This is a genomic window from Umezawaea endophytica, from assembly GCF_025061645.1.
In the GTDB taxonomy this organism is placed as follows: domain Bacteria; phylum Actinomycetota; class Actinomycetes; order Mycobacteriales; family Pseudonocardiaceae; genus Umezawaea; species Umezawaea endophytica.
Map to the genome: position 1 here is coordinate 168,484 of NZ_JANYMP010000011.1, position 115,343 is coordinate 283,826.

General features: G+C 70.8%; 105 protein-coding genes, 2 tRNA genes, 1 pseudogene and 1 riboswitch (2 of these 109 only partly in view). Of the genes and pseudogenes, 51 read left to right on the plus strand and 57 right to left on the minus strand.

Annotated elements, in window-relative coordinates; all coding sequences use genetic code 11:
- Window positions 1–169 carry the end of a class II fumarate hydratase gene (locus NZH93_RS23525; RefSeq protein WP_259625342.1) on the plus strand. Its footprint begins 1,226 nt before the window's first position, so the window shows 169 of its 1,395 coding nt (coding positions 1,227–1,395); its start codon lies beyond the left edge, outside the window; its stop codon occupies window positions 167–169.
- Between the two features lies 1 nt (window position 170).
- On the opposite strand, the gene NZH93_RS23530 is transcribed toward NZH93_RS23525, so the two are convergent.
- Window positions 171–1,052: a DMT family transporter gene (locus tag NZH93_RS23530; protein WP_259625343.1), complete on the minus strand. Its 882-nt coding sequence runs from the start codon at window positions 1,050–1,052 to the stop codon at window positions 171–173.
- Window positions 1,053–1,098: 46 nt separating this feature from the next.
- Here NZH93_RS23530 and pdxR point away from each other — a divergent pair, with 46 nt between their 5' ends.
- The 7 genes from pdxR to NZH93_RS23565 all read left to right on the plus strand — a co-directional run bounded on the left by pdxR (window position 1,099) and on the right by NZH93_RS23565 (window position 9,473).
- On the plus strand, window positions 1,099–2,463 hold the full coding sequence (gene pdxR, locus NZH93_RS23535; protein ID WP_259625344.1) for a MocR-like pyridoxine biosynthesis transcription factor PdxR: 1,365 nt from the start codon (window positions 1,099–1,101) through the stop codon (window positions 2,461–2,463).
- A 37-nt stretch (window positions 2,464–2,500) separates the two neighbouring features.
- The gene (locus tag NZH93_RS23540; protein WP_259625345.1) at window positions 2,501–4,057 is read left to right on the plus strand and encodes an ATP-dependent DNA ligase; all 1,557 of its coding nucleotides are present in this window, start codon (window positions 2,501–2,503) and stop codon (window positions 4,055–4,057) included.
- A 690-nt stretch (window positions 4,058–4,747) separates the two neighbouring features.
- On the plus strand, window positions 4,748–6,187 hold the full coding sequence (locus tag NZH93_RS23545; RefSeq protein ID WP_259625346.1) for a GuaB1 family IMP dehydrogenase-related protein: 1,440 nt from the start codon (window positions 4,748–4,750) through the stop codon (window positions 6,185–6,187).
- Window positions 6,188–6,246: 59 nt separating this feature from the next.
- Window positions 6,247–7,206: an ABC transporter ATP-binding protein gene (locus NZH93_RS23550; protein WP_259625347.1), complete on the plus strand. Its 960-nt coding sequence runs from the start codon at window positions 6,247–6,249 to the stop codon at window positions 7,204–7,206.
- Window positions 7,203–7,988 (plus strand): ABC transporter permease, encoded by a 786-nt coding sequence (locus tag NZH93_RS23555; RefSeq protein WP_259625348.1) that lies wholly within the window; start codon window positions 7,203–7,205, stop codon window positions 7,986–7,988. Before NZH93_RS23550 ends, NZH93_RS23555 begins: the two co-directional genes overlap by 4 nt.
- A 96-nt stretch (window positions 7,989–8,084) precedes the next feature.
- Complete coding sequence (locus NZH93_RS23560) at window positions 8,085–9,032, plus strand: hypothetical protein (RefSeq protein ID WP_259625349.1); 948 nt, start codon at window positions 8,085–8,087, stop codon at window positions 9,030–9,032.
- Between the two features lie 96 nt (window positions 9,033–9,128).
- Entirely contained in the window at window positions 9,129–9,473 is a 345-nt protein-coding gene (locus tag NZH93_RS23565; protein WP_259625350.1) for a hypothetical protein, read from the plus strand.
- A gap of 54 nt (window positions 9,474–9,527) precedes the next feature.
- Here the strand turns inward: NZH93_RS23565 and phoH2 are convergent, their stop codons facing one another.
- From phoH2 to NZH93_RS23585, 4 genes are all read right to left on the minus strand, one after another.
- On the minus strand, window positions 9,528–10,784 hold the full coding sequence (gene phoH2, locus NZH93_RS23570) for an RNA 5'-3' helicase PhoH2 (RefSeq protein WP_372506770.1): 1,257 nt from the start codon (window positions 10,782–10,784) through the stop codon (window positions 9,528–9,530).
- 492 nt (window positions 10,785–11,276) lie between these two features.
- Window positions 11,277–12,515 carry a DUF885 domain-containing protein gene (locus NZH93_RS23575; protein WP_259625351.1) on the minus strand — a complete coding sequence of 413 codons (1,239 nt, stop codon included), beginning with the start codon at window positions 12,513–12,515 and terminating at the stop codon, window positions 11,277–11,279.
- A gap of 86 nt (window positions 12,516–12,601) precedes the next feature.
- On the minus strand, window positions 12,602–13,564 hold the full coding sequence (locus tag NZH93_RS23580; protein ID WP_259625352.1) for a lysyl oxidase family protein: 963 nt from the start codon (window positions 13,562–13,564) through the stop codon (window positions 12,602–12,604).
- A 211-nt stretch (window positions 13,565–13,775) separates the two neighbouring features.
- Window positions 13,776–14,165 carry a hypothetical protein gene (locus NZH93_RS23585; protein ID WP_259625353.1) on the minus strand — a complete coding sequence of 130 codons (390 nt, stop codon included), beginning with the start codon at window positions 14,163–14,165 and terminating at the stop codon, window positions 13,776–13,778.
- Between the two features lie 426 nt (window positions 14,166–14,591).
- Here NZH93_RS23585 and NZH93_RS23590 point away from each other — a divergent pair, with 426 nt between their 5' ends.
- Window positions 14,592–15,287 (plus strand): hypothetical protein, encoded by a 696-nt coding sequence (locus NZH93_RS23590; protein ID WP_259625466.1) that lies wholly within the window; start codon window positions 14,592–14,594, stop codon window positions 15,285–15,287.
- Between the two features lie 449 nt (window positions 15,288–15,736).
- Here the strand turns inward: NZH93_RS23590 and NZH93_RS23595 are convergent, their stop codons facing one another.
- Both NZH93_RS23595 and NZH93_RS23600 read right to left on the minus strand, forming a co-directional pair.
- A complete protein-coding gene (locus NZH93_RS23595) occupies window positions 15,737–16,093 on the minus strand; it encodes a hypothetical protein (RefSeq protein WP_259625354.1) in 357 nt (118 codons plus the stop codon).
- A 926-nt stretch (window positions 16,094–17,019) separates the two neighbouring features.
- Complete coding sequence (locus NZH93_RS23600; protein ID WP_259625355.1) at window positions 17,020–17,373, minus strand: hypothetical protein; 354 nt, start codon at window positions 17,371–17,373, stop codon at window positions 17,020–17,022.
- Between the two features lie 729 nt (window positions 17,374–18,102).
- On the opposite strand from NZH93_RS23600, the gene NZH93_RS23605 reads away from it, so the two are divergent.
- Window positions 18,103–18,342 carry a hypothetical protein gene (locus NZH93_RS23605; protein ID WP_259625356.1) on the plus strand — a complete coding sequence of 80 codons (240 nt, stop codon included), beginning with the start codon at window positions 18,103–18,105 and terminating at the stop codon, window positions 18,340–18,342.
- A 305-nt stretch (window positions 18,343–18,647) separates the two neighbouring features.
- Here NZH93_RS23605 and NZH93_RS23610 read toward each other — a convergent pair whose 3' ends face one another.
- Window positions 18,648–19,427 carry an isoprenyl transferase gene (locus NZH93_RS23610; RefSeq protein WP_259625357.1) on the minus strand — a complete coding sequence of 260 codons (780 nt, stop codon included), beginning with the start codon at window positions 19,425–19,427 and terminating at the stop codon, window positions 18,648–18,650.
- Between the two features lie 161 nt (window positions 19,428–19,588).
- Between NZH93_RS23610 and trhA the strand changes: the two genes are divergently transcribed.
- A complete protein-coding gene (trhA, locus tag NZH93_RS23615; protein WP_259625460.1) occupies window positions 19,589–20,218 on the plus strand; it encodes a PAQR family membrane homeostasis protein TrhA in 630 nt (209 codons plus the stop codon).
- A gap of 230 nt (window positions 20,219–20,448) precedes the next feature.
- Here trhA and abmR read toward each other — a convergent pair whose 3' ends face one another.
- Together abmR and NZH93_RS23625 are read right to left on the minus strand one after the other, a co-directional pair.
- Complete coding sequence (abmR, locus tag NZH93_RS23620) at window positions 20,449–21,015, minus strand: ATP-binding transcription factor AbmR (RefSeq protein WP_259625358.1); 567 nt, start codon at window positions 21,013–21,015, stop codon at window positions 20,449–20,451.
- Between the two features lie 73 nt (window positions 21,016–21,088).
- The gene (locus NZH93_RS23625) at window positions 21,089–23,077 is read right to left on the minus strand and encodes a thioredoxin domain-containing protein (RefSeq protein WP_259625359.1); all 1,989 of its coding nucleotides are present in this window, start codon (window positions 23,075–23,077) and stop codon (window positions 21,089–21,091) included.
- A gap of 54 nt (window positions 23,078–23,131) precedes the next feature.
- Between NZH93_RS23625 and NZH93_RS23630 the strand changes: the two genes are divergently transcribed.
- The 3 genes and pseudogenes from NZH93_RS23630 to NZH93_RS23640 all read left to right on the plus strand — a co-directional run.
- Window positions 23,132–24,514 carry a 3' terminal RNA ribose 2'-O-methyltransferase Hen1 gene (locus NZH93_RS23630; RefSeq protein WP_259625360.1) on the plus strand — a complete coding sequence of 461 codons (1,383 nt, stop codon included), beginning with the start codon at window positions 23,132–23,134 and terminating at the stop codon, window positions 24,512–24,514.
- Window positions 24,514–27,045, plus strand: coding sequence for a polynucleotide kinase-phosphatase (locus NZH93_RS23635; protein WP_259625361.1), 2,532 nt, complete (start codon window positions 24,514–24,516; stop codon window positions 27,043–27,045). Before NZH93_RS23630 ends, NZH93_RS23635 begins: the two co-directional genes overlap by 1 nt.
- A gap of 5 nt (window positions 27,046–27,050) precedes the next feature.
- Window positions 27,051–28,097 (plus strand): annotated as a pseudogene (locus NZH93_RS23640) (metallophosphoesterase); the annotation flags it as partial.
- A gap of 20 nt (window positions 28,098–28,117) precedes the next feature.
- On the opposite strand, the gene NZH93_RS23645 reads toward NZH93_RS23640, so the two are convergent.
- The 3 genes from NZH93_RS23645 to mca are packed head-to-tail and all read right to left on the minus strand — an operon-like array spanning window position 28,118 to window position 29,822.
- Entirely contained in the window at window positions 28,118–28,687 is a 570-nt protein-coding gene (locus NZH93_RS23645; protein WP_259625362.1) for a hypothetical protein, read from the minus strand.
- An 11-nt stretch (window positions 28,688–28,698) separates the two neighbouring features.
- Window positions 28,699–28,941 (minus strand): hypothetical protein, encoded by a 243-nt coding sequence (locus tag NZH93_RS23650; protein ID WP_259625363.1) that lies wholly within the window; start codon window positions 28,939–28,941, stop codon window positions 28,699–28,701.
- Entirely contained in the window at window positions 28,941–29,822 is an 882-nt protein-coding gene (gene mca / locus NZH93_RS23655; RefSeq protein ID WP_259625364.1) for a mycothiol conjugate amidase Mca, read from the minus strand. The genes NZH93_RS23650 and mca overlap by 1 nt, the downstream gene beginning before the upstream one ends.
- A gap of 138 nt (window positions 29,823–29,960) precedes the next feature.
- On the opposite strand from mca, the gene NZH93_RS23660 reads away from it, so the two are divergent.
- The 7 genes from NZH93_RS23660 (at window position 29,961) to NZH93_RS23690 (ending at window position 35,474) form a co-directional block, all read left to right on the plus strand.
- A complete protein-coding gene (locus NZH93_RS23660) occupies window positions 29,961–30,392 on the plus strand; it encodes a DUF4307 domain-containing protein (protein WP_259625365.1) in 432 nt (143 codons plus the stop codon).
- A gap of 189 nt (window positions 30,393–30,581) precedes the next feature.
- Entirely contained in the window at window positions 30,582–31,076 is a 495-nt protein-coding gene (greA, locus tag NZH93_RS23665) for a transcription elongation factor GreA (protein WP_259625366.1), read from the plus strand.
- Between the two features lie 81 nt (window positions 31,077–31,157).
- Window positions 31,158–31,613 (plus strand): MarR family winged helix-turn-helix transcriptional regulator, encoded by a 456-nt coding sequence (locus tag NZH93_RS23670; protein ID WP_259625367.1) that lies wholly within the window; start codon window positions 31,158–31,160, stop codon window positions 31,611–31,613.
- 112 nt (window positions 31,614–31,725) lie between these two features.
- Complete coding sequence (locus tag NZH93_RS23675) at window positions 31,726–32,631, plus strand: SDR family NAD(P)-dependent oxidoreductase (RefSeq protein ID WP_259625368.1); 906 nt, start codon at window positions 31,726–31,728, stop codon at window positions 32,629–32,631.
- Entirely contained in the window at window positions 32,628–33,512 is an 885-nt protein-coding gene (locus tag NZH93_RS23680) for an amidohydrolase family protein (protein WP_259625369.1), read from the plus strand. The genes NZH93_RS23675 and NZH93_RS23680 overlap by 4 nt, the downstream gene beginning before the upstream one ends.
- The gene (locus NZH93_RS23685) at window positions 33,509–33,958 is read left to right on the plus strand and encodes a MaoC family dehydratase (RefSeq protein WP_259625370.1); all 450 of its coding nucleotides are present in this window, start codon (window positions 33,509–33,511) and stop codon (window positions 33,956–33,958) included. The genes NZH93_RS23680 and NZH93_RS23685 overlap by 4 nt, the downstream gene beginning before the upstream one ends.
- 13 nt (window positions 33,959–33,971) lie before the next feature.
- Complete coding sequence (locus NZH93_RS23690; RefSeq protein ID WP_259625371.1) at window positions 33,972–35,474, plus strand: AMP-binding protein; 1,503 nt, start codon at window positions 33,972–33,974, stop codon at window positions 35,472–35,474.
- An 18-nt stretch (window positions 35,475–35,492) separates the two neighbouring features.
- Here the strand turns inward: NZH93_RS23690 and NZH93_RS23695 are convergent, their stop codons facing one another.
- The gene (locus NZH93_RS23695; RefSeq protein WP_259625372.1) at window positions 35,493–35,987 is read right to left on the minus strand and encodes an Lrp/AsnC family transcriptional regulator; all 495 of its coding nucleotides are present in this window, start codon (window positions 35,985–35,987) and stop codon (window positions 35,493–35,495) included.
- 102 nt (window positions 35,988–36,089) lie between these two features.
- Between NZH93_RS23695 and hppD the strand changes: the two genes are divergently transcribed.
- Window positions 36,090–37,292, plus strand: coding sequence for a 4-hydroxyphenylpyruvate dioxygenase (gene hppD / locus NZH93_RS23700; protein WP_259625373.1), 1,203 nt, complete (start codon window positions 36,090–36,092; stop codon window positions 37,290–37,292).
- 207 nt (window positions 37,293–37,499) lie between these two features.
- Window positions 37,500–37,748, plus strand: coding sequence for a hypothetical protein (locus NZH93_RS23705; RefSeq protein ID WP_259625374.1), 249 nt, complete (start codon window positions 37,500–37,502; stop codon window positions 37,746–37,748).
- A gap of 59 nt (window positions 37,749–37,807) precedes the next feature.
- Here NZH93_RS23705 and NZH93_RS23710 read toward each other — a convergent pair whose 3' ends face one another.
- From NZH93_RS23710 to NZH93_RS23720, 3 genes are all read right to left on the minus strand, one after another.
- On the minus strand, window positions 37,808–38,962 hold the full coding sequence (locus tag NZH93_RS23710) for a cystathionine gamma-synthase (RefSeq protein WP_259625375.1): 1,155 nt from the start codon (window positions 38,960–38,962) through the stop codon (window positions 37,808–37,810).
- Between the two features lie 183 nt (window positions 38,963–39,145).
- A complete protein-coding gene (locus tag NZH93_RS23715; protein WP_259625376.1) occupies window positions 39,146–40,270 on the minus strand; it encodes an RDD family protein in 1,125 nt (374 codons plus the stop codon).
- Window positions 40,271–40,385: 115 nt separating this feature from the next.
- Window positions 40,386–41,756, minus strand: a complete 1,371-nt coding sequence (locus NZH93_RS23720; RefSeq protein WP_259625377.1) for a cystathionine beta-synthase — start codon at window positions 41,754–41,756, stop codon at window positions 40,386–40,388.
- Window positions 41,757–42,000: 244 nt separating this feature from the next.
- Here NZH93_RS23720 and NZH93_RS23725 point away from each other — a divergent pair, with 244 nt between their 5' ends.
- Window positions 42,001–43,221 carry an acetyl-CoA C-acetyltransferase gene (locus tag NZH93_RS23725; protein ID WP_259625378.1) on the plus strand — a complete coding sequence of 407 codons (1,221 nt, stop codon included), beginning with the start codon at window positions 42,001–42,003 and terminating at the stop codon, window positions 43,219–43,221.
- A gap of 651 nt (window positions 43,222–43,872) precedes the next feature.
- Here NZH93_RS23725 and NZH93_RS23730 read toward each other — a convergent pair.
- Window positions 43,873–44,664 (minus strand): Bax inhibitor-1/YccA family protein, encoded by a 792-nt coding sequence (locus tag NZH93_RS23730; RefSeq protein ID WP_259625379.1) that lies wholly within the window; start codon window positions 44,662–44,664, stop codon window positions 43,873–43,875.
- Window positions 44,665–44,873: 209 nt separating this feature from the next.
- Here NZH93_RS23730 and NZH93_RS23735 point away from each other — a divergent pair, with 209 nt between their 5' ends.
- The 9 genes from NZH93_RS23735 to NZH93_RS23775 all read left to right on the plus strand — a co-directional run bounded on the left by NZH93_RS23735 (window position 44,874) and on the right by NZH93_RS23775 (window position 52,957).
- Complete coding sequence (locus tag NZH93_RS23735; protein WP_259625380.1) at window positions 44,874–46,034, plus strand: polysaccharide deacetylase family protein; 1,161 nt, start codon at window positions 44,874–44,876, stop codon at window positions 46,032–46,034.
- A 182-nt stretch (window positions 46,035–46,216) separates the two neighbouring features.
- The gene (pqqA, locus tag NZH93_RS50780) at window positions 46,217–46,348 is read left to right on the plus strand and encodes a pyrroloquinoline quinone precursor peptide PqqA (protein ID WP_308214228.1); all 132 of its coding nucleotides are present in this window, start codon (window positions 46,217–46,219) and stop codon (window positions 46,346–46,348) included.
- A gap of 73 nt (window positions 46,349–46,421) precedes the next feature.
- Window positions 46,422–47,120 (plus strand): pyrroloquinoline-quinone synthase PqqC, encoded by a 699-nt coding sequence (pqqC, locus tag NZH93_RS23745; protein ID WP_259625381.1) that lies wholly within the window; start codon window positions 46,422–46,424, stop codon window positions 47,118–47,120.
- A complete protein-coding gene (gene pqqD / locus NZH93_RS23750) occupies window positions 47,117–47,383 on the plus strand; it encodes a pyrroloquinoline quinone biosynthesis peptide chaperone PqqD (protein ID WP_308214229.1) in 267 nt (88 codons plus the stop codon). The genes pqqC and pqqD overlap by 4 nt, the downstream gene beginning before the upstream one ends.
- Window positions 47,376–48,458, plus strand: coding sequence for a pyrroloquinoline quinone biosynthesis protein PqqE (pqqE, locus tag NZH93_RS23755; protein WP_259625383.1), 1,083 nt, complete (start codon window positions 47,376–47,378; stop codon window positions 48,456–48,458). Before pqqD ends, pqqE begins: the two co-directional genes overlap by 8 nt.
- Window positions 48,455–49,339, plus strand: coding sequence for a pyrroloquinoline quinone biosynthesis protein PqqB (pqqB, locus tag NZH93_RS23760; protein WP_259625384.1), 885 nt, complete (start codon window positions 48,455–48,457; stop codon window positions 49,337–49,339). The genes pqqE and pqqB overlap by 4 nt, the downstream gene beginning before the upstream one ends.
- A gap of 55 nt (window positions 49,340–49,394) precedes the next feature.
- Window positions 49,395–50,675: a sensor histidine kinase gene (locus NZH93_RS23765; RefSeq protein WP_259625385.1), complete on the plus strand. Its 1,281-nt coding sequence runs from the start codon at window positions 49,395–49,397 to the stop codon at window positions 50,673–50,675.
- Entirely contained in the window at window positions 50,627–51,274 is a 648-nt protein-coding gene (locus NZH93_RS23770) for a LuxR C-terminal-related transcriptional regulator (protein ID WP_259625386.1), read from the plus strand. Before NZH93_RS23765 ends, NZH93_RS23770 begins: the two co-directional genes overlap by 49 nt.
- A gap of 30 nt (window positions 51,275–51,304) precedes the next feature.
- Window positions 51,305–52,957: a DUF885 domain-containing protein gene (locus NZH93_RS23775; protein WP_259625387.1), complete on the plus strand. Its 1,653-nt coding sequence runs from the start codon at window positions 51,305–51,307 to the stop codon at window positions 52,955–52,957.
- Window positions 52,958–53,554: 597 nt separating this feature from the next.
- Here NZH93_RS23775 and NZH93_RS23780 read toward each other — a convergent pair.
- The 11 genes from NZH93_RS23780 to NZH93_RS23830 all read right to left on the minus strand — a co-directional run bounded on the left by NZH93_RS23780 (window position 53,555) and on the right by NZH93_RS23830 (window position 62,798).
- Window positions 53,555–53,632 (minus strand) — tRNA-Leu (locus NZH93_RS23780).
- A gap of 87 nt (window positions 53,633–53,719) precedes the next feature.
- Complete coding sequence (locus tag NZH93_RS23785; protein WP_259625388.1) at window positions 53,720–54,790, minus strand: SagB family peptide dehydrogenase; 1,071 nt, start codon at window positions 54,788–54,790, stop codon at window positions 53,720–53,722.
- Window positions 54,771–55,832: an ATP-grasp domain-containing protein gene (locus NZH93_RS23790; RefSeq protein WP_259625389.1), complete on the minus strand. Its 1,062-nt coding sequence runs from the start codon at window positions 55,830–55,832 to the stop codon at window positions 54,771–54,773. Before NZH93_RS23790 ends, NZH93_RS23785 begins: the two co-directional genes overlap by 20 nt.
- An 80-nt stretch (window positions 55,833–55,912) precedes the next feature.
- Window positions 55,913–56,068, minus strand: coding sequence for a hypothetical protein (locus NZH93_RS23795; RefSeq protein ID WP_259625390.1), 156 nt, complete (start codon window positions 56,066–56,068; stop codon window positions 55,913–55,915).
- A gap of 166 nt (window positions 56,069–56,234) precedes the next feature.
- Window positions 56,235–57,560, minus strand: coding sequence for an NAD(P)/FAD-dependent oxidoreductase (locus NZH93_RS23800; RefSeq protein ID WP_259625391.1), 1,326 nt, complete (start codon window positions 57,558–57,560; stop codon window positions 56,235–56,237).
- 171 nt (window positions 57,561–57,731) lie between these two features.
- Window positions 57,732–58,616, minus strand: coding sequence for a collagen-like domain-containing protein (locus tag NZH93_RS23805; RefSeq protein ID WP_259625392.1), 885 nt, complete (start codon window positions 58,614–58,616; stop codon window positions 57,732–57,734).
- On the minus strand, window positions 58,613–59,935 hold the full coding sequence (locus tag NZH93_RS50785; protein WP_259625393.1) for a DUF58 domain-containing protein: 1,323 nt from the start codon (window positions 59,933–59,935) through the stop codon (window positions 58,613–58,615). The genes NZH93_RS23805 and NZH93_RS50785 overlap by 4 nt, the downstream gene beginning before the upstream one ends.
- A complete protein-coding gene (locus NZH93_RS23815) occupies window positions 59,932–60,906 on the minus strand; it encodes an AAA family ATPase (RefSeq protein WP_259625394.1) in 975 nt (324 codons plus the stop codon). Before NZH93_RS23815 ends, NZH93_RS50785 begins: the two co-directional genes overlap by 4 nt.
- Window positions 60,903–61,367: a hypothetical protein gene (locus NZH93_RS23820; protein ID WP_259625395.1), complete on the minus strand. Its 465-nt coding sequence runs from the start codon at window positions 61,365–61,367 to the stop codon at window positions 60,903–60,905. The genes NZH93_RS23815 and NZH93_RS23820 overlap by 4 nt, the downstream gene beginning before the upstream one ends.
- Entirely contained in the window at window positions 61,364–62,035 is a 672-nt protein-coding gene (locus NZH93_RS23825) for a DUF4129 domain-containing protein (protein ID WP_259625396.1), read from the minus strand. Before NZH93_RS23825 ends, NZH93_RS23820 begins: the two co-directional genes overlap by 4 nt.
- A 67-nt stretch (window positions 62,036–62,102) precedes the next feature.
- On the minus strand, window positions 62,103–62,798 hold the full coding sequence (locus NZH93_RS23830) for a uracil-DNA glycosylase (protein ID WP_259625397.1): 696 nt from the start codon (window positions 62,796–62,798) through the stop codon (window positions 62,103–62,105).
- 30 nt (window positions 62,799–62,828) lie between these two features.
- On the opposite strand from NZH93_RS23830, the gene NZH93_RS23835 reads away from it, so the two are divergent.
- Window positions 62,829–64,307: a S10 family peptidase gene (locus NZH93_RS23835; protein ID WP_259625398.1), complete on the plus strand. Its 1,479-nt coding sequence runs from the start codon at window positions 62,829–62,831 to the stop codon at window positions 64,305–64,307.
- Between the two features lie 43 nt (window positions 64,308–64,350).
- Here NZH93_RS23835 and NZH93_RS23840 read toward each other — a convergent pair whose 3' ends face one another.
- The 10 genes from NZH93_RS23840 to eno form a co-directional block, all read right to left on the minus strand.
- A complete protein-coding gene (locus NZH93_RS23840) occupies window positions 64,351–65,346 on the minus strand; it encodes an ABC transporter ATP-binding protein (RefSeq protein WP_259625399.1) in 996 nt (331 codons plus the stop codon).
- A complete protein-coding gene (locus NZH93_RS23845; protein ID WP_259625400.1) occupies window positions 65,339–66,325 on the minus strand; it encodes an ABC transporter ATP-binding protein in 987 nt (328 codons plus the stop codon). Before NZH93_RS23845 ends, NZH93_RS23840 begins: the two co-directional genes overlap by 8 nt.
- A gap of 11 nt (window positions 66,326–66,336) precedes the next feature.
- On the minus strand, window positions 66,337–67,305 hold the full coding sequence (locus tag NZH93_RS23850; RefSeq protein ID WP_259625401.1) for an ABC transporter permease: 969 nt from the start codon (window positions 67,303–67,305) through the stop codon (window positions 66,337–66,339).
- Window positions 67,298–68,230: an ABC transporter permease gene (locus NZH93_RS23855; RefSeq protein WP_259625402.1), complete on the minus strand. Its 933-nt coding sequence runs from the start codon at window positions 68,228–68,230 to the stop codon at window positions 67,298–67,300. The genes NZH93_RS23850 and NZH93_RS23855 overlap by 8 nt, the downstream gene beginning before the upstream one ends.
- Before the next feature lie 102 nt (window positions 68,231–68,332).
- Window positions 68,333–69,952, minus strand: a complete 1,620-nt coding sequence (locus tag NZH93_RS23860; protein WP_259625403.1) for a peptide ABC transporter substrate-binding protein — start codon at window positions 69,950–69,952, stop codon at window positions 68,333–68,335.
- Between the two features lie 158 nt (window positions 69,953–70,110).
- A complete protein-coding gene (locus tag NZH93_RS23865) occupies window positions 70,111–71,064 on the minus strand; it encodes a Ppx/GppA phosphatase family protein (RefSeq protein ID WP_259625404.1) in 954 nt (317 codons plus the stop codon).
- 103 nt (window positions 71,065–71,167) lie between these two features.
- The gene (locus tag NZH93_RS23870; protein ID WP_259625405.1) at window positions 71,168–72,505 is read right to left on the minus strand and encodes a lytic transglycosylase domain-containing protein; all 1,338 of its coding nucleotides are present in this window, start codon (window positions 72,503–72,505) and stop codon (window positions 71,168–71,170) included.
- A gap of 238 nt (window positions 72,506–72,743) precedes the next feature.
- Window positions 72,744–73,232, minus strand: a complete 489-nt coding sequence (locus tag NZH93_RS23875) for a DUF501 domain-containing protein (protein ID WP_259625406.1) — start codon at window positions 73,230–73,232, stop codon at window positions 72,744–72,746.
- Complete coding sequence (locus tag NZH93_RS23880; protein ID WP_259625407.1) at window positions 73,229–73,729, minus strand: FtsB family cell division protein; 501 nt, start codon at window positions 73,727–73,729, stop codon at window positions 73,229–73,231. Before NZH93_RS23880 ends, NZH93_RS23875 begins: the two co-directional genes overlap by 4 nt.
- Window positions 73,730–73,734: 5 nt before the next feature.
- Window positions 73,735–75,021 (minus strand): phosphopyruvate hydratase, encoded by a 1,287-nt coding sequence (eno, locus tag NZH93_RS23885; RefSeq protein WP_259625408.1) that lies wholly within the window; start codon window positions 75,019–75,021, stop codon window positions 73,735–73,737.
- A gap of 143 nt (window positions 75,022–75,164) precedes the next feature.
- On the opposite strand from eno, the gene NZH93_RS23890 reads away from it, so the two are divergent.
- Window positions 75,165–75,914 carry an alpha/beta fold hydrolase gene (locus tag NZH93_RS23890; protein ID WP_259625409.1) on the plus strand — a complete coding sequence of 250 codons (750 nt, stop codon included), beginning with the start codon at window positions 75,165–75,167 and terminating at the stop codon, window positions 75,912–75,914.
- Window positions 75,915–75,992: 78 nt separating this feature from the next.
- Entirely contained in the window at window positions 75,993–76,388 is a 396-nt protein-coding gene (locus NZH93_RS23895) for a tetratricopeptide repeat protein (protein WP_259625410.1), read from the plus strand.
- Between the two features lie 324 nt (window positions 76,389–76,712).
- On the opposite strand, the gene NZH93_RS23900 is transcribed toward NZH93_RS23895, so the two are convergent.
- Window positions 76,713–77,555, minus strand: coding sequence for a lytic murein transglycosylase (locus tag NZH93_RS23900; protein ID WP_259625411.1), 843 nt, complete (start codon window positions 77,553–77,555; stop codon window positions 76,713–76,715).
- A 194-nt stretch (window positions 77,556–77,749) separates the two neighbouring features.
- On the opposite strand from NZH93_RS23900, the gene efeU reads away from it, so the two are divergent.
- The 3 genes from efeU to efeB are packed head-to-tail and all read left to right on the plus strand — an operon-like array spanning window position 77,750 to window position 80,980.
- Complete coding sequence (gene efeU, locus NZH93_RS23905; RefSeq protein WP_259625412.1) at window positions 77,750–78,574, plus strand: iron uptake transporter permease EfeU; 825 nt, start codon at window positions 77,750–77,752, stop codon at window positions 78,572–78,574.
- A gap of 16 nt (window positions 78,575–78,590) precedes the next feature.
- Window positions 78,591–79,727 (plus strand): iron uptake system protein EfeO, encoded by a 1,137-nt coding sequence (gene efeO / locus NZH93_RS23910; RefSeq protein WP_259625413.1) that lies wholly within the window; start codon window positions 78,591–78,593, stop codon window positions 79,725–79,727.
- Window positions 79,724–80,980: an iron uptake transporter deferrochelatase/peroxidase subunit gene (gene efeB / locus NZH93_RS23915; protein ID WP_259625414.1), complete on the plus strand. Its 1,257-nt coding sequence runs from the start codon at window positions 79,724–79,726 to the stop codon at window positions 80,978–80,980. Before efeO ends, efeB begins: the two co-directional genes overlap by 4 nt.
- Here the strand turns inward: efeB and NZH93_RS23920 are convergent.
- From NZH93_RS23920 to mfd, 5 genes are all read right to left on the minus strand, one after another.
- The gene (locus NZH93_RS23920; protein ID WP_259625415.1) at window positions 80,977–81,519 is read right to left on the minus strand and encodes a hypothetical protein; all 543 of its coding nucleotides are present in this window, start codon (window positions 81,517–81,519) and stop codon (window positions 80,977–80,979) included. The two genes, efeB and NZH93_RS23920, sit on opposite strands and share 4 nt — an antisense overlap.
- 150 nt (window positions 81,520–81,669) lie before the next feature.
- Window positions 81,670–84,861: a S41 family peptidase gene (locus NZH93_RS23925; protein ID WP_259625416.1), complete on the minus strand. Its 3,192-nt coding sequence runs from the start codon at window positions 84,859–84,861 to the stop codon at window positions 81,670–81,672.
- Window positions 84,858–85,796, minus strand: a complete 939-nt coding sequence (locus NZH93_RS23930; protein ID WP_372506766.1) for a nucleoside triphosphate pyrophosphohydrolase — start codon at window positions 85,794–85,796, stop codon at window positions 84,858–84,860. The genes NZH93_RS23925 and NZH93_RS23930 overlap by 4 nt, the downstream gene beginning before the upstream one ends.
- Entirely contained in the window at window positions 85,793–86,749 is a 957-nt protein-coding gene (locus tag NZH93_RS23935; protein WP_259625417.1) for a SurA N-terminal domain-containing protein, read from the minus strand. Before NZH93_RS23935 ends, NZH93_RS23930 begins: the two co-directional genes overlap by 4 nt.
- A 12-nt stretch (window positions 86,750–86,761) precedes the next feature.
- Entirely contained in the window at window positions 86,762–90,349 is a 3,588-nt protein-coding gene (gene mfd, locus NZH93_RS23940; protein WP_259625418.1) for a transcription-repair coupling factor, read from the minus strand.
- A 115-nt stretch (window positions 90,350–90,464) separates the two neighbouring features.
- On the opposite strand from mfd, the gene NZH93_RS23945 reads away from it, so the two are divergent.
- Together NZH93_RS23945 and NZH93_RS23950 are read left to right on the plus strand one after the other, a co-directional pair.
- Entirely contained in the window at window positions 90,465–91,022 is a 558-nt protein-coding gene (locus tag NZH93_RS23945; protein ID WP_259625419.1) for a DUF4291 domain-containing protein, read from the plus strand.
- 36 nt (window positions 91,023–91,058) lie between these two features.
- Complete coding sequence (locus NZH93_RS23950) at window positions 91,059–92,186, plus strand: PQQ-dependent sugar dehydrogenase (protein ID WP_259625420.1); 1,128 nt, start codon at window positions 91,059–91,061, stop codon at window positions 92,184–92,186.
- Here the strand turns inward: NZH93_RS23950 and NZH93_RS23955 are convergent.
- The gene (locus tag NZH93_RS23955) at window positions 92,183–92,776 is read right to left on the minus strand and encodes a TetR/AcrR family transcriptional regulator (RefSeq protein WP_259625462.1); all 594 of its coding nucleotides are present in this window, start codon (window positions 92,774–92,776) and stop codon (window positions 92,183–92,185) included. The genes NZH93_RS23950 and NZH93_RS23955 overlap by 4 nt on opposite strands.
- Before the next feature lie 216 nt (window positions 92,777–92,992).
- Here NZH93_RS23955 and NZH93_RS23960 point away from each other — a divergent pair, with 216 nt between their 5' ends.
- From NZH93_RS23960 to pth, 8 genes are all read left to right on the plus strand, one after another.
- Window positions 92,993–94,168: an alpha/beta hydrolase family protein gene (locus NZH93_RS23960; protein WP_259625421.1), complete on the plus strand. Its 1,176-nt coding sequence runs from the start codon at window positions 92,993–92,995 to the stop codon at window positions 94,166–94,168.
- 126 nt (window positions 94,169–94,294) lie between these two features.
- A tRNA-Gln gene (locus tag NZH93_RS23965) sits at window positions 94,295–94,365 on the plus strand.
- A gap of 97 nt (window positions 94,366–94,462) precedes the next feature.
- Window positions 94,463–96,109, plus strand: a complete 1,647-nt coding sequence (locus tag NZH93_RS23970) for a GGDEF domain-containing protein (RefSeq protein WP_308214230.1) — start codon at window positions 94,463–94,465, stop codon at window positions 96,107–96,109.
- Between the two features lie 77 nt (window positions 96,110–96,186).
- On the plus strand, window positions 96,187–97,686 hold the full coding sequence (gene glmU, locus NZH93_RS23975; protein ID WP_259625422.1) for a bifunctional UDP-N-acetylglucosamine diphosphorylase/glucosamine-1-phosphate N-acetyltransferase GlmU: 1,500 nt from the start codon (window positions 96,187–96,189) through the stop codon (window positions 97,684–97,686).
- 8 nt (window positions 97,687–97,694) lie between these two features.
- Window positions 97,695–98,672, plus strand: a complete 978-nt coding sequence (locus NZH93_RS23980) for a ribose-phosphate diphosphokinase (RefSeq protein ID WP_259625423.1) — start codon at window positions 97,695–97,697, stop codon at window positions 98,670–98,672.
- Window positions 98,673–99,373: 701 nt separating this feature from the next.
- The gene (locus tag NZH93_RS23985; RefSeq protein ID WP_259625424.1) at window positions 99,374–99,961 is read left to right on the plus strand and encodes a 50S ribosomal protein L25/general stress protein Ctc; all 588 of its coding nucleotides are present in this window, start codon (window positions 99,374–99,376) and stop codon (window positions 99,959–99,961) included.
- An 89-nt stretch (window positions 99,962–100,050) separates the two neighbouring features.
- Entirely contained in the window at window positions 100,051–100,563 is a 513-nt protein-coding gene (locus NZH93_RS23990; protein ID WP_259625425.1) for a DivIVA domain-containing protein, read from the plus strand.
- Complete coding sequence (pth, locus tag NZH93_RS23995; protein ID WP_259625426.1) at window positions 100,553–101,122, plus strand: aminoacyl-tRNA hydrolase; 570 nt, start codon at window positions 100,553–100,555, stop codon at window positions 101,120–101,122. The genes NZH93_RS23990 and pth overlap by 11 nt, the downstream gene beginning before the upstream one ends.
- On the opposite strand, the gene NZH93_RS24000 is transcribed toward pth, so the two are convergent.
- Window positions 101,123–102,775, minus strand: a complete 1,653-nt coding sequence (locus NZH93_RS24000) for a fatty acyl-AMP ligase (protein WP_259625427.1) — start codon at window positions 102,773–102,775, stop codon at window positions 101,123–101,125. It abuts the gene before it with no gap.
- Window positions 102,776–102,930: 155 nt separating this feature from the next.
- On the opposite strand from NZH93_RS24000, the gene NZH93_RS49970 reads away from it, so the two are divergent.
- Entirely contained in the window at window positions 102,931–104,124 is a 1,194-nt protein-coding gene (locus tag NZH93_RS49970) for a DivIVA domain-containing protein (RefSeq protein WP_308214231.1), read from the plus strand.
- 76 nt (window positions 104,125–104,200) lie between these two features.
- Here NZH93_RS49970 and NZH93_RS24015 read toward each other — a convergent pair whose 3' ends face one another.
- From NZH93_RS24015 to NZH93_RS24040, 6 genes are all read right to left on the minus strand, one after another.
- Complete coding sequence (locus NZH93_RS24015; protein ID WP_259625428.1) at window positions 104,201–105,973, minus strand: ABC-F family ATP-binding cassette domain-containing protein; 1,773 nt, start codon at window positions 105,971–105,973, stop codon at window positions 104,201–104,203.
- 42 nt (window positions 105,974–106,015) lie between these two features.
- Entirely contained in the window at window positions 106,016–106,981 is a 966-nt protein-coding gene (locus NZH93_RS24020) for a 4-(cytidine 5'-diphospho)-2-C-methyl-D-erythritol kinase (protein ID WP_259625429.1), read from the minus strand.
- Window positions 106,982–107,073: 92 nt separating this feature from the next.
- Window positions 107,074–107,877, minus strand: coding sequence for a MetQ/NlpA family ABC transporter substrate-binding protein (locus NZH93_RS24025; protein WP_259625430.1), 804 nt, complete (start codon window positions 107,875–107,877; stop codon window positions 107,074–107,076).
- Window positions 107,878–107,941: 64 nt separating this feature from the next.
- Complete coding sequence (locus NZH93_RS24030; RefSeq protein WP_276023964.1) at window positions 107,942–108,589, minus strand: methionine ABC transporter permease; 648 nt, start codon at window positions 108,587–108,589, stop codon at window positions 107,942–107,944.
- Window positions 108,590–108,621: 32 nt separating this feature from the next.
- Window positions 108,622–109,632: a methionine ABC transporter ATP-binding protein gene (locus NZH93_RS24035; RefSeq protein ID WP_259625432.1), complete on the minus strand. Its 1,011-nt coding sequence runs from the start codon at window positions 109,630–109,632 to the stop codon at window positions 108,622–108,624.
- A 213-nt stretch (window positions 109,633–109,845) separates the two neighbouring features.
- Window positions 109,846–109,939: riboswitch (SAM riboswitch) on the minus strand.
- Between the two features lie 310 nt (window positions 109,940–110,249).
- A complete protein-coding gene (locus tag NZH93_RS24040) occupies window positions 110,250–110,672 on the minus strand; it encodes a MarR family winged helix-turn-helix transcriptional regulator (protein WP_259625433.1) in 423 nt (140 codons plus the stop codon).
- Window positions 110,673–110,767: 95 nt separating this feature from the next.
- On the opposite strand from NZH93_RS24040, the gene NZH93_RS24045 reads away from it, so the two are divergent.
- Window positions 110,768–111,259 carry a hypothetical protein gene (locus tag NZH93_RS24045; RefSeq protein WP_259625434.1) on the plus strand — a complete coding sequence of 164 codons (492 nt, stop codon included), beginning with the start codon at window positions 110,768–110,770 and terminating at the stop codon, window positions 111,257–111,259.
- On the opposite strand, the gene rsmA is transcribed toward NZH93_RS24045, so the two are convergent.
- The 4 genes from rsmA to metG all read right to left on the minus strand — a co-directional run.
- Complete coding sequence (gene rsmA, locus NZH93_RS24050) at window positions 111,260–112,096, minus strand: 16S rRNA (adenine(1518)-N(6)/adenine(1519)-N(6))-dimethyltransferase RsmA (RefSeq protein ID WP_259625464.1); 837 nt, start codon at window positions 112,094–112,096, stop codon at window positions 111,260–111,262.
- A 46-nt stretch (window positions 112,097–112,142) separates the two neighbouring features.
- Window positions 112,143–113,534: a resuscitation-promoting factor gene (locus NZH93_RS49975; RefSeq protein ID WP_276024053.1), complete on the minus strand. Its 1,392-nt coding sequence runs from the start codon at window positions 113,532–113,534 to the stop codon at window positions 112,143–112,145.
- 407 nt (window positions 113,535–113,941) lie between these two features.
- On the minus strand, window positions 113,942–114,781 hold the full coding sequence (locus tag NZH93_RS24065; protein ID WP_259625435.1) for a TatD family hydrolase: 840 nt from the start codon (window positions 114,779–114,781) through the stop codon (window positions 113,942–113,944).
- A protein-coding gene (gene metG, locus NZH93_RS24070; RefSeq protein WP_259625436.1) for a methionine--tRNA ligase crosses the window boundary here: on the minus strand, window positions 114,778–115,343 show its end. Its footprint extends 1,228 nt past the window's final position; the window shows 566 of its 1,794 coding nt (coding positions 1,229–1,794); its start codon lies beyond the right edge, outside the window — the gene reads right to left on this strand; its stop codon occupies window positions 114,778–114,780. Before metG ends, NZH93_RS24065 begins: the two co-directional genes overlap by 4 nt.

A 115,343-nucleotide genomic window follows, 5' to 3' on the forward strand; every position in this document is an offset into this window, starting at 1 on the left:
CCGCTACCTCGGCTACGAGGAGGCCGCGTCCATCGCGAAGCAGTCCCTCAAGGAGCGCAAGACGATCCGCGAGGTCGTGCTGGAACGCGGGCACGTGCCCGGCAAGGTCACCGAGGAGCAGCTCGACGCGGCGCTCGACGTGCTGCACATGGCTCGCGGCGGCCGCTGACTCACGGCGTGGGCACGGGTTGTCCCACCGTGCCCACGCGTGGTCGCACCCGGCCCGCGGACAGGCCGACGACGCAGCCGATCGCGACGACGACCGCGCCGACCAGTCCGAGCAGCGTGAAGTCCTGCGCTCCCAACGCCACCGACACCACCAGCCCGGAGATCGGCATCAGTCCGATGAGGACTCCGGCGCGCGCGGCGCCGAGCCTGCCGACGGCGAAGTACCAGAGCCCGAACGCGACCGCGGTCAGCGCGATGGCCAACGTGACCAGCGCGACGCCCTCCTCGACCGTCGGCACCTGCCAGCCGCCGAGGAACGTGCCCGCCACCGCGCCGACCGCGCCCGCGATCAGGCACGTCCACGTCGCCACGGCCACCCCGCCCAGCCTGCGCACGACCCCGATCGCGAACAGCGTGAACGCCGCCTCCCCGGCCAGCGCCAACGCCGCCAGCAGCAGTCCGGGCCCGTGCCACGCGCCTCCGCCGGACAGCACGACCACGCCGAGCGCCACGATCCCCGCGCCCACCACCGCGGCCGCCGACGCCTTCCGGCTCGCCAGCGCGAGCACGACCGGTGTCCCGCCGAGCATCGCGGCCACGAAACCCGGCTCGGCGTAGAGCTGCGCGTGCAGGACCGCAGCGTTGAACCCGAGCATCCCGAACGCCACGAGCGCCAGCAGCGCGGGCAGGTCACCTAGCTTCGGCGGCACCGGGCGCTGGCCGCGGGCGTACGTCCACGCGAGCAGCACGAGCCCGCTCAACGCGTACCGCATCGCCTGTCCGGTGAGCAGCGGGTAGTGCTGGAGCAAGCCGGTGACCGGCACCGACGCCCCGACGATGATGGCCGCGGACGCCCCTGAGGCCACCGCGAGTCGACTGGTCATGCCGACAGCGTGCCCGGCAGGTGGCACAGGTTTAAGCTCCACTTCCATGGTCGGCAACTGGTCCACTTATCGGGAGCTGCTGCTGCCCGCGCTCAGCGGACGGCGCCGGGCCGTCGAGACGGAACTCCGGCACGCCATCCGCGACGGCAGGCTCACGACCGGCACCCGCCTGCCGTCCAGCCGCGACCTCGCCCAGCAGCTCGACGTCTCCAGGGGCACCGTCACGGCCGCGTACGCGCAGCTCGTCGGCGAGGGCTACCTGTCGGCGAAGCGCGGCTCCGGCACCACCGTGACCGCCGCGGGCGGCTGGCCGTCCGACAGCAGGCCGCTGCCCGACGCGCCGCCGCACTGGCGCTACGACCTGCACCCGCGGGTGCCCGCGCTGAGCGCGTTCCCGCGCGCCGAGTGGATCGCCGCCTACCGCGCCGGGCTGGCCGGTCTGTCCGACGAGGAACTGGGCTACCCACCGGCCGCGGGCCACCCCGCCCTGCGCGCCGAACTGTCCGACTACCTGGGCCGCGTGCGGGCCGTGGTGTCCGAACCGGACGCCGTGGTGTTCACCAACGGCTCCGCGCAGGGCCTCGCGCTGTTCGCCCGCACCCTCGTCGCGCAGGGCCACACCAGCATCGCCGTCGAGACGCCCGGTCACTTCGGCGTGCTGGACATGCTGCGCTCCCACGGGCTTTCGGTCGTCACCGTGCCCGTCGACGACCACGGCATCCGCGTCGACCTGCTCGCGGCCGCGGGCACGCGCGCCGTGCACGTGACGGCCGCGCACCAGTTCCCCCTCGGCGTCGTGCTCCACCCGTCGCGCAGGCACGCGCTGGTCAAGTGGGCCAGGGACGTCGACGGGCTGGTCATCGAGGACGACTACGACGCCGAACACCGCTACGACCGCCCCGCCGTGGGCGCTGTGCAGGCCCTGGACCCCAGGCGCGTCGTCTACCAGGGCAGTTCGAGCAAGGTGCTCGCCCCCGGCCTCAGGATGGGCTGGATGGTCGTGCCGGAACCGCTGCGGGACGAGGTGATCCGGCGCAAGCGGCACGAGGACATGGGCAGCGACGTCCTGCACCAGGCCGCGTTCGCCCACCTGCTGCGCACCGGCGGCTACGACCGGCACCTGCGCCGAACCCGCGCCCTGTACCGGAAGCGCCGCGACGCCCTGCTGGGCGCGCTGGCCGTGGAACTGCCGTCGTGGGAACCCGTCGGCGTCGCGGCGGGCCTGCACGTCGTCGTCCGCCTGCCGCCGGGCACCGACGACCTGGCCGTCCAGGAGCGTGCCGCCCACCGTGGGGTGAACGTATTGGCGCTGGCCCGCTACTCGCAGACACCGATGTGGCCGGGTTTGGTGCTCGGCTACGCGTCGTTGTCGCCCGATCGGCTGCGCGAGGCGGTCAGGGAACTCCGCTGACCTGTTTTTGTCGGTGCCCGGGTGCACCATGGGACCCGTGCTGTTCTCCGAGCTGGTCGAGACATCCGAGGCCGTGGCCGCGACGCGGTCCCGGCTGGCCAAGGTCGCCGCGCTGGCGGGCCTGCTGAAACGGCTGGACACCCCGGCGGTGGTGTCCTTCCTCATCGGCGTGCCCAGCCAGGGCCGCATCGGCGCGGGCTGGAGAACGGTGGGTGACCTGGCCGTGCCACCGGCGGCGGCCGAGTCGCTGACGGTGGCCGAGGTCGACGAGGCCCTCGGCGCTTACGGGACGGTCAGCGGCAAGGGCTCCGCCGGTCGCCGCGCAGACCTCCTGGCCGCCCTCTTCGGCCGTGCCACGGCGGCGGAGCAGGGTTTCCTGCGCCGCCTGCTGACCGGCGAGCTGCGGCAGGGCGCGTTGGAGGGCGTGATGCTGGACGCCATCGCGTCGGCGGCCGACGTGCCGGGAGCGGTGGTGCGCCGGGCTTTCATGCTGTCCGGCTCGCTGCCGGACACAGCAGTGGCGGCGCTGAACGGCGGCGAGGCCGAACTCGCCGAGGTGAGGCTGGAGGTGGGCAGACCGGTCCGCCCGATGCTCGCCTCGCCCGCCTCGTCACTACCGGAGGCGATGGCGGAGTTGGGCAGCGTCGTCGTCGAGCACAAACTGGACGGCGCCCGCATCCAGGTGCACAGGTCGGGTTCGGAGGTCCACATCTTCACCCGCACCCTGCGGGAGATCACCGCCACCGTGCCCGAACTGGTCGACCTGGTGCGCGCCATGCCGTGCACCTCGGTCGTCCTGGACGGCGAAACCCTGGCCCTGACGGACGACGGCAAGCCAAGACCGTTCCAGGAGACCATGAGCCGCTTCGGCGCCCAGGACGTCCGCGAACTCCTGCTGTCCCCGTTCTTCTTCGACTGCCTGCACCTGGACGGCCAAGACCTCTTGGACGAACCACTGCGAGCCCGCCTGACAGCCCTCCGCACCGTGGCGGGCCCACACGTCATCCCAGGCGTGCAAGACCCGACCCCAGACGCCGCCGCGGCGGTGGTCGACGCCTCACTGGCGGCGGGCCACGAGGGCGTCATGGTCAAGTCCCTGACCTCCTCCTACGCGGCAGGCAGACGCGGCAGCGCCTGGCAGAAGGTCAAACCGGTCCACACCCTCGACCTGGTCGTGCTGGGCGTCGAATGGGGCAGCGGCCGCCGCTCGGGCAAACTCTCCAACCTCCACCTGGGCGCCCGCGACCCGAACGGCGGCCCACCGGTCATGGTCGGCAAGACGTTCAAGGGCATGACGGACGAACTGCTCGCGTGGCAAACCAAGGCCCTGGCCGACATAGCCACCGAGGACCACCCCTGGGGAATCGTGGTCAACCCCGAGTTGGTGATCGAGATCGAATTGGACGGCGCCCAGGTAAGCCCCCGCTACCCCGGCGGCCTGGCACTCCGCTTCGCCCGCGTGCTCAGGTACAGACCGGACAAGGACGCGGCGGACGCGGACACGATCGACGCGGTGCGGGCTTTGCTGCCGGGGAAGGCGCCAGGGGTGGGGACAGGCGGTGGTGAGGGGGAAGGGGAGAGCGGCGGGACGTGAGGGGTGGAGGCGAGGAGAGGTGAGGAGCGGGAAGCGACGAGGAGCGGGAAAAGGGGCAAGGAGCCGAGGGCGGGCAAAGGAGCCAGGGCGCGGGGCAACGAGCCAGAAGCAAGGGCAAGCAGCGCTTGTTCGATGAGGCCTGCGGCCAAAGGCTTGGTTTCGCGCCGCTAGACGAGCGTCGGGGATGGGATGGCTTCGCTCAAGCAGGAACAGCAAACCTGCCCAACCAACAAACCCGACACCACGCACTCCCCAGCCAACCCACCCAGCCAACCCGGTCAGCAACCCACCATCGCAGCCCACCTGACAGCACGCCCCCCAGCAAACCCATCCAACCCATCGCAACCCGCCTGGCAGCACGCAACCCGGCCACGACGTCTCCCGAGCAGACCCTCTCCGCCCCCGATCCGAAGCGCCCTCATCGTCGATCTTGGTTTGTCAAGGCATCTTTCCCGCCTTGACAAACCAAGATCGACGATGGAGACAATCGCGCGAGCGGGGGTGAGGGAGACCCACCCCAACCAGCCGCCCTGCAACAAACCGAGCACAGCCCACCAACCGCACCACCACCTACCAACCCGCGACCCGCGACCCGCGACCCGCGACCCGCGACCCGAACAGCGCCTCCCCCACCCCCTCAAAGATCAACCCCAAGCACACCCCCCATTTCCCGCGTAGTATTCGATCCTCGTGCGGTTCATCGAAGGGCATCGGCCCAGCTACGACCTGACGTATGACGACGTCTTCCTGGTACCCGGCCGATCGGCCGTCGAGTCCAGGTTCGGCGTGGACCTCTCCACCTCCGACCACACCGGCGCCACCATCCCCGTGGTGGTCGCGAACATGACCGCCGTCGCGGGCAGGCGGATGGCTGAGACCATGGCCAGGCGTGGCGGGCTGGTGGTGCTTCCCCAGGACGTGGCCCCGGAGGTCGTGGCCGGGATCGTCCAGTGGGTGAAGGAGCGGCATCCGGTCTGGGACACGCCGCTGGTCCTCAAGCCGGGCGATTCCGTCGCCGACGCCCTCAACCTCCTCCCGAAACGCGCTCACGGAGCCGTGGTCGTGGTCGACGACGACGGCAAACCGGTAGGCGTCGTCGATGAGGCCGCCTGTTCGGGCGTGGACAGGTTCACCCGGCTGTCGGAGGTGGCCGACGAGCACGTGCTCACGCTCCCCCTGAACACCGCCCCCCGCGAGGTCTTCGACCACCTCAACGGGCGCACGCAGAAGGTCGCGCTGGGTGTGGACGACGACGGGCGGCTGAAGGGCGTCCTGACCGCCCTGGGGGCGCTCCGGGCCGAGGTCTACACGCCGGCGCTGGACCAAGGGGGGCGGCTGCGGGTCGCGGCCGCGGTGGGGGTCAACGGTGACGTGGGCGCGAAAGCGGCCGAGCTGCTCAGCGCGGGCGTGGACACCCTGGTCGTCGACACCGCCCACGGCCACCAGGAGAAGATGCTCACCGCCCTCCAGGCCGTCCGCAAGCAGAACCCGGCCGTCCCGGTCGTCGCGGGCAACGTGGTCACGGCCGAAGGCGTCCGGGACCTCGTCGAAGCGGGCGCGGACATCATCAAGGTCGGTGTGGGCCCCGGCGCGATGTGCACGACCCGGATGATGACCGGCGTGGGCCGCCCGCAGTTCTCCGCGGTGGCCGAGTGCGCCGCGGAGGCGCGCAGGCTCGGCAAGCACGTCTGGGCGGACGGCGGCGTGCGGCACCCGCGCGACGTGGCGCTCGCCCTGGCCGCGGGCGCGTCCAGCGTCATGGTCGGCTCCTGGTTCGCCGGCACCTACGAATCCCCCGGCGACCTGCGCAGCGACGAGTCCGGCCGCCTCTACAAGGAGTCCTTCGGGATGGCCTCGAAGCGGGCCGTCAGCGCGCGCACCCGGACCGACAACGCGTTCGACCGGGCGCGCAAGGGCCTGTTCGAGGAGGGCATCTCGACGTCGCGGATGTGGCTGGACCCGGTCCGGCCCAGCGTCGAGGACCTGCTGGACGCCATCACCTCCGGCGTCCGGTCGTCGTGCACGTACGCGGGCGCGGAGAACCTGGAGGCGTTCCACGAGCGCGCGGTGCTGGGCGTCCAGTCCGCCGCGGGCTTCGCCGAAGGACGTCCGCTGCCCGGCGGTTGGTGAAAACCAGACATACCACCGAAAAAGAAAAGTGGCTTGCACCACACGCCTAGGCTCTTGTCGTGGACGAAGCGGTGGAGGTCTCGGACCTCGTCAAGGTCTACAAGCCGGGCCAGAAGCCCGCTGTGGACGGACTTGGTTTCACGGTGCCGCCAGGGGAGGTGTTCGGGCTGCTCGGTCCGAACGGGGCGGGCAAGACCACCACCGTCGGCGTGCTCACCACCAGGGTGCGGCTCACCTCGGGTCGCGCCCTGGTGTGCGGTGTGGACGTGACCGCCGACTCCCAGCGGGCTCGGCAACTGCTGGCTGTGGTGCCGCAGCGCAACAACCTGGACCGGACGCTGAACGCCCGGCAGAACCTGCTGTTCCACGCCGCCTACCACGGCATCGGCCGCGCCGAGCGAACCAGGCTGGCCGACGACATCCTGGCCAAGATGGGTCTGGAGGACCACGCGAAGGCGCTGGTCGACACGCTCTCCGGCGGGCAGGCGCAGCGGCTGATGATCGCGCGGGCCCTGATGCACCGGCCGAAGGTGCTGTTCCTGGACGAGCCGTCGACGGGACTCGACCCGCAGGCCCGGCTGTTCGTGCACGACCGGGTCGCCGCGCTCCAGCAGGAGGGCGTGACGATCGTGCTGACGACGCACGACATGGACGAGGCCGCGAAGCTGTGCGACCGGGTCGGCATCGTCGACCACGGCAAGCTGCTCGCGCTCGACAGCCCGGAGAAGCTGACGTCGTCGCTGCCGGGCAGCACCACCATCAGCGTCACGACCAGTCCGGTCGGGACGGACCCGCGGGTGGTCACGGCAGCGCTGAGCGACCTCGCCGGTGTCGTGCGGGTCGAGGAGGTGGCCGGGAGCAGCGCGTTCCGCGTCTACGCCGACGCGACCGCCGCCGTCGCGCTGCCCGCCGTGCTGCGCGTGCTGGAGGAGCTGGGGGTGGCCGTCAGCGACCTGGCGATCGGCAAACCGAGCCTCGAGGACGTGTTCATCCAGATGACGGGCAGGGAACTCCGATGAGCGCGACACCCGCGTCGGTCTCGATCCGCACGTTCCGCGCGATCCTCTGGCGGGACGTGTTCGTCACCGGCAGCGAGATGCCCAGCTTCCTCGCGCAGGTGCTGATCCAGCCGTTCTTCATCCTCTTCATCTTCGGCAAGGTCCTCGGCGACATCGGCTTCGTGCAGGGGGACTTCGCCGCCGTGCTGCTGCCCGGCATCGTGGCCATGAACGGCTTCCTCGGGGCGCTCCAGAACACGACGCTGCCGCTGGTGCTGGACTTCTCGTGGACCCGCGAGATCGAGGACCGGCTGCTCGCGCCCATCCCGATCCCGCTGGTGGCGGTGGAGAAGATGGTGTTCGGCGGACTGCGCGGTCTGCTCGCCGCGGTGCTGATGGTGCCGATCGGGTTCCTGCTGCTCGACGTGAGCTGGCCGGTCGCCGGGCTGCCGATGGCGTTCCTGGTGATCTGCCTCGGTTCGCTCGCGGGCGCCGCGGTCGGCATGGTGATCGGCACGTCCGTCCCGCCGCGCCGGATCAACATCATGTTCGCGGTCATCCTCACGCCGCTGCTGTTCACCGGCTCCGCGCAGTTCCCGTGGTCCGCGCTGGAGCACACCCGCTGGTTCCAGGTGGTGTGCGCGCTGAACCCGCTGACCTACGTCAGCGAGGGCATGCGGGCCGTGCTGGTGCCCGAGGTGCCGCACATCCCGCTGGGCGTGAACCTGCTGGTGCTCGTGGCGTCCGTCGTGGGCTTCGGCGCGCTCGGCATGAAGGGTTTTATGCGCCGCGCGTTGGACTAGAATGCGAATGGGCACAAATCCCCATTCATTTCGCGGCACCCGAGGTATATATTGCCCTCTCGGGGATGAACACGTGTCGCTCACGGGGGTGTCATCATGCTGGAAGTCGAACTCGACATCTTATCGGGAATGCCCAACCCGACCTGGATCCTTTCCGGGGAGCACGAGCGGGAACTGGTCGACCGAATCGCCGCCGATCCCGCACAGCTCTCACCCGCCGCGACCGCCGAGGAGCAGTTCAGCCTCGGCTACCGCGGCCTTCTCGTCAGGACCGTCAAGACGGACGGCGAACAACGGTCGCTCACGCTGCCGCAGGAGTTCCGCGTGGGCAGCAGGCCCGCGACGGAGCCCGCCGCCGAGTGGCTGCTCGGCACGGCGGAGAGCTACCGCGACAGCGGGGTGACCGACGTGCTGCGCGAGGCCGCGGCGGAGGGGATCGCGCGGATCGACAACCTGGTCGTCGACCCGGCGCAGCCCGCGACCGGGTTCGGCGGTCGCGAGCAGCAGGACAACGAGGACCCCGACACCCCGAACGGGGGTGGTGAAGGGGTCTCCACCAGGGGCGCGACCTGGTGGGCCTGCGGGTCGAACTACTTCAGCGCCAACGCCGACCTGTTCAACCGGCCGGAGAACGTGACGCGCAACAACTGCTACTGCTTCGCCAGCAACCACCTGGCGGGTGTGCGCTACGCGCTGCCGGGCAAGCGCGGCGGGCGGCCCGCGACGTCCATCACGTGCGGCGGCTGCACCGACGGGCTGCGCGCGGACGGGTGGCAGGACGGCTGCCAGACGAACGGCCTGACGATCGCGATGGTGATCTGGCCCAACGTCGACTACCACTTCTACCGCCTCGTGACCGGCGGCCCGAACTGGTGGTGGGGCCACAAGCCGGGCGGAACGCCCGCGAAGTACACCGACGACTGCGGCCACGCGATCTACCAGGAGAACGGCACGGGATACGCGCCGAACAACATCTGCCGCGGCAACTACACCAATTTCTGCGGCTACTTCTACCAGAACAACAGCACCGCACTGGTGGCATAGGAGAATGCAATAGACGCGCGCCGATTCATAGCCGGAGCATTGCTCGTGCTCCTCGCTTCGGCTTGCGCTTCGACGCCTTCCGGAGAGGACAAGACCGTGTCGGGGAAAACGGTGGTCGAACTCGACATCTTCTCCGGGAGGCCGAACCCGACGTGGACGCTGCCGGACGCGGAGGCGACCGCGTTCCGGGAGAGGCTCGACGCGCTGGCGGGGACGGCCTCCGGGCAGGTGGCGAACAACCTGGGCTACCGGGGGTTCGTCGTCCGGACGGGTGACGAGGTCGTCACCGTCCAGCGCGGACTCGTGCGGAGGGCGGATGGCGGGACGACCACGTACGGGACGGACCCGAACCGGGACCTCGAGCAGTGGCTGCTGGACTCGGGCAAGTCGTCCCTGGACCCGGACCTGGTCACCACGGTCGAGCACGAACTCGGCGGCTGACGAACGGCGGAGGGGGCGCCCACCCCGGTGGACGCCCCCTCCGCCGTCGGATCATCAGCTCGAGTAGTCCTCCAGCATCTCGGTGACCAGCGCGGCGATCGGCGACCGCTCCGAGCGGGTCAGCGTGACGTGGGCGAACAGCGGGTGCCCCTTGAGCTTCTCGATCACCGCGGCGACGCCGTCGTGCCTGCCGACGCGCAGGTTGTCGCGCTGCGCCACGTCGTGGGTGAGGACCACCCGCGAGTTCGTGCCCAGCCTCGACAGCACGGTCAGCAGGACGTTGCGCTCCAACGACTGCGCCTCGTCGACGATCACGTACGAGTCGTGCAGCGACCGGCCGCGGATGTGGGTCAGCGGCAGGACCTCCAGCATCCCGCGGTCCATGACCTCCTCGACCACGTCCTGGCTGACCAGCGCGCCGAGGGTGTCGAACACCGCCTGCGCCCAGGGCTGCATCTTCTCGCTCTCGGAACCGGGCAGGTAGCCCAGGTCCTGACCGCCGACGGCGTAGAGCGGCCGGAACACCACGACCTTGCGGTGGTGCCTGCGCTCCATCACCGCTTCCAGGCCCGCGCACAGCGCGAGTGCCGACTTGCCCGTTCCGGCTCGTCCGCCCAGCGAGACGATGCCGACTTCGGGGTCCAGCAGCAGGTCGAGGGCGATCCGCTGCTCGGCGGACCGGCCGTGCACGCCGAACGCCTCGCGATCACCCCTGACCAGCCTGATCTGCTTGTCCGGTGTCACGCGGGCCAGTGCGCTCGACGACCCCGCGAGCAGGCGCAGCCCGCTGTGGCAGGGCAGCTCCGCCACGTCGGCCAGGTCGTGCAGCGCCGGGTCGATGGTGCTGTCCCGGAAGAGCGCGTCCACGACGTCCTGGTCGACGTCCACGTCCGACATGCCGTTGTAGCCGGAGAGGGTGACGTCGTGAGCTCGGTACTCGTCCGCGGCGAGGCCGCAGGCACCCGCCTTGACGCGCAGCGGCATGTCCTTGGTGACCAGGGTGACGGAACGTCCCTCGGCAGCCAGGTTCAGCGCGCACGCGAGGATGCGGGCGTCGTTGGAGTCGGTGCGGAAACCGGCGGGCAACACCTCCGGATCGGTGTGGTTGAGCTCGACGTGCAGGGTTCCACCGACATCGCCAATCGGCACCGGGGAGTCCAGGCGACCATGCCGCAAACGGAGGTCGTCGAGCAGTCGCAGCGCTTCTCGGGCGAACCAGCCCAGTTCGGGGTGGTTCCGCTTCCCCTCCAGCTCGCTGATCACCACGAGCGGGAGCACGACCTCGTGCTCCGCGAACCTCGTGGTCGCCATCGGGTCGGAGAGGAGGACGGACGTGTCCACCACGAACGTGCGGGTGGTGGGCGTGTCGCTGTCCGGAGAAGTAGTGCGCGGTGAGCCTGAGGAACGGCTCGCGGGTCGTCGTGCGTTCACGGCAACTCCCTCACGAACGCGGCACCCGCGTCCGTTCCTCGCTGGGCCAGGCACCAACCCCGATCGATCGGACCGCCTGAGTTCAGGCGAGCCGACCGCGAGGGCCGGGTGCCGGCCCCCTCGCGCTCACTGCCACGATCAGGGCCTCCCTGCGCGGTCCGCAGTGGTCGCGTCCCGCCAGTTCGAAAGTTACCTGCGAAAGTGCTCCCTGTGCAGGGAGCCACACAGGTGATTCGTAAATTCCTCTCCAGCTCGCTGAACGGTCATCCACCGGCGCGGTGGGTCATCAGGCGGCCGAAACGGACTCCACTTGGCCCAGCGCACGTGGCGTTCGCGCAGCTCAGCGCACGTTCTGTCACATCAGCCCCACGATCACGCGGAGTCACGGGGCAACCAGGACACCGCCGTCGCGACTTCTTCCCGCAACATCTCCGGAACCAGAGGTTCATCGAGGACGGTCAGGTATCTGTCCGCAAGCGACACGCCCGGCGCCCTGGCGTCCAAGTAGGCCCGCACGAGGCGCACCCCCTCGACGTAGGTGGTCGTGTACGCGCGCCACAGCGGATCGGCCAGGAAGCGCACCATCTGCCGCGCCCGGCGCTCCGGGACCAGCAGCCAACGGCACAGGTACGCGACCACGTCGGCCTCGTCGGCGCGCTGGTCGTGCAGCATCAGGGCGGCGTCCTGGCGGACCGCGGCGAGACCGGACGTGGCCATCTCGACCCGTTCCGCCAGCGGCCCCTCCATCCGCAGGCCGAGGTCGCGCAGGGTGTCCTCGGTCCACGCGCCCCAGCCGCGGCCGACCAGCGCGTGCAGGCCGAGGTCCGCCATGCCCTCGGCCATCAGGCACTGCGGGGTGTTGATCAGGAAGATCGACTGCTCGGCGAACCCCCTGCGGCCCACCAGGCCCACGTCCTTGCGGCAGTGCTCGGTGTGGTGGCCGGGATACGACTCGTGCGCGACCAGGTGCGGCAGGTTCGACATGCGGTGCCCGAGGTCGGCGTTGATCGCCACGATCGACCTGAGCCCGCCGAGGTAGTAGTTGAAGCCGCTCCACGGCTTGTCGCGCACGATCCGGTACTCGACGACCTCGCCGTCCGGCAGCCCGAACCGTTCACGGGCCAGGTCGCGCAGGGCGCTGGACAGGGCGTGCACGGCGCCCTCCAGCCGCTTGAGCGGCACCTCGTCGAGCGCGCGGAACTCCGAGAGCCGGTAGGCCAGCGTTCCCGGCCCCGGCAGCAGGTCGTCGAGCTGGGCGTGCGCGGCGCGGTAGCCGTCCACGTTGCCCGGTCGGATCCGGACCTGGAAGTACGCGGCCACCTCGTCCACGTAGCCGATCCGGACGCCCGCCAGCTTGCGCGCGCCGCACTCCAGCGCGACCAGGTGCGCGTCGAGGAAACGGCGGCGGGCCTCCACGAGGTCGCTCCCGACCAGTTCCCGGCGCAGCAGACCGGCCTGGGCCGCCAGCGCGGCCGGGTGCGGCATCGGCTCGTTGTCCACCTGGCGACGCAGGCCCTGGTCTCCGGTGAAGGAGTCCACGAGGCCCGGCGACAGGCGGCCGAGTCTCAGCCCGAGCACCTGGTACTCGCGCACCAACTGGTTGACGTCCATGAGGCCGAGAGCCTAGGAGGACGTGCTTGAACTGGACAATCCGCATGTTCGGGAACCGGGGGACGCGGACCGCCGAACGCGACCGGTCACCGGGGCAGGGCCGCGCACCGGGCTTGGCCGGGGCAGCTCCGGAGCAGGGTGACCTTCGGGGGCTTGGTGATCAACAAGGGGGCGTTCGCCGCCCCGCCGGGCCACTGGATGGACACGGCGATCGACGACGTGTTGTTGTCGTAGCTCTTCTCGACCAGCGTGCGGTCGTCGTTGACCGTGTTGACCACGTCGTAGGTCCCCGACGGGACGCCGGTGATGTCGAGCCACTGGAAGTCCACGTCGCGGCGGTAGTCGTCGCCGCTGCCGACCGAGATGCCCTCGGTGACGTCCAGCGCTCGGGGCTCGTGGTGCTTGCACATGTTGCCGCGCAGGTAGACGGCCAGCGCGCCGGTGGGGCCCGCGTCCCCGTTCGGCGTGTTGGGCAGGCTCGCCGCGTCGTGGGTCCGGTACCGGTCGCCGAGGCAGAACCCGTTCTTGCGGTCGACGACCAGGGTGTCACCGCCGGTGCCGCGGAGCTGGAAGCGCTCGAAGCCCATCAGGTGCCAGTGCTCGTGGGTCTTGGCGGGCTCGTAGTACATCGAGTTCGTGGTGGCGTGCTGCGCGGCGCCGAAGGAGGCGGGCAGGACGTCCGAGCCCCTGGTCTGGAACCCCTGGCGCACCGACATCGTGGGCTGGTCGGCGCTGTCGCGGTGGCCGAAGATCAGCAGCGGCCCGTCGCCGATGTTGTCCTCCGAGCTGGTGAACCGGAGCCGCACGGCCTTGGCCGGACCGAAGGTCTCGCACGCGCCGCCGGGGTTGTTCGCGTCCACGACCATGCACACGTCCCAGTCGCGGCACGTGACCGGATCACCGCTGAACCCGCCGGGGCACCCCACGGGCGCCTGGCGCAGGTCCGGCAGCATCCGGCTGTCGTCCGCCTGCGCGGCGGGAGTCGTGATCAGTGCCGCCACCACCAGCAGGGCGACCACACCCCGCTTGCGCTTGCTGGTCAACAACATCCGCTCCGCTTCCTCGACTGGCTCCCCTGTCGCAGGTGGACCACCTGCGGTCACTTCTCCGGAGTTCCACCGACGGCTCCGAGGCCGTGGAACCCCCGCGAACAGATGTGGTGCGGGACCCGGTGATCAGGTCCCGCACCACGGACGTTCAAGCCCTGCAACAACTTCGGCTCAACCGCCACCGGCTGACCGGCGGCCGCTCAGGCCGAAACTAGTTGCTCTGGCCGGTGCCGCCGCTGACGATGCCGCCGGAGCCGCAGATGTCGGGGGAGACGCTGTCGGCCTCGTTCGAGCCGGGCGACAGGACCGGCACGTCGATGCCGTTCGCGACGTCCTCGATCGGCACCTGCACGCCGAGCACGTTGATGTTGTTGTCGCACGCGCCGACAACGGCGTTGACGTTCTGGAGCGCCTGGGTGTTGTTCAGGTTGACGAGGCCCACCTGGGCGAAGTCGCTCTGGTCCACGCTCTGGTCGTTGCCGACCACGTCGTCGTGGTGGTGGTGGTCGGCCGGGGCACCGGTCGTCGCCGACGCCATTCCACCGAGCATGACCATGCCGGCCGCGGTCGCGGCAGCAACGGACACCATCTTCTTCAGCACTGGAATAGATCCTTAAGTGGTTGGTTCACGAATGATCAGTTCAGGCCAACGACTAACACGATGGCCGTCATGACTCGAAGAAACGGCTGCCGGGGACAAGCCGTGATGGCGAACCTACAGGCCCCTTGGTCCACATTCCACTCGATAGCCCCGATCGTGTACCACCTGTTCGAGTGAAGCTCGATGTAGGCGGGAACAAGGATCCGATCCGGAGGTCGCATACACCAGTTCTGCTATCCACCCGAATTCGACAAACGGGGCCGGAACGCGCTAGTGGAGGAATCCGCCACGACGACGTCCGCTGAATAGGAGCGGAATCGACACGGCGTCGACAGGAAGAATAAGGACGGGGTCGGCGGGAACCGGAGTTCCCGCCAACCCCGTGACCAGCGGAACCATCAGGCGCGGCGACGACCCCGCACCATCATGAGCACCGCGCTGCCGCCCAGGAGCAGCAGCAGGCCCGAGAGGGCCAGCCAGCCGCTGGACGTGCCCGTGTACGCGAGCTCACCGGGCGCGGGGGTGTTCGCGTCACCCCGCCAGTGGCCGCCCCTGACCGTGGTGGTCGTCGCGGTGCCGGGGGTCGTCGTGGTCGTCGAGCCGGTCGTGCTGGTCGTGCTGGACGACGTCGAGGTGGTCGTGACCGGGGTGGTGGTGGTCGTGACCGGGGTGGTCGTCGTGGTCACCGGGGTGGTCGTCGTGGTCACCGGAGTGGTCGTGGTGACCGGCGTCGTCGTGGTCGTGACCTGCGTGGTCGTGGTGACCGGGGTGGTCGTGGTCGTGACGGGCGTGGTGGTCGTGGTCCACGTCGTCGTCGTGACCGGGGTGGTCGTCGTGGTGGGAGGGCACTCCGGCTCCCCGCGGCCTTCCGGGGGGCACTCCGGGTGGCACTCCGGCTCGCCGCGACCCGCCGAATGCGCCGGGGGGCACTCCGGGGGCGTGTGGGCGGGGGGTTCGGGCTGCCAGTCCCCGCCGCGGCAACCGAGCGGCCACGACGCTTGCGGGTCGCAGCGGTCGCCGCCCCGCTCGCTGACCGAGGAGATCGGCTGCTCGCTGGACGACTCGGCGAATCCGGTTGTGGAGCCGATGACGATGATCGCCAGAACGGCACTCAGCAGTTGAACAAACCTGAGCATTGTACGCAGTTTCCCAGCAGGCATGCGATGAGAATTGCAGTTGAACCCGAATGCCGTAGCGAAGTAGGCATTTATCCACCAGTTCGAGTGAAAGCTTTCCTCATAAGAGTGACACTCGATTGGGACATCAATTGCGGGCTGGTCGCGGAATCCCCAAGCCGATCCGCGCGAGGCACCCGTCGGCCGGGGCAGCACCCACCCGAGAACCGACGGCCGCGCGCGGGACACCGGTCGACCACTGGCGCCGACCCCGTGGGACTCACCGCGACGTGGTCGCGCCCCACCCGGTCAGCTCAGCTCAGAACATGTGCGGAAACGACGAAGCGGCGGCGCGATCCTCCCCGAATCGAGGAACGCACCACCGCTTCAGGCCACGTCAGGAACCCTGTGGCCACATCAAGCACCGACCCCCCGAGTGGGGCCGCCTGCTTCAGGTCAGTTGTTCTGACCGGTCCCACCGTCGATGATGCCGCCCGAGGCGCACACGTCGGGGGACGCGCTGACAGCCTGGCTGTGGCCCGGCGAGAGCACCGGCACGTTGAGGCCGTTGGCAACATCCTCGACCGGCACCTGCACGCCGAGCACGTTGATGTTGTTGTCGCAAACGCCGATCACGGCGTTGACGTTGTGCAGCACGTCGGTGTTGTTCAGGTTGAGCAGTCCGACCTGACCGAAATCGCTGTGGTCGACGCTGTCGACGTTGCCCACAACGGGAGACGCGGAAGCCGCGCCACCGAGCGCCATCAGACCTGCTGCGGTGGCCAGGGCCACCGTACCGAACTTCTTCAACACGGAGAACTCCCCAAAGGAAATCTAGATTACCGACTCATAGGGCAATCGCTTGAGTTAATCCACAACTTAGGATCACCCACCGAACCCCGAACAGCGACCTTACTAAATGGCAACCTGTCCAAGGAATCGAACCGCAACAAAGCGATACGATTGCCGTGGGACGAACATACATGCCGCCCAGGGACAAATCCACTCGGTGACACCATCGTGTAGCCCCTGCTCGTACAGTGATTATTTGGCCACCTATTCGGGTGACTCAGGGGTGCGACAACGACTGACGGGACAATGCTCCGTAGCAGAATTGGCAGATCAGTACGCCTGGCCGTTACCTGAACGCGATGAAAGCCCGATTCCGGGCCGCGCCCTTGGACGCCGAGAACGCCCCGGGAAGCACGGCACGACAGGAAGAGGAGGCGCGAGACCGTGGACCGGCGGTCCGTCGACGGGAGATCCCGGCGCCCCGGCAACGACTCCGGGCGCACCACGGCATCCGACGCGACAGGAAGAGGACAGCGGCGACCATCCGAAGCGGACCCCACCCACCGCTGGAAGACCGAGACTTGCCCCGCCGACGAATCCGGGCGCACCACGACACCCGAGGTGACAGCAGAAAACTGCGGCGACCACCCGAAGCTGCCCCAGCCGCCGGCTGAAAGCCGAAGCTTGCCCTGCCGTCGACTCCGACGCACCACCGCATCCGGAGCGACAGCAGTAGAACAGCCGCGGCCATCCGAAGCGGACCCCACCCGCGAACCTCGTCCCCGTTGGACACCCAGAGGGAAAGAGCCTCGGGGATCTCCCGCGGCGCCGACCCGCCCCCTGAAACCGGAACGGCCGGGCCTGGGCGTCTCCGCCCTGACCCGGCCGACCAGCCGTCTCACCTCATCTTGCGCGCAGCACGGCCGAACCGCGCCGCGCGGCCGCGGTCACCAGCCGTGGGAACCGGCGGACGCCTCGAACGACGACGAGGCGCCGTCGGGTCCGGCCGTGTCCAGGACGGTGACGTAGGTGACCTCGCCGTCGTCGCCCACCGTGGCGAACGTCCACTCGCTGCTCGCCCCGTCCGGACCCGCGACGGAGTGGTCCTCGAAGAACGCGCCGTGGTAGCCGCCGTGGCCGTAGCCGGTCCCGGCGTGGACGACGTCCGCCACCGCGCCGTGGGGACCCGCCGTGGCGTCGAAGGCGTCGTAGGCGTCGGCCATGGCGATGCCACTGGTGCCGAGGGCGAGCGGCATGGCCAACGCGCAGACCGCGGCGGCACGGCGGAGGGAGATCTTCAAAGCTGACTCCTTGGGTGTTGAGCGAACCTTCTTGTGCGGCAAGGACATCCGGCCGACCGGAGCACCGGCGGCGATGTCGACGCCCTTTTTCATGCTGCCGGTGCCCGCCGGACCCGCACAGCGAAACGCTATGACGCAGGTCACACGGGAGTGCCGTGACAGGTCCTCCCCCGCGGCGGGCCAGGCCCCTTGACGTTGGAAGATCGACAACGGCGGGCACGAACGCGACGGGCCCTCGCGGAACGGCAGTTCACCTGGACGAATGACGGCGGCGGACGCGACTTCCGTTCACGAAGCCGGTGGACCGCACGGAGGGACGGCTGAAGCCCGTCGCGCGCCGCCGTCGTGGACCAGCGGTGCCGGGAACGCCCCTCCCGACGAACCAGGGGAGAAGAAAACGGCGTCAGCCGTCGAAATCTGAAGCAAATGGGCGAAATTCACCCTTGCCCCCGTTGCTTCTCCTCGACAAGTAACGAATCACGCGCCTGACGGCCGAATATCCCCACCAGCACTGATCACCAAGCGCGACCCCCACTCAGGTGATGCGAACCCCCGCGGTCACACACAGTGCCACCAAAACGAAACTTAACGGCCACAACCGTCGATGAATTACCCGCGATCACACGATGTGGTGACTGGGGAAGCAATTCAGCCGGGGACCAGTATCTTTCGAAATGTAGTTCTCGCTCCCAATCTTGGAGGTTGTCCCTGATGCGCAGGATCAATCGCATGATCGTTGCGGGTGCCCTGTCCATTCCTCTGGCCCTGGCGGTGAGCGGGGTCGCGTCCGCCGACACGGACACGTCCCGCGACGCCACGTACTACGAGTCCACCAGCACGGCGGGGCCGCACGGCGCCTCGTCGCACGTGGTCTACAGCAACGTGGACGACGGCTGGGACTGGGGCCACGGCGGCTACGGCTGGCACCACCACGGCGTGCTGTCGGGCCTGCTCTACGGGCTCCTCTGACGACCTCAGCACGTGATCGCGCGTCCGGCCGCCGTCCGCGGCGCCCCACCCGTGGGGTCGATGCCGCCGTGACGTGATCGCCTCGGCAAGGCACGAGCCCTTGAGGCCCCTGGAGCTTCAACCTCCAGGGGCCTCAAGGGCTTCACACGCTACCAGTCCGATTCGACTCGCTTCTCCCCCGCCGTCGCCGATCCGCATTTCCGGATGGCGGCGATTTCCCCACTTACCCGAAAGACGTGTTCGCAAACATCACGCCCCGCGAATTCATCCACAACGGCGTGGAAACCGAATTCGACCGAACGGGGTCAAGAGCCGAAGCGGCGGTGCCGAATCGCGTAGTCGCGCAGGGCGCGCAGGAAGTCCGTGCGGCGGAACGCGGGCCAGTACGCCTCGCAGAACCAGAACTCCGAGTGCGCCGACTGCCACAGCATGAAACCGGACAGCCGCTGCTCCCCCGACGTCCTGATGAGCAGGTCGGGGTCGGGCTGGCCGGACGTGTAGAGGTGCTCGGCGATGTGGTCGACGTCCAGGACCTCGGCCAGCTCCTCGATCGTGCCGCCGGTCTCCACGTGCTGCTGGAGCAGCTTCCGGACCGCGTCCGCGATCTCCTGCCTGCCGCCGTAGCCGACCGCGACGTTGACCTCGAGACCTGTGCGGCCCCTCGTGCGCAGCGCGGCGGCGGACAGCCGGGCGGCGGTCTCCGTCGGCAGCATGTCCAGCGCGCCGACGTGCCGGACGCGCCACGGGTTCTCCGGCTCGGCCAGCTCGTCCACGATGTCCGCGATGATGTCGAGCAGCGGACCCAGTTCCTCGATGGGACGGTCCAGGTTGTCCGTCGACAAGAGCCAGAGCGTCACGACCTCGACGTTCGTGTCCGTGCACCACCCGAGCAGGTCCAGGATCTTGCGCGCGCCCACCCGGTGGCCGTGGGCCACGTCGGTGAACCCCGCCTCCTTGGCCCACCGGCGGTTCCCGTCCAGCACGACACCGACGTGGCGCGGACGCTGCTTGTCGACGAGCCACTTGTTCAGCCGGTACTCGTAGACACGGGACATGACGTCCCTGACTTGCTTGAGGAGCCCCACGACCGAAGAGCCTACGCCGCGTGAGCCGGGTCACGAGCGCCCGATGCGGACGCGTGAAGTTCACCGCACGACCACTGCGGCACAACCTACGGTGCCGTAACCTCGGGGAGGTGACCTCAACGACGCACGCCCGCCAGCCTGTTCCGGCGCTGCGGCCCCGGATGCGCGGGTGGCTGCACGTCTGGTCCTTCTACATCTCCCTCGCCACCGGAGCCACGCTCATCGCACTGGCCGCCGCGACGGTCTCGGGGAAGGCCGCGCTGGCGACGTCCATCTACGGCGCGACGGTCCTCGGCCTGTTCGGGATCAGCGCGCTGTACCACCGGGTCGACTGGGTCAGCGTCAAGGCGCGGACGTGGATGAAGCGCCTGGACCACTCGATGATCTTCGTGTTCATCGCGGGCACCTACACGCCGTTCGCGCTGCTCGCGATGCCGCCGGACACGGGCAACGTGGTTCTGGCCGTGGTCTGGATCGGCGCCGTCAGCGGCGTCGTCCTCAAACTGGCCTGGCCGCACGCCCCGAAGTGGGTCGGCGTGCCGATGTACATCGCCCTCGGCTGGGTGGCCGTCTTCGTGCTGCCGGACATCATGCACCACGCGGGCATCGCGGCCCTGGTCCTGGTGATCGTCGGCGGCCTGCTCTACACCGTCGGCGGCGTGTTCTACGGCATCCGCTGGCCCAACCCCTGGCCAGGGGTCTTCGGCTTCCACGAGGTCTTCCACGCGGCCACCGTCGTCGCCGCCCTCTGCCACTACATCGCCATCTGGTTCGCGATCTACTCCGGCTGAGGTCAGAGGCCTGGGGACCGCCGATTCCCACGATCAGGCCGTCTCCAGGCCGTCACGCGTGGGCGCTGCCGCTGACCGGCCCCCAGACCGGCCAGCGGCGCTTCCCCATCCCCCTGGCCCCACGGTTCGAGTGTGAACCAGACCACGCGGTTCCGGGTGTTCACTTGAGCATTGCTTGAGGTCCTGGAAGTGACGTTCACACTGGTGAACGCCACTTCCAGGTTGATCCGTCAGCCCAGATCCGGGCCTTGGGCTCGGAGGTCGTCGACCTTCGACATCGCTTCCCGCAGGTCGCCCAGCCACGTGTCGGCGTGTTCGCCGACCAGGCGCACGGCCCAGGCCAGTGCTTCCGAGCGGGACCGGGCGACGCCTGCTGCCACGAGCGTGTCGAGCACCTTGCGCTCCGGCTGCCTGAGCCTGGTCATGACCGGCACGGACAGCGTGGTGAACAGCTCCTCGGTGCCGCCCAGCCTGGCGCCCCAGGCGACCTTGCGGCCGTAGCGGTGCTCGGCCTGCCTGGCGATCTCGATGCGCTCGTCCCTGGTCTGCTCGCGGTACCGGCTGATCCGGCCCGACTCGGCCGCGGAGCGCTCCGCGTCGTCGGCGAACTCGCCCTCCAGGTCGGGCAGCGTGCCGACCACGAGGATCTCCTCGCGGTCGACCACGACGTCCGGCGCGCTGGTGAACCAGCCGTCGGGCAGTCGTCCGGTGAACCACGCGGCGGCGTCGTCCGCCGACGGCAGGTCCGCCTGCTGCCAACCGCCCCTGCCCCGTCCGGGGCCCCATCCGCGTCCCATGTCGACCCCTCTCGTAACGTCGATTACTTGATTACGACGCTACGCCCGCAACGGTGGAAGTCGAGGGCGTTCGCTATCGGCGGAGCGCCTCCGCCAGGTCGTCCACCGAGGTCACCGGGCGGTCGCACACGTAGCCGCGGCACACGTACGCGGCCGGGCCGCCGTCGACCAGCGGGCGCTCGGCCAGGAGCGGCACGGAGTCCGGGTCGCCCGCGACGACGACACCGCCGCCGTGGACGCCCTGGCGAGCGGCGGCCACCAGCGCGGGGGACGCGCCGACCAGGGCGACCTGGACCGGACCCGCGTGCAGGGCCTCGGCGACGCTCAGCCAGTGGCCGGCGAACCTCGGTGCCCTGGCCGCCAGCAGACCCGCGCGGGCGACGGCGTGCTCCCCGGCCGTCCGGTACAGGGCGGCCCGGTCCGCGCCCAGCGCCGACGCGGTCACCAGCGCGGCGGCCAGCGAGGAGGCGCCTGCCGGGCTGGCGTTGTCCGTCGGGTCGGCCGGGCGGCTGACCAGCGCCTCGGCGTCGTCGGCGGTGTCGTGGAACGCGCCGGGGGCCTCCAGGTTCGCGAAGTGGACGAGCGCCTTGTCGAGCAGGCCGCACGCCGTGTCCAGCCAGCGCACGTCGGCGGTGACCTGGTGCAGCGCCAGCAGGCCGTCGGCCAGGCAGCCGTAGTCCTCCAGCACACCCGCCGCGGTGCCCGCCACGCCGGCGCGGGACGTGCGCAGCAGCCTGCCGTCGACCAGGTGCACGGCCAGCAGGTGGTCGGCGGCGCGGGCGGCGGCGTCGACCCAGCGGGGTTCGTCGAACAGGGCGCCCGCCTCGGCCAGCGCCGAGATGGCCAGGCCGTTCCACGCCGTCACGACCTTGTCGTCAAGGCCGGGCTGCGGGCGCTTCGCGCGGGACTCGAGCAGCGCCGCGCGCACCCGGTCCCAGCGCTCACCGCTGACCGGGTCGAGCAGCCGCAGCGTGGACGTGCCGTGCTCGAAGCTCCCCTCGTCGGTCACGGCGAAGACCCCCGCCGCCCAGACGCCGTCCTCCAGCCCCAGCACCTCGACGAGCTGGGCGGGCGTCCACACGTACGTGAGGCCCTCCTCGCCGTTGGTGTCGGCGTCCAGCGACGCGGCGAACGCGCCCTGCGGGGTGGTCAGGTCGCGGAGCAGGAACTCGGCGGTGTCGCGGACGACCTCGCGGTAGCGCGGGTTGTCGTCGCGGCGGCTGAGGTGGGTGTACGCGCGGAGCAGCAAACCGTTGTCGTACAGCATCTTCTCGAAGTGCGGCACGACCCAGGAGGCGTCGACGGAGTACCGCGCGAACCCGCCGCCGAGCTGGTCGTACAGGCCTCCCGCGGCCATCGCGTCACAGGTGGCGCGGGCCATCGACAGCGCCTCGACCGACCCGGTGCGCTCGTGGTGGCGCAGCAGGAACTCCACCACCATGGACGGCGGGAACTTCGGCGCGTTGCCGAACCCGCCGCGCTTGCGGTCGTACTCGCCCAGCAGGGACACCACCGCGCCGGACAGGGCGTCGGCATCCATTGTGGACGGCTGGAGCGGACCGCCCCGCTGCGCCAACTCGGCGACGATCGCCGCGGCCGACTCGCGCACCTCGTCGCCCTGGTCCCGCCACGCCGCCGCGATCGACTCCAGCACCTGCCCGAACGACGGCGAGCCGGGTCGCGGCTGGGGTGGGAAGTAGGTGCCCGCGTAGAACGGCTCCGCGTCGGGCGTGAGGAAGCACGTCATGGGCCAGCCGCCGTGGCCGGTCATGGCCTGCGTGACCTCCATGTACACCGCGTCCACGTCCGGCCGCTCCTCGCGGTCCACCTTGACGCTCACGAAGTGCTCGTTCAGGTACGCGGCGGTGGTCTCGTCCTCGAACGACTCGTGCGCCATCACGTGGCACCAGTGGCAGGCCGCGTAGCCGATCGACAGCAGCACCGGCACGTTCCGCCGCTTCGCCTCCTCGAACGCCTCCGCCGACCACGGCTGCCAGTGCACCGGGTTGTCGGCGTGCTGGAGGAGGTACGGGCTGGTGGAAGACGCGAGCCGGTTCGTCATGCCGTCCACAGTAATTCGCCCGCGCCCCGGTCGTCGGTCGGTCAGACTCACCGGGTGCTGCTGACCATGACGACCACCCACCGACCCGCGACCGACCTCGGTTTCCTGCTGCACAAGCATCCGGGCAGGGCCCAGTCCTTCCCCGCCCCGTCCGGCACCGCGCACGTGTTCTACCCGCGCGCGGACGAGGCGGCGTGCACGGCCGCGCTGCTGCTCGAGGTCGACCCGGTCGGCCTAGTGCGCGGGCGGGCGAGCAGCCTCACGCAGTACGTCAACGACCGGCCGTACGTGGCGGGCTCGTTGTTGGCCGTGGCACTGGGTTCGGTGTTCCGGACGGCCATGAACGGGCGGTGCGACGCCCGGCCGGAGCTGGCCGCCACGGCCATCCCGCTGCGCGTCGAGGTGCCCGCGCTGGGGTCTCCCGACGCGGCACTGCCCGCCGCCCTGTTCGAACCGCTCGGGTGGGCGGTGGACTCGACCGCCGTGCCGCTGGACCCGGCGGAGCCGTCGTGGGGCGACTCGCGGTACGTGACCCTGGTCCTGACCGGTGAGCTGCGGCTGGCGGACGCGTTGAAGCAGCTCTACGTGCTGCTGCCGGTGCTGGACGGGTCCAAGCACTACTGGATCGACCAGGACGAGGTCGACAAGCTCCTGCGCGCCGGGGAGGGCTGGCTGGCCGCGCACCCCGAGCGGGAGCTGATCACCCGGCGGTACCTGGGCCGCAGCCGTCCGCTGGCGCGCTCGGCGCTGGAGCGGCTCGCCGAGGCCGACGACGTGCCGGAGGAGGCGCTGGACAACGCGCTCGACGGGCCCGTGGCCGCGCCGCCGTCGCTGGCCGGGCAGCGACGGGCCGCCGTGCTGGCCGCGCTGAAGGGGTCCGGGGCGCGGCGGGTGCTGGACCTCGGGTGCGGTGAGGGCGCGCTGCTGCGCGACCTGGTGCGCGAGCCCTCGTTCACCGAGGTCCTGGGGGTCGACGTGTCGTCGCGGGCGCTGGCCGTCGCCGAGCGGCGGCTGCACCTGGACACCCTGTCGGACCGGGCGCGCGAACGGATCGCGCTGCGGCAGTCGTCGTTGACCTACGCCGACGCCGAGCTGGCCGGGTACGACGCCGCCGTGCTGATGGAGGTCGTCGAGCACCTCGAGGAGGACCGGCTGCCCGCGCTGGAGCAGGCCGTCTTCGAGGCCGCGCGGCCGGGCGCGGTCGTCGTGACCACGCCGAACTCCGAGTACAACGTGCTGTTCGAATCGTTGGCCCCCAACGCTTTCCGGCACCCCGACCACCGGTTCGAGTGGACAAGGGCCCAGTTCCGGGAGTGGGCGGGCGGTGTCGGTTCGCGGTACGGCTACGCCATCGTCCACCTCCCCGTCGGACCGGAGGACCCCGCGCTCGGCTCCCCCACCCAGCTCGCCGTGTTCACGAGGAAGCAGGAAGCCTGATGGAACTGGCCATCCCCGACCTGTCGCTGGTCGTGCTGATTGGCGCGTCCGGCTCGGGCAAGTCCACGTTCGCCGCCAGGCACTTCCGGCCGACGCAGGTGCTGTCCAGCGACTTCTTCCGCGGTCTCGTCGCGGACGACGAGAACGACCAGTCGGCGTCCGGTGACGCGTTCGACGTGCTGCACCACGTGGCGGGCAAGCGGCTGGCCGCGGGCCGGGTCACGGTGATCGACGCGACGAACGTCCAGCAGCACGTGCGGGCGCGGCTGGTCGCGTTGGCGCGGGAGCACAACGTGCTGCCGGTCGCCGTCGTGCTGGACCTGCCGGAGGACGTCTGCGTGGCGCGGAACGCGGCCCGACCGGACCGCGACTTCGGCGCGCACGTGGTGCTGCGGCACCAGGCGGACCTGCGGAAGTCGTTGCGGCACCTGAAGAAGGAGGGCTTCCGCAAGGTGCACGTGCTGCGCGGCCAGTCCGAAGTGGACGCGGCGACCTTCACCTACGAGCGGATGCTGAACGACCTGCGGCACGAGACCGGGCCGTTCGACGTGGTCGGCGACGTGCACGGCTGCCGCGCCGAACTGGAGGAGCTGCTGGGCGAGCTGGGGTACGCGATCACCCGCGACGCCGAGGGCCGAGCGGTCGACGCCGCGCACCCGGAGGGCAGGCGGGCGGCGTTCGTCGGCGACCTGGTCGACCGCGGCCCGGACACACCCGGCGTGCTGCGGCTGGTGATGGGCATGGTCCGGTCCGGGCACGCGTTCGCGGTGAGCGGCAACCACGAGCACAAGCTCGTGCAGGCGTTGCGCGGCAAGAAGGTCACGGTGGCGCACGGGTTGGGCGAGTCGCTGGCGCAGCTCGCCGGGGAGTCGGAGGAGTTCCGCCGGGACGTCGAGGCGTTCTGCTACGACCTCGTGTCGCACTACGTGCTGGACGGCGGCGCGCTGGTGCTCGCGCACGCCGGGCTGCCGGAGAACTTCCACGGCCGCGCGTCCGGACGCGTCCGCAGCTTCGCGCTGTACGGCGACACGACCGGCGAGACGGACGAGTTCGGCCTGCCCGTCCGCTACCCGTGGGCCAACGACTACCGCGGCAAGGCGATGGTCCTCTACGGGCACACGCCGGTACCGAAGGCGGAGTGGGTCAACGGAACCCTGTGCCTGGACACCGGGGTCGTGTTCGGCGGCGAGCTGACCGCGTTGCGCTACCCGGAGAAGGAACTGGTCTCCGTTGCCGCGCACCAGGTCTGGTACGAGCCGGTGCGGCCGCTCGTCGACGCCGCGCCCACCCGTGACGCGCGGGTGCTGAACCTGGGCGACGTCACCGGGAACCGGTCGATCGAGACCGCGCACCACGGGCGGATCAGCGTCCGCGCCGAGCAGTCGGCCGCCGCGCTGGAGGTGATGAGCCGGTTCGCGATCGACCCGCGCTGGCTCGCGTACCTGCCGCCGACGATGGCGCCGACCGCGACCTCGGCGCGCGACGACGTGCTGGAGCACCCGGCCGAGGCGTTCGCCGGGTTCCGCGGCGCGGGCGTCGGGCAGGTGCTGTGCGAGGAGAAGCACATGGGGTCGCGGGCCGTCGTGCTGGTGTGCCGCGACCCCGGTGTCGGCCTGGCGCGGTTCGGCGTCGAAGGCGGCGGGGCCGTGCACACCCGCACCGGGCGGGCGTTCTTCCCGGACGGGCTGGGCGAGGCGTTCCTGGACCGCGTGCGGGCGGCCGTGACGGCGGCCGGGCTGTGGGCGGAACTGGACACCGGCTGGCTGCTGCTCGACGCCGAGCTGCTGCCGTGGAGCGCCAAGGCGGGCGGGTTGATCCGCGAGCACTTCGCGTCGATCGGGGCGGCGGCGAACACGGCCCTGCCGCAGGCCGTCGACGCGTTGACGGCCGCCGCCGCGCGCGGGATCGACGTCGGGGACCTGCTGGCGCGCACGACGGCACGGGCGGCGAACGGCGTCGCGTACCGCGAGGCCTACCGCCGGTACGTCTGGGACACCGACGGGCTCGCGGGCATCAGGCTGGCGCCGTTCCAGCTCCTCGCGAGCGAGGGCAGGACGTTCGAGGACCGGGACCACCAGTGGCACCTCGGGATCGCGGCCCGGCTGCGCGACGCCGACCCGGACCTGATCACCGTCACGCGGAACCTGCTCGTCGACACCGGCGACGAGCGGTCGGTCGCGGCGGGCACGGGGTGGTGGGAGGACCTGACCGCGGCGGGCGGCGAGGGCATGGTGGTGAAACCGCTGGCCAACCTCGTGCGCGGGCCGCGCGGGCTCGTGCAGCCCGGTGTGAAGGTCCGCGGCCGGGAATACCTGCGGATCATCTACGGTCCGGACTACACGGAGACCGCGAACCTGGACCGGCTGCGCAAGAGGTCGTTGGGCGGCAAGCGTTCGCTGGCTCTCCGCGAGTACGCGCTCGGCCTGGAAGGGCTGCGGCGCGTCGCGGCGGGTGACCCGCTGTGGCGCGTGCACGAGTGCGTGTTCGCCGTACTGGCCCTCGAATCGGAACCGGTGGACCCGCGCCTGTGAACCTGATGATCCCCGACCTGTCGCTCGTGGTGCTGCTCGGCGCGCGGATGGCGGGAGCCCTGCCGGTGGACCGGTACGACGTGATCGACCGGCGGCTGCGGGCGGGCGGCGTCACCGTGGTGGACGCCACGGACGCCTCCCGCGCGCAGCGCGCCGACCTGGTCGTGCTGGCCAAGCGGCGCAGCGCCACCCCGGTCGCCATCGCCGTCGGCGCCACCGAGTGGTCCTTGCGCGAGCAGGGTTTCCGGCGCGTGCACGTGCTGCCGGACCAGTCGGCCGTGGACGCGGTGCGGCTGGTGACCGAGCGGCTGCCGAACGACCTGCGGCACGAGACCGGGCCGTTCGACGTGATCGGCGACGTGCACGGCTGCCGGGTGGAGCTGGAGCACCTGCTGCGGGAGCTGGGGTACGTGGTCGCGCACGACGACCGGGGCCGGGCCGTGGACGCGCGGCACCCGGAGGGCCGCAAGGTCGCGTTCGTCGGCGACCTCGTCGACCGCGGCCCGGACACCCCCGGCGTGCTGCGGCTGGCGATGGGCATGGCCGCGGCGGGCAACGCGCTGGCCGTGCGCGGGAACCACGAGGACAAGCTGGTGAAAGCGCTGCGCGGCAACGACGTGCGGCGCGACCACGGGCTCGCCGAGTCGATGGACCAGCTCGCGGAGGAGTCGGCGGGGTTCCGGCAGCGGGTGCTGGAGTTCTGCGACGCGCTGGTCCCGCACTACGTGCTCGACGGCGGCGCGCTGGTCCTCGCGCACGCCGGTCTGCCGGAGCGCTACCACGGCCGCGAGTCGTCACGGATGCGCAGCCTGGCCATCTGGGGCGAGAACACCGGCCAATCCGACGACGCGGGCAACCCGATCCGCTACCCGTGGGCCGAGGAGTACGAGGGCCGCGCGACCGTCCTCTACGGACACACTCCGGTGGCGGAAGCCCGCTGGGTCAACGGAACCCTGTGCCTGGACACCGGCTGCGTCTTCGGCGGCAAGCTCACCGCGCTGCGCTACCCCGAGCGCGAGGTCGTCTCCGTACCCGCCCGCCGGACGTGGTTCGCCCGGCCGGGAGCGCTGCGCTAGGCCCGTTCCAACCAGGCGTGGGACGGGTCCAGCTTGCGGAGTTCGGTGAACAGCCGCTCGCGGGCTTCGGCGCGCAGCCACGGGAGGGTGCTGTCGAGGTCGGTGGTGCGCTGCACGCGCCCGGACCGGAACAGCAGCACCACCTCGGGGTTGAGGTAGCGGATGCCGTCGTCGACCCAGGTCACCTCGTCCAGCGGGAACGTGACCGTCGGGTCGCGCGGGAACACCCACCGCCCCTGCCAGCGCCGGGTCGGGCGGACGTCGAGCTGCCACGGGGTGTCCGGGCGGGCGCGGATCCACAGCCTGGTCACGTCCGGCGGCAGGTCGTCGGGGGCGGGGCCGGCGAAGCCGTCGGTCACCGCCCACACGTCCGCCCCCGCGAAGTGGTCGCGCAGCGCGGGGACGTCGTCGAGGAACACCCCGACGACCAGCCGGTCGTGCGGCGCGCGGACCGCCGTGTAGCGCTCCAGCGCCCACCCGCCGCAGACCCACCACGGCACGCTGACGCCGTCGAACGCGAGCGCGCCCGCGGCCGGTTCCAGCGAATCCCAGTCGATCACGTCCACGGCGGGACAGGTTAGCCCTTCGAGGTGTCGTCCTTGCGGTCCTCGGGCTCGTCGAAGCTGGCGGGCAGCTTGCGCAGGTGCTTGTTCATCGAGCGGACCAGGAAGAACACCGCGATGAAGAACAGCACGAGCAGCAGCAGGCCCAGCGGGGACGACTTGCCGAAGTCCTCCTTCTGGCCGCCGGGGTCGTTCGACGTCGGCGGCTGGGCCGCGACGACGGCGATCGTGTCCTCGACGGGGACCCTCGCGAGCATCACACCGACACCTTCTCGCGCAGGCCCGCGAACAGGTCGTCCTCGGGCACGGTGCTGTCCACCAGCGAGCGGGCCAGCTCGTACTCCTCGGTCGACCACAGCCGCCGCTGCATCTCCAGCGGGATGAAGAACCAGCGGCTCTCCGGGTCGATCTGGGTCGCGTGGGCCTTCAGCGCCTCGTCGCGCTGCTCGAAGAACTCACCGCACTCGACCCTGGTCGTCACGCGGTCGAGCACGTCGGGGGTGTTCGGGTCCCACTTCGCGATCCACTCGGTGTACGGCGACTCCTGGCCGATCTCCAGCAGCGCGTTGTGGAACGTCATCATCCGGGCGCGCGAGAAGCCGTGCGAGTAGTACAGCTTCAGCGGCTGCCACGGCTCGCCCGCCTCGGGGTACCGCTCCGGGTCGCCCGCCGCGTCGAAGGCCGCGATGGACACCTCGTGCGTGCGGATGTGGTCCGGGTGCGGGTAGCCGCCGTTCTCGTCGTAGGTGACGATGACGTGCGGGCGGAACTCGCGGATGGCCTCGACCAGCTTCTCCGCCGACTCCTCGATCGGGACCAGCGCGAAGCAGCCCTCCGGCAGCGGCGGCAGCGGGTCGCCCTCGGGCAGGCCCGAGTCGACGTACCCGAGCCAGCGGTGCTGGATGCCGAGGATCTCGGCGGCGCGGGCCATCTCGCCGCGGCGGATCTCGGCCATGTTCTCCAGGACCTCGGGGCGGTTCATGGCGGGGTTCAGGATGCTGCCCGCCTCACCGCCGGTGCAGGTCACGACCATGACCTCGTGACCTTCCGAGACGTAGCGGGCCATCGTGGCCGCGCCCTTGCTCGACTCGTCATCGGGGTGCGCGTGCACCGCCATCAGGCGCAGCTTCTCGACCATGACCGGCGTGGTCTCCTCTTCGATTCACGTACCGCCCCACCAAGCGGGGCCGGATCGGCTCCTGCGACACTCAACGCGGACGTCGACGCTCATTGTTCCCGCTGGTCCGCAGCCGGTGAACGGGCGGGGTGAGAAGGGGTGACCGGAGTGGCGCAGCGCACGCTGCCCGACGGCCGCTACGGCAAGCAGGCGGGCAAGCCGCTGCCGAAGTGGCTGCGCTGGTCACTGCCCGTGGTGGGCGTGCTGGTCGGGGCCGTGGTCGCGCTCGTCGCCTACCAGAACCTCGGCAACCAGCCCATCGAGGCGAAGCAGAGCGCGTTCGAGGTGCTGGACGACAGCTCCGTCGAGGTGACGTTCGAGGTCGTCCGGGACGAGCCGGACCAGCCCGTGGTGTGCGTCATCAGGGCCCGTTCGGACGACGGCGACGAGGCCGGACGGCGGGAGGTGCTCGTCCCACCAGGTAGGAGCACGAGCTCCGCAACGACGGTCTTGCGCACGTCGAAACCGCCGGTCACCGGAGAGGTGTTCGGCTGCTCCTACCAGGTACCCGCCTACCTGTCCACGAGGTAGCGGCCAAGCGGGTGATCTGCGGGTTTAGCGGCGGTGTCGGGAACAAAACACCGTAGTCGAACGTTGTAAACGTGTTACTCTTGCAGCTCAGCACGGCCCCGGTGTGGGCCGTGTTTTTCCGTTCCGGGCGGGCTGGTGGCCCGGAAACTGCCAGTCCACGGGGTGGACTTGGAGCAAGACGAGGAGTTGGTGACCGTGAGCGACACCCAGGTGACCTGGCTGACCCAGGAGGCCTACGACCGGCTCAAGCAAGAGCTGGACGAGCTGATCCAGAATCGCCCGGTCATTGCCACTGAGATCAACGCGCGCCGCGAGGAGGGCGACCTCCGGGAGAACGGCGGTTACCACGCGGCCCGCGAGGAACAGGGCAAGCAGGAGGCCCGGATCCGGCAGTTGCAGGAGCTCCTCCAGGCGGCGAAGGTCGGCGAGGCGCCGACCACGAAGGGCGTCGCGGCACCCGGCACCGTGCTGACCATCCGGTACGACGGGGACGACGAGACCGAGGAGTTCCTGCTCGCCACCCGCGAGGAGGGCGCGCACGGCGCGATGGAGGTCTACTCCCCCGCGTCGCCGCTCGGGAAGGCGCTGCTCGGCGCGAAGGACGGCGAGACCGTCGAGTACGAGCTGCCGAACGGCAAGAGCCAGAAGGTCACCCTGATCAAGGCGATCCCCTACTCCGCCTGATCCACGACGCACAGGGGCGGTCACCGTTCGGGTGGCCGCCCCTTTCGCGCGCCTTGTAACATTGATTGATATCGTCAATTATTGACGTTCTTGGAGGATCTGGTGCACGACGAACATCCTTTGGCGCAGGACCTCGGGTTCCTGCTGTCCCGAGCCAGCGGGGTGTTCGCCAAGACGGCCAGCGAGGCGCTGTCCCCGCTCGGCCTGCGCGTCCGGTCGTACTCCGTGCTCGCCTTCGCGAGCGAGGTCGAGACCGGCGTGACCCAGCGCCGACTGGCCGAGCTGATGGGCCTCGACCCCTCGCAGGTCGTCGCACTGGTCGACGAACTGGAGGGGAACGGGCTGGTCAGGCGGGTCACGGACCCCAACGACCGGCGCAGCAAGCTCGTCAGCGCCACCTCGGAGGGCACCAGGGTGCGGAGCGAGGGCGGGCGGAGGATCGCCGAGGCGCAGAGCGGGATCATGGCCGACGTGAAGCCGGAGACGCAGGTGGAGCTGAACGCCCTGCTGCGGCAACTGGTGTTCCCCGACGAGTAGCCCACCGGACGCGGGGCCTCCGGTTCCGATGACGAGTCCAATCGTTGACATCCACAACAGTTTACGTCCACCCTGATTCCGGAGCCCCGGAGTCGAGGGAGGACGAGGACTGATGGATCTCAGCGGCAAGGTCGCGGTCGTCACGGGGAGCGGGCGGGGGCTCGGCCTCGCCTACGCCAGGGAACTGGCCGCCTCGGGCGCCGCGGTCGTGGTCAACGACGTGGACGCCGCCACCGCGGCGGCAGCCGTCAAGGAGATCTCCGACGCGGGTGGGCGAGCCGTGGCCGAGGTCGTCGCGGTCGGCTCGGCCGAGGCGGCGGACGCGCTGGTGGCGCGAGCCGTCGGCGAGTTCGGCAGGCTCGACGTGATGGTCACCAACGCGGGCGTGCTGCGCGACCGGGTGCTCTGGAAGATGACCGACGAGGACTTCGACACCGTCGTCCACGTCCACCTGCGCGGCACGTTCACCTGCGCGCGGGCGGCGGCCGTCCGGTTCCGCGAACAGGGCACCGGCGGGCGGCTGGTCCTGGTCGGCTCCCCCGCGGGCCAGCGCGGCAACTTCGGCCAGACCAACTACTCCGCCGCGAAGGCGGGCATCGTCGGGTTCGCCCGCACGTGGGCGATGGAACTGGCGCGCGCCAAGGTGACCGTGAACGCCGTCGTGCCCGTCGCCGCGACCGCGATGACCGAGACCATCCCCGCGCTCCAGCCCTACGTCGAAGCGCTCCGAGCCGGGGAGCCGATGCCGCTGTTCGCCCGGCGGGCACTGGCCTTCGGTGCCCCCGAGGACGCGGCGGGCGTGGTGGCGTTCCTGGCCTCCGACGCCGCGGAGGACATCACCGGCCAGGCCATCGGCGTCGGCGGCGACCGGCTGTCGCTGTGGACGCACCCGACGCAGGCCGTGGTCGCGTACGCCGACGGCGGGTGGAGCGCCGACGCCGTCGCCGAGGCGTGGCCGACGGTGTTCGCGGCCCACGAGCAGGGGATCGGCGAGCGGCTGCCGGAGCAGAAGTCGTGACGGGCCTCGACCTCGACGCGCTGACCGCCATCGACGTGCACGCGCACGTCGAGGTCGACGGCCACGGGCACCTGTCGCTGCCGGACACCTTCGTCGAGGCGTCGGCCGCGTACTTCGCCGCCGACCACCGCGCCCCGACGCTGGGAGAAACCGCCGCGTACTACCGAGAACGGCGGATGGCGGCGGTCGTGTTCACCGTCGACGCCGAGTCCGCGACCGGACACCGGGCCATCTCCAACGACGAGATCGCCGACGCCGCCGCGGAGCACCCGGACGTGCTGATCCCGTTCGCGAGCGTCGACCCGGCCAAGGGCCGCACGGGCGCGCGGATCTTCCGGTCGCTGGTCGACCGCGGGATGCGCGGCATCAAGTTCCACCCGTCGGTGCAGGGCTTCGCGCCGAACGACCGCAGCGCCTACCCGCTGCTGGAGGTCGCCGAGGAACTCGGTGTGCCCGCGCTGTTCCACACCGGCCAGACCGGCATCGGCGCCGGGCTGCCCGGTGGCGGCGGCATCCGGCTGGGGCTGTCCAACCCGATGCTGCTCGACGACGTGGCGGTCGACTTCCCCGACCTGACGATCATCATGGCGCACCCGTCGTTCCCGTGGCAGGACGAGGCGCTGGCGGTCGCCACGCACAAGCCGAAGGTGTACATCGACCTGTCCGGCTGGTCGCCGAAGTACTTCCCGCCGCAGCTCGTCCGGTACGCGAACTCGCTGTTGCAGGACAAGGTCCTGTTCGGCTCCGACTACCCGCTCATCACCCCGGACCGCTGGCTCGCCGACTTCGCGCGACTGGAGATCAAGGACCACGTCCGGCCGAAGGTCCTCAAGGGCAACGCGGTCAGGGCGCTCGGCCTGGACCGGAAGGAGAAGCCATGACCACCGTCGCCTTCGACGACCTGCCCGGCCTCGCGGGGACCCCGCTCGGCACCGGCGACTGGCTGGACGTGACGCAGGAGCGGATCGCCCTGTTCGCCGACGCCACCGACGACCACCAGTGGATCCACGTCGACCCGGAGCGCGCCAAGGACGGGCCGTTCGGCGGGCCCATCGCCCACGGCTACCTGACCCTGGCGCTGGTGATCCCGCTGTGGACCAGGCTCCTGGACGTCCGGGACGTCACCACGAAGGTCAACTACGGGCTGAACAAGGTCCGCTTCCCCGCGCCCGTCCCCTCTGGCGCGCGGATCAGGCTGTCCGGCACGCTGGTGTCGGTCGAGCAGATCGGCGGCGGCGTGCAGCTCACCGCGGACGTGGTCGTGGAGATCGAGAACGGCGCCAAGCCCGCTTGCGTCGCGCAGCCGGTGTTCCGCTTCTACCGCTGAGACGGGGACCACGATGATCCACCGCAGCGACAAGTCCGATGTGGACATCCCCGGCACGACCCTCACCGAGCACCTGGTCGACCGCGCGCACGGCGACCGGGTCGCCGTGGTCGACGCGGCCACCGGCGAGCGGCTGACCTACCGGGACCTGGCCGACGGGGTCGACGCGGCGGCGGGAGGGTTGGCGGCGCTGGGGATCGGGCCCGGTGACGTCGTCGCGCTGATCAGCCACAACCAGCCGGGGTTCGTGCTCGCGCTGCACGCCGCGCTGGCCGCGGGCGCCACCGTGACGCCGGTGAACCCGGCGCTGACCCCCGGCGAGATCGCCGAGCACCTGGCGGCGTCCCGCGCCGTCGCGGTGATCGCTTCGGAAGCGGTGGCGGAGAAAGTCGCCGGTGCGGCCGTCGAGCACCGATTCGTGATCGGCTCGGCCACGGGGTTCACGCCGTTCGGGTCGTTGACCGGCGTGGCGCCGGTGATCGACGTCGACCCCGCCACGACCGTGGCGCTGCTGCCGTTCTCCAGCGGCACCACGGGTCCGCCGAAGGGGGTGATGCTGACCCACCGGAACCTGGTGGCGAACGTCGAGCAGAACTCGGCCCAGTGGCGGGTGACGCCGGACGAGGTGTTCTCGGCCGTGCTGCCGTTCTTCCACGTCTACGGGTTCTCGATCATCCTCGGCATGGCCCTGCGGCACGGCTGCACCGTCGTGACGCTGCCCCGGTACGAGCACGACGCGCACCTGCGGATGATCGCGGAGCACCGGGTCACCAGGGCGTTCCTCGCCCCGCCCATGGTGCTCGGGCTGGCCAACCGCGGTGGTGGCGGCCACGACCTCTCGTCGCTGCGGTTCGCGGTGTCCGGGGCGGCGCCGTTGGACGTCGCGGTGGTCCAGCGGGCGGAGGCCGTGCTGGGCTGCCCGATCCGGCAGGGCTACGGGATGACCGAGGCGTCCCCCGGCATCACGCTGGTGCCGGAGGACGGGTTCACCGAGGTGCCCGCCGGGTCGGTCGGGACGCTGCTGCCGTCGACGGAGGTCCGGCTGGTGGACCCGGCCACCGGGGAGGACTCCGAGGAGGGCGAGCTGTGGGCGCGGGGACCCCAGGTCATGGCGGGGTACCTGGACAACCCGGAAGCGACCGCCGCGACCGTCGTGGAGGGCGGCTGGCTGCGCACCGGGGACGTCGCGCGGATCGACGGCGACTTCTACCTGATCGTGGACCGGCTCAAGGAGCTGATCAAGTACAAGGGGTACCAGGTGGCGCCCGCCGAGCTGGAGGCGCTGCTGCTGACCCACCCCGACGTGCTCGACGTCGCGGTGGTCGGGGTCCCGCACGACGAGGGCGGCGAGGCCCCCAAGGCGTTCGTGGTGGCGTCCACGCCGACCGACCCGGAGCTGCTGATGGAGTGGGTCGCCGCCCGCGTGGCCCCGTACAAGAAGGTCCGCGACGTCGAGTTCGTCGACGCCATCCCCAAGTCCCCCAGCGGCAAGATCCTCCGCAGGCTGCTGAGGTGACCCGCTCCGGGGCACGGGTCAGGTGATCTTCTCCAGCAGCGGGCGCACCCGAGGCGGCACGGGCGTGGACAGGGCGATCGACGTCGACAGCCGCTCCACCCCCGGCACGTCCACCATCTCGTCGATCACCCGCTGGAGGTCGGCGTTCGACCTGGCCACCATGCGCACGAACAGGTCGCCCTGGCCGGTCGTCGCGTGGACCTCGCACACCTCGTTGATCGCCGCCAGGCCCTCCGAGACCCCCTGCCTGCGGCCCTGGGCGATCTCCAGCACGGCGAACGCGGTCAGCGCGTAACCCATCGCCGCCAGGTCCAGCGCGGGCGGGAAACCGGTGAGGACGCCCCGTCCGAGCAGGCGGTCGAGCCTGGCCTGCACGGTGCCGCGCGCCACGCCCAGGCGGCGGGAGCACTCCAGCACCCCGAGGCGGGGTTCGTCGGTGAGCAGCAGCAGGAGCCTGGCGTCCAGCAGGTCCAGCGGCTGGTCAGAGTGTTCTAGTTGCTCGCCCGAAGTCATGCATCACTATACAAGATGTCCAGTGATTTCACTGAGTGTTGCTCAGGATGCCCGGCGGGACACATCCTATTCCTACCGAACTGACCAACGGAGGGGAACACCATGACCGGGACTCTGGGTCGCACCGACCAGCAGCTCGACGACGTGAGCTACGACCAGCTCCGGCAGCTCGTCGGCCTGGTCGACTACGACGCCACCAAGGACCCGTTCCCGGTGCGCTCGATGGACGCCGTGGTGTTCGTGGTCGGCAACGCCACCCAGACCGCGTGGTTCTACCAGGTGGCCTTCGGGATGCAGCTCGTCGCCTACGCCGGTCCCGAGACCGGGCACCGCGACCACAAGGCGTTCGTGCTCAAGTCCGGGTCGGCCCGGTTCGTCATCAAGGGCGGCGTGCTGCCCGACAGCCCGCTGCTGGAGCACCACCGCAGGCACGGCGACGGCGTCGTGGACCTGGCGCTGGAGGTCGACGACGTCGACCGCTGCGTGGCGCACGCCCGGTCGCAGGGCGCGACGGTGCTGGAGGAGCCGCACGACGTCAGCGACGACAACGGCACCGTGCGCATGGCGGCCATCGCGACCTACGGCGAGACCCGCCACACGCTGGTCGACCGGTCCGCCTACCGCGGGCCCTACCTGCCCGGCTACGTCGTCAAGGAGAGCACCGTCGTGCGGCCGGAGGGCGCGCCGAAGCGGCTGTTCCAGGCGGTCGACCACTGCGTCGGCAACGTCGAGCTCGGCAAGATGGACTACTGGGTCGAGTGGTACAACCGCGTCATGGGCTTCGTGAACATGGCGGAGTTCATCGGCGACGACATCGCGACCGACTACTCGGCGCTGATGAGCAAGGTCGTCTCCAACGGCAACCACCGGGTCAAGTTCCCGCTGAACGAGCCCGCCATCGCGCAGCGCAAGTCGCAGATCGACGAGTACCTGGAGTTCTACGCGGGCGCGGGCGTGCAGCACATCGCGCTGGCCACCAACGACATCATCGGCACCGTGACCGCGATGCGCGCGGCGGGCGTCGAGTTCCTGGAGACCCCGGACTCCTACTACGACGACCCCGAGCTGCGGGCCCGCATCGGCAAGGTGCGCGTGCCGATCGAGGTGCTCAAGGAGCACCGGATCCTGGTCGATCGCGACGAGGACGGCTACCTGTTGCAGATCTTCACCGCGCCGACCGGTGACCGGCCGACGGTGTTCTACGAGCTGATCGAGCGCCACGGCTCACTGGGCTTCGGCAAGGGCAACTTCAAGGCGCTGTTCGAGGCCATCGAGCGCGAGCAGGAGCGCCGGGGCAACCTCTGACGCACCTGACGCCGTGCGCCACCTGAGACGCCGTTCGCCGGGAGCGGAGCAACCCCCCGCTCCCGGTGCGCGTCACAGGGTGCGGGTGGGCCGGGCCTCCCGGCGAGTCCGCGCCACCTCTCGCCGACGAGCTTGGTACCCACCGCGTGGAGACGGGTACCCTCTGTCTTGGGGAACCTCACAGGGCATTCACATCGGGGAGGCGGCATGGCTCTCGCAAGGCGCGCAGCCGCTGTGCTTCCGCTCTTCGGAGCGGTCGCCACGGCCGTGGCCCTGACCGGCGCGGCCTTTTTCACCGTCGCCCAGGCCGGCTGCCACGATTCCGGGCACTTCGAACAGCGGAACGGCACGCTCCAGTTCGTCGGCGGTTGCGTCGACGGCCAGGACCTGCCAGCGGTGCCGAAGACCGAGAACGCGCAGTACAGCCTGCCCGGCGACAACCTGGTCAAGCCCTAGGCGTCACGACGGCGAAGGCCCCCGCTCCGGTGGAGCGGGGGCCTTCGCGGTGCACGAGGTCAGCCCAGCGCGGTGACCAGGTCGGCGACGAGGTCGTCGCCAGCCTCGATGCCGACGGAGACGCGGACCAGGTCCGACGGCACCTCCAGCAGCGAGCCCTCGGTGCTGGCGTGGGTCATCTTGCCGGGGTGCTCGATCAGCGACTCGACACCGCCGAGCGACTCGGCCAGCGTGAACAGCTTGGTGCGCGCGCACACGTCCAGCGCGGCCTGCTCGCCGCCGTGGACGGTGAACGAGATCATCCCGCCGAACCGGCGCATCTGCTTCGACGCCAGCTCGTGGCCGGGGTGCTCCGGCAGGCCGGGGTAGAGCACGGACTTGACCTTCGGGTGCTTCAGCAGCGCCTGGACGACCAGTTCGGCGTTGTCCGAGTGCTTCTCCATGCGGAGTTCGAGGGTCTTGATGCCGCGCAGCGTCAGCCATGAGTCAAACGGGCTGGCGACCGCGCCAGCGCCGTTCTGGAGGAAGCCGAACTGGGCGTCCAGCTCGTCGTCCGACGTGATGAGCGCGCCGCCGACGACGTCGGAGTGGCCGCCGATGTACTTGGTCGTGGAGTGCATGACCACGTCGGCGCCGAGACCGAGCGGGCTCTGGAGGTACGGGGACGCGAAGGTGTTGTCCACCACGAGCAGCGCGCCCGCGGAGTGCGCGATCTGGGACAGGCCCGCGATGTCCGCGATGTTCAGCAGCGGGTTCGTTGGCGTCTCGATCCAGATCACCTTGGTGTTGGGGCGGACCGCGGCGCGAACGGCGTCCACATCGGACAGCTCGACGGGCGTGTGCTCGACACCCCAGTGGCCGAGCACCTTGTCGATCAGGCGGAACGTGCCGCCGTAGGCGTCGTTCGGGATGAGGATGTGGTCGCCGGGGCGCAGCATCGCGCGGAGGGCCGCGTCGGTCGCTCCCATGCCGGACGCGAAGGCGCGGGCGTGCCTGCCGCCCTCCAGGGAGGCGAGGCACTCCTGGAGGGCCGCCCTGGTCGGGTTGCCGGTGCGGGAGTACTCGTACCCGCCGCGCATGCCCCCGACGCCGTCCTGCGCGTAGGTGGAGGTCGCGTGGATGGGCGGGATCACCGAGCCGGTGGTCGGGTCGGGGTCCTGACCCGCGTGGATTGCCCTGGTCGCGAAGCCGTAGTGGGCGGAGCTGTCCGTCATGACTAGAGCGTACGGGTGAGTTCGGACGCGTTCGAAAGCACGAGGTCCAGCGCCCAGGACTCGGGAACCGCCTGGTGGGGATCCGTTCCCCCGACCAGCCGGAGCAACGCGCCCGTGCTTCGGTCCCGAACGGACGAGGGGCCCCCGACCACCGGCCGGGAGCCCCTCGTTCGAGTCAGTCCGTCACCACTGCTGGGGCGGCTGCTGCTGGCCGTAACCCTGCTGCGGGGGCTGCTGCCCGTAGCCCTGCTGGGGCTGCTGGCCGTAACCCGGCTGCTGCTGCGGCTGCTGGCCGTAGCCGTAGGGCTGGCCACCGGTACCGGGGTACTGGGCGGGAGCGGCCGAGCCGTCGGCCATGACCACGACGGTGTTCATGATCTTGTCGGCCCAGGTCTGCTTCTTGGCCTCCCACAGCGGGGCGAGGTAGCCGATGCCGCAGGCCGCGCCGTCGATGAAGTGGCAGAGCTGCCGGACGAAGGCGTTGCCGAAGCCGACCGGCTGACCGGTTTGCTCGCTGATCAGCTTGATCTTCGCGACCCGCTTGCCGAACGTCTGGCCGGTCGTGCCCTGGAGGTAGCCAGAGTTGTACACCTGGTAACCGATGATCCCCAGGTACCCGAGACCACCCACGGCGAGCGCGATTCCGGGGTCGACGCTGGTGGCGACCACGAAGACCAGCAGGTAGAACACGACGACCGGGGCCACGTAGTCGATCAGGCCCGCGATGGCGCGCGAGCCCCACTCGGCGTAGTTGCCCGCCGGGGCGCCGTACCCGGCCTGACCGGGGTAGCCGGCCTGCGCGCCGCCCCAGGCCTGCTGCGGCTGGCCGTACTGGCCGGGCTGCTGCTGAGCGCCCCACGGCTGCTGCTGGGGCTGCCCGTAGGGCTGCTGCGGCGGCTGGCCGTAGGGGTTCGACGGCGGCGGCTGCTGGCCGTACGGCTGCTGCCCGTAGGGCTGGGCGGGCTGGCCGTACGGGTTCGACGGCGGCTGGCCGAACTGGCCCGGCTGCTGGCCGTACGCGGGCGGCTGCTGGGCGGGGAACCCGCCGGAGCCGGTCTGCGGCGGCTGGCCGAACGGGTTCGACTGCGGCGGCTGCTGGCCCTGACCGGACACGACCTGCGTCGCGTCCGAGTTCGGCTGCTGCCCCTGGCCGGGGGTGACGACCTGGGTCGCGTCCGAGGTCGGGAACGCCGGGGGCTGTCCGCCGCTCGGCACCACCTGCGTCGCGTCGGCGCTGGGAGCCTGCCCCTGGCTCTCCTGTGGTTGGCCGCCTTGGTTCTGGCCTTCTGGCGGCTGCGGAGCGTTCATCGGAGTGTCCAGCCCCTTTGTTCGGGTCGCGCTTACGGGTCGGGTCCAGGTCACGCTAGCGGATCGACCACGACCGGCCACCGGCAACCGGTGAACGCGCCGCGGAACGCCCCGCTCAGCGTCCGGCGAGGAAACCCAGGATGTCCTGCCGGGTAACGACGCCCGCGGGCTTGCCGTCGTCCAGCACCAGTGCACCGTCCGCATGGGACAGTGCCTTCATCGCCACGCCGACCGACTCGCCCGCTCCGATCGTCGGCAGCGGGGCCGACATGTGCTTCTCCAGCGTGTCGGCGAGCTGGGCCTTGCCGGTGAACAGCGCCTCCAGCAGGTCGCGCTCGTTGACCGCTCCCGCGACCTCGGCGGCCATGACGGGCGGCTCGGCGTTGACGACGGGCATCTGCGAGACGCCGTACTCGCGCAGGATCGCGACCGCTTCCGCGACCGTCTCCTTGGGGTGGCCGTGGACCAGGTCCGGGATGTGGCCGTCCTTGCGCCGCAGCACGTCGCCGACGGTCGCGCCGGACGAGTCGGGCGGCAGGAAGCCGTAGGACGACATCCACTGGTCGTTGAAGACCTTCGACAGGTAGCCGCGGCCGCCGTCGGGCAGCAGCACGACCACGACGTCGTCCGGGCCGCAGCTCCGCGCGACCTTCAGCGCCGCCGCGGCGGCCATGCCGCAAGAGCCGCCGACGAGCAGGCCCTCCTCACGGGCGAGGCGCCGGGTGACGGAGAACGAGTCGGCGTCGGACACGGCGACGATCTCGTCGCAGATGTCGCGGTCGTACGCGTCCGGCCAGAAGTCCTCGCCGACGCCCTCGACGAGGTACGGGCGGCCGGTGCCACCGGAGTACACGGAGCCCTCGGGGTCCGCGCCGATGATCTTCACCTTGCCGCCGGACACCTCCTTGAGGTACCTGCCGGTGCCCGAGATCGTGCCGCCGGTGCCGACGCCCGCGACGAAGTGCGTGATCCGCCCCTCCGTCTGGCGCCAGATCTCCGGGCCGGTGGAGTGGTAGTGGCTCAGCGGGTTCTGCGGGTTCGAGTACTGGTCCGGCTTCCACGCGCCGGGGATCTCGCGCACCAGGCGGTCCGACACGTTGTAGTAGGAGTCCGGGTGCTCCGGGGCGACCGCCGTCGGGCACACCACGACCTCGGCGCCGTACGCCTTCAGCACGTTGCGCTTGTCCTCGCTGACCTTGTCCGGGCAGACGAAGACGCACTTGTAGCCGCGGCGCTGCGCGACGAGCGCCAGGCCGACGCCGGTGTTGCCGGACGTGGGCTCGACGATCGTGCCGCCGGGCCGCAGCTCACCGGAGGCCTCGGCCGCCTCCACCATGCGCAGCGCGATGCGGTCCTTCACGCTCCCGCCGGGGTTCAGGTACTCGACCTTGGCGAGCACCAGCGGCGCCGCGCCCTCCGTGATCGAGTTCAACTTCACCAGCGGCGTGTTGCCAACCAGGTCGACGACGTGCTCGACGTACTCCACCGGGAGAGTCCTTTCCCACTTCGCGAGATGACCGGCGAAGCGTAACTCGACCTCGCGGTTCGGGTGGCCGGTGGACGACCACCCGGCCGACCGGGCGACCGGAACGGGTGGTCACCCGGATGGACCGGTGGTGGATCTTTCGGCATCGTGAAAGCACGGCGGTCTTCGTCACGAGTGGTGGCCCGGCTGAACAGGCGTTAACTAGGGTGAATCGACACGCTGCGGTGAACAAAGGAGTTCCGTAATGCCTGAGGCCGTCATCGTCTCCGCCGCCCGATCCCCCATCGGCCGCGCGGGCAAGGGTTCGCTGAAGGACATCCGCGGCGACGACCTGACCGTGCAGATGGTCAAGGCCGCGCTCGCGAAGGTCCCGGAACTCGACCCGTCCACCATCGACGACCTGATGCTCGGCTGCGGCCTCCCCGGCGGCGAGCAGGGCTTCAACATGGGCCGCGTGGTCTCCGTGCTCGCGGGCTACGACCAGGTCCCCGGCACGACCGTGACCAGGTACTGCGCGTCCAGCGTCCAGACCACCCGGATGGCGCTGCACGCCATCAAGGCCGGCGAGGGCGACGTGTTCATCAGCGCGGGCGTCGAGACCGTGTCGAGCTTCGCGCGCGGCAACTCCGACGGCTGGCCCGACACTCACAACCCGGTGTTCGCCGAAGCCGAGGCGCGGACCGTCGCGACCGCCGAGGCCGGTGCCGACTCCTGGACCGACCCGCGCGCGGCGGGCCTGGTGCCGGACATCTACATCTCCATGGGCCAGACCGCCGAGAACCTGGCGTGGGCCAAGGGCATCTCCCGCGAGGAGATGGACCAGTTCGGCGTGCGCTCGCAGAACCTCGCGGAGAAGGCCATCGCGAATGGTTTCTGGGCTCGGGAGATCACGCCTGTGACGTTGCCGGACGGGACTGTGGTGTCCGCCGATGACGGTCCTCGGGCTGGTGTGACGTTGGACGGGGTGGCTGGGCTCAAGCCGGTGTTCCGGCCGAACGGGAAGGTCACCGCGGGGAACTGCTGTCCGCTGAACGACGGGGCGGCGGCTTTGGTGATCATGAGTGATGTGAAGGCCCGTGAGTTGGGGATCACGCCGTTGGCCCGGATCGTGTCGACCGGGGTGTCCGGGTTGTCGCCGGAGATCATGGGGCTTGGGCCGGTGGAGGCTTCTCGGCGGGCTCTGGCGTTGGCCGGGATGTCTGTTGGGGATATTGATCTTGTGGAGATCAATGAGGCGTTCGCGGCGCAGGTCATCCCGTCTTATCAGGAGCTGGGGATCGATCTGGATCGGTTGAACGTGAACGGTGGGGCCATTGCTGTTGGGCATCCGTTTGGGATGACGGGGGCTCGGATCACGACCACGTTGATCAACTCGTTGTCGTTCCACGACAAGCAGTTCGGGTTGGAGACGATGTGCGTTGGTGGTGGGCAGGGGATGGCGATGGTGTTGGAGAGGTTGAGCTAGCTCGGTTGGGTCGTCAGGCGCTGGGTTCGCTCTGTGTGATCGGTGACCCTGAAGGGGACGGCTGCTGCTCCGTTGCGGTGGTCGTCCCCTTTTGCGCGTCATCGAGAAGGGGGTGGGGTGTCCCTACCTGGGAGTAGGGAGGCTCAGACGATGCCGTACGTGTGGTGGCACAGCGGGTACGACTTCTTGTGCCATGCGTTCAGGGTTGAGCAGGTTGGTGGAGGTCGGGGGTTCTTCGAGGCCGCTTGTGAGCACAGCGTGCCTGTGGAGAGGGTGGAGAGGGAGCAGCGTGGGCATTTGTGCGTGTCTTGCCTGATCAGGGTGGGGGATGCGTTGCCTGATGATGGGGGTGGGTGGAGGGGGTGAGTGGTGGGTGGCTCTTGGCTCGCCGCGGTTGCGTTGGGGGGTGTTCGATTTGACTTGGGGCCCCTAGATTTGCCCCTTCGTCGGACAATAAAGGGCAGAGGTGAAGCTGCCGTCCGACGCGAGTTTAAGGGGCAAATCCCCCAAGTAAAATCGAACACGGTTGGGTGCTGGTGTCGCGTGCCGTCGTGTTTCCGCTGGTCAAGGGAAAGACAAGGGCATGAAGAACGAAGAAGGGCGCCCGACCGTGTGGTCGGGCGCCCTTCTTGTGGAGCGTGTGTGTACCTGTCAGTCCGAGTTGAAGTAGGACAGCAGGCGCAGGATCTCCAGGTAGAGCCAGACCAGGGTTACGGTCAGGCCGAAGGCGACCCTCCAGGCGAATACCGCCGGTACGCCTGCGCGGATTGCTTCGTCTGCCGCGTCGAAGTCCAGCAGGAAGCTGAACGCGGCGATGCCGATGCAGACCAGGCTGAAGATGATGGCGATGGTGCCGCCGTCGCGCAGGCCAAGGCCGCCCGGCGTGAGGAAGCCCGCTACCAGGTTGGCCAGCATGAGCACCGCTACGCCGATGACGGCGCCGGTGATCCACTTGGTCAGCTTGGGCGTGACTTTCACGGCGCCGGTCTTGTAGACGACCAGCATGCCGATGAACACGCCGATGGTGCCGATGATCGCTTGGATCACGATCGAGCTGCCGTTGCTGAACGCGCGGCCGATCAAGAAGCTGACGGCGCCGAGGAAGACGCCCTCCACCGCCGCGTAGGCCAGCACGAGCGCCGGGCTCGGCTTCTTCTTGAAGATGTTGACCAGGGCCAACACGAAACCGATGATCATCGCCGGCAACGCGAGGGCCACGGCCTCCATCACGTACGTGATGGTGCCCGCGATCAAGAGCACGGCCAGGGTCGCGCCGGTCTTGGTGACCACGTCGTCGATCGTCATCGGGCGGTTGGCCGCCGATGGGGGTGCAGGGTCGTAGCCGGGGCCCGCTTGCTGCGGCGGCTGACCGAAGCCTGCGTAGTTGTTCCCGTAACCGCCGGTCGGCAGGTTGCGGAAAGCGGGGTTGCTGGTGGTACGCACCTCGTCCTCCTGTGGCGTGCTGACGCCGTCACGGGGTTCAACGACCACACGAGTCGATCGGTTCCCGTCGGGTAAAAGTGACTTTACCTGGACTGTCGATCTCGGCACCTGGTTATCCCCCCGGCGGGACGTAACGATCGACACAGCCCGGAGAAGTTGATCGTGATCTGGACGCAACCAGCGGCAGGGGACCGCCGTCTTTACCTGTCGTGGCGTGGAAACAGAAGCGGCTGGGCTGGGTGACGATCGGTGTGGCGCTCGGGGTCACCGTGGCGGTGCTGGTCACCCTCGGCGGGCCTCACCAGGAGCAGCAGCCCGACCCGGTGTCGGCGGGCCTGCCCGCGCCGCAGCGGCAGCCGGTCGTGAGCGGGCCCGTGCCCGAGGTGCCCGCACCGGCCGAACCGCGCGCCGACTGGATGCGCAAGCTGGGCCCGAACGAGAAGCCGCCGCAGTTCGTCATGTTCTCGTTCGACGGCGCCGCGTCCAAGGAGCACTGGGACCGCGTCCTCCCCATCACCCGGCAGGCGAAGGCGCACGTCACGGGCCTCCTGTCGGGCGTCTACATGATGAGCGACGACCAGGGCGACGACTACACCGGTCCGGGCCACGACCGGGGCTTCTCGTCGATCGGGTTCGGCGGGACCAGGCAGGACATCACCCAGCGCATCGAGTACCTGAACGACGTCATCGCCTCCGGGCACGAGATCGGCACCCACTACAACGGGCACTTCTGCCAGGGCACCGAGCCCAGCGTCGGCACCTGGAGCACCGAGCAGTGGAACGACGAGATGGACCAGTTCTTCTCGATCGTCGAGAAGTCCCGCGCCAAGGGGTTCCAGCTCGACCCGAAGAACGTCCGGGGCGGTCGGACCCCCTGCCTGGAGGCCGACTGGAAGGCCGCGTTCCCGGCCATGAAGGCGCACGGGCTCGTCTACGACACCAGCCACGTCAGCCTCGGCGTCACCTGGCCGACGGTCATCGACGGGGTCTACGAGTTCCCCCTGCCCGAGGTGCGGGTGCCCGCGTTGAACCGGCAGGCGGTGATGATGGACTTCAACCTCTGGTACGCGCTGAACGGCGCCAAGGAGGAGCCGGAGAAGGCCGCCGAGTTCACCGCCGTGGTGGTCGAGACCTACTGGTCCGTGTACCGGGCCGCCTTCAACGGGAACCGGGCGCCGCTGACCATCGGCAACCACTTCAACGAGTGGGCCGGGGGCGCGTTCAGCGCCGCCGTCGAGCAGTTCATGGGCGAGGTCTGCGTGCAGAAGGACACCGTGTGCGCCACCTACACCGAGGTCATCCAGTGGATGCAGCTCCAGGACCCGCAGATCCTGGCGCAGCTCCGCAGCTTCCCGGCGGCGCGGAACTAGGGACGCGCCACCCGGTCATCGGGTGAGCTGTCCCGGTCATCGTCCACGGGTCCTCTTCCTGACCGGAAAGCCCTGTATTTCGGAAACAATCCTTCCCAACTGGGGCTGACACCTCGGACGACCTACGGTGAGGTCATCCGCCGCGCGGCCACGGTGCTCGACCCGACCCGAGGAGTGCGCACATGACCGTCACCAAGATCGTCGCCCGCCCGGCGCCCCAGCCGCCGGTCTCCGCCAAGCGCGTCTGGCTGAAGCCGGACTTCCGGGACTTCGACACCCCGATGGAGGTCACCGCCTACGCGGCCCGCTCCTGACCCGGTCACCCCGTGGGAGGCCGTGGGCCCGTGTCCGGGTCCACGGCGTCGCGTCGACCCGAGGAGCACCACCTTGCGAGCGCTGCTGCCCGCGGAGGAGTTCGAGGCGGAACTCCGCGCCCTCGCCCCCCGCTACTGGCACGACCACCCCTTCCACTTGCGCCTGCACGACGGCTCGCTGAGCGAGCGGGAACTCCGGTCGTGGGCGGCCAACCGCTGGTACTACCAGCGGTGCATCCCGCAGAAGGACGCGGCGATCCTGGCCAACTGCCCGGTGGCCGACGTCCGCCGGGAGTGGCGGGAGCGCATCGTCTGGCACGACGGCACCCGCGCGGGTGAGGGCGGGGCGGAGAACTGGCTCCGGCTGGCCGAGTCGCTCGGGCTGTCCCGCGAGGAGGTGCTGGACGAGCGGCACGTCCTGCCCGGCACGCGGTTCGCCGTGGACGCGTACGTCACGTTCGCGCGCACCAGGCCGTGGGTCGAGGCGGTCGCGTCCGGGCTGACCGAGATGTTCTCGCACGGGCTGATGGCGCGGCGGCTGTCCGACATGCGGCTGCGGTACCCGTGGATCGCGGAGGAGGGCTTCACCTACTTCACCACCAGGCTCGACGTGGTCGCGGGCGAGGGGAAGTCCACTGTGGACCTGGTGGTGCGCAACTGCGCCACCAGGGAGCAGCAGGAGGCCGCCGTCGCCGCGCTGTCGTTCAAGTGCGACGTGCTCCGGTCGATCCTGGACACCGTCGACTACTACGCCCGCCGGGAGCGGTGGTGACGCCCGAGTCGGTCCCGCGGATCAGGCCGGGCGCGCGGGTCTCGTACGACCAGGTCCGGGAGAGCGCGGTGGTGCTGTTCCCCGAGGGGGTGCTGGTGTTGAACGAGACCGCCGCGGCCGTCGTCGACCTCTGCGACGGCCGGGCCACGATCGGCGACATCACCCGTCGACTGGCCGACGACTTCTCCGGGGTGGAGCCCCGCGACGTCGTCGAACTGGTCGAGCGGCTGGTGGCCCGCGGGGTGGTGGTCCTGGATGGCTGAGGCGCCGTTCGGGCTGCTCGCCGAGCTGACCCACCGCTGCCCGCTGCGGTGCGGCTACTGCTCGAACCCGCTGGAACTGGTCCGGCGGCGGGACGAGCTGGACACCGGGCAGTGGTTCTCGGTGTTCGACCAGGCCCGCGCGCTCGGCGTCCTCCAGGTGCACCTGTCCGGCGGGGAACCGTTGGGGCGCAAGGACCTCCCCGAACTGGTCGGCCACGCGGCGGGGCTCGGCTGCTACGTGAACCTGGTGACCAGCGGGCTGGGGCTCACCGAGGAGCGCCTGGCGGACCTGGTGTCCCGCGGCGTCGACCACGTGCAGCTCTCCGTGCAGGACGCCGACCGGGCGGGCGCGGACCGGATCGCGGGCGTGCGGGCCCACGACCACAAGCTGGTCGCCGCCGACCTGGTGACCGCGATCGGCGTCCCGCTCACGGTGAACGTGGTCCTGCACCGGCGGAACCTCGACAACGTGGCGGGCCTCATCGCGCTGGCCGAGCGGATGGGCGCGCAGCGGCTGGAGCTGGCCAACACCCAGTACTACGGCTGGGCCCTGCGCAACCGGGCCGCGCTGCTGCCCACCGCGGAGCAGTTGGCCGCTGCGAACCCGGTCGTGGCCGCCGCGCAGGACCGCCTGCGCGGCACGATGGAGATCGTCTACGTGATCGCCGACTACCACGAGGCCCACCCGAAGCCGTGCATGCACGGCTGGGGCGCGCGGCAGCTCACCGTGGCCCCCGACGGGAAGGTCCTGCCCTGCCCCGCCGCGACGGTCATCGCGGACCTGGAGGTCGACAACGTGCGCGACAAGGCGCTGGCCGACATCTGGCACGACTCCAGGTCGTTCAACGCCTACCGGGGCACGGACTGGATGCGCGACCCGTGCCGGGGCTGCGCCCGCCGGGAGGTCGACTTCGGCGGGTGCCGCTGCCAGGCCTTCCAGCTCACCGAGGACGCGGCGAACACCGACCCGGTCTGCTCGCTCTCGCCCGATCGCGGGACCGTGGACCTGATCCTGGCCGCGGAGACGCGGCCCGTCGTCGAGCCCGCGCTGGTCATGCGGCAGGCGGACCGGTGAAGGCGGTCCTGCTCGGCACCGCGGCGGGCGGCGGCTTCCCGCAGTGGAACTGCGCGTGCGAACCGTGCGCGGCGGCCCGCGCGGGTCGGCTGCGGCCCCGGACCCAGGACTGCCTCGCCGTCAGCGGTGACGGCGAGGACTGGTGGCTGTTCAACGCCTCCCCCGACATCCGCGCCCAACTCGTGGCGACCGCGGCGCTCGACCCCGGACCCGGACCCCGCGACACGCCGGTGCGCGGGGTCGTCCTCACCGACGCCGAACTGGACCACACCCTCGGCCTGCTCGCGCTGCGCGGCGCGGAGGGGCTGGAGGTGCGCGCGACCGCGACCGTGGCGGACGCCCTGCGGACGGACCTCGACGTGCGGCGCGTCCTGGACGGGTACGCCGGGTGGACGTGGCGGGAGGTCGAACCGCACCGGCCGTTCACGCTGGCGGGCGGGCTCGTGGTCACGGCCGTGCCGATCAGCGGCAAGCGCCCCCGGTACGCCGCCGAGTCCACAGTGGACTCCACGTGGGTGGTCGCCTACCGCGTCGAGGACCCGCGGACCGGCGGCGTCCTGGTCTACGCGCCCTGCCTGGCCACCTGGCCGACCGCGCTGGACCGGCTCCTCGCGGACGCCGACGTCCTGCTGCTCGACGGGACCTTCCACGCGGCCGGGGAGATGGGCGCCTCCACCGGCCGTTCGCACGGGCAGGCCGGGATGGGCCACCTGCCGATCGAGCTGAGCCTGCCCGAACTGCGCCGCCACCCCGACGTCCGGCGGATCTACACGCACCTCAACAACACCAACCCGGTGCTGGACCCCGGTTCCGCCGAGCACGCGGAACTCGTGGCGGCGGGTGTCGAGGTCCCGCCGGACGGCACGGTGGTCGAGGTCTGAAACCGGGGGGTTAAACCTACCGCGCTGAGGTGCCCCGGCACGCCAGACTCGACGCATGACGGACACAGACCTGGTGAGCCGACTCCGCGACCGCCTGCGGCTGGTGCTGTGGAGCCTCGTCCGGATACCACTCGCGCTGGCGGGACTGCTGCTGATCCCGGTGCAGCTCTACGCGTACCCGCTGATCCTCGTCACGGTGGGCGTACCGGTCCTGCTCGGCGTCACGGCGCTGGAGCGCAAGGCGCTGCGGGGCTACCGGCGGTGGGCGGGTGACGTACTCGGGACGGAGATCCCGACGCCGTACCGGCTCCCGCCCAGCCGCGGCCCGATCGCCAGGGTGCGCGCGATCACCACCGACCCGGCCACCTGGCGGGACCTGGCGTGGACGTTCGTCAACGCGCCGCTCAGCGTCGTGGCGGGGATCGTCCCGCTCGCGCTGTGGGTCGGCGGCGCGCTGGGGTTCCTGATGCCCTTCGTCTGGATGGTCGCCGAGGAGGAGGTCGAGTACGTCTTCATGAACGCCGACACCCCCGGCGGGTTCGCGCTGGCCCCGATCGCGGGAGGGGTGCTCCTGGCGGGCGCGTGGCAGTTGACGCCGTGGGCGGCGAAGGCGCACGCGACGGTCGCCCGGTGGCTGCTCGCCCCGACCGCTCGGGCCACCCTGACCTCGCGGGTGCGGGAGCTGGCGGACTCGCGGGCCGACACCGTCGACGCGCAGGCCGCCGAACTGCGCCGCATCGAGCGCGACCTGCACGACGGCGCCCAGGCCAGGCTCGTCGCGCTGGGCATGAGCCTCGGGATGGCCGAGGACCTGATGGCGCGCGACCCGGACGCCGCGAGGGCGCTGCTGGCCGAGGCGCGCGAGTCGTCGACGCTGGCGCTGTCGGAGTTGCGGGACCTGGTGCGCGGCATCCACCCGCCGGTGCTCGCCGACCGCGGGCTCGACGGCGCGGTCCGCGCGCTGGCACTGGCGCTGCCGCTGCCCGTGGAGGTCGACATCGAGCTGCCCGGCAGGCCGCAGGCACCGGTCGAGTCGGCCGTGTACTTCGCCGTGGCGGAGGCGTTGGCGAACATCGCGAAGCACAGCGGCGCGACGTCGGCCTGGATCCGGGTCCGGCACACCGACGACCGGCTGGCCGTGATGGTCGGGGACGATGGCCGCGGCGGGACGGCCGTCACGCCGGGCGGTGGGCTCCGGGGGGTCGAACGCAGGCTCGCCGCGTTCGACGGCACCCTCGGGCTGGCCAGCCCCGTCGGCGGACCGACCATCGTGACCTTGGAGCTGCCGTGCGAGTTGTCCTCGGAGAAGACCTCGTCCTCCTCAGGGACGGCCTGATCCGACTGCTGGTGGCGTACGGCTTCGAGGTGGTGGAGGCCGTGGACAACGGGCCCGCCCTGCTGGCCGCGCTGGTCGAGCACGAGCCGGACGTCGCGGTCGTGGACGTCCGGCTGCCGCCGACGTTCACCGACGAGGGCCTGCGCGCGGCCATCGCGGCCCGGCGCCGGGTGCCGGGGCTGCCCGTACTGGTGCTGTCGCAGTACGTCGAGCAGCTCTACGCGCGGGAACTGCTGTCGGACCGGGCGGGCGGCGTCGGCTACCTGCTCAAGGACCGGGTGTCGGACGTGACCCAGTTCGTGGAGGCGATCCGGCGGGTCGCGGCGGGTGGCACCGCGATGGACCCCGAGGTCATCACCCAACTGCTGGCCAGCCACGTCCGCGACGAACCGCTCGGGTCGTTGACGCCGCGCGAGCGGGAGGTGCTCGGGCTGATGGCGGAGGGCCGGTCGAACGGGGCCATCGCCGCCAGGCTGTTCGTCGGGGAGAAGGCGGTCGGGAAGCACACCGCGAACATCTTCGGCAAACTCGGCCTGCCGCCGTGCGACGACGACAACCGGCGAGTACTCGCCGTGCTCGCCTACCTGAACCGCGGCTGAACCCTTATCTCAGCTAAGTACCATCGGGGCATGACGGAGACGACCGAGCTCGCGGACGAGCTGTTCGAGCTGGTGATGGCCGCTGAACCGCTGGAAGCCTCGCTCTACGGCATCGCCGGGCGCGACCACCTGCTCGCGGATCTCAGCGAGGAGGGCACCGCCGCGCTGCGCGCCTCCGCCGTGGACATCGCCGCCCGCGCACGGGCGCTGCCCGCCGAGGACCCGGTGACCAAGGCCGTCATCGTGCAGCAGGCCGAGGCGCTCGCCGACCAGTTCGACACCCGCTCCGTCGAGTACACGATCGCCGGGTCGTTCTTCGCCCCCGCGGGCGCGCTGCTGACGATCCTGCCGATGATCACCGTCGCGACGCCCGACCAGCGCCGCGACTACCTGCTGCGGCTGGCCGCCGTGCCCGCGTTCCTCGACGTGCTGGCGGAGCGGCACCGCGGCGGCCTCGCCGTCGGGAGGCTGCCGGTGGCGCACCTGGTGCGCGACGCCATCGCGTTCTTCGACCGCTACCTGGCCACGCCGCCGTCCGCCGACCCGCTGGCCCGCCAGGACGGGCCGCCGGAGTTCACCGCCGAACGCGACCGGCTGCTCGCCGAGCTGGTGCGGCCCGCGTACGTCGGGTACCGGGACGTGCTGGAGCAGGAGGTGCTGCCCGCGGGCCGCCCCGAAGGCCGTCCGGGCCTCTGCTGGCTGCCCGAGGGCGCAGCCCTGTACGCGGCGCTGGCCCGCGTGCACACGACGACCTCGCGGACGCCCGAGGACCTGCACGAAACCGGTCTCGCGCTGATCGAGGACCTCGCGCGGGAGTACTCCGAGGTGGGGCTGCGGGTGTTCGGCACCGACGACCTCGCCGCGATCTTCGACCGGCTGCGCACCGACCCCGCCCTGCGCTGGCGGGACGCCGAGGAGATGCTCGGCGCCGCGCGCGGTGCCGTGGAGCGCGCCGAGCGGGCCGCGCCGCAGTGGTTCGGCACGGTGCCCACCGTGCGCTGCGAGGTGGCGGCCGTACCGGAGGCGGAGGCGCCGGGCGCGCCCACCGCGTACTACTCCCCCACCGCGCTGGACGGCTCGCGCCCCGGCACGTACTACGCGAACACCTCACGGGCCCAGGAGCGCTACCGCTACCAGTCCGAGGCCATCGCGTTCCACGAGGCCGTTCCGGGCCACCACTTCCAGATCACCCTCGCGCAGGGGATGACCGGGCTGCCGATGCTGCGCAGGCTCGCGAACATCAACTCCTACCTGGAGGGCTGGGGCCTGTACTGCGAGCGGCTGGCCGACGAGATGGGCCTGTACTCCGACGACGTCGCCAGGCTGGGCATGCTGGCCACGGACTCGATGCGCGCGGGCAGGCTGGTCGTCGACACCGGCCTGCACGCGCTCGGGTGGAGCCGCGCGCAGGCGATCGACTACCTGCGGGAGAACACGCCGCTCGCGCTCGTGGAGATCGAGTCCGAGGTGGACCGCTACATCTCCGCGCCCGGCCAGGCGCTGGCGTACATGGTCGGCAGGCTGGAGATCCAGCGGATCAGGGCGGAGGCCGAACTGGCCGCGGGCGACCGGTTCGACATCCGCGCTTTCCACGACGTCGTGCTCGGCGGTGGTCCGCTTCCGCTGGCCGTGCTGGACGAGGTAGTCAGCGCTTGGGCCTTGTCCACGCCAGTGACGGCTTGAGGTTTTCGCGAGTGGATCGAAAACCGGTTCGGTTTGTCGCACTCGGGCCGGGGTTCTTCGACAACTGATTGTTCGAACCGCTAAGGAAATGGTGGCCTGGCGGTCGGATTCGCGGACGGCGATCGGGGAGCGGTCGCCGTCTCGGCGCTGTTTCCCCTGGCGAATAGAGGTCGCCCGCACGCCGGTGCCGAAGTCGCGCTCGAACTCCCTTGTCGACGCCCCCGCTCGCGTTCTCGCGCGTCGACGCCGGGACCAGCGGTCAATATCCGCGAATCGTCGTCCGGCACTCTCCCGGACTTCTCCCCGCGTTCCGCCCCGGTGGCCGAGTCGTGCCCTTGGAGCCGCACTCACAGGCGTGGCGACTACACCCTGTCACCCGATTGCTACGGTGAGAAGCGGTTCAGGGGTCACGAAAATAACTTCATCCGAGCCGCCACACTCACTACGGGCCGTAACCCTATTTATGCGGAAATGGTCCATTCGAGTGAGAGGCCTTCATCGCCCGAGAAGTGCGGACCTACACCCGCTACCAGAAGTCATAGGATGTTTCACGGACGGGTTTGCACTGGCCAGAAGGTTGTCTATGCTTATCAAGAGTGGTGCCCCCGACGGGAGTCGAACCCGTACCTTTGACCCTTTTAAGGGGCCTGCCTCTGCCGGTTGGGCTACGGGGGCAGCGGGCAGCTTAAAGGTCGGCCGCGCGATCGAGTAACGAGATCCACTCAAGACACCCGCACGGCTCAACGTGTTCCGCTATTGCGGTCATTTACGTAATGGACCGACGACCGTCATCCCCAATACCGCTTCGTGATAGGCGTCACAACCGAGCGCGCGCTCCACCAGTTCGTCGCGCAGCGCCGCCGTGAAGCCGACGCCGAGGCCCATGGCCGTCGCGACCAGGTACGCGGTCTGCGAGAGGTGGCCGACGTCCATCTGCACGACCCGGTAGGCGCGCGAGGTGTCGTAGCGCCAGCGGGTGCGCTCCAGGACGGCGGTGTAGGTCAGCACGAGGGGCGCGTCGCCCACCCACTCCTGGTCGCCCGCCGCCTCCACGATCTGCTCCGGCGTCCACTCCGGGCCGACGGGTTCGAGCACGTGCCGCAGGCCGTCGTAGTGGTACCAGCCGGCGGGCAGGCCGCAGACGTCGCGGGCGTGCGCGTAGAGCTCGACGGGGTGGCGGCCACCGCCGGACGGGCTGGTCTTGAACACGGTGCCGGTCCGGCCGATCCGCGACCGCGTCGGCGACGGGCCCCCGAGCACGGCCAGCAGTTCACCGACCTGCTCCAGGCTCACGCCGTCCGACCCGAACTCGCGGGTGGTCCGACGGGCCAGCAGCACGTCCAGCACGGGCGTCGCGCCCCACTCGGGCTGCTCCGGGAGCACCGGCAGCGCGACGGCGTCACCGCCGAGGGTCCGGAACGGGGTGGGCGGCGGGTGCTCGCCGAGCTTCACCTCCAGCACGGCGTCGTGCTCGTCGGCCGCCTGGTACTCGGCGTCGCCCAGCGTGCGGCTGGCGAAGTGGAAGTGCCGCGCCGACGCGCCCCAGCTCGACCAGGCGAGCAGCAGGTCGCGCTCGGCGTCGTGCTCCGGCGAGCCCTCGACGATCAGGACGCCAGCGTCCACCAGTTCGTCGAGCACCCGGCGCAGCACGGCCCGGTCCTCCTCGCCCAGCGGCGCGAGCAGGTCGTCGACCTCGGTGAAGGTGCTGAACTTGCGGCACAGCAGCTCGGCGGTCTCGCTGATCGCGAACTGGCGGTGGTGCAGGTAGTCGTCCCAGACGACGGCGCCGTTCTCGTAGAACAGCGTCGCGTGCTCAGCGACCTTTACCCGCACCCAACAGCTCCTTGAAGCGCTTCGCGACCCAGTCGTGGACCGCGTCCGAGACCAGTGTGTCCCCCGCGCGGTGTTCGAACCACCGCCAGTCACAATTGACGTTGACCTCCAGGAAGACGTGGTCCTTCGCCGTCACCAGGAGGTCGAACGCCGCCACCTCGACCCGCCAGTAGCGGGCTAAGGCGAGGAGCTTGGCGGCCACCGCGTCGGGGACCGCCGTGGGTGTCACCCGGACGGCGTCCGGGTCGACCCAGAGCTGGGCCGGGTCGAGCTTGTCGACCTGGTAGGCGATGCACGTCCCGCCGACGACGAACACCCGCAGCTCGGTCTCGGACGCCAGGTACTGCTGGACGATCACCGGCGCGGACTCGGGGGCGTCGCTGGACCTGCTGGTCTCCAGCGGGCGCGGGAACAGGCCGTGCTGCACTCCGGGGCGCGGCTCCAGCAGGTGGCGCCCCGAGGTCTTCACGATGCAGTGCGCGCCACCGGGCCGGGTGCGGCCGGGGCGGGTCGTCACGGCCGTCCGCGGGATCGTCAGGCCGAACGAGGCCGCGTCGGAGAGCTGCGTGAGCCGGTCGAGGTGGGCCGTGGACCGGGCCGGGTTGACGTGCGCCCAGTCACCGCGGGTCGCGAGCCAGTTCGACACCGCGCCCCACTGGTCGACGGCGTAGGAGCCCGCCAGCGTCCCCGGCTCGACCGGGAGGGCGGAGAGTTCGAAGTGCCTGCGCCAGACCAGCACCGGCCGCAGCAGCCACCGGTCCAGCTCGACCAGCGGGGCGTCGGTGTAGATCGTCAGCGGGAGGTCGGTGCAGCGGTCGGCGTCGATGCGGGCCATCCGGACCCCGCGTTCGGCGAGCGCGATGGAGAGCTCGTTCATCTCCATGTCCGCGCTGCGGGCGAGCACCAGCACGCACGGGACGGGGCTGCCGTCGCCTTCGTCGACCATGCCCATCCGGTGCACCTGCTCCTGGAAGTCCAGGGTCTTCGGTGGCGAGCGGAAGAGGTAGTTCTGGCCTTGGAGGAGGAGCGGAGTCGGCTTCACCGGAGTGGGACTCGGTTCCGGCAGGACTCTTACGGCTTCGAGCGGGGGTCTGGAGACCCCCGGCTCGGAAGCGGTCACGCTCAGTCGTCTTTCTTGCTTCGGAAACACTTCCCAGCCGTGACGTACTCAGCGGCGTACTCCGCCAAGGCGCGGTCCTCGATCTCACCGCGGCGAAGCTGTGCGGCCAGCTCCTCAAGGGACATCGCGGTCACCTCTTTCCCCAACACGCGCATCACGCTTTCAGGTGATGCACAAGCAGTAGTCTCGGGTTCACGTAACGCAATGTCAAGATGAGCGCCCTGAGATTGCTCTATATGGGGGCTCAAGTTACGGCACTAAGCCAGACGGGTGTCACCCGACTGCAACCGAACGGCGCAGTGCGTGCAACACCCGTCGGCGGACTCAGCTCTGGGACGCGCGGTCGAACTCCGCCTTCGGGTCGTTGATCTGACCCAGTGCGACGACCTCACGACCGTTGACGAACGCGAGCAGCCAGTCCATGAGAACACGGAACTTGCGGTTGAAGGTGGGCATCTTCGCGACGTGGTAGCCGCGGTGCGCCAGCCAGGCCAGCAGGCCCTTCATCTTGATGCCGTAGACGTCCGCGACACCCTTGTACAGGCCGAGACCCGCGACCGAGCCGATGTACTTGTGGAAGTAGTCCTTCTGCTGCTTGCCGCGCAGGCTGGCCACGAGGTTCGCGACGAGCACCTTGCTCTGCCGCACCGCGTGCTGGGCCGACGGGCTGCACGTCGCCATCGGGTCTTCCTCGGTGCGCGACAGGTCGGGCACGGCCGAGCAGTCGCCCGCCGACCAGACCCCCGCCAGGCCTTCGACCTGGAGCTTCGCCGTGCAGCGCACCCGGCCGCGCTCGTCGAGCGGCAGGTCGGTGTTGCGCAGGACCGGGTTCGCCTTGACACCCGCGGTCCAGATGATCGTGTCGCTGTCGAACTCCGTGCCGTCGTCCAGGACGACGTGGCCGTTCTCCATGGTCTTCACCCTGGTGTCCAGGAAGACCTTCATGCCGCGCTTCTCGAGCTGCTGGACGGTGTAGACGCCCATCTTCTCGCTCACCTCGGGCATGACCCGCTTGGTGGCCTCGACCAGCACCCAGTTCATGTCCTCTGGCTTGAGCTGGGTGTAGTAGCGCAGCGCGTAGCGGGCCATGTCCTCCAGCTCCGCCAGCGTCTCGATGCCCGCGAAGCCACCGCCGATGACGACGAAGCTCAGCAGCCTGCGCCGCACCTCGGGGTCGCGCGTGCTCGCGGCCTGGTCCAGGCGCGACAGCACGTGGTTGCGGATGTAGATGGCCTCGCCGATGGTCTTCACGCCGATGCCCTGCTCGGCCAGACCGGGGATGGGCAGCGTGCGGGCGATCGAGCCGAGCGCGTTGACCAGCACGTCGTACTCGATCGTCTCGACGTGGCCGTCGGCGGTCTCGAGGGTGACGGACTTGCTCGCGTGCTCGATCCGCGTCACGCGGCCGGTGACGACGTGGCAGCGGTTGAGGACCTTGCGGAGGGGCACGACCACGTGGCGGGGCTCGATCGAGCCCGCGGCCGCCTCCGGGAGGAAGGGCTGGTAGGTCATGTGAGGCTGCGGGTCGACAACGGTCACCGACGCCTCACCGGAACGCAGTTTCTTCTGCAACCCCAGCGCGGTGTACATACCGACGTACCCACCGCCGACGATGACGATCCTCGTGGGTTGCGACTTCACAGCAGCCATACGCACATGGTCGCACCGGAACCCCCGGATCCGCGCGTCCGAAAGGCCCGTTGTGACCACGGTCGCCGGGTGATCGCGAACACTCCGCGCGCTGACCTGGGAGAAGGGTCCGCGGTCGGTATAACCGCTGAGAGGATCGATCCAGTAGCTCAGCTTCGGCTGAGGTGATCCTCAGGTTTTCGGACGGGTGAGGACGACCGCCGCGGCGGCCAGCGCGGCGGCCGTCAGGAGGCCCACCACCTCCACGACGGGCTCGGTGCCGCCGCTCGGGAGCACAGCGGTTACCCCCACAAGGGTGAAAGTCAGGACCTGGGTGAGCGCGAACCTGCGGGCCGGTCTCCTCAGCGCGCCCAGGTGCAGGCGGGACCTCGGCGGGACCAGGGCCGTGATGGCGCACGTGGTGTGGAAGAGGTGCAGCAGGACGACCAGTGCCAGGACCGACGGCCGGAAGGGGCCGCCATCGGTGAAGACGAGGGTGGCGGCGGCGAAGCCGATCACCAGTGCCGGGGCCGCCGAGGCCGGGACGGTGACGGCGGCGGCGGAGACGAGGGCGAAGAGGACCAGCGAGACGCCCTGGACACCGTTCGCCGCCAGCAGCAGGCCCACGGCGGTGCAGGTCAGCGCGGACACCAGGCGCAGGGTCCAGGCCGGGAGGCCCGCGGGCAGGTGGACGGGGAGGGCCGCCGGGCCGGACGGGTCCGTCGGACCGGTCTCGTCCCTCGGATCGGGCTGGTCCGTCGGGCCTGGCTGAGCGGTTGAACCGGCCTCGACCGCCGGGCTGGCCTGGATCGCCGGACGTGCCTGGTCTGCCAGGGCCGTCGAACCGGTCTGACCCGTCGAACCAGCCTCGACCGCCGGACCTGCCTGACCCGCCGAAAGTGCCTGGCCTGCCGGGCCCGCCAGGGCTGCCGAGCCGGACTGGCCTGTCGGGCCGGTCTCGATCGCCGGACCCGCCTGGCCTGCCGGACCCGCCAGGCCCGTCGAACCAGCCTCGACCACTGGGCCGGTCTCGTCCGTCGGACCGCCCCCGTCCGTCGATCCGGTGTGGTTCGTCATCGGACCACCGGGCGTCCCGGTCGGTTGGCCCGGCGGAGGGTGGCCGCCACCGAGTGGCCGCGTTCGTCCCAGGGGACCACCGCGATGCCGTGCTGCTTCATGGCCTCCAGCCTGGTGCGCTGCTCCAGGGTGATGACGCGCAGCGCGCCCTCCCCCCACGGCGTTTCCTCGTCCGGGCGGAGGTCCGGTGGGAGCACGTCCACGGCCAGGACGAGGCTGCCGCGGCGGGCGGCCTGGACGGCCACCTCCACCACGTGGTCGTCCAGGAACGGCGACAGGACCACCACCAGGGCTCCGTGGGGGACGCGGTGCAGGGACGGGCGGGGTGCCCAGCCCGCCGCGCGGGCGCAGACGACGAGCTGGTTGCGCAGCCTGAGGAGCTGGCGTCGGCCGATGCCGGGGCGGACGCCCAACTGGGGGCGGCCCAGGTCGGCCAGGCCGACGCGGTCGCCCTGCCGCAGGTAGCCGGCGGCCAGCGAGGCCGCCGCGCGGACGGCGGTGTCGAGGCTGCCGCCGGGCCTCGACGTGCGGCCCGCGTGGCCGGTGGACCAGTCCGCCACCCGGCTGCCCAGGTCCAGGCGGGTGTCCAGGGCCAGGACGACGTCGGCGTCGGCCTCGGCGTGGTGTTCGCGGACGTGCAGGACGGGGCTGCGCAGGGAGACCCGCCAGTCGATGCGGCGCAGGCGGTCGCCCGCCTGGAACGCGCGGATGTCGCGCAGCTCGGTCGAGTCGCCGGGGCGGCGGGTGCGGTGGACGCCCACCAGTCCGGCGGCGCGGGCGGGCAGCAGGCCCGCCGGGAGCGCGTCCACCGGGGGGAGGACCACGCGGCCGCGTTCCACGCCGACGACCGGGCCGTGGACCAGCAGGCCGTCCGGACCGGCGAACAGGTGGTCGGCGCGCAGGTCCACGCCCTCGCCCCAGGCCTCGCGGCGGAGCTTCACCACGATCGGGCCGCTGGTGGCGGGCAGCAGGTGCACCGGACCGAGGTCGCCCGCCGTGCCGGGGGCGGGCAGGCGGACGGCCAGGAACTCCGCGCCCTCGGCCGGGTCCACGTCGACACCGGTGGTCGCCGAGCCGGGCTCGGCCGTGCGCGGCAGGGGGCGGACGGTGACGGTGGGGACGCCCCGGACCCGGACGGCCAGCGCGAAGAGGGCCGAGACGAGGAAGGGGGCGCCGAGCAGGACCAGCTCGACCTTGTGCAGCAGTCCGCCCAGCACGGGCAGCGCCACGCCGAGCAGGACGGCGCGGCCGTACGCGTCGGTGGCGCGCCACCCGCCTTCGCGGGTGAACGCCGCCCTGATCCGGTCCGCCCGGCTCACGACCGGGTGCTCGCCGGGCCGGGGACCCTGCCCAGCAGTTCGGTGACGACCTCGACGCCGGTCGTGCCGGACGTCCACGTCTCGGGCCGCAGGGTGAGGCGGTGGGCCAGCGCGGCGACCGCGCAGTCCTTGACGTCCTCGGGCAGGACGAAGTCGCGCCGGTCGAGCACCGCCAGCGCCCTGGCCACCAGCACCAGCGCCAGCGCGCCGCGCGGTGACGCGCCCACCTCCACGGCCGGGTGCGCCCTGGTCGAGGAGGCCAGGTCGACGCAGTAGCGCAGCACGTCCTCGTCCACCGCCACCCGTTCCACGCCCGCCTGGAGCTCGGCCAGCCGGGTCGACTCGAAGACCGGGGGCACCTCAGTCTGCTCCCGCTGCCGGACGAGCCTGCGGCGGAGCACCTCGACCTCCTCGGCCGCGGGCGGGTAGCCGATGTCCAGGCGCACCAGGAAGCGGTCGAGCTGCGCCTCCGGGAGCGGGTAGGTGCCCTCATACTCGACGGGGTTCGCGGTGGCGAGCACGTGGAACGGCCTCGGCAGCGGGAACGTGCGGCCCTCCACCGTCACCTGGCCCTCCTGCATGGCCTCCAGCAGGGCGGACTGGGTCTTGGGCGGGGTGCGGTTGATCTCGTCGGCGAGCAGCAGGCCGGTGAAGACCGGGCCCGCGCGGAAGCTGAACCCGCGGTCGGACGGGTCGTAGAGGAACGAGCCCGTCACGTCGGCCGGGAGCAGGTCGGGGGTGCACTGGAGGCGGCGGAAGTCCAGGTGCAGCGCCTGCGCGAGGCTGCGGGCCATCAGCGTCTTGCCCAGACCCGGCACGTCCTCCAGCAGCACGTGGCCGCCCGCGAGCACGGCCGCGAGCGCCAGCCGCAGCGACCGCTGCCTGCCGACCAGCACCGTGCCGACGGCGTCCAGCACGGCCGTGCACTCGGTCGCGATCTCCGCGACGCTCGTGGAGTCGGTCGACGTCACAGGTCCTCCAGTCGGTCAAGCACCTCGGCCAGTGCGCGGGGGTTCGGCATGGTGGCGTCCGGGTCGGTGAGCAGCCGGTAGGCGGTGTCACCGAGGAGGGGGCGGCCTTCGGCCAGCGTCGCGACGCCGCGCTGCCGGAGCCGGGCCTCGGCCAGCGCCCGCAGCCTCGGCCGGACGCGCGAGGTGAAGCGGTCGTGGTCGCGGGACGCCTCGTCGAGGCGGCTCGCCAACGTCGAGGCCACGACGGACGTGGCGCCCGACGAGTGGGCCGGGAGCGGTGACCAGGCGATGTCCGTGGCGCGGGGCAGGCGGGCGAGGAGCAGGACGAGCGCGGCGACCGGCAGCGCGACCACCACCGCCCACTCGACGGGGGCTCCCAGCCTGACCAGCCCGAACCCGGCGACCGCTCCGACGGCCAGCGCGAGCAGCGCGGCCTTGAGCAGGCCCACCAGCGGCGTCACGGGCGGTCCAGGCAGGCCACGACGCGCTCCAGCGCGTCGGCGGCGGCCTCGGCGTCACGGGTGGTCACCTGGTCGGGCGCGCCGAACCGGGCGCGCTGGTAGAGCCCGCGCAACGTCGCCGCGGCAGCGGTGTCCACCTCGTACCGGGTCAGCAGCGCGCCGGTGAACTCCGTCGGCGTCTCGTGGTCCCGCCGGGGTGCGCCGCTGGACGCGGCGGCCTGCTCCAGGTTCAGCCACGCCGCCACGACGGCGTCCGACGGCGGCCCGGTCGGCCGTCCCCGCAGCTCCGCGAGCGCCTTGCGCGCGCCGGTCAGCAGCACCTCGGTACCGAGCCGTCCGTCCTCGTCGTCAGCGGCGGCCGCGACCACCGACGACGCCTCCGCCCGGACGCGCTTGCGGTGCGGACCGAGCATCAGCACCACCGCGCCGAGCGACAGCACCACCAGCACGCACAGCACCACGACCAGCAGGGCCACCAACGACCCGCCGACGACGCCCACGACCCCTTCGGCCGCCGAGTCCTCGGCGGCCGCGGCGGTCTCGGCAGCGGGCACGTCAGGCGCCTGCAACGTGCCGTCGTAGACGATCGGCGAGTTCCCGCGCGCCGCGAGCGCGACGAGCACGAGCGCCGCGCCGGCCAGGAGCGGCACCAGCCACCGGGTCCTCATCCGCCAAGGATGCACGTCCCCCTCCCCCGACGCCCGCGTTTTACCGGGGAACACACACCCGGGCGGCTCATCCCCGCACGGCCGCCGCCCGGCGCAGCACGTCCTCCACCATCGCCTGCGTGAGCCTCCCGGTGAACGTGTTCTGCTGGCTCACGTGGAAGCAGCCGAACACGTGCAGCGGTTCGCCCCCGTCGTGCGCGGGCAGGACGAGCTCGACGCCGTGGCCGAACTTCGGGCGCGGGCGGGGCACGGTCCAGAACGCGGTGAGGATCGGCAGCAGCGCCTGCCAGCCGAAGCCGCCGAGCACCACGACCGCGCGCAGCGTCGGCCGGAGCAGGTCGAGTTCGCGGACCAGCCAGGGGCGGCAGTTGTCGCGTTCCTCGGGGGTCGGCTTGTTCTCCGGCGGCGCGCACTTCACCGGTGCGGTGATGCGGGTGCCGTACAGCTCCAGGCCGTCGCCCAGGTGGTGCGCGGTCGGCTGGGAGGCCAGGCCGACGGCGTGCATGGCGGCGTAGAGGACCTCGCCGGAGCGGTCTCCGGTGAACATCCGGCCGGTGCGGTTGGCGCCGTGCGCGGCCGGGGCGAGGCCGACGACGGCCAGGTGCGCGTCGGCGGGACCGAAGCCGGGGACCGGACGGCCCCAGTACTCCTCGTCGCGGAACGCGGCCCGCTTCACCCGTGCCACCTCCTCGCGCCACGCGACCAGGCGCGGGCACGCGCGGCACGTGGTGACCTCCGCGTCGAGCCGATCAAGAGCGAGCACTCCACTCCTCCTCGAACGTAGGGTTCGACCATGACCGACAAGGACAACGGCGAGACCGAGGACGACAAGAAGGACGAGAAGGACATCCCTTCCGACGACCTCGTCACCGCCCAGCACAGCATCACCGTCAAACGGCGCAAGCTGAACTACACCACCACGACCGGCCGCGTCGTGCTGCGCCGGGAGGTGCTCACCGAGGGCAAGTTCGACGGCCACCAGCCCAAGGCCGAGGTCTTCATGACCACGTACACGCTGGACGGGGCCGACCCGAAGGCGCGGCCGGTGACGTTCGCGTTCAACGGCGGCCCCGGCTCGTCGAGCGTGTGGCTGCACCTGGGCCTGCTCGGCCCGCGCCGGGTCGTGTCCGGTGACGTCGGCGAGCTGACGCCGCCGCCGTACGAGCTGGCCGACAACGCCGAAACCCTGTTGGCGCACAGCGACCTCGTCTTCATCGACCCGGTGTCCACCGGCTACTCCCGCGCGGTGAAGGGCGAGAAGCCCGGCGAGTACCACGGCTTCCAGGGCGACATCGAGTCCGTCGGCGAGGTGATCCGGCTGTGGACCTCGCGCAACGGCCGGTGGATGTCGCCGAAGTTCCTCGCCGGCGAGTCGTACGGCACGCTGCGCGCGGCGGGCCTCGCCGAGCACCTCCAGTCCCGGTACGGCATGTACCTCAACGGCCTGATGCTGATCTCGTCCGTCCTGGACTTCACCACGCTGGACTTCAACGAGAACAACGACGTCCCGTACGCCCTGTTCCTGCCGACGTACGCGGCCATCGCCCACTACCACGGCCTGCACGGCGACCGGGAGCTGGCGGACGTGCTCGCCGAGGCGGAGGAGTTCGCGGCGCGCGACTACCCGTGGGCGCTGAACCGCGGCCACCGGCTCACCGAGGAGGAGCGCGCGGACGTCGTCACCCGGCTCGCCGCGATCACCGGGCTGTCCGAGGACTACGTGGACCGGGTGGACCTGCGCGTCGAGCACGTCCGCTTCTTCACCGAGCTGCTGCGCCACCAGCGCCGGATCGTCGGCAGGCTCGACGGCCGGTTCACGAGCTGGGACGCGGACTACGGCCAGGAGCTGATGTCCGAGGACGCGTCGTACGCGGCGATCCTGGGGCCGTACGCGGCGGCGCTGAACCACTACGTGCGGGCCGAGCTGGAGTACTCGAACGACCTGCCGTACGAGATCATCGCGCGGACCGTGCACCCGTGGTCCTACAAGGAGTTCGAGGGCCGCGCGGTGTCCGTCACGGCGAAGCTGTCGGCCGCGATGCGCGCCAACCCGCACCTGAAGGTGCACGTGGCGTTCGGCTACCACGACGGCGCGACGGCGTACTACGCGTCCGAGCACGTGCTGGCGCACCTGGCGATCCCGGCCGAGCTGCGGGAGAACATCGAGTCGGCGTACTACCCGGCGGGCCACATGATGTACGTGCACGAGCCGTCGCGCGTGCAGCAGTCGAAGGACCTGGCGGACTTCGTGAAGTCCGCGTCGAACCGCTGACCGGACGGGGGCGGCCGGTGCGGACCGGGCGCCCCCGACGGGGTCAGACGACCGAGCGCTCCTCGGCGAAGTGGCACGCGCTCGGGTGGTCACCGGCGCGGACGACCAGCTCCGGCTCCTCGGTGGCGCAGATGTCCTGCGCCTTCCAGCAGCGGGTGCGGAAGTGGCAGCCCGACGGCGGGTTGATCGGCGACGGCACGTCACCGGTCAGCCGGATGACGTCGCGCGTGCCGCGCTGCGTCGGGTCCGGCACGGGCACCGCGGACAGCAGCGCCTGCGTGTACGGGTGCGTCGGACGCTCGTAGATCTGGTCCTCCGTCCCCGTTTCCACGATCTTGCCCAGGTACATCACGGCGACCCGGTCGGACAGGTGCCGCACCACGGACAGGTCGTGGGCGATGAACACGTAGGACAGCCCGAGGTCGGACTGGAGTTCGCCCAGCAGGTTCATCACCTGAGCCTGGATCGAGACGTCCAGCGCGGACACCGGCTCGTCGCAGACGATCACCTTGGGGCGCAGCGCCAGCGCGCGGGCGATGCCGATGCGCTGCCGCTGGCCGCCGGAGAACTGGTGCGGGTAGCGGTGGATGTGCTCCGGGTTGAGCCCCACGGTGTCGAGCAGGTCCTGCACCTTCCGCCGCCGCGAGCCCTTCGGCGCGACGTCGGTGTGGATCTCGAACGGTTCACCGATGATGTCGCCGACGGTCATCCGCGGGTTGAGCGAGGTGTACGGGTCCTGGAGCACGATCTGGATGTCGCGCCGCAGCTTGCGCAGTTCGGCGCCGCGCATGGCGAACATGTCGCGGCCCTCGAACTTCGCGCCGCCCGACGTCGGCGGCTCCAGCCGCATCAGCACCTGCGCGAGCGTGGACTTGCCGCAGCCGGACTCGCCGACGACGCCGAGCGTCTCGCCCTTGTTCAGCGTGAACGAGACGCCGTCGACCGCCTTGACGTGGCCGATGGTGCGCTTGAACAGCACACCGACGCGGACCGGGAAGTGCTTGACGAGGTCGGTGACCTCCAGGATCGGCTCAGCCACGGCTGACGACCTCCTCCGCGAAGTGGCACGCGCTGGTGCGGTCGAGGCCGAGCCGGTGGTTGGCGGGCACCTCGGTCTTGCAGACGTCCACGGCGCGCGGGCAGCGCGGGTGGAACGGGCAGCCGGACGGGATGTTCGTCAGGCTCGGCGGCAGCCCCTTGATCGTCTTGAGCTCCTGGCCCTTGAGGTCCAGGCGCGGCAACGACTCCAGCAGCGACTCGGTGTACGGGTGGCCGGGCGCGCGGAAGAGCTGGTAGACGTCCGCGTGCTCGACGATCCGGCCCGCGTACATCACCGCGATCCGGTCCGCCACGTCCGCGACGACGCCGAGGTCGTGGGTGATCAGGATCAGGCCCATGTCGCGTTCGGTCTGGATCTCCCGCAGCAGGTCCATGATCTGGGCCTGCACGGTGACGTCCAGCGCGGTCGTGGGCTCGTCGGCGATCAGCATCTCCGGGTCGAGCGCGAGCGACATCGCGATCATCGCGCGCTGCCGCATGCCGCCGGAGAACTGGTGCGGGTACTCGCCGACCCGGTTCTTGGCGTTGGGGATCTTCACCAGGTCGAGCAGCTCGATCGCGCGGGCGCGGGCTTCCTTGCGGGTCATCCCCCGCCGCACGCGCAACTGCTCCTCGATCTGGAACCCCACGGTGAACACGGGGTTCAGCGCGGACAGCGCGTCCTGGAAGATCATCGCGATGCCGTCGCCGCGGACGTCGCGGCGGCGGTCGGCGGACGCGGCCAGCAGGTCCTCGCCGTTGAACCGGATGGCGCCCTTGGTGACGAACGCGGGCGGGGTGTCCAGGATGCCCATGATCGTCTGGGCGGTGACGCTCTTGCCGGAGCCGGATTCACCGAGTACCGCCAGGGTCTCCCCCGCGTTGACCTGGTACCCGACCCCGTTGAGCACCTTCGCGACGCCGTCGCGGGTGCGGAACTCCACGTGGAGGTCCTCGACCTCCAGCAGTGGTGCGGTCACGGTCGGAACTCCTATCGCGACTTGGGGTCGAGGGCGTCGCGCACGGCGTCGCCCAGGATGACGAAGGCGAGCACGGTGATCGTCACGAACCCGGCGGGGAACAGCAGCATGTGCGGCGCCGCCTGGAAGTAGTCGCGGGACTCGCTGATCATCACGCCCCAGGACACCACCGGCGGGCGCAGGCCGATGCCGAGGAACGCCAGCGTGGCCTCGGCGCCGATGAACGCGCCGAGCGCGATCGTGGCGTACACCAGCACCGGCGCGACGGTGTTCGGCAGCAGGTGCCGGAAGACGATCCGCAGCGGGCTCGCGCCCAGTCCGCGGGCGGCCTTCACGTAGTCCTGCTGCTTCGCGACGAGCGTCGCGGACCGCATGATCCTCATCGAGACGGGCCAGGACAGGACGGCGATGGACAGCACCACCTGGGTGATGATCCGCACCGCGCTGGGGTTCTCCGTCGGCGAGTTGAACGTCGTCAGGATGACGATCGCGCCCAGCACGAACGGGACGCCCGCGAAGATGTCGCCGAAGCGGGACAGGAGGCTGTCGACCCAGCTCTTCGCGTAGCTGGCGAAGATGCCGACCACGGAGCCGATCAGCACCGTGAGCAGCGTCGAGAACAGGCCGACGAGCAACGACGCCCTGGCGCCGTAGATGGCGCGGGCGTACACGTCGTAGCCCTGCACGTCGTAGCCGAACCACGCGTCGGCGGACGGGGTCTTCAGGTAGTTGTCCAGGTTCGCGGCCCGCGGGTCCACCGAGGTGAACAGCGACGGGAACGCGGCCATGACCACCACGATGAAGATGATCACCAGCGAGATGATGAACGTCGGCTTGCGGCGCAGTTCGCCCCACGCGTCGCTCCAGAGGCTGCGGGGCTTGCCCTGCTTCTGCGACGAGTCGTCCACGTGGCTGAGGTCGCCCACCGCCGAGGCGGCCGCCCTCTCCAGCCCGGCACCGCTGGCACCTGGGTCACTCATAGCGGATCCTCGGGTCGAGAACGGCGTACAGGAGGTCGACGATCAGGCTCATCAGCAGGTAGACGAGGACGAGCATCGTGACCACGCCGGTGACGGTGATGCCCTCCTTCTCCTGGATGCCCCGGAAGATCAGGCCGCCGATGCCGTTGATGTTGAACACGCCCTCGGTCACGATCGCGCCGCCCATGAGGCTGCCCAGGTCGGTGCCGAGGAACGTGATCACCGGGATGAGCGAGTTGCGCAGCAGATGCACGCCGACGACGCGGCGGGTCGGCTGGCCCTTCGCGATGGCCGTGCGCACGTAGTCCGCGTGCCGGTTCTCCGCGATGCTGCTGCGGGTCAGCCTGGCCACGTAGGCCATCGACGTGCTGCCGAGCACGAAGCCCGGCAGGATCAACTGCGCGAACGTCGGATCGGTCGCGTCGACGCCAACGTCGAACAGGTCGAGGCCCTGCGGGCCGAGGTAGAGGCGCAGCACGAAGCCGGTGACGAACACCGGCAGCGAGATCAGGAACAGCGTGGACACCAGGACCAGGTTGTCCAGGAAGCCCTGCTTGCGCAGGCCGGTGAGGACACCGGCGGTGATGCCGATGAGCGCCTCGATGAGCAGCGCGACGATCGCGAGCTTCACCGTGGTCGGGTAGGCCGTGGAGATCTGCTCGCCGACCGAGATGCCGGAGAACGTGTCGCCGAAGTCACCGGTGATCACGTTGCCCATGTACTTCAGGTACTGGAGGGGGAGCGGGTCGTCGAAGTTGAACTTGTCGCTCATCGCGGAGATGTAGGCCTCGGGACACGGCCTCTGCCCGCACTTGCCCGCGAACGGGTCCTGCGGGATCGCCCAGACCAGGGCGTAGATGATGAAGGTCGTCCCGATGAACACCGGTATGAGCTGGAGTAGGCGTCGCAGCACGTAGCGACCCATGCCAGTGGCTCCTTGCGTGGTGGGAGGCGCCTGAACGCGGGTCCGGCTCCGCGATGGTGGTGCTTCGCGGAGCCGGACCGTTGCTCGGAGAGCTGTTCGGGATCAGGCCTTGACGCGGAACGCGGACAACTGGCCGTCGCGCTTGAAGGTCAGCTTCGCGGCGCTCAGGTTCTTCGAGTAGCCGCCGATGCCCTTCTCCGTCCACACCGGGATCGAGGGCAGGTCCTTGGCGATCAGCTTGTGGGCTTCCTGGTAGGCCTTGATGGCCTCGTTCTTGTCGGCCGTGCTGTCCGCCTTCGCCAACTGCGCGTCGACCGCGGGGTTGCTGTAGGCGGAGTCGTTCGACGAGGCGCCGGTCTTGAAGATCGGGTTGAGGAAGTTCTCGATCGACGGGTAGTCGGCGGACCAGTCGGACCGGCTCAGGCCGGTGAGCTGCTTGCCGTCGACGATCTGCCGGAACGCGCCGAAGTTGGTCGCGCCGACGAACTCGCAGTCCACGCCCAGCGCGTCCTTGATGCTGTTGCAGGCCGCCTCGAGCGGCTCCTTGCGGCCACCGTCGGCGTTCGACTGGATCGTCAGCTTGCCGGTGAAGCCCGACTTGGTGAAGTACTCCTTGGCCTTGACCTTGTCGTACTTGCAGAAGTCGGCGCAGGTGTTCGCCTCGTAGCCCTCGATGCCCGGCGGCACCCAGCCGTCGACCGGCGTGTACGAGTTGGCCAACACCGTCTTGGTGATCTGCTCGCGGTTGATCGCCAGCGCGATGGCCTTGCGCAGGTCCAGGTTGTTGAAGCCCGGCACGTAGTACGGGATCGCGATGGTGCTGATGCCGAGCAGGTTCGCGTTCAGCACGCGGTCACCGAGGTCGGCCTTGTGCTTGTCGCCGATCTTGGCCGACGGCGGCAGCGCCTCCATGAAGTCCAGCTTGCCGCCGACCAGGTCCTGGTACGCGGTCTCCTGGCTGGAGTAGATCTTGATGTCCAGCGTCTTGAAGTGGACCTTGTCCTCGCCCTGGTAGTCGGCGAAGCGCTCCAACTTGATCAGCGCGTTCGGCGTGCGCTCGACGAACTTCATCGGGCCGTTGCCGATCGGCTTGGCCTCGAAGGCCTTCGGGTCGGCGAAGAACGCGTCGGGCAGCGGGGCGAACGGCAGGTAGCCGATCTGGCTGGTGAAGACCGAGAACGGGCCCTTCAGGGTCACCTTGAACTCGTAGTCGCCCACGACCTCCAGGCCGGACATCTTCTGCGCCGTGGGGGTCGCGCCCTCACCGGCCGGGGCGACGTCGTCGTAGCCCTGGATCTGCGCGAAGAAGCTGGACGCCTGCTGCGCGTTCGGCGCGTAGGCCCCGTAGTTCCAGGCGTCGACGAAGTTCTTCGCCTTCACCTCGGTGCCGTCGTGGAACTTCCAGCCCTGCTTGAGCTTGATCGAGTACACCTTGGCGTCGGCCGTGGTGATCGACTCGGCCGCCAGGTTGAAGGTCTTGCCGTCCTCCGGCTGGAAGCCGACGAGGCGCGTGTACAGGGCCTCGACGGCCTTGGACCCACCTGCCTCGGTGGTGTTCGCGGGCAGCAGGTTCGCCTTCGGCTCGGTGCCGTAGATCGACACCGTGCCGTCCTCGTTGCCTCCCGCTGCGCTGTCGGAACTCGTCCCGCCACCGCACGCGGACAGCGTCATGACGAGCGCTACCGGTACTGCGAGCCACGAGACCGAGCGTGATCGCGACATGCATCCTCCCACCTAAATCTGGCGGCCCCGCGGCGGCGGAGCGCCTCACCCCCCGAAGGGTGGATTCCCAGAACGTGAGAGGGACGGTAATGCGGGGACGTCGTGGGCCGCTGGATTAGGCAGTCACGAAAACGTCACGATCAATACCAATTGCCACTTCAGACGAGCGAGTATGCAAGGCCGTCCAGGATGTCGTGTTCACTCGCGATCAGCTCGGTGACGTCCGTGTGAACAGCCAGGTGCTCGGCGATCGTGCGCACCACCAGCGCCCCGCCGATGATCACGTCGACCCGGCCGGGGTGCATCGAGCCGATGGCCGCCCGCTCGTCGTGGGTCATCGTGAGCAGCCGCCCGGTGATGTCCCTGACCTGGTCGAACGACAGCCGGGCGAGGTGGATCTCGGCCGGGTCGTACTCCGGCAGGTCCTTCGCGATAGCGACCAGCGTCGTCACGGTGCCCGCGACGCCGATCCAGCCCCGCGCCTTCGCCACCGGCACGGCCGCGAACGCGTCCGCCAGCACGTCGGAGGCCACCCGGACCGCCTCCTCGACCTCGGCGGCCGTCGGCGGGTCGGAGCGCAGGCAGCGCTCGGTCAGCCGCACGCAGCCGATGTCGACCGACCGCGCGGCCTCCACGGAGCCCCGCACGCCGTCCCAGGAGCCCAGCACCAGCTCGGTGGAGCCGCCGCCGACGTCGGACACCAGGAACGGCCCGTCCTCGGCCTCCTGGTCGGCCACGGCGCCGGTGAACGACAGCCGGGCCTCCTCGTCGCCGGTGATGACCTCGGCCTCGACGCCGAGCACCTCGGCGGTCATGGCGAAGAACTCGTCGCGGTTGGCGGCGTCGCGGGTCGCGGACGTGGCGACCATCCGCACCCGCTCCACGCCCTTGCGCCGGAGGACGGCCGTGTAGTCGACCAGGGCGGCCCGCGTGCGGGCGATGGCCTCCGGCGCGAGCACGCCCGTGGCGTCCACGCCCTGGCCGAGCCGGACCACGCGCATCTCGCGGTGCACGTCGCGCAGCCAGTGGGCGCCGTCGTCGCCCGTGGTCACGTCAGCGACCAGCAGGCGGATCGAGTTCGTCCCGCAGTCGATCGCGGCCACCCGTGCCATCGTCAGTCCTCCTCGTGTGGTGCTCGCGGAGGACGGTAACGGCCGTGCGCGAAAGAGGGGAACCCGGCTGGTGCCGGGTTCCCCTCCGTGGCTGAACGCGTGCTTACGTGGGCTTCATCGACGACGAGGCGGCCACCGAGCTGCCCGCCGCGGGCGAGGAGCCCGCCGCGACCGTGGTCGTGGTGGTGGTCGTCGTGGTGGTCGTGGGGGTCGGGCAGCCCGGCGGCACCGGGCTCGGCGACGTGGTGGTCGACGTCGTCGTGGTGGTCGACGTGGTGGTCGACGTCGTCGTGCCGCTGGTGGTCGTCGTGGTCGTCGGCGTCGGGCAGAGCGTCACCGAGGTGGGCGACGTGGTCGTCGTCGAACTGCTCGGCTTCGTCGTCGTGGTGGTCGTGGTCGTCGTCGTGCTGGAGCTGGACGACGAGGACGACGTGGTCGTGGTCGTCGACCCGGTGTTGCCCGTGTTGCCGGTGTTGCCCGTGGGGGTGGTGTCGTTGTAGTCGTCGTACGGCGGGTAGTCGTAGTCCGCGTCCGACCCGCTCAGGTCGGGCAGCGAGTCGACGCCGTTCTCGTACTGGATCGCCCACGCCATCACGGTCGCGACATACTCGTCGGAGTGGTTGTAGCGGAAGATCGCCTGTGCCCGCTGCTCCGAGTTGTCCATGTCGCCGCCACCGGAGCACAGGTAGTTGCCCGCGCCGACCGTCGCGTCGTAGATGTTGTTCGGGTTGCTCTGGCCGTCACCGTTGCCGTCCGCCGCGTACGCGGCCCACGTGCCGGGGATGAACTGCATGGGGCCGACCGCGCGGTCCCACGTCGAGTCGCCGTCGAAGGCGCCGTTGTCGGTGTCGTGGATCGCGGCGAAGCCCTGGCCGTTGAGCACCGGGCCCAGGATCGCGGGCGTGGCGTTGCCCTTGGCGTCCACCCGGCCGTCGCGCGCGTGGTTCGACTCGATGCGGCCGATGGAGGCCAGCAGCGACCACGACATGTTGCAGCCCGGCTTGGTGGTGGCCAGGCGCTCCTCGGCCCTCCGGTACGCCTCCAGCATCACGCCGGGGATGCCGGGGACGCCGTCGCCGAGGTCGTCGAACGGGTTCAGCCCGCCGCGCAGCGACTCCAGGTCGTCCGCGTCCGCGAGGAACGCGGCGCTCAGCTCGTCGGTCTCGGGCAGCCTGCCGCCCGCGCCCAGCTCGTCGTCGGTGGCGCCGCGGGCGCGGATCGCGCTCAGCACGTCACCGGGCCCCGGCGACTCGGCCGCGATGTCCGAGCGGTTCGAGGTGGTGATCCAGTCGAGGGTGCCCGTACCCGACAGCAGCGCGGGCGCGAGCATCGCGCAGGTGACCGTGGCGGCGACGCCCCACTGGCGCGGGGTCATCGTCGCGTTGCCCGCGACGACCCTTCTCGCCCTGCGCTTGCGGCCCCGTTTTTTCCGCACTGCCACGAAACACTCACTCCCTGAGCCTCATCGCCACCCGCCGAACGGAGTTCGGCGAACCGCATCACGCTCTGCCCCGCTGACAACCCTGCCTCATCGTCATCGCCCTGTCACGGGAACTCGTTGCCCCAAGGGGACAACTTTGTCTAACGAACAGGCGGTGAAACGGGTGTGCGGTGGGTTTTTCACCGTTGACTGTGACCGGCGCCACCGATCTGCCGGTGGGCCGAACGGCGGAGCCGGTTCAGGCGACGGGGGCCGCGCAGTCGCCGCTGGGCCACGAACCGGCGAGCCGGTCCAGCGCCTCGTCGCCGAACGGGTTCACGCCGCGGCCGACGGACAGCGAGTGGGCGACGTGGACGTGCAGGCACTTGACCCGGTCCGGCATGCCGCCCGCGGTGACCTTCGTGCCGAGCGACTCGATCGCGTCCCGCTCCGCGAGGTACGCCTCGTGGGCCCGCAGGTACGCGGCCGCCAACTCCTCGTCCTCGGCGAGCCGGTCGGTCATCTCGCGCATCAGGCCGGAGCCCTCGAGCGTGCTGACCAACGAGTTCAACCGCGAGCACGTCAGGTAGTACAGCGTCGGGAACGGCGTGCCGTCCTCCAGCCGCGGGTTGGTCTGCACGACGGAGGCGTGCCCGCTGGGACAGCGCGCCGAGATCCCGCGCATCCCGCGCGGCGCCCGGCCGAGCTGGGACGCCACGAAGTCGCGGTCCGCTTCCGAGATCGTCATTTCTTCGCCACCGACTGCCACAACTGCTGGTACCAAGACGTGTTCGCGGCCGGCGCCTTGGCCGGCCTCTCCTCTTCGGGTGTGCGCTCCGCGTCTCCGGGGAGCTGGACGATGTAGGGCGTCTCGCCGGGCCGCACGTAGTGCAGCCGCTTGCGCGCCTCGGCCTCGACCTGCGCCGGGTCGTTGAGCTCCGCCTGCCGCTGCTCCAGCTTCGCCACCTCGGCGGCGAGCTGCCCCTGCTGCGCGGTCACCTGGCGCAGCTCGTCGCGCTGCGCCAGGTACGTCCGCAGCGGCACGGCGATGCTCAGCGCGAGCGCGCAGAGCACCATCGCGAGCAGCGCGGCGCGGCGGGTGCCGGACATGCCGAACGCGCCGCCCGTGCCCGCTCCGGCACGGGTGCGGGCCTTCGACGGGGCGGGGCGGCGGGCGCGGTCAGGCCGGGCCGCCGCCGGAGCTGGGCTCCGTCGGCGGCGCCGGTCCCGATCGGCTTCGGGCATGGGGCTCAGGCTTCCGGCGTGTACCGCGGGAAGGCCAGGTCGCCCGCGTAGCGAGCGGCGTCGCCCAGGCTCTCCTCGATGCGGAGGAGCTGGTTGTACTTCGCCGTGCGCTCGCCGCGGGCGGGAGCACCGGTCTTGATCTGGCCGACACCGGTCGCGACCGCGAGGTCGGCGATGGTGGTGTCCTCGGTCTCGCCGGAGCGGTGGCTCATCATCGACTTGTAGCCGTAGGACTTGGCCAGCTCGACCGCGTCCAGCGTCTCCGACAGCGTGCCGATCTGGTTGACCTTCACCAGCAGCGCGTTGGCCGCGCGGCGGGAGATGCCCTCTTCGAGGCGCTCCGGGTTGGTGACGAACAGGTCGTCGCCGACGATCTGGACGCGCTCGCCCAGTTCGGCGGTCATCTGCACCCAGCCGTCCCAGTCGTCCTCGGACAGCGGGTCCTCGATGGAGACCATCGGGTAGGAGTTGACCAGCTCGGTGTAGTAGCCGGTCATCTGCTCGGCGCTGCGCTTGGACTTCTCGAACGTGTAAGCGCCGTCGGCGTAGAACTCGGTCGCCGCCACGTCCAGCGCGAGCGCGATGTCGCGGCCCGGCGTGAAGCCCGCCTTCTCGATCGCGACCAGGATCAGGTCGAGCGCGTCGCGGTTGCTGGACAGGTTCGGCGCGAAGCCGCCCTCGTCGCCGAGACCGGTCGCCAGGCCCTTGCTCTTCAGCACGGACTTCAGCGAGTGGTAGACCTCGACGCCCCAGCGCAGGGCCTCGCGGTAGGACTCCGCGCCGATCGGCGCGACCATGAACTCCTGGATGTCGACGTCCGTGTCGGCGTGCGAGCCGCCGTTCAGGATGTTCAGCATCGGCACCGGCAGGACGTGCGCGTTCGGGCCGCCGATGTAGCGGAACAGCTCGAGCCCGCTGGACGTCGCCGCCGCCTTGGCCACGGCGAGCGAGACGCCGAGGATCGCGTTCGCGCCGAGCCGGGACTTGTCCGGCGTGCCGTCCAGGTCGACGAGCTTCTGGTCGACCACCCGCTGCTCGACGGCTTCGATGCCGACCAGCTCGGGACCGATCTCGTCCAGGACCGCCGTGACCGCGCGCAGGACACCCTTGCCGTTGTACCGCTTGGAGTCGCCGTCGCGCAGCTCGACCGCCTCGTGCTCACCGGTCGACGCCCCGGAGGGAACCGCGGCGCGCTCCAACGTCCCGTCGTCCAGCGCCACCTCCACCTCGACGGTGGGGTTGCCTCGGGAATCCAGGATCTCCCGTGCGCCGACCTGCTCGATGACCGCCACTTGCGCTCCCCTATTCAGCTCATGTCGTCTCGGTGCCGAGCCTACTTGTGCGGTTCCGCGGCCTGTCGCAGGCACGCGAAATGCTGTGGTGATCACCAGGGTGGACCTGGGCACGCGGCCGTCCGACCGGCAGGATCCGCCGGGTGACGGTTCACGTACGAAGAGGTGGGACCGACGGGCCTGCGCTCGTGCTGCTGCACGGGCTGGGCGCGACCGGTGACGTGTGGCTCGACGCGGCTCGGGCGTGGCCGGGCACGTGGCTCGCCCCCGACCTGCCGGGCCACGGCCGGTCCTCACCGCTGCCGGGGTACACGTTCGACGCGCTGGCCGACGCGCTCGCGCTGGTCGTGCCGGTGGACCGGCCCGTCGCGGTGCTCGGGCACTCGCTCGGCGGGGTGGTCGCGCTGGCGCTGGGATCGGGTCGTTCCGGGCCCTCGGTCGACGTCGTGTGCGGGCTGGGCGTCAAGGTGCGGTGGACCGAGCAGGAGCTGGCCAAGGCCGCTGAGCTGGCGGGACGGCCGTCCAAGGTGTTCGCGACCCGCGAGGAGGCCGCCGAGCGGGCGCTGAAGGTGGCAGGCCTGTGGCGGTTGGTGCCCGCCGACACGCCCCTGGTCGACGGCGCCCTGGTGGAGACCTCGGAGGGGTGGCGACTCGCACTGGACCCGGCCGCCTTCGGCGTCGGCGCGCCCGACATGGCCGCGCTGATCTCGGCGAGCCGCGCGCGGGTCGTACTGGCGGCCGGTGACCAGGACCCGATGTGCCCTCCCGCGCACCTGCTCGCGGCCCACCCGGAGGGGGTCGTGCTGCCGGGGCTAGGGCACAACGCGCACGTCGAGGAACCCGCCGCGCTGGCCCCCCTTCTCACCCGGCTGCACGCCGCACTGGTCGGGTGAAAGTCCACGCGACACGGAGTTCTGTCATCCGGACGGCTGTCGAGGAAGACGCGATCAGTAGGTAGCGTTGATCGAACCATGACCGACAGCACCTTCGAGGCGTTCCGCCGAGCCGAGGCGCTGCTGTCCGAACGCCGTCCCCTCGAGGCGTTGCGGGAGCTGCGCACGGTGCTCGACGCCGCGCCGGACGTTCCCAGCGTGCAGTTGCTGGCAGGGCGGGCCTATCTGGGGTCCGCCCAGCTCCACCGTGCGGAAGAGGCGTTCCGGAAGGTGCTGGACGTTGATCCCAGTGATCATTATGCGCGGTTCGCTTTGGGGAAGACGTTGCAGCGGCAGAGTCGGTTCGCTGAGGCTTTGGCGCAGTTGAGGATGGCGGCTGTGATGAATCCTTCGCCTGAGTATCAGGAGGCGTTGGGGGAGGTTGCGGCTCGGATGGCGGTGGATCGGGATCGGGATCGGCGGCGGGAGGGGTAGCTGCTGGGTCTGGGTTGGGGTCGGTCACACCCCGATTGCGCGATTGTGTCGATGGCTGCTTTGGCTTGTCAAGGCGGGAAAGATGCCTTGACAAGCCAAAGCAGCCATGACGTGCGCTGAGAATCGGGGTGCGGCCGGGGGAAGGTTTGGAAAAGCTGCGGGGCGCTCGGTTGGGTTCGGGGGCGGGTTGAGGCCGGGGGCCCAGTTGGGTACGTCGCGTTAAGCCGAGGGCAGGTTGAGGCCGGGGGCCCAGTCGGGCAAGTCGCGGAAGGCCGGGGGCAAGTTGAGGCCGGGGCCCAGGTGGGCGTGGTTGGCCCTGGGGAGCTAGATGGTCACGCTGGCGCGGGCGTAGGCGTCTGCGCCGCTGAAGACGTTTTGGCCGTATTCGGTGGAGTTGTTGTACTGCCAGACTGCTGCCCACCAGCCCTCGCTGTTGCCCATGTCGCGGTCGCCCGAGCACAGGTAGCGGGCGGTGGCCAAGGCCGCGTCGTCGATGTTCTGCGGGTCTGGTGGGTTGCCGTCGCCGTTTGCTCGCTGGGCGTACTTGACCCAGGTCGTGGGGATGAACTGCATCGGGCCGACGGCGCGGTCCCAGGTGGTGTCGCCGTCCAGGCTGCCGCCGTCGGTGTCGCCGATGGCCTTCACGCCTGGTCTGCCGTCCAGGGGGATGCCGATGATCGGGAGGGTCGTGCGGCCGTCGTCGCCTAGTTTGGCGCCGTTGATGAAGCCGTGGTGGGACTCGATGCGGCCTACGCCCGCGAGGGTGGACCAGGAGATTCGGCAGGCTGGGGCCTGGGCCTTCATGGTCAGGTCCGCTAGCGCGTAGGCGCGTAGTGCGCGTTTGGGGATGTCGGTCTTGTCGGAGACCTTGCCCGCCCACTCGTCGATGGGGTCGGTGGTGTCCTGCTGGCCGTTCGACGGGGCCGCTTGGGGGACCTGGCCTGCGGCGTCGGGGATCTCCGTGCCCGGCTCGATCAACTGGAACGGGACCGGGAAGTCGGCTTTCGGTTGCACCACGGGCTTGCGGTCGAGTGCGCCAAGGCCCCAGGCGCCCGCGGCGACGATCATCACCAGTAACAGGGCAAGGCCGAGTCTTCCGGCCAGGCCGCCCGCCCCTCCGCGCGAGCGCGGGGAGGGGGTGAGTTTGGACGGCGGGGTGACGACCACGTGACCCAGGCTACGTGTCGAATCGGCCCGTGACCGGGATGTGATCAGTGTCGAACGGAGCAACCTCTGCCGGTCTGACCGTTTTGCCTGCATCTGGTGGGTGAACGTGACCCAACCTTGGCGATTCTGCTCTAGACGCAGAGGCAAGGCTTACCTAAATTCAGAGCGGTGGAACGACTGCGGGAGGGGGAAGAGTGCTGGTCAACAACGGTTTGATCGGATTGCGCGAAGGGCTGGAGGCCGCGCTCGTCGTGAGCATCCTGATCGCGTTCCTCGTGAAGACCGACCGGCGGTCCTCGCTCCCGTTCGTGTGGCTCGGGGTCGGTGTGGCCGTGCTGCTGTCGGTCGGGTTCGGCGCGCTGATCACGTTCACCACCTCGACGCTGTCGTTCCAGCAGCAGGAGGCGTTCGGCGGTGGGATGTCGATCCTCGCGGTCGCGTTCGTCACCGGGATGATCTTCTGGATGCGCGGGGCCGCGCGGACCATCGCCGCCGAGCTGCGCGGGAAGATGTCCAGGGCGCTGGAGGTCGGGCCGGTCGCCGTCGCGGTGGTCGCGTTCGTCTCCGTCGGTCGGGAGGGGCTGGAGACGGCCGTCTTCTTCTACTCCAGCGTGCAGAGCGCGGGTGTGGGGATCGTCGAGCCGCTGATCGGGTTCCTGGTCGGGATCGCCGTGGCGGTCGCGCTGGCGTGGCTGCTCTACGCGGGCGCGATCCGGTTCGACCTCGGCAGGTTCTTCACCTGGACCGGAGGGCTGCTCGTGTTCGTCGCGGCGGGTGTCCTCGCGTACGGCCTGCACGACCTGCAAGAGGCCGCGATCCTGCCCGGTCTGAACACGCTGGCGTTCGACCTGAGCACGACCGTGCCCGAGGCGTCCTGGTACGGGGCGCTGCTCAAGGGGATCTTCAACTACTCGCAGCAGACGACCGTCCTCCAGGCCGTCGCCTGGGTCGCGTACGTCGCGATCGTCCTGCCGCTGTTCCTGTACCGCCCGCGCGACCGCGCACCCGCAGCACTCTGAAACCCCAGGAGAACCCGTGTTCACAGCACCTCTGCGCGCGACGTTGGTCGCGGCCGCGTCGTTGTCGGTGCTCGCCGCCTGCGGTGGCGGGTCGACGCCCGCCGCGGGCGGGGACGGCGGTCCGATCGCCGTCGAGGCCGCCGACGACGCCTGCAAGGTGGCGCGGACCTCGGCGGGCACGGGCAACGTGACGTTCGAGATCACCAACAAGGGCAGCAAGGTCACCGAGTTCTACCTCTACGCCGAGGGCGACCGGATCCTCGGTGAGGTCGAGAACGTCGGGCCCGGACTGACCCGGCGGCTGATCGTCGAGGTGACCGACGCGGGCAAGCTCCAGACCGCGTGCAAGCCCGGCATGGTCGGCGACGGCATCCGCGGCGACTTCACCGTGACCGGCGAGGGCCGCAAGTCCGTCGACACGGACACGAAGCTGGCCGACGCCACCAAGGAGTACCAGCGCTACGTGAACTCGCAGGCCGACAGCCTGCTCGTGAAGACCACCGAGTTCGTCGACGCGGTGAAGGCGGGCAAGGTCGAGGACGCGAAGGCGCTCTTCCCGGTCGCCCGCCTGTACTGGGAGCGCATCGAGCCCGTCGCGGAGAGCTTCGGCGACCTCGACCCGAAGATCGACGGCCGCGAGGACGTCATCGAGGAGGGCCTGGAGTTCACCGGCTACCACCGGCTGGAGAAGGACCTGTGGGAAACGGGTCTCCAGGCCGACTCCCCCGCCATCGCCGACCGGCTGCTGACCGACGTGAAGGAGATCGTCACCAAGGCGAAGACCGTCGAGCTGACGCCGCTCCAGTTGGCCAACGGCGCCAAGGAGCTGCTGGACGAGGTCGCGACCGGCAAGATCACCGGCGAGGAGGACCGCTACTCGCACACCGACCTGTGGGACTTCCGCGCCAACGTGGACGGCTCGCAGGCCGCCGTCGCCGCGCTGCGCCCGGTGATCCAGGAGAAGGACGCCGCCCTGCTGACCGTGCTGGACGAGAAGTTCAAGGCGTTGGACGACCTGCTGGAGAAGCAGCGCAAGGGTGACGGCTTCAAGCTCTACACCGAGCTGACCGAGCCGGAGGTCAAGGACCTGGCCGCCGCGGTCGACGCGCTGGGCGAGCCGGTGAGCAAGGTCCCCGAGGCCGTGGCCAAGTGAGCGGGGGGCTGCCGAGGAGGCGACTGCTCGGCCTGGCCGGTGCCGGCGTGGCGCTGGCCGGGGCGGGCGCCGCCGTCGGGGCCGTGGCCGCCGCGCCGCGGCCTCCCGAGGTGGAGGGCGCGTCCTCGCTGACGGGGGCCGTGCCGTTCCACGGCGAGCACCAGGCCGGGATCACCACGGCCGCGCAGGACCGGATGCACTTCGTCGCGTTCGACGTGAAGACCACCAAACGCGAGGAGCTCGTCGCACTGCTCAAGGAATGGACCGAGGCCGCGGTCCGGATGACCGCGGGCCAGGAGGCGGTGGACGGCGGCGCGGTCGGCGGGTCCGCCGAGGCGCCGCCGAAGGACACCGGCGAGGCGCTCGACCTGCCCCCGTCGGCGTTGACCATCACGATCGGCTTCGGCCCCTCGCTGTTCGACGGGCGCTTCGGCCTGGCCGACCGGCGCCCGGCCGCGCTGATCGACCTGCCGCGCTTCCCCGGCGACGACCTCGACCCGAACCGCAGCGGCGGCGACCTGTGCGTGCAGGCGTGCGCCAACGACCCGCAGGTCGCCGTGCACGCCATCCGCAACCTCGCCCGCATCGGCTTCGGCCGGGTGTCCGTGCGCTGGTCGCAGCTCGGCTTCGGCCGCACCTCGTCGACGACGCGGGCCCAGGCGACCCCGCGCAACATGTTCGGGTTCAAGGACGGCACGCGGAACGTCAAGGCCGAGGAGTCCGACGTCCTGCGCGACCACGTGTGGGTGTCCGAGGAGGACGGCCCCGACTGGCTGGTCGGCGGCACCTACCTGGTGGCGCGGCGGATCCGGATGCACATCGAGATCTGGGACCGCACCTCGTTGCGCGAGCAGGAGGAGATCGTCGGCCGCAAGAAGGGCACCGGCGCCGCGCTGGGCCAGGTGGACGAGTTCGACGAGATGGACCTGCACGTCAAGGGCGCGGGTGGGCTGCCGGTGATCGGGGTGGACGCCCACATCCGCCTGGCGTCGCACGAGGAGCTGGGCGGCGCCAGGATCCTGCGCCGCGGCTACAACTTCACCGACGGCTCCGACGGCCTCGGGCACCTCGACGCGGGCCTGTTCTTCGTCTGCTTCAACCGCGACTCGCGCACCCGCTTCGTGCCCATGCAGAACGCGCTGGCGAGCCGGGACAAGATGATGGAGTACCTGGAGCACACCGGTTCCGGCCACTTCGCCGTCCCGCCCGGCGTCCGCGAGGGCGGGTTCTGGGGCGACACCCTCTTCCGCTAGCCGCTCACCGGGGCGCTCTCCGGAACCGGGACGGGCGCGGGCGCCGTGGTCGACAACGGCGCCGCGGGCGCGGTGGTCGACGTCTGCGCGGGCGGTTCGACGGGTGTGGTGGGCGCGGGCGCGACCGTCGGGCTCGGCGGGGTCGTGCCCGCCGTGGTCGTGGTCGGCGTGCTGGACGTGGTGGCGGACGGCGGCGGTGTGCTCGACGACGGCCGGTGGCGGCTGGGGCGCGGTCCACCCCGCCTGCGGGTTTCCTCCACAGTGGACGGACCGGCGGACGCCGTCGTGCCGGACGGCTTGGCCGCGGCCGAGCCCCGTCCGCTCCGGACGGCGTCGCGAGCCTCCGCGGGCGCCTCGCGGACGAAGGCGTCCGAGGAGGTCGGCGCGACGACCCCGGTCCGGCGCGCGCTCACCGGCGTGGGCCGCGAGGTGGCCTGGACGGGGTGGACGCCCGCCTGCTCATCGGGCTGTTCCCCTTGCAGGAGAACGAGTGCGAGCACACCGCCGAGGCCGGTCGCGGCCAGCGGCAGCGCCACCACCGCGCCGAAGCACCCTCGTCCGCTGCGCGGCAATTCCCGATGACCCACCACAACCCCCGACCGACCAGCTCCCGAACACGACCCGCGTACTTGATCGGTTCGAGCCGTCGACCGCAACGGTGACGCGCTCCACGGTCGGGTGGAACCCGATCAGGCGAGCGGCGGCAACCGCGGCGGCACGGCGGCGGGGCGCTCGACCAGCGCCGCCAACGCCAGCTCCACGGCCTTGTCGAGCTGCGGGTCCCGGCCCGCGACGCGGTCCTGGGGCGTGATCACCACCTCGACGTCCGGGTCGACGCCGTGGTTCTCCACTCCCCACCCGTGGCCCTCGAACCAGGACGCGTACCGCGGCTGGGTGACGGGCGTGCCGTCGATCAGCGAGTACTGGCTGTCGATGCCGATCACACCGCCCCACGTGCGGGTGCCGACGATCGGGCCGATGCCCAGCTCCTTGATGGCGACGTTCACGATGTCGCCGTCGGAGCCCGCGAACTCGTCGGTCACCGCGACCACCGGCCCGCGCGGCGCCTCGGACGGGTAGCTGTCGGAGGTCGTGTACCCGCGGGCGACGGACCAGCCGATGATCCGCCTGCCCAGCTTCTCCACCACCAGTTCGGACGTGTGGCCGCCGGAGTTCTCGCGCACGTCCAGCACCATCGCCTCGCGCTGGAGCTCGACCCGCAGGTCGCGGTGCAACTGCGCCCAGCCGCCGCCCATCATGTCCGGCACGTGCAGGTAACCGACGCGGCCGTCGGACAGCTCGTGCACGCGCGCCCGCCGGTCCGCGACCCACGCGTGGTAGCGCAGTGCCGAGTCGTCGTCCAGCGGCACCACGACCACCCGCCGCGGCTCGCCCCCGCCGCCCGGCCGGATCGTCAGCTCCACGGGCTTGCCCGCCGTGCCGACGAGCAGCGGCGCGGGGCCGGTGAGCGGGTCGACCTGGCGGCCGTCCACGCCGACCAGCGCGTCACCGGGCCGGATCGCCACGCCGGGCGCGGCCAGCGGCGAGCGGGCCGCGGGGTCGGACGTCTCGCCGGGGATGATCCGGGCGATCCGCCACGCCCCGCTGTCGTCGCGCTCCAGGTCGGCGCCGAGCAGCCCCTGCGACCGGCCGCCGTACCCGCCGCCACCGCCCACGTAGGCGTGCGACGTGCCCAGCTCGCCCTGGACCTCCCACAGCAGGTCGACCAGGTCGGAGTGGCTGCCCAGCCGGTCGACCAGCGGCCGGTAGCGGTCGAGCACGCCCTGCCAGTCGACGCCACCCATGTCGGTGCGCCAGAAGTTGTCGCGCATCAGCCGCCCGGCCTCGGCGTACGCCTGGTGCCACTCGGCGGCCCGGTCCACGACGACCCGCACGCGGGACAGGTCGATGTCGACGCAGTCGGAATCGTCGTCGGAGTCGACCTTGCGGTCGGTCGGCACGAGCCGCAGCGTCGCGCCGTCGGCGACGACCATCCGCTGCCCGTCACCGGTCACGGAGTAGCCGTCCAGGCCGTCGACGAGCACCTCGGCCTTGAGCTTGGCCAGGTCGAAGCGCTCCAGCACCGACCGCGGCGGCCGGGCGTCCGGGCTGGCCATGTTGTCGCCGAGCACCCCGACCAGCGGGCTGCGCCGCCACAACAGGTTCCCCTTGGCCGCGGTGAGCTGCGCGTAGCGGGCGGCGGCCACCGGGATCGTGACCACGCGGTCCGCCAAGCCCTCCAGGTCCACGACGGTGATCGGGTTCTCGTCGTCGCCGTCCTTCGCCTTGTCCGACGGGTCGTCGTCGCCGATCGGCCTGCCGAGCCGGTACGGGTCGAACGGCGACGGCGTGGTCGCGGCCAGCGGCAGCAGGTACGGGCGGCAGCCGGTGGGGAACGACAGGTCGAACACGTACGCGTCGTACACCGGGTCGAAGCTGCGCACCGACAGGAACGCGAGGTACCGGCCATCCTCGGTGAACGCGGGCGAGAAGTCGGTGAACCGCAGCGGCGTCACGTCCACGGTCGACAGGTCCGTGGTGTTGGCCATCCTGATGTTCTGCAACGGTTTCGGGCCGGGGTGCGACCAGGCGAGCCAGTTCGAGTCCGGCGAGAACGCCAGGTCGCTCACGAGCGGGTTCGCGCCCGTCACGACCTCGCGCAGCTCACCGGACTCCACGTCGACCAGCAGCAGCCTGCCGTCGTGGGTGGCGACCGCGATCCGGCGGCCGTCCGGCGAGACCAGCAACTCCTCCACGTGCCCGAGCTGCCCGACGCCGACGCGGCGCGGCGTGTTGCCCGGTTCGACGCCGCCGACGGGCGCGAACTCCAGGCCGTCCTCGCCCTCGGCGTCGGTGACCCACACGACCTGGCCGCTCTCGCCGACGACCCTCGGCAGCCGGGCGCGGACACCGGGCTGCTCGGCCAACGCGCGGGCCGGACCGTCCTTGTGCGTCACCCAGTGCACGGTGCCGCGGACCTCCACGACGCTGGCGCGGCCGGTCTTGTCCGGCGTCACGTCCTCGACGTTGCGTCCCGTGTGGACGTGCCTGGGGCGGCGGGAGTTGCGCGGGCCGCCGAGTCGGATGTCCAGCCGTCGCGGTTCGGCGTCCAGCGCTTCCAGCAGCCACACGTCACCCGCGTGCTGGTAGACGACGCGGGTGCCGTCGGTGGTCGCGGCGCGCGCGTAGAACTCCTGCTCGGTGTGCCGCCGCAGGTCCGTGCCGTCCGGGAGGACGGAGTGGACGCCGCCGACGCCGTCGTGGTCGGACAGGAACGCGAGCCTGCCGCCGATCCACATCGGCGAGGTGAGCGAGGACGTCAGCTCGGGCAGGATCCGGTGGAACTCGGCGTCGCCGTCCAGGTCGAGCCACAGCTTGGCCGCCGACCCGCCGCGGTAGCGCTTCCACCAGGCCGGGTCGCGGCCGTAGGAGCTGGTGATCGCCCGAACCCCGTCGGGGCCGTGCGCGACGTCGCCGACCCAGCCGAACGGGAGCCGCCGGGCGGGACCGCCGTCCAGCGGAACGGCGTGCGCCCACGACCGGTCGGAGGTGGCTTCGCGGGCGGCCGTCACGGCCACGACGTCGCCACCCGGTGTCCAGTCCGCGACCTTGGTCGTGCGGTGGCCCCAGTACGTCAGCCGTTCCGACGGCCCGCCCTCGACCGGTGCCACGTGCACCTCGGGCGCCCCGTCGCGGGTGCTCGTCCAGGCCAGCGCCGCGCCGTCCGGGGAGAACCGCGGACCGGCCGCCGGGACCTGGTCGGCGGACACCCGCCACGCCCGGCCGCCGGAGATCGGGGCCAGCCAGACGTCGTCCTCGGCCACGAACGCCACGAGGTCGTCGTGCAGGTGCGGGAAGCGGAGGTATGCGGGTTCGATCACACCTCGACGTTAGCGGGCCAGAACCGGCGCCAGTCCTCGGTGTCGAGAGTGGTGATTCCTTCGAGACGTGCGGCGGTCTCGGCGGCTCGGACGTTCCCCGCAAACGTGCGGGCCACCGCCCGGAGTTCGGTCTCGGGGTCCTCCCCCGCCAGCTTCGCCAGTGCTGCCACCGCGAACAGGGTCGCGCCGGAGTCGTCCCCTTCCGGGAGGAGGTCGACCGGGAAGCCCGCGCGCTTGGTGCGCTGCGCCAGCTTCGCCGCCAGCGCCACGGCTGGCTGGCCGAGCGCGACACCGTCCACACTGGACTCGCGCTGCTTCTCCTGCTGCTTCAGCTCTTCCCAGCGCACCTGCTGCGTCGAGGAGTCGCGGACAGCGGAGTCGCCGCCCGCGAACACGTGCGGGTGCCTGCCGACGAGCTTCGCCACCAGTTCCGCGGCCACGTCGTCCACGGTGAACGCGTCCGAGCCGTGCTCGGCGGCGACACGGGCGTGGAACAGGACCTGGAGCAGCACGTCGCCCAGTTCCTCGCGCATGGCCGCGCGGTCGCCGTCCTCGATCGCCTCCAGCAGTTCGAAGGTCTCCTCGACCAGGTACTGCCGCAGCGTCTCGTGGTCCTGCTCGGCGTCCCACGGGCACCCGCCGGGCGACCGCAGCCGGTCCATCACGGCCACCGCGTCGAGCAGGCCCGCGCCGACGGGCAGGCCGATCACCGGAGCGCCCGCCGCGACCAGCGCCGCGGCGGCGGGGTCGGCGGCCGACACCGCGACGAGCACGACGGGCTCGGCGCGGGCCAGCTCCACCAGCGGTCCCGGAGCGGGCGGCGGCTCGTCGACGCCGAACACGTGCGCCGCGCCGCGCAGGTGCGGCAGCGCGGCGACGGGCAGCACGTCGGCCGCGCCGCGCAGGACGACAGCCGTTCCAGGGGCCAGGGTCACGGCTTGGGCTGCTGGACGGCGATCTGGAAGCCCGCCTTCTCGCCTTCGCTCGGCGCGACACCCATCATGGAGGTGTCCCACACGCCGTAGCGCGGGTTGACCCGGATGTTCAGCTCGTCCGAGAGCTGCTGGAGCATCCGCAGGCCGATGCCCGCGAGCACGTCCGGCGTCAGCTCCTGCGACGCGCCGTCAGCCGACGGGCGCGCGTTCGTCTGGCGCTCCTTGACGTGCGCGACGATCCAGTTGCCCTGCTCGGGCGACGGCGGGAACGCGATCACCGTGTCGGCCGGGACGCCGAACAGCAGCGTGGTCGCGAGCTGCGGCGACTGCGCGGACGCCACCTGGGCGTCCGTCTCGCCCGCCTGCGAGTCCTTCTGCTTGGCGTCGCGGACGAACTCGGCCATCTTGCTCGGGTCGCGGGCGACCTGCTTGGCCTTGTCGATCGCTTCCTGCGTGTCGTTCGCGTAGAAGTAGTCGAACCTCACCGCGAGCTTGTCCGCGTACTTGCGGCCGATCTCGACCTGGAGGAGCTGGTCGCGGGCGCGCTCGTTGCGGAAGGTGTCCGCGTCGAAGAACGTGCCCTCGCTGAGCTGCTCGGCGCCACCGGCCTGCTCCAGGAGCTGGCTGAGCGTGTCCTCGGAGACGCTGACCTTCTCGCGGTCGGCCGCCCGCAGGGTCAGCTCGTGCTGGATCTTGAACGTGAGGATGTCGCGCGCGGTCTTGTCCAGCTTCGCCTGCGGCGCGGCGCCCTCCTGGGCCTGCCCGCCCTCGGGCTGGCGGTCGAGGTAGCTCGACAGCCTTCCCTGGACCAGGTTCAGCGGGATCACGGTGTCGCCCACGATCGCGGCCGAGCCAGCCTGCGCCGGACCTGAGCCGCAGCCCGCGAGGAGCAGCGCGGCGGCAGCGCCGAGCAGGGTGAATCGACGGTACCGGGACCTCAGCACAGTGCTCACGAGGCTACCTTCTCACGCCCCAGTGGTCGCGCTCACAGCGCTACCCGCCAACGACTCGAGGAAGTGGGCGCACCAGTCCAGGAGTTCCTGGTCGCGGAGCTGCGGTGCGCCCATCCGGCCGCCTGCCGCGCCCTCCGTCGGCCGCGGGACGGACACCGTCGACACGGACTCCTTGTAGACCGCCTTCGGGTGCAGCCTGCGCAGCCGGACGAGCTGCGAGTCCCGCAGCGGCATCGGCGCGAACCGGATGGTGTTGCCCTGCGTCGCGACCTCGGTCACGCCGTGGCGGCGGCACGTCTGGCGCAGGGTGGCGACCGCGAGGAGCCGGTCGACCGGCAGCGGCGGCGTGCCGTAGCGGTCCTTCAGCTCGTCCAGCACGGCCTGGAGCGCGGCGGCGTCCCCGGCGGCGGCGATCTTGCGGTACGCCTCCAGCCGCAGCCGCTCGCCCGGCACGTAGTCGTGCGGGATGTGCGCGTCGACGGGCAGGTCGATCCGGACGTCGGCCAACTCCTCCTCGACCTCCGACTCCGCGCCCGCGTGCTTGCGGAACGCCTCGACGGCCTCGCCGACGAGCCGGATGTAGAGGTCGAACCCGACGCCCGCGATGTGCCCGGACTGCTCGGCGCCGAGGATGTTGCCCGCGCCGCGGATCTCCAGGTCCTTCATCGCGACCGCCATGCCCGCGCCCAGCTCGGTGTTCTGCGCGATCGTGGCGAGCCGGTCGTGCGCGGTCTCGGTCAGCGGCGACTCCGGCGGGTACAGGAAGTACGCGTACCCGCGGTCCCGGCCGCGGCCGACGCGGCCGCGCAACTGGTGGAGCTGCGAGAGGCCGAGCATGTCGCCGCGCTCGACGATCAGCGTGTTGGCGTTGGAGATGTCCAGGCCGGTCTCGACGATCGTCGTGCAGACGAGGACGTCGTACTCGTTCTCCCAGAACCCCTCGATGATCTTCTCGAGCTTGTCCTCGTTCATCTGGCCGTGCGCGGTCACGACCCGCGCCTCCGGCACCAGCTCGCGGATCTTGCGCGCGGCCCGCTCGATCGAGGAGACCCGGTTGTGCACGTAGAAGACCTGGCCGTCGCGCAGGAGTTCCCGGCGGATCGCCGCGCCCACCTGCTTGTCGTCGTAGCCGCCGACGTAGGTGAGGATCGGGTGCCGCTCCTCCGGCGGGGTCAGGATCGTGGACATCTCGCGGATGCCCGCGAGGCTCATCTCCAGGGTGCGCGGGATCGGGGTGGCGGACATCGTCAGCACGTCGACGTGCGTCCGGAGCGCCTTGATGTGCTCCTTGTGCTCGACGCCGAACCGCTGCTCCTCGTCCACGATCACCAGGCCGAGGTCCTTGTACCGCAAGCCCTTCTGCAACAGCCGGTGCGTGCCGATCACGACGTCGACCGAGCCGTCCTCCAGGCCCGCGACGGTCTGCTCGGCCTCCAGCGCGTCGGTGAACCGCGAAAGCCCCTTCACCGTCACGGGGAACGCGCGCATCCGTTCGGCGAAGGTGTTCAGGTGCTGCTGCGCCAGCAGGGTCGTCGGCACCAGCACCACGACCTGTTTGCCGTCCTGCACCGCCTTGAACGCCGCGCGCACCGCGATCTCGGTCTTGCCGTAGCCGACGTCGCCGCAGATCACCCGGTCCATCGGGACCGACCGCTCCATGTCGGCCTTGACCTCGTCGATCGCCGCCATCTGGTCGACGGTCTCGGTGAACGGGAACGCGTCCTCCAGCTCCCGCTGCCACGGCGTGTCCGGCGCGAACGCGTGGCCGGGCGCGGACTGGCGGGCCGCGTAGAGCTGCACCAGCTCGGCCGCGATCTGCTTGACCGCCTTGCGCGCCTTGGTCTTCGTGTTCTTCCAGTCCGACCCGCCGAGCTTGTTCAACGTCGGCAGCTCGCCGCCGACGTACCGCGAGATGTCGTCGAGCTGGTCGGTGGGCACGAAGAGCCGGTCGCCCGGCTGGCCGCGCTTGCTGGAGCCGTACTCCAGCACCAGGTACTCGCGGGTCGCGCCCGCGACCGTGCGCTGCACCATCTCCACGTACTTGCCGATGCCGTGCTGCTCGTGCACCACGTAGTCGCCCGCCTTGAGCGCCAACGGGTCCACGCTGTTGCGCCGCCGCGACGGCATCTTGCGCATGTCCTTCGTGGACGTCCCGCCGCGACCGCCGGTCAGGTCGGTCTCGGTGAGCACCACCAGCGCCAGCTCGGGGATGGAGAAGCCCTCTTCGAGGGTGCCGCGCACGACCGTGACGAGCCCGGCCTTCGGCGGTTCGGCGAGACCGGCCTCCGCCAGCGTCGACGCCACGTCGGCGTCCCGGAGCTGCTGGGCCGCGCGCTGCGCCGTCCCCGAGCCTGGCACGACGAGCACCGCCGTGCCGCCGGTCGTGACGTGCGCGCGCAGGTCGGCGAACGCCCGGTCGATGTCACCCTGGTAGGCCTCGACGTGCTTGAGGTCGAGGCGCAGCACGTCCTCGCCCTCGCTGGTGAGCTGGCTCAGCGTCCACCACGACCGCCCCTTGCCGCGGGCGGCGTCCGCCGCCTCGGCCAGGCTCCGGTACGCCGACGCGCCCAGGTCGATCGGCGCCTTGCCGCCGCCCGCCGCCGCCATCCAGGAGGCTTCGAGGAACTCCTGGCCCGTCCGGACCAGGTCCTGCGCGCGGGCCCGGATCTTCTCCGGGTCGGCCAGCAGGACCTGCGTGCCGTCCGGGACGATGTCGGTGAGCATCTGGAGCTCGCCCTCGCAGAGCGCCGGGATCAGCGCCTCCATGCCCTCGGACGGGATGCCGTTCACGATCTTGTCCAGGATCTCCACCAGGTGCGCGTCCCCCTGGTGCTCCTCCGCCAGCGCCGCCGCGCGCGCCTTCACGTCGTCGGTCAGCAGCATCTCGCGGCACGGCGGCGCGGTGAACTCGCGCACCTCCGTCGGCAGCGAACGCTGGTCCGCCACCGAGAACGGCCGGATCTCGCTGACCTCGTCGCCCCAGAACTCCACCCGCAGCGGGTGCTCGGCGGTGGGCGGGAACACGTCCAGGATCCCGCCGCGCACCGCGAACTCGCCGCGCTTCTCGACCATGTCGACCCGCGCGTAGGCCACGTCCACCAGGCGCTGCACCAGTTCGGCGAAGTCGAACTCCACCCCGACCTCCAGGTGCACCGGCTTCAGCTCGCCCAGGCCCGGCGCCATCGGCTGGATCAGCGACCGCACGGTCGTCACGACGACCTTCAACGCCCCGGCCGGGTGCTCGTCCGGGTGCGCCAGCCTCCGCAGGATCTGCAACCGCGCGCCGACCGTGTCCGCCCGCGGCGACAGGCGCTCGTGCGGCAGCGTCTCCCAGGACGGGAAGTGCACGACCACGTCCGGCCCGATCAGGTCGCACAGCTCCGAGGTCAGCTCGTCCGCCTCGCGCCCGGTCGCGGTCACCACCAGCACCGGCCGGTCGGCGCCCTGCGCCGAGGCCAGCGCCGCCGTGACCAGCGGGCGGGCCGCGGGCGGACCTTCCAGTTCCAGCGACGGCTCACCCGCGGCGTCGACCAGCGCGCGCAGCGCCTTGTCGGACAGGACGGTGGTCAGCAGGCCGGAGAGCGGACCGGGCTGGGGCATTTCGGGGCTCCTGTGCGTGACACGCGGACAGACCCCTGCCTGGGACTGATCGCTCCCAGGGAGGGGTTCTCGGCTTCCAGCGTAACCCGGTTGCGGCGCACGGCACGCTGGAGTGGTGAAGCACAAAGAGGTCAGAGCCGACTACGACGATCGGCACATCACCGTCTACCAGGCCTATTCGCCCGCCATCGCGCTACCGGCGCTGCGGGCGGGCACGTTCGTGCCACCGTTCAAACCCGATCGGATGACGTGGGTGAAACCGTCGTTCCTGTGGATGATGTACCGCTGCGGCTGGGGTCTGAAGGAGGGCCAGGAGCACGTGCTGGCCGTGCGCCTGACCCGTGAGGGCTTCGAGTCGGCCCTGCGCGACGCCGTCCTCAGCCACGACCGCTCGGTCCGCAAGCCGCAGGTCCGCGTGCAGTGGGACCCCGAACGCGACCTCCACCACAACCCGCTCGACCACCGGTCCCTGCAACTCGGCCTGGCGGGCGCGACCAGCACCCGGTACGTCGAGGAGTGGGTCGCGGGCCTCACCGACGTGACGCCGCTGGCGCGGGAGGTCCACGCGCTGGTCCGCGGGGGCTCCCTCGACGAGGCCGCCGCCCTGCTGCCGGTGGAACGCCCCTACCCGCTGCCCGAGGACGTCCGCGAGCACCTCGGCGCCTCGGCCTGAACACCGACCACACCTCGAACCAGTCATTGTGGACATATGAGCAGACTCGTCGGGGTTCTGGTCTTGGCTCTCGCAGCCGGGTGCACGACGACCGCGTCCGGTGGCAGCGCTCCGCCCACCTCGGCCCCGTCGGGCCTCAAGGTCGACGAGGTCATCGGCGGGCTGAGCCACGCCTGGGACACCGGTTTCCTGCCCGACGGGCAGGTTCTGGTCACCCAGCGGCCCGGCAAGCTCACCCTCGTCAAGGACGGCAGGGCCACCGACCTGAAGGCCGACCTGGACGACGTGCAGCCGCGCGGCGAGGGTGGGCTGATGGGTCTGGTGGTGCACCCGGACTTCGCCACGTCGAGGCTGTTCACCACCTGCCAGACCTCGCGCGACGACGTCCGGCTCGTCACGTGGCAGCTCTCCGCGGACAGCACCAGCGCCATCCGGGTCAAGGACCCGCTGCTGGGCGGGCTGCCGGTGGCCGCGAGCGGGCGGCACTCTGGCTGCCGCCCGGCGCTAGCGAAGGACGGGGCGCTGCTCGTCGGCACGGGTGACACGGCGCAGGGCACGGCCGCGCAGGACCTGGACAACCTGGGCGGCAAGGTGCTGCGGATCGACCTGAACACGGGCGCGGCGCTGCCGGACAACCCGACGCCCGGCAGCCGGGTCCTCACCTACGGCCACCGCAACGTGCAGGGCGTGGCCGTGCACCCCAAGACGGGCCAGGTGTTCACCGCCGAGCACGGGCCGGACGTCGACGACGAGCTGAACCTGATCGAGCCCGGCGCGAACTACGGCTGGGACCCCGGCCAGGGCGGCACCAAACCCGGTTACGACGAGAGCGTGCCGATGACCGACCTCACCAGGTTCCCGGACGCCGTGGAGGCGATCTGGAAGTCCGGCGACCCGACCGAGGCGATCTGCGGCGCGGCGTTCCTGACCGGCGGCCAGTGGGGCGACCTGGAGGGCGTGCTGGCGGTGACCGCGCTCAAGGGCGAGAAGCTGATGCTGTTCACGCTCACCCCGGAGGGCGGCGTGCACTCGGTGGCGATCCCGCCGGAGCTGGACGGCACGCACGGCAGGCTGCGCGGCGCGCGGGTGGGCCCGGACGGTGCCCTCTACGTCACGACGTCGAACGGCAGCGACGACAAGCTGCTGAAGGTCACCCGCGGCTAGCGGATCGTGAGCCTGGGCTTGTGGTCCATGTGGGACAGGCCCCTCCACGCCAGGTTGACCAGGTGCGCGGCGACCTCGTCCTTCTTCGGCTTGCGCACCTCCAGCCACCACTGGCCGGTGAGCGCGACCATGCCGACGAGCGCCTGGCTGTACAGCGCGGCGAGCTTACGGTCGTAGCCGCCCTGCGAGAAGTGGGTGCCCAGGATGCTCTCGACCTGCGAGGCGATGTCGTTGAGCAGCGAGGAGAACGTGCCCGTCGACGACGCGACCGGTGAGTCGCGCACGAGGATGCGGAACCCGTCCGACGAGCCCTCGATGTAGTCGAGGAGCGCGCACGCGGCCTGCTCCAGCAGCTCGCGCGGGTGCCCGCCGGAGAGGGCGTTGACGATCTGGTCCATCAGGGCTTCCATCTCGCGGTCGACGACGACCGCGTAGATGCCCTCCTTGCCGCCGAAGTGCTCGTACACCACGGGTTTGCTCACGCCCGCGCGGTGCGCGATCTCCTCGACCGAGGTGACCTCGTAGCCCTTCTCGGCGAACAGGGCCCGCGCGACGTCGAGGAGTTGCTCGCGCCGTTCCTTGCCCGTCATGCGGACCCTGGCGACCGGCGCCGCGTCTGGATCGCCCTTGCGCCGTCTCCCAGTCACCTCGGTCACCCTAGGCGCACGGCGACCTGCCAAAACGCGCGCCCCTCGCGGCGGGGGTCACCTCTTGCCGACGCGGTCAAGGCGCTGCTCGCCGCGCCCGTCCGCGATCCGGGGCTTTCCCTACGGCCACCGCACCTCCCGCGCGGTCATCATGTGCGGGTGGAGTCACCCAGCGCTCGGCCGCGCCGCCGCCGACGGATCGTTGTCCTCACCACGCTCGGCGTGGTCGTCGTCCTGCTCCTGCTCTGCGGTGCCGTCCTGGGCGGCGGCTGGTACTACAGCGGTCAACTGCTGGAGCCCGCGAACTCGCGCCCCGGCTACCCGGACACGTCCGCGGGCGGGACCGGTGGCGCGGACCAGCCCTCGGTGCTGCTGGAGCAGTCCGAGGACACCGTCCTGCCCGGCACGTGGGGGCTGCTGTGGGACGGCGGCGCCGCCCGCGTCGGACCGGTCGACGGCCGCCCGGACGGCAAGGTGCGCCGCCCGCTCATCGACGGCACGGCCCCGCCCGCGGGCACGAAGGTGCGGATGGCGACCAGCGTCTGGGACACCGACCCGAAGGCCGCCCTCGGGCTCGACTTCACCGACGTGAAGGTCAAGACGGAGCTGGGCGACGCCCCGGCGTGGTTCGTGCCCGGCACGTCGTCCACGTGGGTGGTCGCCGTGCACGGCCGCGCGGGCTCCCGCGCCGAGGCGCTGCGGGTGCTGCCGCAGTTGCACCAACGGGGCCTGCCGACGCTCGTCGTGACCTACCGCAACGACACCGAGGAGGGTGCCCCGGCGTCCCCGGACGGGCTCTACCACCTCGGCGGCACGGAGTGGCGCGACGTCGAGGCCGCCGTGGAGCACGCGAAGGCACAGGGCGCGGCGAACGTGCTGCTCTACGGCTGGTCGATGGGCGGGGCGATCATCGGCCAGCTCCTCGCCCAGTCGCCGACGGCGGCCTCGGTGACCGGGGTCGTCCTGGACGCGCCGGTCACGAGCTGGACGAAGACCCTGGAGCTCCAAGCGGCCAACCGGGACGTGCCCGTCGCGATCGTGCCGGTCGCCGAACTCGTCTCCGACTGGCGGGCGGACATCGGCTTCGAGCGGTTCGACCTGGTCGAGCACCCTCCCGCGACGAAGCCGAAGACGCTCGTCTTCCACGGCAACGCGGACGGGACCGTCCCGGTGCAGGGTTCGCGGGACCTCGCCACGGCCGCCGCGCGCCTCCAGTGGCCGCTCCAGTACGTCGAGGTGCCGGGCGCGGACCACACCGCGGCGTGGAACACCGACGCCGCCGCCTACCAGCGGAATCTCGACGACTTCCTGAACGGCGTGATCGGCACCTCTTGACCTGGCACAACACCGTACGTCATGATCGAATTACGCAACGGTAGCGGCCAGTTGAGTGGTCGTGCGACCAAGCACGGCGCAGGCATGACAACATGTGTTCGCGCGGGTGAGGTTCGCCTCGCCCGATCCGCCATGGTGTAAAGGCAGCACCTCTGATTTTGGTTCAGATGGTCCAGGTTCGAATCCTGGTGGCGGAGCGGAACTGTCGGACCGGGGCCTCCGGTCCGAAACCCTGCGGTTGTTGCATGGGGGTGTGGGTCGCTGCACGACGAAGCGGTCGATGAGCAGGACAACGTGTCGCCGGCGCTGCACGAGATGTCCGACGCCTGGCTGGTCGGCCGCGCGCAAGAACTCATGGCGATCGCTCAGAGCAGCCACCTGGCGGACCAGCTCGACGCCGCGAGCGAGGTCGACGAGATCCTCGAAGAGGCCCAGGGCCGCGGCGAACCGCGGATCGTGGCGCAGTTGCTCAGGGCCGCCGCCGTCGTCCGCCTCGTGACCCCCGGCCTGGTCGACCTGTCCGATCCCCTGCTCGACGAGATGCTCGCGCACACCCAGCGGCACGGCCTGGTCGTCCTGGAGGCCGAGGCGCACGCGCTGCGCGGTCGCCGGTTCCTGCTCGGCAACGTCGAGGACAAGGCGCTCACCGAGGTCGCCCGCGGGCTCGCGATGCTCGAGGAGGGCCTCACCCCGGACCCGGTGCTGGACAAGCGCACCTGGAACCGGCTGCTCGCCTCCGCGTTGCAGAGCACGGGTCTCGTGCTCACCCAGCTCGGCGTGTTCGCGCTGGCCGACGAGGTCCTGGCCAGGGCGAACGAGGCCATCAGGGAGAGCGCTGGCCCGCACCAGATCTACGTGCACCTGCTCAACCGCACCCGGCTCAAGATCGGCTGGGGGCTGCGGATCGAGCGGGTCGACAACTTCGACGAGGCGATGGCGCACTTCGCGATGGCGTCGGCCATCGCGAAGGCCGTGGAGGGCCCGTTCCGCGAGTCGCTGCACCCCGGCCGCCGCGACCGCTCGGCCGCCGACCAGGTGCCGGTGATCGGCGCCGCGCACGCGCTGGCCGCCCCGTCCTCCGAGCACCTCGACCGGCTGTGGACGCTCATGGAGCTGTCCATGTACGCCCGCGAGCTGATCATCGTGGCCATCGCGCTCGCCCGCTGCCTGGAGACCGAGCAGCGGGTCGACGAGGGCCTCAAGGTGCTCAGCGACGCGCGCAAGCGCCTCGAGCACGACACGTCCGAGCCGACGCTGATGCTGTGCCTGGTCCGCGAGTTCGCCCGCCTGTCGGACACCGCGGGCGAGGAGACCGTGTCGGCGCTCCAGAGCTACGCGACGGCGCTGGAGGTCGAGCTGTGGCAGATGCAGGAGGCGCGCACGTCGACCCTCATCACCCGCCGCGACCACGAACGGCTGACGCGGGCGCACGGCGCCATCGCGCAGCAGGCGATGCAGGACCCGCTGACCGGGCTGCCGAACCGCAGGGCGCTCGACGAGAAGATGGCGACCCTCATCACCGGCCAGACCTACCCGCTGTCGATCGCGCTGGTCGACCTCGACGGTTTCAAGGTCGTCAACGACCGGTACTCGCACGCCGAGGGGGATGACGTCCTTCGGGTGATTGCGAGCACACTGCGCCAAGCCCTCCGGGGTGACGACATGGTGGCCCGGTACGGCGGCGACGAGTTCGTCGTGCTTCTGCCCGGCGCACCCCTCAGCGCCGCGCAGGCCGCACTGGGTCGAGCGGTGGATGCTGTGGCGGGCTTGCCTTTGGACCTCTCACGCGGGGTCACGCTGTCCGTCGGCGTGATCTCGCTGAGGCCCCGCGAGACCGCGAACCAGGCCCTGTCCCGAGCCGACTCGGCGATGTACGTGGCGAAGCGCCAAGGTGGATCCCAGGTGGCCGCCGTAGCGGGGGAAGCCGACCCGGAGGCCTAGTATCGGCTCCTGGCGGGAGCCAGGTCCCTCCCGTCGCAGGCATGTCTGAGAAGAACTGCTTCTAAGGGAGAGCGCTGATGCTCCAGGGTGGTAGCACCCCAGGCTCCGCAGGCCCCGTCAGCACCATCGTCCTCGCCGCGGGTGAAGGCACCCGCATGCGTTCGGGGACCCCCAAGGTGCTGCACCGGATCGCGGGTCGTTCATTGGTGGAGCACGCGGTGCGCGCGGCGGCCGGAACGGAACCCGACCACCTGGCCGTGGTGGTCGGCCACGGCCGAGCAGCCGTCACCGACCACCTGGACGCCCTCGGCGTGGCGCTCGACCGCAAGGTCACCGTCGCCGTGCAGGAGGAGCAGAACGGCACCGGGCACGCCGTCGGCTGCGGCTTGGCGGAACTGCCCGCCGACCTCACCGGCACCGTGCTCGTCAGCTACGGCGACGTGCCGCTGCTGGACACCGACACCCTGCGCGGCCTGCTGGCCGAGCACGTCGAGTCCGGCAACGCGGTCACCGTGCTGACGTCGGTGCTGACCGACCCGACCGGCTACGGCCGGATCGTGCGCTCGGCCGACGGCGCCGTGCAGGCGATCGTCGAGCAGAAGGACGCCACCGAGGAGCAGCGCGCGATCACCGAGGTCAACTCCGGTGTGTACGCGTTCGACGCGGCGGTGCTGCGCGACGGCCTCTCGCGGCTGTCCACGGACAACGTGCAGGGCGAGCTGTACCTGACCGACGTGCTGGGCATCGCCCGCGGCGACGGCAAGCGGGTCGGCGCGCTCATCGCGGGCGACCCGTGGCTCGTCGAGGGCGTGAACGACAAGGTCCAGCTCGCGAAGCTCGGCGCGGAGCTGAACCGCCGCCTGGTCGAGCGCGCCATGCGCGCGGGCGTCACCGTCGTCGACCCCGCCACGACGTGGCTGGACGCCGACGTGGAACTGGCCCGCGACGTGCTCATCGAGCCCGGCGTGCAGTTGCGCGCGGGCACCACGGTCGGCGAGGGCGCCACCATCGGCCCGGACACGACGCTCTCGGCGTGCGTGATCGGCGCGGGCGCCTCGGTCGTCCGCACCCACGGCAGCCAGGCCGAGATCGGCGACCACGCGGGCGTCGGCCCGTTCGCCTACCTCCGGCCCGGCACGAAGCTCGGCGCGACCGGCAAGATCGGCACGTTCGTCGAGGTCAAGAACTCGGACATCGGCGTCGGCAGCAAGGTCCCGCACCTGAGCTACATCGGCGACACCACGGTCGGCGTGCACAGCAACGTCGGCGCGGCCAGCGTCACCGTCAACTACGACGGCGTGAAGAAGCACCGGACCGTCATCGGCGACCACTGCCGCACCGGCTCGGACAACATGTTCGTCGCCCCCGTCACCGTCGGCGACGGCGCCTACACCGGCGCGGGCAGCGTCATCCGCCGCAACGTCCCGCCGGGCGCGCTGGCCGTCTCCGGCGGCCCCCAGCGCAACCTGGAGGGCTGGGTCACCAGCCGCCGTCCGGGCACCGCGGCCGCCGAGGCCGCGGAACGCGCCCAGTCGGCCCAGACCGTGGATCCCACCGATGAAGGGCCTCGACCGTGAGCGTCTCGATGTCCGTGTCCGGCACACCGAAGAAGAACCTGATGCTCTTCGGGGGCCGCGCGTACCCCGAGTTGACGGAGGAGGTGGCCAAGCACCTCAACGTCTCGGTCACCCCGCAGTCCGCCTACGACTTCGCGAACGGCGAGATCTTCGTCCGCTTCGAGGAGAGCGTCCGCGGCTGCGACGCCTTCGTCATCCAGAGCCACTGCGCCCCCATCAACCAGTGGCTGATGGAACAACTGATCATGGTCGACGCCCTGAAGCGCGCCAGCGCGAAGCGCATCACCGTGATCATGCCCTTCTACCCGTACGCCAGGCAGGACAAGAAGCACCGCGGCCGCGAACCCATCTCCGCCAGGCTCGTGGCGGACATGTTCAAGACCGCGGGCGCCGACCGCCTGGTCTCGGTGGACCTCCACACCTCCCAGATCCAGGGCTTCTTCGACGGCCCGGTGGACCACCTGTGGGCCATGCCACTGCTGGCGGACCACGTCCGCGAGAAGTACGCGGGCAACGACCTAACAGTGGTGTCACCAGACGCCGGCCGCACCAAACTGGCCGAGAAGTGGGCAGACACCCTGGGCGGCAGCCCCATCGCCTTCATCCACAAGACCCGCGACCCACTACGCCCCAACGAGGTGGTCGCGAACCGCGTGGTCGGCCAGGTCAAGGACCGCACCTGCGTGGTAATCGACGACATGATCGACACCGGCGGCACCATCGTCAAAGCGGTGGAGCAACTCCTCAAGGAAGGCGCCGCAGACGTAGTCATCGCCGCCACCCACGGCGTCCTCTCCGGCCCAGCCTACGAACGCCTGCAGAACTGCGGAGCACGGGAAGTCATCTTCACAGACACCCTCCCAATCCCCGTGGAGAAGCGCTTCCCCACCATGACAGTCCTCTCCATCGCCCCCCTACTGGCCCGCGTAATCCAGGAAGTCTTCGAAGACGGCTCAGTAACCAGCCTCTTCGACGGCAACGCCTAACCACACCCACCCACACCCCCACCACCCACAAGCGGCGCCCACCCGGGCGCCGCTTGTCTGCTTTAAACGCGCCCACCCACCCACCGCCACCCACCCACCGGGCCCCCGGCCGCCCCCGGACCACAACGAACCCGCCACTATCCGGCCCTTCCAACCCCACCCCCCGGCCGGACCCCGACTCTTAGCGCCCGTCATGGCTCGCTTCGGTTGTCAAGGCATCTTTCCCGCCTTGACAACCGAAGCGAGCCATCGACACACTCGCGCGATCGGGGTTCCCCCACCCACCCCAAACGGACCCGCAACCCAACCTCCCCCCAAACAAACCCGCCACACCACCCACCCCCAACGGACCCGCGACCCCTCCCCACCCCAAACGGACCCGCGACTCACCCCCCACCCCAAACAAACGCCCCCCATCACCCATCCGAGCCCCATCCCAGCCCCATCCCAGCCCCATCCCAGCCCCATCCCAGCCCCATCCCCACCCATCCGAGCACCAATCCCGCACCCCGATTAGGGCTCCAACAAATCCCGGCCTACACTGCTCAGGTTGCCTCGGCGAGGGCGAGCATCACGTTCGGCGTGATCGACGCGGCGGCTTTGATGCCGCGCGTGTCTGTCTTCTTCCGCGCACCGCGCTGCTCGCCGCCGCAGGCTGCCGCCCCCGCCTAGCCCGCCCGACGTACAAGGAGAGCCCCACCGTGTCCGAGGTCCGTCTCGCTGCCGAGCAGCGCACCGAGTTCGGCAAGGGCGCTGCCCGCCGCACCCGCCGCGCAGGCAAGATCCCCGCAGTCCTCTACGGCCACGGCTCCGACCCCAAGCACCTGGCTCTGCCGGCACTTGAGTTCGCCCGTGTGATCCGTGAAAACGGCAGCAACGCCGTTCTGACGCTGGCCATCGACAGCGAGACCGAGCTGGCGCTGACCAAGACCGTCACCACGCACCCCCTGAAGAACTACATCGAGCACGTGGACCTGCTCCTGGTCCGCCGCGGCGAGAAGGTCACGGTCGACCTTCCCATCGTGCTCGTCGGCGAAAGCGCTCCCGGCACCCTGCTCACGCAGGACATCACCTCGGTCTCGATCGAGGCGGACGCGCTGAACATCCCGGAGCAGGTGGAGTTCACCGTCTCCGGTATCCAGGCCGGCACCCAGATCCACGCTTCCGACCTGGTCCTCCCCGAGGGCGTCACCCTCATCACGGACCCGGACGCCCTGGTCGTGGCGGTCAACGCCGCGCAGGCGGCTGACGCTCCCGAAGAGGCCTCCGAGGCCACCGAGGAAAGCTGAGCCCCATCACGTCGGGCAGATCGAACGGCACCCCACCCCCGCACGACCGCGAGGGTGGGGTGCCGTTCGTCTACCATGATCAAGATGCTTTGAGCCCCGCCGACGTCCGGACGGTGAAGTTCCCCCGCCACGCCCGCGCGGGCCAGGGCTACGACGTCGAGCAGGTCGACGGCTTCCTGCGGCGGCTGGCGGACGCGTTGTCCGGCCGGATCAGGGTTCACCCGGACGAGGTGCGTTCGGTGGTGTTCCACCGGGCCGTGACGGACCAGCGCGGCTACGACCCGCGTCCCGTGGACGACTTCCTCGCCCGCGTGGAGCGGCAGATGCGGGCGGGTTACGTGCCGCCGACTGGGTTGCGCGGCGGCGAGGACCTGATCACCGTGAAGCTGCCCAGGGCGGCGAACGGCTACGATCGGGTCGAGGTGGACGCCTTCCTCGGGCGGGCCGCCGCCGCGTTGGACGGTCGCAGCAGGATGACCGCCGGCGAGGTCCGCAACACCAGGTTCAGCACGACGTCGGGTCTCCGGCGCGGCTACCGGGTGCAGGCGGTGGACGCCCTGTTGGACACCCTTGAGCAGGAGTTGCGCTTCCGTGGCCGATGAGTTGGCGCTGGTGGTCGGCCTGGGCAACCCCGGCCCGAAGTACGAGGGCAACCGCCACAACGTCGGGTTCCTCGTGCTGGACGAGTTGGCCGCCCGCGTGCGCGGCAAGTTCAAGGCCCACAAGGGCGGTGCCGAGATCGTCGAGGGCCGCCTGGCGGGCCGCCGCGTGGTCCTGGCCAAGCCCCGCAGCTTCATGAACCTCTCCGGCGGCCCGGTCGCGGGCGCCGCGAACTTCTTCAAGGTCGCGCCCGCCGACGTCATCGTGGTGCACGACGAGCTGGACCTGCCCTACGGCACGGTCCGGATGAAGCTCGGCGGCGGCGACAACGGCCACAACGGCCTGCGCTCCATCACCAAGTCGCTGGGCACGAAGGACTACCTCCGCGTCCGCTTCGGCGTGGACCGCCCGCCGGGCCGCATGGACCCGGCGGACTACGTCCTGCGCGACTTCTCCGCCGCCGAGCGCAAGGAGCTGGCGTTCGAACTGGACCGCACCGCCGACGCCGTCGAAGCGCTGCTCACCGACGGCCTCGAAGCGGCCCAGAACAAGTTCCACTAACTACCCCGCCGGCACCAGCGCCGTCGCCGCCGACCGGCGGAGCTTCCCCGACGGCGTCTTCGGCAGGCTGCCCGGCTTCAGCACGACCACCGCGAACGGCCTCAACCCCACGGCGTCCACGACGCGCGAGGTGATCTCCTTGCGCATCGTCTTCTCGACGTCCTCGTCACCGGCGGACTTCGACTCGACCACGACGGCGAACCGCTCGCGCCGCGTCCCCGCCTCCAGCCGGACGGCGACCGCGTTGCCGGGCCGCACGCCTTCCACGGAGCACGCCGCGCGCTCGATGTCGGTCGGGTAGATGTTGCGCCCGCCCATGATGATCACGTCCTTGCGCCGTCCGCAGACGACGATCTGCCCGTCGACCACGTACCCCTCGTCGCCGGTCTCCAGCCACCCCTCGGCGTTCTGGGTCGCGAGCGGCCCGTCCACGGTCAGGTAGCCGGGCGTGACGGCTTCGCCGCGCACCCGCAACTGACCCACGTGGCGCTCGGGGAGGACGTTGCGCTCCTCGTCGACCGCCTGCACCTCCAGGCCCGGCACGGGCGGCCCCAGGAGGGGGAACGTGCGGGCGTTCGGCGTGTCCTCGGACACCGGCACCGCGCGGTGCTCGGCCTCCAGTTGGTCGGGGTCGATGACGTCGACCGCGAGCCCGGTGAACACCGGCGCGAACGCCACGGCCAGCGTCACCTCGGCCATGCCGTACGCGCACATGATCGACTCGGGCCGCAGGCCGAACCGCGCGCCCGCGTCGGTGAAGGCGTGCACGGCGGCCGCGTCGATCGGCTCGGCGCCGTTGAGCGCGAGCCGCATCGACTTCAGGTCGAACGCGTTGTCGTCCTCGACCGTCGACATCCGGCGGGCGGCGATCGAGTACGCGAAGTTCGGGGCCGCCGTGATGGTGCCCTGGTAGCGGCTGATCAGGTCCGGCCACAGGGTCGGGCGGGCCAGGAAGTCGACCGGCGTGACCTTGACCAGCTCGATGCCGAAGAGCATCGGGATGGTCAGGAAGCCGACCATGCCCATGTCGTGGAACAGCGGCAGCCACGAGATCATCGTGTCCGTCGACGTGTCGAGCGCCGCGGCCGTGCGCATCGCGTACGCGTTGGACATCAGGTTGCCGTGGGTGATCCGCACGGCTTTCGGGTCGGCCGTCGAACCGCTGGTGAGCTGGAGCAGCGCGGTCGCGTCCTCGCCGACCTCGACGGGCGCGGTCAGCGGCTCGCCCGCCAGTTCGTCCAGCTTGCGGTAGCCGATGCCGTGCTGGTCGAGCACGCCCGCCAGCGCGTCGAAGGGGCTGCCGAGCAGCACCAGCTTCGAGTCGATCATCGAGAGCACCTTGATGGTGTCCGCGGCCCACTCGGCGAGGTCGGTGCGCGCGGTCGGCTGGTGGAGCATCGTCGTGCTGCCCCCGGCCATCCACACGGCCTGCACGGCGGGCGCGATCTCCGCCGGGTCGGCGGCCAGCACGGCGACGGCCGCTCCCGGCGACGTCCCGCCCGCCACGAGCCCGCCCGCCAACCTGGCGGCGTGCTCGTGCACCTCCGCCCAGGTGCGGCGCAGGGGCGCCTTGGGCTCCCCCGTCGTCATCCCCTTGGCCTGACCACCGGGTCCGGTGGCGGTGTCCAGCATCGTGTTCACGAACGTGCTCATGGTGGTCAGGGTAGATCGACCGACCCGTGCGCGCGTCCGCCGAGCTCGATACTTACGGCGCGGACGCCGCAACCACCGTCATTAGGCCATTGGGGCTAATGTTTTCGGCTGTCATCCGGAGATACTTCCCTGAAAGGGTTTAAAGGGAGGCACGGGTGGATCGGGCTGGCCACGACACGAAACATCACCAGCCTGCGCATCCCGCGCCGCTGCTGAGCGCTGACGACGTCAGCCAGGTGGTGTTCCACCGCCCGCCGGCAGGTGAGCAGGGCTACGACGAGGACCAGGTGGACGACTTCCTGGACCGCGTCGAGGAAACGTTGCGCAGCAGGGACACCGTCACCGCGCGGGACATCCGGGCGATGCGCTTCCCGGTCGCCAGGCCGGGCGCGGTCGGTTACCACATGACCGAGGTCGACCTGTTCCTCGAGCTGGTGGCGGAAACGCTGGAATCGACCCCGCAGCGCCGCCAGGCGGTCGCGCCCGCGCTGGGCGCGCACGCGACGTCGACCAAGATGCAACCGCCGCCGAGGCTGAAGCCGGAGGACGTCCGAGGGGTCCGCTTCCACAAGCCGCGGGGCGACACCCCCGGCTACCACGAGGGCGAGATCGACGCGTTCCTCGCCCGCATCGAGGCGACGCTGCGCGGCGAGGACACCCTCACGGCGCTGGAGGTCCAGGAGATCGAGTTCGGCGAGGCCACCGCGGACCAGTTCGGCTACGACGAGGACGACGTGGACATGTTCCTCGACCTCGTCGTGGTCACCCTGGAGCAGTCGCCGCCGATCCCGGTCAAGCCGAAGCCGGTGGAGCCGCCGCTGACCGCGCGGGACGTCCGCACCGCGGCGTTCGGCAAGCCCCCTCGGGGCAGGCGCGGCTACCAGGAGTCCCAGGTCGACAAGTTCCTGGACCGCATCGAGGACACCCTCCTCGGCCAGGACGACCTCAGCGCGGCGGACGTGCGGGAGATGAAGTTCAGCCGCCCGCTCATCGGCCGCCGGGGTTACGACGAGGACGAGGTCGACGCGTTCCTCGCCCGCGTGGAGAGACAGCTCGCGGGCGGTCCGGACGTTCCCGGTCGGATCCCGCCCATCACCAGTTGGAAGCAGCTCCGCCAAGTCCGCCTGCCTCCGGCGGCGGCGCACCAGCGCGGCTACCGGCAGGCGCAGGTGGACCGCATGCTGGAGGAGATCGGCATCGCGCTGGACGGCATGCTGGGAGCCACCTCGGCGGACATCACCAAGGTCAGGTTCGCCCACGCCCTCCTCAACGGCCAGGGCTACGACTGCGCCTTCGTGGACGACCTGATGCCCCGCCTGGCAGCGGAACTCCAACGCCGGGGACGCTGAACGAGCGGAAGGGCGGCGTTCACGAGAACACCGCCCTCCTCCGCTGAGCGCACCGCGATCGGGCGCTCCGGGGACCTCAGCCCTCGACCAGCTCCGCGGCGGCCATCCACTGCTCCTCGACCACGGCCACCTCGGCGTGCACGGCCCGCAGCTCCGCGTCCAGCGCCAGCAGCCGGTCGGGTTCCGTGGCCGCGGCGGCCAGCGCCGCGTGCAGCTCGGCCTCCTTCTTCTGCAAGGTGGTCATCCGCCGCTCCAGCTTGGACAGCTCCTTCCGGGCGGCCCGCTGGTCGGCGGCGCTGGACACCGCGACCGGCACCGGAACGGCCTCCCGCGACGCGGCCAGCTCGCGCTGGGAGTCGCGCCGGAGCAGGTACTCCTCGATCCCGCCGGGCAGGTCCGTCAGCCCGCCGTCGCCGAACAGCGCGACGACCTGGTCGCACACCCGCTCCACCAGGTACCGGTCGTGCGAGATCACCACCAGCGTCCCCGGCCACGAGTCGAGCAGGTCTTCCAGTTGCTGCAACGTGTCGATGTCCAGGTCGTTCGTCGGCTCGTCGAGCAGCAGCACGTTCGGCTCGGCCATCAGCAGGCGGCAGAGCTGCAACCGCCGCCGCTCGCCACCGGACAGGTCGGACACCGGCGTCCACTGCTTCTGCGAGGAGAACCCGAACCGCTCGCCGAGCTGCGACGCGGACATCTCCTGCTTCCCCAGCACCACCCGCCGGGCGACCTCCTCGATCGCCTCCAGCACCCGCATCGACCCGCGCAGGTCGTGCAGCTCCTGGGTCAGGTGGGCCAGCTTCACCGTCTGCCCCTGGATCCGCCGCCCGCCCTCGGTCTCCCGCTCCCCGGCCAGCAGCCGCAGCAGCGTCGTCTTGCCGGACCCGTTGACCCCGACCAGCCCGATCCGGTCACCGGGCCCGATCCGCCAGGTCAGGTCCTTGACCAGCGTCCGGTTCCCCACCGTCAGGGTGGCGTCCTCCAACTCCAGCACCGTACGGCCCAGCCGCCGCTTCGCGAACGCCAGCAGCTCCACCTTGTCGCGGGGCGCGGGCACGTCGGAGATCAGCGCCTCGGCCGCGTCGATGCGGTAGCGGGGCTTGGACGTCCGGGCCGGGGCCCCGCGCCGCAGCCACGCCAGCTCCTTGCGGGCCAGGTTCCGCCGCTTCTCCTCCAGGGTGTCGGCCAGCCGCCCGCGCTCGGCGCGCGCGAAGATCCAGTCCGCGTACCCGCCCTCGTACTGCTCCACCTGGCCGCCGACGACCTCCCACGTGCGGGTGCACACGGTGTCGAGGAACCAGCGGTCGTGCGTCACGACCACGAGCGCCGACTTGCGGGCCAGCAGGTGCCCGGCCAACCAGCGCACGCCCTCGACGTCGAGGTGGTTGGTCGGCTCGTCCAGCACCAGCAGGTCCAGGTCCTGCACCAGTGCGGCGGCCAGCGCCACCCGGCGGCGTTCGCCACCCGACATGGTCCCGACCGGCGAGTCCAGGCCGAGCGCGGTGATCCCCAGACCGTCCAAAATGGACCGGACGCGGGGGTCGGCGGCCCACTCGTGCTCCGCGTCGAACCCGAGCGGGTCGATCACGGAGTGCCGGACAGTGGACCCCTCGGGGAGTTCGGTCCGCTGGGTCACCACGGCCATCGAGAGCCCCCGGTTCTGGCTCACCCGCCCCGAGTCCGGCTCCTCCAGTCCGGCCAGCACCTCCAAGAGGGTGGTCTTGCCGCCACCGTTGAGCCCCACCACCCCGATCCGATCGCCGTCGCCGACGCCGAGCGACACCCCGTCCAACAGCGGCCGGACACCGAACGACTTGGACACGGACTCAAGGTTGACCAGGTTGGCCATCGTGGAAGCGCACCTTCAAGTAGGGAGGACGAGAACGAGAAGTTAAGCGTGGACCTCGGGCGGCACCGGCCGGGGCGCCTCTTCGGAAGCCACGACGCGCGCACCGGGCATGGGGCCCTGGGCCACGCGAACGGTCCGGCACACGCCCGCGCCCGCCAGTTCGGCGGCCACCCGCACGGCGGAGTCGGCGTCCGTGCAGAGGAACGCGCACGTGGGCCCGGAACCGGACACCATGCCCGCGAGGGCCCCCGCGTTGACCCCGGCGCGCAGCGTCCGCCGGAGGTTGGGCCGCAGCGACACGGCGGCGGCCTGGAGGTCGTTGCCGAGCAGCAGCGCGAGCTGCCTCGGGTCGCCGGACGCGAGCCCTTCGAGGACGGCTTCGGCGGCTCCGACGCGCGGCGGGTTGCCGTCGGCGCGCAGCCGGTCCAGCTCCACGAACACCTCGGGCGTCGACAGCCCGCCCTTGTCGAACGCGATGACCCAGTGGAACGGGTGCCGCGCGAGCACGGGGACGATCTGGTCGCCGCGGTCGGTGCCGAGCGCGGTGCCGCCGTAGAGGGCGAACGGGACGTCGGCGCCGAGGCCGCGGGCGAGGGTGGCCAGCTCGTCGCGGCCGATCTCCAGCTTCCACAGGGAGGCGAGACCGACCAGTGCGGCGGCGGCGTCGGCGCTGCCGCCCGCCATCCCGCCCGCGACGGGGATGTTCTTGCGGATCACCACGCGGACCTTCGGGTCCTCGGGATCGCGCCCCACGTGGGCGGCCAGTGCCTGAACGGCCTTCCACGCGAGGTTCTCCGGGCCGGTCGGCACGGAGTCGGCGCCTTCGCCGCGCACCTCGACGCCGGGGTCGTCGGCGACCGCCACCGTGACGTCGTCGTGCAGCGACAACGCCTGGAAGATCGTGACCATGTCGTGGTAGCCGTCAGCGCGGAGGTTCCCGACGGCCAGGTGGAGGTTGACCTTGGCCGGGACGCGGACGGTGACCGGGGGTGGGACTACGGCGAGCACGACATGCAGCCTACGGGCGTTGAGGACGTGTTCGCTCGCATCGGGCTGTAGCGGAGGCCACCCGACCGGGTCGGGTGGCCTCCGCGCACAGGTCAGACGGGCAGGACGGCCCCGGCGAACTTCTGGTTGATGTAGTCCTTGACCTGCTGCGACTGGAGCAGCGCGAGCAGGTCCTTGATCCTCTTGTCGTCCTTCAGCTCGGCGCGCGTGACGAGGCCGTTGGCGTTCGGGTTGCCCTCGGCCTTCTCCAGCACGAGCGCGTCCGAGGCGGGCTTGAGGCCCGCGTCGATCGCGTAGTTGCCGTTCACGACGGACACGTCGGTGTCCTCCAGCGACCGGGGGAGCTGGGCGGCCTCCAGTTCGACGAACTCCAGCTTCTTCGGGTTGTCCTCGATGTCGCGGATCGTCGCGGTCGCCTCGGTGCCCGCCTTGACCTTGATCAGCCCGTTGGCCTGGAGCAGCTTGAGGCCGCGCGCCTCGTTCGTGGCGTCGTTCGCGACGCCGACCTTGGCGCCCTCGGGCAGGTCGGTGAGCTTCTTGTGCTTCTTGGAGTACACGCCGAGCGGTTCCAGGTGCACCGGGCCGATCCATTCGAGCTTGGCGCCGCTGGACTGCTTGAACGTGTCGAGGTACGGCACGGTCTGGAAGTAGTTGGCGTCCAGCGACCCGTCGACCAGCGCCGTGTTCGGCTGGACGTAGTCGGTGAACTCGACGACCTCGATCTTGAGGCCCTTCTCCGAGGCCAGGGTGTCGGCCACGTGCTTGAGGATCTCGCCGTGCGGGGTGGGGCTGACACCGACCTTCAGCGGGGCTGCGGGGTCGGTCGCGGCGGTGGTGCCGCTGCCACAGCCCGCCGCGGTCAGCAGCAGGGCGACGAGGGCAGCACGAATACGCATTGGGTTCCTTTGGTGAAATCGGCGGTAGCCGACAACTGGTGGTGCGGAAGAGGTTTCGGTCCGACTAGACGGACGCGTGCCTGCGGCGGTCGACCACGCGGGCGGCACGGGTGAAGCCGAACTGGATCACGGTGGTCACCACGGCGAGCCACGCGACCGTGGCCCACAGGACCCGGTCGTTGAACCGCTGGTAGCCCTCGCGGATCGCCAGGTCGCCGAGCCCGCCGCCGCCGATGATCCCGGCCATCGCGGAGTAGCCCAGCACGGCGATCACGGTCACGCCGATCGCGTTGATCAAGGCGGGCAACGATTCCCGGAGCAGCACGCTGCGCACGATCCGCAGCGTGCTCGCCCCGGTCGTCACGGCCGCCTCGACCACGGCGACGTGCACCTCGGACAGGATGTTCTGCACCAGCCTGCCGACGAACGGCACGGCGCCGATCGACAGCGGCACGATCACCGCGCTGGTGCCGATCGAGCTGCCGAGCACCAGTCGGGTGAGCGCCGTCAGCGCGATGAGCAGCACCACGAACGGCATCGACCGACCGAGGTCGGTGATGAAGCCCAAAGCCTTGTGCAGCAACGGTCTGGGCTTCAGCCCACCGGGAGCGGTGAGCTGGAGCCAGACCCCTACTGGGATGCCGAGCACGGTCGCGACCAGGGTGGAGACGCCCACCATGTACAACGTTTCGCCGGTTGCGTCGACGAGCATGTCGAACACGGTGGACCAGGGTGTAGCAGTCCTCACGCAGCTACTCCCTGCGGGCCCTTGAGGGTGCGCTGCACGGAGGCGCCCGCTTCGGAGATCCACTCGAGCGCGGAGTCCGCGCGTTCACCCTTGAGGCCGACGCGGAAGCGCGCGACCGGCGTCTCGGCGAGCCGCGTGAGGCCGCCGCCGAGCAGGTTCAGCTCGACGCCGAACCGGCTGGTGACCTCGGGCAGCAACGCGCCGACGGCCGCGAAGCCGACCAGCACGACGTCCGCGACGCGGTCGAAACGGCTCTCCGCCAACGGGTTCTGGTCGATCGCGGGCAGCAGCGACGCGGCCGTGCGGCTCGCGGCGTCCGACACCAGGTCCAGCACCTTGCCGTGCTCCACGACCCGGCCGTCCTCCAGGACGGCGACGTCGTCGCAGATCCGGCGCACGACGGCCATGTCGTGCGTGACGACGAGCACGGTGATGCCGAGTTCGGCGCGGGCGCGGTCCAGCACGGTCAGCACGGAGCCGGTCGTGTCGGGGTCGAGCGCGGACGTCGGCTCGTCGGCGAGCAGCACGGACGGACCGGCCGCCAGCGCGCGGGCGACGGCGATGCGCTGGCGCTGGCCACCGGAGAGCTGGTCGGGGTAGCTGCCCGCCTTGTCGGTGAGGCCGACGAGGTCCAGCAGTTCGGCGACGCGGTTGCGGCGCTGCGGTCCCGGTACGCCCGCGGACTCCAGCGGCAGCGCCACGTTGCCCGCGGCGGTGCGCTGCCGGAGCAGCGAATCCCCTTGCGGCACAACGCCGATCTGCCGACGGGCGGCGCGCAGCGCGGTGCCGTCCAGCGAGACGAGGTCGGTGCCGTCGACGCGGATCGCGCCGCTGTCGGGGCGCTCCAGCAATGCGACGCACCGGGCGAGGGTGGACTTCCCGGCTCCGCTCGGCCCGACCACGCCGAGCACGGTGCCCGCCTGGACCTCGAGGCTGACACCGTCCAGGGCCACGACGGGACCGGTGCGACCGGCGAATGACTTGGTGAGGTTCTCGACTGTGATCACGTTTTCGCTCCACGGCTACGCGCGGCGTCGCAGTGCTTGTGGCATGCGACGGCCGTCCTCAATGGACCGTCCGATGAGGACGGCGAGGATTCGGGTAGAAGCTAGGGGGTAAGGAGAAGCGTCGGACGAGTTAGCGTCGACAGCCCGTGTTGGTGCGACGGCACTGGTCGACTGTCCGTCGCCTCGTGAGCATTCCCTGCGTGGGCACGTAATCCTCCATCGAGCCTGGCGGAAGCACCTGCCCGCATCCAGCGGGTGGTTGCTGCGGCGTCAAAGAGCCAGGTCTCTCGGCCGCTCGGGATGGCACCACGAGTACACCCGACGCGAGCCCGCAAACGCAAGCCCGAATCGCCCACAATCTGGGATCGTTCGAGAAGTCACACTTCTGGACCAGCATCCACGCCCGGTTCCGGTACCGAACCAGCGGATCACCGGCCAAACGGCGTACGAACCGATGATCAAACGGCGCCCTTACGCCCGAACAGGTGAATCGGGTGAGCCACCCGCCCAGCCCCCGGACCCCCAACCGGCCACCCACCACACCCCGCGAACCCCGCCCACCCCAGGCCCGAACCAGCACGAACCGTCCCACGAACCAGACACCCGCACACGCGGCACTAGCCGAGGAAGCGCCCCAGGATCCGCCGGAGGTCGGCCTCGTCCCCCGGCTCGAGCTTGCCCAGCAGGTGCTGCCGCACGGCCGCCTCCAACGGCGGCCGGGACGCGTCGAGGACCTCCGCCCCCGGTCCCGACATCACCACCTCGACCCCTCCCGCGACCTTGCGGCGCGCGAGGTAGCCCCTGGATTCCATGCGGGTCAACAGGTGCGAGAGCCGGGTCCGGTCCCACCCGGTCGCGGCAGCGAGGGCGTTCTGCCGCAGCACGCCGCCCGCGGAGTCGAGGCGCACCAGCACGATCAACTCGGGATCGGACACCTGGGCCACGGCCGTGACGTCGGCGACCACCGACGCGCGCACGACCTCGTACGCCTGCTTCCAGAGCAGCCACAGCGCGGTGGCCGCCCGGTCGTCGGCCCCCAAGTGAGACTCACCTGTTGACATTTCAACACCACACTCCTAAGTGTTGACATTACAACACCGGGGGACGCGCCCCCGCGACGAGGAACGAGGACCCCATGCTCACGTCATCACGGGAACTGCTCGGCTTCCGCACCCTGGCGCTCCTGCCGCTGGTCCTCTTCCTGCCCGTGGTCGTGTCGTTCGCCGTCGATCCGGGCGCCCTCTGGCCGGAGTACATCGGCGTGCTGTTCCACCTGTCGGTCCTGTTCCTGGTCTCCCGCATGGACGCCCCGCCGTGGGGCAGGGCCGCGGGCTTCGGCTGGATCACCGTCGACATCCTCGCGGGCGTGCTCGCGATCAACGAGGTGCACTCCGACCTGGTCCTGGCGGTGCGCCTCGGCGGGCACGTGCTCGCGGGCGTGTGGATCATCACCGTGTCGGTCCTCGCCAGGACCTGGCCCATCCGGGTCGTCGGGACGATCACCGGGCTGTGGCTGAGCGCCTACTCCTTCGTGGGCAACATCCTCCCGACGACGGCGCTCGCCCCGGCCAGCGTGCTGACCCTCGTCTGGTACGGCCTGCTCGCGTTCACCTACGAGCAGCGCTAGTCACACGGTCGCGGCGATGCGGGCGAAGTCGGCCACGCTGAGCTGCTCCCCGCGGACGCCGGGGTCGACGCCCGCCGCGACGAGCCGCCGCTCCGCCTCGACGGCGGACCCGGCCCACCCGGACAGCGCGGCCCGCATGGACTTCCGCCGCTGCGCGAAAGCCGCGTCCACCAACGTGAACAGCGCCCGACGATCCACAGTGGACATCAGCTCGGGCCGCCGCTTGAACGCCACCAGCGCCGAGTCCACGTTGGGCACGGGCCAGAACACCGACCGCGGCACCGGACCGGCTCGACGAGCGTCGGCGTACCAGGCGAGCTTCACGCTCGGCACCCCGTACACCTTGCTGCCGGGACCGGCGGCCATCCGGTCGGCCACCTCGGCCTGCACCATGACGAGCCCCTTGGTCAACGACGGCAGCTCGGCCATCAGGTGCAGCACGACCGGCACGGCGACGTTGTACGGCAGGTTCGCCACCAGCGCGGTCGGCGCGACCGGCAGGTCGGCGGCCAGGACGCGCATCGCGTCGGCGAGCACCACGTGGAGGCGGTCCGCCAGCTCGGGAGCCCGCTCCAGCGCCGTCTGCGGAAGCCTGGCGGCCAGAACGGGGTCGATCTCCACGGCGACCAGGCTGCGGCACGCGGGCAGCAGCGCGAGCGTCAGCGAGCCGAGGCCGGGACCGACCTCCAGCACGACGTCGTCCGGGGTCAACTCCGCCACCGTCACGATGCGCCTGACCGTGTTCGGGTCGTGCACGAAGTTCTGGCCGAGCTTCTTGGTGGGGCGGATGTCCAGTTCGGCCGCTAGGCGCCGAACGTCGGCCGGGCCGAGGAGCATGCTCCCCGGCCCGGCCGACGACGGTTGTTCAGTCACGCGGCAATTGTTACGCCAAGCCCAACTTGGCGCGGCAACCGGGCCACGCGGTGTACTTGCCGCCCGCGGCGTCGCGGACCTTGGTCGCGATGGCGATCTGCTGCTCGCGGGTCGCCTGGTGGGCCATCGCGGCGTACTGGCCGCCGCCGTTGGCCGTCCACGTGGACGCGCTGAACTGGAGGCCGCCGTAGTAGCCGTTGCCGGTGTTGATGGCCCAGTTGCCGCCCGCCTCGCAGCCCGCGAGCCGGTCCCAGTCGCTGCCGTCGGAGATGACGGGGGTGGGAGCGGCCTTGGTGCCCTTGCGGACCTTCTTGGCGACGGCTTCCTTGGTGACCTTGGAGCCGATCTTCTCGCGGCCGACTTCCTGGCCGTTCTTCAGCGTCACGCGGTAGGAGTTGATCTCCTCGCCCTCGACGCCCTCCTGCTCGACCTTGGTCTCGCCCTTGGGCATCTCGGCGTCGAGGATCTCCTCGACGGGGGGCTTGACGCTCTCGGTCACGTTGATGACCGAGACGCCGGTGCGGCTGATGTGGACCTCGGCGCCGTTGGCGATCTTGAGGTCGGCGCCGCCCTCGACGGAGTCCTCGGCGCCCAGCGGCGTCATCTTCTCGGCCTGCATCAGCTCGCCGACGGTCAGCGCCGTGGTCTTGACCTGACGCGGCTCGGTGCCGCCGTCGTACACCGTGACGGTCTTGAGGCTTTTGACCTGGAGCGACATACCCGAGAGGGGCACGTCCTTGCCGCGGTCGTCGGAGACCCAGGCGCCGTCGTCGTTGATGCCGAGCTGGTCGAGCGCCTCGCCGACGCTGACCGAGCGGACCCAGCCCTCCTTCTGCTCGCCGTCGACGGTCGCCTTCACCAGTCGGCCGCGGTCGAGGGTGATCTTGCCGCCGTCGCCGACCTTGGCGGTGGGGGACGGGCTCAGCGCGTCGTGCTCGCCGACCGCGATGCCCTCGTCGGCGAGGATGTCACCGACGGTCGAGTCGAACGTGCGGACGGTCTTCTCCTGGCCGTCCACGTCGACCGTGATCGACTTGTCCATCGCGATGGCGGTCGCGCCGCCGCCCGTGATGGTCACCAGCAGCGCCAGCACGGTCGCCTTGAGGAACTTGCGCTTCCACGTGCTCACGGCCTCCACGAGCGCCGGAGGCGGGCCGTCCGGCTGCTCGGGGGCGAACTTCGCCGCCAGGACGTCCTCGGGCAGCTCGTCGGGGATGACGATGGCCGGGAGGAGCGTGGTCTCGGCGTTGATGAGCCGGATCAGCTCGTCGACGTCGACGTTCGCGGTGGCGAGGAGTTCGTCCGCGTCCGAGCCCAGGACTTCGTACACGTCGGCCGGCGTGACGCCCAGCCCGGTGAAGCCGGGGGAACTCGGGTGGTCGACGAGGACCGGGGGTTCCATGACGCCCGTCGCGGTCGCGGAGCCGGTCACCGGGGTGAACCAGTCGGTGTCGTCGTTGAACGAGTACACCGAGCCGTCCGCGCGGGGTCTGCCGCGTTCGATCACAGGGTCGATACCTCCTGAAGGCGGGAGCCGACGCTCCGCGCACCGTGGGTGCTACCTGACGTGCAGTGGAGAAACTCGACTGCTCCCCGGCAACTCCCGTGCGTTCGCTCGACTACTCGCTTCTGGCAGTGGTACCCGCCCCGACAACGGGTGTGCTCCCCCTCAGCGGCTTTCGCCGTTCGGGGGCACGGTCACGGGACCGTAACGGAGGTCGGGAAGTTCCGCAAACACCCTGTTCGGAGTTGTGACATGAGCCACTCCGATGGCGGAGCAAAGAGCTGCTCCATTCGTCGTAAAGGCCATTACGACCACTCCACGTCACGAAGGCCGAACACCCGCTCGGCATTCCGGGTGACGGCGACTCCAAATTCCGCCAGATCAACACCACGGAGCGTAGCCATTGCCCGAAGGGTGTAATTCGCGGCGTACGGCTCGTTCGGGCGTCCCCGGAACGGGTGGGGAGTCAGGAAAGGAGCGTCCGTCTCGACGAGGACGCGGTCCTCCGGGACCCACTCGACCACCTCGCGCAGCGCCGCCGAGTTCTTGAACGTCACCGGCCCCGCGAAGGAGAGGACGAACCCGCGCTCCACGCACGCGCGCGCGAAGTCGAGGTCGCCGGAGAAGCAGTGGAAGACCACAGTGGACGGAGCGCCCTCGGCGTCCAAAGTGCTCAGGACGTCCGCGTGCGCGTCCCGGTCGTGGATCATCAGCGCCTTGCCGGTGCGCTTGGAAAGCTCGATGTGCCAACGGAAGGCGTCCTGCTGGGCGGCGGGCGGCGAGTAGTCCCAGTAGTAGTCGAGACCGGTCTCGCCGATCGCGACCACGCGCGGGTGCTCGGCCAGCTTCGCCAACTCGTCCCGCTCGGCGTCGCCGAAGGACGCCGTCCGGGTCGGGTGCAGCGCCACCGCGCCGAACACCCTCGGGTCCCACGTGGACGCTTCCGCGACCCAGCGGGCGGACGGCAGGTCGTCGGCGACCGTGACGACCCGGTCGACCCCCGCGGCCTCGGCCCGGTCGAGCACCTCGACCACGGCCTCGCGGGTCAGCGCGCCGCACGCGTCCAGGTGCGTGTGCGAGTCGACCACCGGCGCCGGGAGCTTCTCCGGCACCGGTGGTCGCTCACCGTGTCGCTTGGACGTCACTTGACGATCGGGGCCCACTCCGGCCCGGTCTCGCCCAGCTCCGGGTCGAGCTTCGTGAACAACGGGGACGGCTTCTCCAACGGCCTGCCGACCTCGATCGGCGTCGACTTCCACGCCGCCTGCTCACCCGCGTAGTCGCCGGTCAGGATCGGGTACTTGCGGTCCGTCTCGTCCAGGTCGGTGACCTCGACCATCTGCGGCTGCGCGGCCCACACGCCCGTGCCGCCCAGCGCCTCGTGCACCTTCTGCGCCGAGTGCGGCAGGAACGGCGTGAGCAGCGTGTTCGCGTCCTGCACGACCTGGAGGGCCGTGTGCAGGATCGTGTCGCGGCGGTCCGGGTCGTCCTTGACCTTCCACGGCTCCTGCTCGGACAGGTACCGGTTCGCGGCCGTGACGACCCGCATGGCCTCGCTCGAGGCGAGCTTGAACCGGGACCGGCGCAGGCTCGCGCCGACCGTCTCGAACGCCGCGCGCGAGAGCGCCTTCAGCTCCTCGTCCGCCGCCGTGGGGGCCGACGGGCGCGGGACGGCGCCGACGTTCTTGTGCGCCATCGAGACCGACC

Bases quoted from the DNA above. Each gene is read 5' to 3' on its own strand.
- NZH93_RS23530 (WP_259625343.1), bottom strand. From the start codon at position 1,052: ATGACCAGTCGACTCGCGGTGGCCTCAGGGGCGTCCGCGGCCATCATC.
- pdxR (WP_259625344.1), top strand. From the start codon at position 1,099: ATGGTCGGCAACTGGTCCACTTATCGGGAGCTGCTGCTGCCCGCGCTC.
- NZH93_RS23555 (WP_259625348.1), top strand. From the start codon at position 7,203: ATGAGCGCGACACCCGCGTCGGTCTCGATCCGCACGTTCCGCGCGATC.
- NZH93_RS23560 (WP_259625349.1), top strand. From the start codon at position 8,085: ATGCTGGAAGTCGAACTCGACATCTTATCGGGAATGCCCAACCCGACC.
- phoH2 (WP_372506770.1), bottom strand. From the start codon at position 10,784: ATGGCGACCACGAGGTTCGCGGAGCACGAGGTCGTGCTCCCGCTCGTG.
- NZH93_RS23575 (WP_259625351.1), bottom strand. From the start codon at position 12,515: ATGGACGTCAACCAGTTGGTGCGCGAGTACCAGGTGCTCGGGCTGAGA.
- NZH93_RS23580 (WP_259625352.1), bottom strand. From the start codon at position 13,564: ATGTTGTTGACCAGCAAGCGCAAGCGGGGTGTGGTCGCCCTGCTGGTG.
- NZH93_RS23590 (WP_259625466.1), top strand. From the start codon at position 14,592: ATGAGCACCGCGCTGCCGCCCAGGAGCAGCAGCAGGCCCGAGAGGGCC.
- NZH93_RS23605 (WP_259625356.1), top strand. From the start codon at position 18,103: ATGATCGTTGCGGGTGCCCTGTCCATTCCTCTGGCCCTGGCGGTGAGC.
- trhA (WP_259625460.1), top strand. From the start codon at position 19,589: ATGCGCGGGTGGCTGCACGTCTGGTCCTTCTACATCTCCCTCGCCACC.
- abmR (WP_259625358.1), bottom strand. From the start codon at position 21,015: ATGGGACGCGGATGGGGCCCCGGACGGGGCAGGGGCGGTTGGCAGCAG.
- NZH93_RS23625 (WP_259625359.1), bottom strand. From the start codon at position 23,077: ATGACGAACCGGCTCGCGTCTTCCACCAGCCCGTACCTCCTCCAGCAC.
- NZH93_RS23635 (WP_259625361.1), top strand. From the start codon at position 24,514: ATGGAACTGGCCATCCCCGACCTGTCGCTGGTCGTGCTGATTGGCGCG.
- NZH93_RS23650 (WP_259625363.1), bottom strand. From the start codon at position 28,941: ATGCTCGCGAGGGTCCCCGTCGAGGACACGATCGCCGTCGTCGCGGCC.
- mca (WP_259625364.1), bottom strand. From the start codon at position 29,822: ATGGTCGAGAAGCTGCGCCTGATGGCGGTGCACGCGCACCCCGATGAC.
- NZH93_RS23675 (WP_259625368.1), top strand. From the start codon at position 31,726: ATGGATCTCAGCGGCAAGGTCGCGGTCGTCACGGGGAGCGGGCGGGGG.
- NZH93_RS23685 (WP_259625370.1), top strand. From the start codon at position 33,509: ATGACCACCGTCGCCTTCGACGACCTGCCCGGCCTCGCGGGGACCCCG.
- NZH93_RS23690 (WP_259625371.1), top strand. From the start codon at position 33,972: ATGATCCACCGCAGCGACAAGTCCGATGTGGACATCCCCGGCACGACC.
- NZH93_RS23695 (WP_259625372.1), bottom strand. From the start codon at position 35,987: ATGACTTCGGGCGAGCAACTAGAACACTCTGACCAGCCGCTGGACCTG.
- hppD (WP_259625373.1), top strand. From the start codon at position 36,090: ATGACCGGGACTCTGGGTCGCACCGACCAGCAGCTCGACGACGTGAGC.
- NZH93_RS23705 (WP_259625374.1), top strand. From the start codon at position 37,500: ATGGCTCTCGCAAGGCGCGCAGCCGCTGTGCTTCCGCTCTTCGGAGCG.
- NZH93_RS23710 (WP_259625375.1), bottom strand. From the start codon at position 38,962: ATGACGGACAGCTCCGCCCACTACGGCTTCGCGACCAGGGCAATCCAC.
- NZH93_RS23715 (WP_259625376.1), bottom strand. From the start codon at position 40,270: ATGAACGCTCCGCAGCCGCCAGAAGGCCAGAACCAAGGCGGCCAACCA.
- NZH93_RS23725 (WP_259625378.1), top strand. From the start codon at position 42,001: ATGCCTGAGGCCGTCATCGTCTCCGCCGCCCGATCCCCCATCGGCCGC.
- pqqA (WP_308214228.1), top strand. From the start codon at position 46,217: ATGACCGTCACCAAGATCGTCGCCCGCCCGGCGCCCCAGCCGCCGGTC.
- pqqE (WP_259625383.1), top strand. From the start codon at position 47,376: ATGGCTGAGGCGCCGTTCGGGCTGCTCGCCGAGCTGACCCACCGCTGC.
- NZH93_RS23765 (WP_259625385.1), top strand. From the start codon at position 49,395: ATGACGGACACAGACCTGGTGAGCCGACTCCGCGACCGCCTGCGGCTG.
- NZH93_RS23775 (WP_259625387.1), top strand. From the start codon at position 51,305: ATGACGGAGACGACCGAGCTCGCGGACGAGCTGTTCGAGCTGGTGATG.
- NZH93_RS23800 (WP_259625391.1), bottom strand. From the start codon at position 57,560: ATGGCTGCTGTGAAGTCGCAACCCACGAGGATCGTCATCGTCGGCGGT.
- NZH93_RS23805 (WP_259625392.1), bottom strand. From the start codon at position 58,616: ATGACGAACCACACCGGATCGACGGACGGGGGCGGTCCGACGGACGAG.
- NZH93_RS23825 (WP_259625396.1), bottom strand. From the start codon at position 62,035: ATGAGGACCCGGTGGCTGGTGCCGCTCCTGGCCGGCGCGGCGCTCGTG.
- NZH93_RS23835 (WP_259625398.1), top strand. From the start codon at position 62,829: ATGACCGACAAGGACAACGGCGAGACCGAGGACGACAAGAAGGACGAG.
- NZH93_RS23850 (WP_259625401.1), bottom strand. From the start codon at position 67,305: ATGAGTGACCCAGGTGCCAGCGGTGCCGGGCTGGAGAGGGCGGCCGCC.
- NZH93_RS23855 (WP_259625402.1), bottom strand. From the start codon at position 68,230: ATGGGTCGCTACGTGCTGCGACGCCTACTCCAGCTCATACCGGTGTTC.
- NZH93_RS23860 (WP_259625403.1), bottom strand. From the start codon at position 69,952: ATGTCGCGATCACGCTCGGTCTCGTGGCTCGCAGTACCGGTAGCGCTC.
- NZH93_RS23865 (WP_259625404.1), bottom strand. From the start codon at position 71,064: ATGGCACGGGTGGCCGCGATCGACTGCGGGACGAACTCGATCCGCCTG.
- NZH93_RS23875 (WP_259625406.1), bottom strand. From the start codon at position 73,232: ATGACGATCTCGGAAGCGGACCGCGACTTCGTGGCGTCCCAGCTCGGC.
- NZH93_RS23880 (WP_259625407.1), bottom strand. From the start codon at position 73,729: ATGCCCGAAGCCGATCGGGACCGGCGCCGCCGACGGAGCCCAGCTCCG.
- NZH93_RS23895 (WP_259625410.1), top strand. From the start codon at position 75,993: ATGACCGACAGCACCTTCGAGGCGTTCCGCCGAGCCGAGGCGCTGCTG.
- mfd (WP_259625418.1), bottom strand. From the start codon at position 90,349: ATGCCCCAGCCCGGTCCGCTCTCCGGCCTGCTGACCACCGTCCTGTCC.
- NZH93_RS23950 (WP_259625420.1), top strand. From the start codon at position 91,059: ATGAGCAGACTCGTCGGGGTTCTGGTCTTGGCTCTCGCAGCCGGGTGC.
- NZH93_RS23955 (WP_259625462.1), bottom strand. From the start codon at position 92,776: ATGACGGGCAAGGAACGGCGCGAGCAACTCCTCGACGTCGCGCGGGCC.
- glmU (WP_259625422.1), top strand. From the start codon at position 96,187: ATGCTCCAGGGTGGTAGCACCCCAGGCTCCGCAGGCCCCGTCAGCACC.
- NZH93_RS23980 (WP_259625423.1), top strand. From the start codon at position 97,695: ATGTCCGTGTCCGGCACACCGAAGAAGAACCTGATGCTCTTCGGGGGC.
- NZH93_RS24000 (WP_259625427.1), bottom strand. From the start codon at position 102,775: ATGAGCACGTTCGTGAACACGATGCTGGACACCGCCACCGGACCCGGT.
- NZH93_RS24015 (WP_259625428.1), bottom strand. From the start codon at position 105,973: ATGGCCAACCTGGTCAACCTTGAGTCCGTGTCCAAGTCGTTCGGTGTC.
- NZH93_RS24025 (WP_259625430.1), bottom strand. From the start codon at position 107,877: ATGCGTATTCGTGCTGCCCTCGTCGCCCTGCTGCTGACCGCGGCGGGC.
- NZH93_RS24030 (WP_276023964.1), bottom strand. From the start codon at position 108,589: ATGCTCGTCGACGCAACCGGCGAAACGTTGTACATGGTGGGCGTCTCC.
- NZH93_RS24045 (WP_259625434.1), top strand. From the start codon at position 110,768: ATGCTCACGTCATCACGGGAACTGCTCGGCTTCCGCACCCTGGCGCTC.
- rsmA (WP_259625464.1), bottom strand. From the start codon at position 112,096: ATGCTCCTCGGCCCGGCCGACGTTCGGCGCCTAGCGGCCGAACTGGAC.
- NZH93_RS49975 (WP_276024053.1), bottom strand. From the start codon at position 113,534: ATGGAACCCCCGGTCCTCGTCGACCACCCGAGTTCCCCCGGCTTCACC.